The organism is Undibacterium sp. Dicai25W, assembly GCF_049340505.1.
In the GTDB taxonomy this organism is placed as follows: Bacteria; Pseudomonadota; Gammaproteobacteria; order Burkholderiales; family Burkholderiaceae_D; genus Undibacterium; species Undibacterium jejuense.
On the sequence record NZ_JBMPOQ010000001.1, the window covers coordinates 305,632 to 420,974 of the forward strand.

At 46.4% G+C, this 115,343-nt stretch carries 113 protein-coding genes, 1 tRNA gene, 1 pseudogene and 1 riboswitch (1 of these 116 running past the window's edge); of the genes and pseudogenes, 77 read left to right on the forward strand and 38 right to left on the reverse strand.

All coding sequences use genetic code 11. The features are described from left to right. The 33 genes and pseudogenes from tuf to ACO0KY_RS01630 form a co-directional block, all read left to right on the forward strand. Positions 1-227: pseudogene (gene tuf / locus ACO0KY_RS01470) on the forward strand (elongation factor Tu); the annotation flags it as partial. 130 nt (positions 228-357) lie between these two features. Further along, positions 358-675 (forward strand): 30S ribosomal protein S10, encoded by a 318-nt coding sequence (gene rpsJ / locus ACO0KY_RS01475; RefSeq protein ID WP_110255911.1) that lies wholly within the window; start codon positions 358-360, stop codon positions 673-675. Positions 676-902: 227 nt separating this feature from the next. After that, positions 903-1,559 (forward strand): 50S ribosomal protein L3, encoded by a 657-nt coding sequence (rplC, locus tag ACO0KY_RS01480; protein WP_186911229.1) that lies wholly within the window; start codon positions 903-905, stop codon positions 1,557-1,559. A gap of 3 nt (positions 1,560-1,562) precedes the next feature. Further along, complete coding sequence (gene rplD / locus ACO0KY_RS01485; protein WP_186911228.1) at positions 1,563-2,186, forward strand: 50S ribosomal protein L4; 624 nt, start codon at positions 1,563-1,565, stop codon at positions 2,184-2,186. Then, a complete protein-coding gene (gene rplW / locus ACO0KY_RS01490) occupies positions 2,183-2,497 on the forward strand; it encodes a 50S ribosomal protein L23 (protein WP_186911227.1) in 315 nt (104 codons plus the stop codon). Before rplD ends, rplW begins: the two co-directional genes overlap by 4 nt. Before the next feature lie 2 nt (positions 2,498-2,499). Then, entirely contained in the window at positions 2,500-3,330 is an 831-nt protein-coding gene (rplB, locus tag ACO0KY_RS01495; protein WP_423043654.1) for a 50S ribosomal protein L2, read from the forward strand. 10 nt (positions 3,331-3,340) lie between these two features. Then, positions 3,341-3,616 carry a 30S ribosomal protein S19 gene (rpsS, locus tag ACO0KY_RS01500; protein ID WP_186911225.1) on the forward strand — a complete coding sequence of 92 codons (276 nt, stop codon included), beginning with the start codon at positions 3,341-3,343 and terminating at the stop codon, positions 3,614-3,616. Positions 3,617-3,622: 6 nt separating this feature from the next. After that, positions 3,623-3,955 (forward strand): 50S ribosomal protein L22, encoded by a 333-nt coding sequence (gene rplV / locus ACO0KY_RS01505; protein ID WP_174244915.1) that lies wholly within the window; start codon positions 3,623-3,625, stop codon positions 3,953-3,955. A 9-nt stretch (positions 3,956-3,964) separates the two neighbouring features. After that, on the forward strand, positions 3,965-4,795 hold the full coding sequence (gene rpsC / locus ACO0KY_RS01510; RefSeq protein WP_423043657.1) for a 30S ribosomal protein S3: 831 nt from the start codon (positions 3,965-3,967) through the stop codon (positions 4,793-4,795). Between the two features lie 2 nt (positions 4,796-4,797). Next, the gene (rplP, locus tag ACO0KY_RS01515) at positions 4,798-5,217 is read left to right on the forward strand and encodes a 50S ribosomal protein L16 (RefSeq protein ID WP_186911223.1); all 420 of its coding nucleotides are present in this window, start codon (positions 4,798-4,800) and stop codon (positions 5,215-5,217) included. Between the two features lie 12 nt (positions 5,218-5,229). Then, on the forward strand, positions 5,230-5,421 hold the full coding sequence (gene rpmC, locus ACO0KY_RS01520; RefSeq protein WP_162021780.1) for a 50S ribosomal protein L29: 192 nt from the start codon (positions 5,230-5,232) through the stop codon (positions 5,419-5,421). Continuing rightward, positions 5,421-5,693, forward strand: a complete 273-nt coding sequence (gene rpsQ / locus ACO0KY_RS01525; protein ID WP_162039553.1) for a 30S ribosomal protein S17 — start codon at positions 5,421-5,423, stop codon at positions 5,691-5,693. Before rpmC ends, rpsQ begins: the two co-directional genes overlap by 1 nt. Before the next feature lie 239 nt (positions 5,694-5,932). Continuing rightward, positions 5,933-6,301 carry a 50S ribosomal protein L14 gene (gene rplN, locus ACO0KY_RS01530; RefSeq protein WP_006464924.1) on the forward strand — a complete coding sequence of 123 codons (369 nt, stop codon included), beginning with the start codon at positions 5,933-5,935 and terminating at the stop codon, positions 6,299-6,301. 9 nt (positions 6,302-6,310) lie between these two features. Further along, positions 6,311-6,625, forward strand: a complete 315-nt coding sequence (gene rplX, locus ACO0KY_RS01535) for a 50S ribosomal protein L24 (RefSeq protein WP_186911222.1) — start codon at positions 6,311-6,313, stop codon at positions 6,623-6,625. A 4-nt stretch (positions 6,626-6,629) separates the two neighbouring features. Beyond that, positions 6,630-7,169: a 50S ribosomal protein L5 gene (gene rplE / locus ACO0KY_RS01540; protein WP_186911221.1), complete on the forward strand. Its 540-nt coding sequence runs from the start codon at positions 6,630-6,632 to the stop codon at positions 7,167-7,169. 7 nt (positions 7,170-7,176) lie between these two features. Continuing rightward, positions 7,177-7,482: a 30S ribosomal protein S14 gene (gene rpsN, locus ACO0KY_RS01545; protein ID WP_186911220.1), complete on the forward strand. Its 306-nt coding sequence runs from the start codon at positions 7,177-7,179 to the stop codon at positions 7,480-7,482. Between the two features lie 14 nt (positions 7,483-7,496). Beyond that, the gene (rpsH, locus tag ACO0KY_RS01550) at positions 7,497-7,892 is read left to right on the forward strand and encodes a 30S ribosomal protein S8 (RefSeq protein ID WP_186911219.1); all 396 of its coding nucleotides are present in this window, start codon (positions 7,497-7,499) and stop codon (positions 7,890-7,892) included. Positions 7,893-7,902: 10 nt separating this feature from the next. Continuing rightward, the gene (gene rplF / locus ACO0KY_RS01555) at positions 7,903-8,436 is read left to right on the forward strand and encodes a 50S ribosomal protein L6 (RefSeq protein WP_186911218.1); all 534 of its coding nucleotides are present in this window, start codon (positions 7,903-7,905) and stop codon (positions 8,434-8,436) included. Positions 8,437-8,448: 12 nt separating this feature from the next. Then, complete coding sequence (gene rplR, locus ACO0KY_RS01560) at positions 8,449-8,811, forward strand: 50S ribosomal protein L18 (protein WP_186884637.1); 363 nt, start codon at positions 8,449-8,451, stop codon at positions 8,809-8,811. Positions 8,812-8,823: 12 nt separating this feature from the next. Continuing rightward, on the forward strand, positions 8,824-9,342 hold the full coding sequence (gene rpsE, locus ACO0KY_RS01565) for a 30S ribosomal protein S5 (protein WP_110255927.1): 519 nt from the start codon (positions 8,824-8,826) through the stop codon (positions 9,340-9,342). Positions 9,343-9,352: 10 nt separating this feature from the next. Further along, on the forward strand, positions 9,353-9,532 hold the full coding sequence (rpmD, locus tag ACO0KY_RS01570) for a 50S ribosomal protein L30 (protein WP_186911217.1): 180 nt from the start codon (positions 9,353-9,355) through the stop codon (positions 9,530-9,532). Between the two features lie 28 nt (positions 9,533-9,560). Then, positions 9,561-9,992, forward strand: a complete 432-nt coding sequence (gene rplO / locus ACO0KY_RS01575) for a 50S ribosomal protein L15 (RefSeq protein ID WP_186911216.1) — start codon at positions 9,561-9,563, stop codon at positions 9,990-9,992. Between the two features lie 25 nt (positions 9,993-10,017). Continuing rightward, the gene (secY, locus tag ACO0KY_RS01580) at positions 10,018-11,355 is read left to right on the forward strand and encodes a preprotein translocase subunit SecY (RefSeq protein ID WP_186911215.1); all 1,338 of its coding nucleotides are present in this window, start codon (positions 10,018-10,020) and stop codon (positions 11,353-11,355) included. 24 nt (positions 11,356-11,379) lie between these two features. Continuing rightward, on the forward strand, positions 11,380-11,598 hold the full coding sequence (gene infA / locus ACO0KY_RS01585) for a translation initiation factor IF-1 (protein WP_005663428.1): 219 nt from the start codon (positions 11,380-11,382) through the stop codon (positions 11,596-11,598). Positions 11,599-11,630: 32 nt separating this feature from the next. Next, on the forward strand, positions 11,631-11,744 hold the full coding sequence (gene rpmJ, locus ACO0KY_RS01590) for a 50S ribosomal protein L36 (RefSeq protein ID WP_014004415.1): 114 nt from the start codon (positions 11,631-11,633) through the stop codon (positions 11,742-11,744). Positions 11,745-11,771: 27 nt separating this feature from the next. Beyond that, positions 11,772-12,137 (forward strand): 30S ribosomal protein S13, encoded by a 366-nt coding sequence (rpsM, locus tag ACO0KY_RS01595; RefSeq protein ID WP_186884641.1) that lies wholly within the window; start codon positions 11,772-11,774, stop codon positions 12,135-12,137. Positions 12,138-12,168: 31 nt separating this feature from the next. After that, positions 12,169-12,573 (forward strand): 30S ribosomal protein S11, encoded by a 405-nt coding sequence (gene rpsK / locus ACO0KY_RS01600; RefSeq protein ID WP_186911214.1) that lies wholly within the window; start codon positions 12,169-12,171, stop codon positions 12,571-12,573. A 208-nt stretch (positions 12,574-12,781) separates the two neighbouring features. Beyond that, positions 12,782-13,405 (forward strand): 30S ribosomal protein S4, encoded by a 624-nt coding sequence (gene rpsD, locus ACO0KY_RS01605; protein ID WP_422991013.1) that lies wholly within the window; start codon positions 12,782-12,784, stop codon positions 13,403-13,405. A gap of 103 nt (positions 13,406-13,508) precedes the next feature. After that, positions 13,509-14,486: a DNA-directed RNA polymerase subunit alpha gene (locus tag ACO0KY_RS01610; protein WP_186911212.1), complete on the forward strand. Its 978-nt coding sequence runs from the start codon at positions 13,509-13,511 to the stop codon at positions 14,484-14,486. A gap of 122 nt (positions 14,487-14,608) precedes the next feature. Further along, complete coding sequence (gene rplQ, locus ACO0KY_RS01615; RefSeq protein ID WP_186911211.1) at positions 14,609-15,001, forward strand: 50S ribosomal protein L17; 393 nt, start codon at positions 14,609-14,611, stop codon at positions 14,999-15,001. A 181-nt stretch (positions 15,002-15,182) separates the two neighbouring features. Further along, the gene (cutA, locus tag ACO0KY_RS01620) at positions 15,183-15,506 is read left to right on the forward strand and encodes a divalent-cation tolerance protein CutA (protein ID WP_423043665.1); all 324 of its coding nucleotides are present in this window, start codon (positions 15,183-15,185) and stop codon (positions 15,504-15,506) included. Further along, positions 15,503-17,314 carry a protein-disulfide reductase DsbD gene (gene dsbD / locus ACO0KY_RS01625; RefSeq protein WP_423043667.1) on the forward strand — a complete coding sequence of 604 codons (1,812 nt, stop codon included), beginning with the start codon at positions 15,503-15,505 and terminating at the stop codon, positions 17,312-17,314. Before cutA ends, dsbD begins: the two co-directional genes overlap by 4 nt. Positions 17,315-17,518: 204 nt before the next feature. After that, positions 17,519-18,157 carry a peroxiredoxin gene (locus tag ACO0KY_RS01630; protein WP_422991017.1) on the forward strand — a complete coding sequence of 213 codons (639 nt, stop codon included), beginning with the start codon at positions 17,519-17,521 and terminating at the stop codon, positions 18,155-18,157. A gap of 51 nt (positions 18,158-18,208) precedes the next feature. Here ACO0KY_RS01630 and sbcB read toward each other — a convergent pair whose 3' ends face one another. The 4 genes from sbcB to yihA form a co-directional block, all read right to left on the reverse strand. After that, positions 18,209-19,639, reverse strand: a complete 1,431-nt coding sequence (sbcB, locus tag ACO0KY_RS01635; protein ID WP_423043669.1) for an exodeoxyribonuclease I — start codon at positions 19,637-19,639, stop codon at positions 18,209-18,211. Between the two features lie 101 nt (positions 19,640-19,740). After that, complete coding sequence (locus ACO0KY_RS01640; protein ID WP_423043671.1) at positions 19,741-20,991, reverse strand: sterol desaturase family protein; 1,251 nt, start codon at positions 20,989-20,991, stop codon at positions 19,741-19,743. Positions 20,992-21,279: 288 nt separating this feature from the next. Then, positions 21,280-22,293, reverse strand: a complete 1,014-nt coding sequence (hemB, locus tag ACO0KY_RS01645; protein WP_423043673.1) for a porphobilinogen synthase — start codon at positions 22,291-22,293, stop codon at positions 21,280-21,282. Between the two features lie 204 nt (positions 22,294-22,497). Further along, positions 22,498-23,265 carry a ribosome biogenesis GTP-binding protein YihA/YsxC gene (gene yihA, locus ACO0KY_RS01650; protein ID WP_423043675.1) on the reverse strand — a complete coding sequence of 256 codons (768 nt, stop codon included), beginning with the start codon at positions 23,263-23,265 and terminating at the stop codon, positions 22,498-22,500. A gap of 206 nt (positions 23,266-23,471) precedes the next feature. Here yihA and ACO0KY_RS01655 point away from each other — a divergent pair, with 206 nt between their 5' ends. From ACO0KY_RS01655 to ACO0KY_RS01680, 6 genes are all read left to right on the forward strand, one after another. Beyond that, the gene (locus tag ACO0KY_RS01655; protein WP_423043677.1) at positions 23,472-24,140 is read left to right on the forward strand and encodes a c-type cytochrome; all 669 of its coding nucleotides are present in this window, start codon (positions 23,472-23,474) and stop codon (positions 24,138-24,140) included. A 168-nt stretch (positions 24,141-24,308) separates the two neighbouring features. Beyond that, positions 24,309-26,453 carry a cytochrome c biogenesis protein ResB gene (locus ACO0KY_RS01660; protein ID WP_423043679.1) on the forward strand — a complete coding sequence of 715 codons (2,145 nt, stop codon included), beginning with the start codon at positions 24,309-24,311 and terminating at the stop codon, positions 26,451-26,453. A 60-nt stretch (positions 26,454-26,513) separates the two neighbouring features. Next, positions 26,514-27,659 (forward strand): c-type cytochrome biogenesis protein CcsB, encoded by a 1,146-nt coding sequence (gene ccsB, locus ACO0KY_RS01665; RefSeq protein ID WP_423043681.1) that lies wholly within the window; start codon positions 26,514-26,516, stop codon positions 27,657-27,659. Positions 27,660-27,915: 256 nt separating this feature from the next. Next, entirely contained in the window at positions 27,916-28,896 is a 981-nt protein-coding gene (msrP, locus tag ACO0KY_RS01670) for a protein-methionine-sulfoxide reductase catalytic subunit MsrP (RefSeq protein WP_423043683.1), read from the forward strand. A 1-nt stretch (position 28,897) separates the two neighbouring features. Then, positions 28,898-29,521: a sulfite oxidase heme-binding subunit YedZ gene (locus ACO0KY_RS01675; RefSeq protein ID WP_423043685.1), complete on the forward strand. Its 624-nt coding sequence runs from the start codon at positions 28,898-28,900 to the stop codon at positions 29,519-29,521. Positions 29,522-29,627: 106 nt separating this feature from the next. After that, the gene (locus ACO0KY_RS01680; RefSeq protein WP_423043687.1) at positions 29,628-30,239 is read left to right on the forward strand and encodes a 1-acyl-sn-glycerol-3-phosphate acyltransferase; all 612 of its coding nucleotides are present in this window, start codon (positions 29,628-29,630) and stop codon (positions 30,237-30,239) included. A gap of 77 nt (positions 30,240-30,316) precedes the next feature. On the opposite strand, the gene lptM is transcribed toward ACO0KY_RS01680, so the two are convergent. Beyond that, a complete protein-coding gene (gene lptM / locus ACO0KY_RS01685) occupies positions 30,317-30,529 on the reverse strand; it encodes an LPS translocon maturation chaperone LptM (protein WP_423043689.1) in 213 nt (70 codons plus the stop codon). A gap of 124 nt (positions 30,530-30,653) precedes the next feature. On the opposite strand from lptM, the gene cyaY reads away from it, so the two are divergent. After that, the gene (gene cyaY, locus ACO0KY_RS01690) at positions 30,654-30,965 is read left to right on the forward strand and encodes an iron donor protein CyaY (RefSeq protein WP_423043691.1); all 312 of its coding nucleotides are present in this window, start codon (positions 30,654-30,656) and stop codon (positions 30,963-30,965) included. Between the two features lie 65 nt (positions 30,966-31,030). Here cyaY and ACO0KY_RS01695 read toward each other — a convergent pair whose 3' ends face one another. Beyond that, positions 31,031-33,271, reverse strand: a complete 2,241-nt coding sequence (locus ACO0KY_RS01695; RefSeq protein ID WP_423044141.1) for a penicillin-binding protein 1A — start codon at positions 33,269-33,271, stop codon at positions 31,031-31,033. 397 nt (positions 33,272-33,668) lie between these two features. Here ACO0KY_RS01695 and ACO0KY_RS01700 point away from each other — a divergent pair, with 397 nt between their 5' ends. The 13 genes from ACO0KY_RS01700 (at position 33,669) to ACO0KY_RS01760 (ending at position 48,715) form a co-directional block, all read left to right on the forward strand. Beyond that, a complete protein-coding gene (locus tag ACO0KY_RS01700; RefSeq protein ID WP_423044143.1) occupies positions 33,669-34,745 on the forward strand; it encodes a pilus assembly protein PilM in 1,077 nt (358 codons plus the stop codon). Next, positions 34,745-35,377: a PilN domain-containing protein gene (locus ACO0KY_RS01705; RefSeq protein ID WP_423043693.1), complete on the forward strand. Its 633-nt coding sequence runs from the start codon at positions 34,745-34,747 to the stop codon at positions 35,375-35,377. Before ACO0KY_RS01700 ends, ACO0KY_RS01705 begins: the two co-directional genes overlap by 1 nt. Positions 35,378-35,401: 24 nt before the next feature. Then, positions 35,402-36,055, forward strand: coding sequence for a type 4a pilus biogenesis protein PilO (locus tag ACO0KY_RS01710; protein ID WP_423043695.1), 654 nt, complete (start codon positions 35,402-35,404; stop codon positions 36,053-36,055). After that, complete coding sequence (locus tag ACO0KY_RS01715) at positions 36,052-36,585, forward strand: pilus assembly protein PilP (protein WP_186911191.1); 534 nt, start codon at positions 36,052-36,054, stop codon at positions 36,583-36,585. The genes ACO0KY_RS01710 and ACO0KY_RS01715 overlap by 4 nt, the downstream gene beginning before the upstream one ends. After that, positions 36,582-38,735, forward strand: a complete 2,154-nt coding sequence (gene pilQ, locus ACO0KY_RS01720) for a type IV pilus secretin PilQ (RefSeq protein WP_423043697.1) — start codon at positions 36,582-36,584, stop codon at positions 38,733-38,735. The genes ACO0KY_RS01715 and pilQ overlap by 4 nt, the downstream gene beginning before the upstream one ends. 58 nt (positions 38,736-38,793) lie before the next feature. Continuing rightward, positions 38,794-39,765: a hypothetical protein gene (locus ACO0KY_RS01725; RefSeq protein ID WP_423043699.1), complete on the forward strand. Its 972-nt coding sequence runs from the start codon at positions 38,794-38,796 to the stop codon at positions 39,763-39,765. A gap of 87 nt (positions 39,766-39,852) precedes the next feature. Next, complete coding sequence (gene aroKB / locus ACO0KY_RS01730; RefSeq protein ID WP_423043701.1) at positions 39,853-41,505, forward strand: bifunctional shikimate kinase/3-dehydroquinate synthase AroKB; 1,653 nt, start codon at positions 39,853-39,855, stop codon at positions 41,503-41,505. 2 nt (positions 41,506-41,507) lie between these two features. Beyond that, positions 41,508-42,662, forward strand: a complete 1,155-nt coding sequence (locus ACO0KY_RS01735; RefSeq protein ID WP_423043703.1) for a deoxyguanosinetriphosphate triphosphohydrolase — start codon at positions 41,508-41,510, stop codon at positions 42,660-42,662. Positions 42,663-42,776: 114 nt separating this feature from the next. After that, positions 42,777-43,433, forward strand: coding sequence for a DUF4197 domain-containing protein (locus tag ACO0KY_RS01740; RefSeq protein WP_423044145.1), 657 nt, complete (start codon positions 42,777-42,779; stop codon positions 43,431-43,433). A gap of 321 nt (positions 43,434-43,754) precedes the next feature. Next, positions 43,755-44,912: an ABC transporter substrate-binding protein gene (locus ACO0KY_RS01745; protein WP_423043705.1), complete on the forward strand. Its 1,158-nt coding sequence runs from the start codon at positions 43,755-43,757 to the stop codon at positions 44,910-44,912. Between the two features lie 199 nt (positions 44,913-45,111). Then, positions 45,112-46,002 (forward strand): branched-chain amino acid ABC transporter permease, encoded by an 891-nt coding sequence (locus tag ACO0KY_RS01750; protein WP_186911185.1) that lies wholly within the window; start codon positions 45,112-45,114, stop codon positions 46,000-46,002. Positions 46,003-46,012: 10 nt separating this feature from the next. Beyond that, a complete protein-coding gene (locus ACO0KY_RS01755) occupies positions 46,013-47,977 on the forward strand; it encodes an ABC transporter permease subunit (RefSeq protein WP_423043707.1) in 1,965 nt (654 codons plus the stop codon). A 9-nt stretch (positions 47,978-47,986) separates the two neighbouring features. Then, positions 47,987-48,715 carry an ABC transporter ATP-binding protein gene (locus ACO0KY_RS01760; protein ID WP_423043709.1) on the forward strand — a complete coding sequence of 243 codons (729 nt, stop codon included), beginning with the start codon at positions 47,987-47,989 and terminating at the stop codon, positions 48,713-48,715. 53 nt (positions 48,716-48,768) lie between these two features. Here the strand turns inward: ACO0KY_RS01760 and ACO0KY_RS01765 are convergent, their stop codons facing one another. The 8 genes from ACO0KY_RS01765 to ACO0KY_RS01800 form a co-directional block, all read right to left on the reverse strand. Then, positions 48,769-49,863, reverse strand: a complete 1,095-nt coding sequence (locus ACO0KY_RS01765) for an enoyl-CoA hydratase/isomerase family protein (RefSeq protein WP_423043711.1) — start codon at positions 49,861-49,863, stop codon at positions 48,769-48,771. 163 nt (positions 49,864-50,026) lie between these two features. Then, positions 50,027-50,371 carry a ribosome hibernation-promoting factor, HPF/YfiA family gene (gene hpf, locus ACO0KY_RS01770; protein ID WP_186911181.1) on the reverse strand — a complete coding sequence of 115 codons (345 nt, stop codon included), beginning with the start codon at positions 50,369-50,371 and terminating at the stop codon, positions 50,027-50,029. 109 nt (positions 50,372-50,480) lie between these two features. After that, a complete protein-coding gene (locus tag ACO0KY_RS01775; protein ID WP_423043713.1) occupies positions 50,481-51,965 on the reverse strand; it encodes an RNA polymerase factor sigma-54 in 1,485 nt (494 codons plus the stop codon). Positions 51,966-51,976: 11 nt separating this feature from the next. Then, positions 51,977-52,741 (reverse strand): LPS export ABC transporter ATP-binding protein, encoded by a 765-nt coding sequence (gene lptB / locus ACO0KY_RS01780; protein ID WP_423043715.1) that lies wholly within the window; start codon positions 52,739-52,741, stop codon positions 51,977-51,979. Position 52,742: 1 nt separating this feature from the next. After that, positions 52,743-53,366 carry a lipopolysaccharide transport periplasmic protein LptA gene (gene lptA / locus ACO0KY_RS01785; protein WP_423043717.1) on the reverse strand — a complete coding sequence of 208 codons (624 nt, stop codon included), beginning with the start codon at positions 53,364-53,366 and terminating at the stop codon, positions 52,743-52,745. After that, positions 53,356-53,979 (reverse strand): LPS export ABC transporter periplasmic protein LptC, encoded by a 624-nt coding sequence (gene lptC / locus ACO0KY_RS01790; protein ID WP_423043719.1) that lies wholly within the window; start codon positions 53,977-53,979, stop codon positions 53,356-53,358. Before lptC ends, lptA begins: the two co-directional genes overlap by 11 nt. Beyond that, entirely contained in the window at positions 53,976-54,500 is a 525-nt protein-coding gene (locus tag ACO0KY_RS01795; protein ID WP_423043722.1) for a KdsC family phosphatase, read from the reverse strand. Before ACO0KY_RS01795 ends, lptC begins: the two co-directional genes overlap by 4 nt. Next, the gene (locus ACO0KY_RS01800; RefSeq protein ID WP_423043724.1) at positions 54,500-55,504 is read right to left on the reverse strand and encodes a KpsF/GutQ family sugar-phosphate isomerase; all 1,005 of its coding nucleotides are present in this window, start codon (positions 55,502-55,504) and stop codon (positions 54,500-54,502) included. The genes ACO0KY_RS01795 and ACO0KY_RS01800 overlap by 1 nt, the downstream gene beginning before the upstream one ends. 221 nt (positions 55,505-55,725) lie before the next feature. Here ACO0KY_RS01800 and ACO0KY_RS01805 point away from each other — a divergent pair, with 221 nt between their 5' ends. The 8 genes from ACO0KY_RS01805 to ACO0KY_RS01840 all read left to right on the forward strand — a co-directional run bounded on the left by ACO0KY_RS01805 (position 55,726) and on the right by ACO0KY_RS01840 (position 64,373). Next, on the forward strand, positions 55,726-57,708 hold the full coding sequence (locus ACO0KY_RS01805) for a cation:proton antiporter (RefSeq protein ID WP_423043726.1): 1,983 nt from the start codon (positions 55,726-55,728) through the stop codon (positions 57,706-57,708). Positions 57,709-57,741: 33 nt separating this feature from the next. Then, complete coding sequence (locus ACO0KY_RS01810; RefSeq protein WP_186911173.1) at positions 57,742-58,284, forward strand: adenine phosphoribosyltransferase; 543 nt, start codon at positions 57,742-57,744, stop codon at positions 58,282-58,284. A 252-nt stretch (positions 58,285-58,536) separates the two neighbouring features. After that, a riboswitch (S-adenosyl-L-homocysteine riboswitch) is annotated at positions 58,537-58,685 on the forward strand. A 39-nt stretch (positions 58,686-58,724) separates the two neighbouring features. Further along, a complete protein-coding gene (gene ahcY / locus ACO0KY_RS01815) occupies positions 58,725-60,134 on the forward strand; it encodes an adenosylhomocysteinase (RefSeq protein WP_423043728.1) in 1,410 nt (469 codons plus the stop codon). A gap of 70 nt (positions 60,135-60,204) precedes the next feature. Continuing rightward, positions 60,205-60,546: a phage holin family protein gene (locus ACO0KY_RS01820; RefSeq protein WP_186911171.1), complete on the forward strand. Its 342-nt coding sequence runs from the start codon at positions 60,205-60,207 to the stop codon at positions 60,544-60,546. Then, complete coding sequence (metF, locus tag ACO0KY_RS01825) at positions 60,546-61,373, forward strand: methylenetetrahydrofolate reductase [NAD(P)H] (RefSeq protein WP_423043731.1); 828 nt, start codon at positions 60,546-60,548, stop codon at positions 61,371-61,373. Before ACO0KY_RS01820 ends, metF begins: the two co-directional genes overlap by 1 nt. Before the next feature lie 417 nt (positions 61,374-61,790). Further along, positions 61,791-62,201 (forward strand): hypothetical protein, encoded by a 411-nt coding sequence (locus ACO0KY_RS01830; protein WP_423043733.1) that lies wholly within the window; start codon positions 61,791-61,793, stop codon positions 62,199-62,201. A 35-nt stretch (positions 62,202-62,236) separates the two neighbouring features. Then, entirely contained in the window at positions 62,237-63,400 is a 1,164-nt protein-coding gene (locus ACO0KY_RS01835; protein ID WP_186911169.1) for a hypothetical protein, read from the forward strand. Between the two features lie 190 nt (positions 63,401-63,590). After that, positions 63,591-64,373 (forward strand): MBL fold metallo-hydrolase, encoded by a 783-nt coding sequence (locus tag ACO0KY_RS01840; protein WP_246447100.1) that lies wholly within the window; start codon positions 63,591-63,593, stop codon positions 64,371-64,373. 32 nt (positions 64,374-64,405) lie between these two features. Here the strand turns inward: ACO0KY_RS01840 and ACO0KY_RS01845 are convergent, their stop codons facing one another. Beyond that, positions 64,406-64,888 (reverse strand): Lrp/AsnC family transcriptional regulator, encoded by a 483-nt coding sequence (locus ACO0KY_RS01845; protein WP_423043735.1) that lies wholly within the window; start codon positions 64,886-64,888, stop codon positions 64,406-64,408. A gap of 155 nt (positions 64,889-65,043) precedes the next feature. Here ACO0KY_RS01845 and metC point away from each other — a divergent pair, with 155 nt between their 5' ends. Then, positions 65,044-66,249 (forward strand): cystathionine beta-lyase, encoded by a 1,206-nt coding sequence (gene metC / locus ACO0KY_RS01850; RefSeq protein ID WP_423043737.1) that lies wholly within the window; start codon positions 65,044-65,046, stop codon positions 66,247-66,249. 148 nt (positions 66,250-66,397) lie between these two features. Here the strand turns inward: metC and ACO0KY_RS01855 are convergent, their stop codons facing one another. The 8 genes from ACO0KY_RS01855 to metK all read right to left on the reverse strand — a co-directional run bounded on the left by ACO0KY_RS01855 (position 66,398) and on the right by metK (position 79,853). Continuing rightward, entirely contained in the window at positions 66,398-66,910 is a 513-nt protein-coding gene (locus tag ACO0KY_RS01855; protein ID WP_423043739.1) for a hypothetical protein, read from the reverse strand. Positions 66,911-67,177: 267 nt separating this feature from the next. Continuing rightward, positions 67,178-69,442, reverse strand: coding sequence for a penicillin-binding protein 1A (locus ACO0KY_RS01860; protein ID WP_423043741.1), 2,265 nt, complete (start codon positions 69,440-69,442; stop codon positions 67,178-67,180). 9 nt (positions 69,443-69,451) lie between these two features. Then, on the reverse strand, positions 69,452-71,224 hold the full coding sequence (locus tag ACO0KY_RS01865; RefSeq protein ID WP_423043743.1) for an ABC transporter ATP-binding protein: 1,773 nt from the start codon (positions 71,222-71,224) through the stop codon (positions 69,452-69,454). Beyond that, on the reverse strand, positions 71,214-72,965 hold the full coding sequence (locus ACO0KY_RS01870) for an ABC transporter ATP-binding protein (protein ID WP_423043745.1): 1,752 nt from the start codon (positions 72,963-72,965) through the stop codon (positions 71,214-71,216). Before ACO0KY_RS01870 ends, ACO0KY_RS01865 begins: the two co-directional genes overlap by 11 nt. A gap of 100 nt (positions 72,966-73,065) precedes the next feature. Then, entirely contained in the window at positions 73,066-75,177 is a 2,112-nt protein-coding gene (locus tag ACO0KY_RS01875) for a prolyl oligopeptidase family serine peptidase (RefSeq protein ID WP_423043747.1), read from the reverse strand. A 255-nt stretch (positions 75,178-75,432) separates the two neighbouring features. Beyond that, the gene (locus tag ACO0KY_RS01880; protein ID WP_423043749.1) at positions 75,433-77,271 is read right to left on the reverse strand and encodes a M4 family metallopeptidase; all 1,839 of its coding nucleotides are present in this window, start codon (positions 77,269-77,271) and stop codon (positions 75,433-75,435) included. A 422-nt stretch (positions 77,272-77,693) separates the two neighbouring features. Next, a complete protein-coding gene (locus tag ACO0KY_RS01885; RefSeq protein WP_423043751.1) occupies positions 77,694-78,560 on the reverse strand; it encodes a M14 family zinc carboxypeptidase in 867 nt (288 codons plus the stop codon). Positions 78,561-78,668: 108 nt separating this feature from the next. After that, entirely contained in the window at positions 78,669-79,853 is a 1,185-nt protein-coding gene (metK, locus tag ACO0KY_RS01890) for a methionine adenosyltransferase (RefSeq protein ID WP_186911160.1), read from the reverse strand. A 232-nt stretch (positions 79,854-80,085) separates the two neighbouring features. Between metK and ACO0KY_RS01895 the strand changes: the two genes are divergently transcribed. The 3 genes from ACO0KY_RS01895 (at position 80,086) to ACO0KY_RS01905 (ending at position 82,988) form a co-directional block, all read left to right on the forward strand. Next, the gene (locus ACO0KY_RS01895) at positions 80,086-80,946 is read left to right on the forward strand and encodes a lysophospholipid acyltransferase family protein (protein ID WP_423043753.1); all 861 of its coding nucleotides are present in this window, start codon (positions 80,086-80,088) and stop codon (positions 80,944-80,946) included. Next, the gene (locus ACO0KY_RS01900) at positions 80,943-81,812 is read left to right on the forward strand and encodes a lipid A biosynthesis acyltransferase (RefSeq protein WP_423043755.1); all 870 of its coding nucleotides are present in this window, start codon (positions 80,943-80,945) and stop codon (positions 81,810-81,812) included. The genes ACO0KY_RS01895 and ACO0KY_RS01900 overlap by 4 nt, the downstream gene beginning before the upstream one ends. Before the next feature lie 330 nt (positions 81,813-82,142). Next, positions 82,143-82,988 (forward strand): DUF2087 domain-containing protein, encoded by an 846-nt coding sequence (locus ACO0KY_RS01905; RefSeq protein ID WP_423043757.1) that lies wholly within the window; start codon positions 82,143-82,145, stop codon positions 82,986-82,988. Between the two features lie 104 nt (positions 82,989-83,092). Here ACO0KY_RS01905 and phhA read toward each other — a convergent pair whose 3' ends face one another. Both phhA and hppD read right to left on the reverse strand, forming a co-directional pair. Continuing rightward, positions 83,093-83,986 (reverse strand): phenylalanine 4-monooxygenase, encoded by an 894-nt coding sequence (gene phhA, locus ACO0KY_RS01910; protein WP_423043759.1) that lies wholly within the window; start codon positions 83,984-83,986, stop codon positions 83,093-83,095. Positions 83,987-84,077: 91 nt separating this feature from the next. After that, entirely contained in the window at positions 84,078-85,193 is a 1,116-nt protein-coding gene (hppD, locus tag ACO0KY_RS01915; RefSeq protein ID WP_186911155.1) for a 4-hydroxyphenylpyruvate dioxygenase, read from the reverse strand. A 258-nt stretch (positions 85,194-85,451) separates the two neighbouring features. Here hppD and ACO0KY_RS01920 point away from each other — a divergent pair, with 258 nt between their 5' ends. Beyond that, on the forward strand, positions 85,452-85,961 hold the full coding sequence (locus ACO0KY_RS01920; protein ID WP_423043762.1) for an Lrp/AsnC family transcriptional regulator: 510 nt from the start codon (positions 85,452-85,454) through the stop codon (positions 85,959-85,961). An 83-nt stretch (positions 85,962-86,044) separates the two neighbouring features. Here ACO0KY_RS01920 and ACO0KY_RS01925 read toward each other — a convergent pair whose 3' ends face one another. The 4 genes from ACO0KY_RS01925 to ACO0KY_RS01940 all read right to left on the reverse strand — a co-directional run bounded on the left by ACO0KY_RS01925 (position 86,045) and on the right by ACO0KY_RS01940 (position 90,722). Beyond that, positions 86,045-86,713 carry a GNAT family N-acetyltransferase gene (locus ACO0KY_RS01925; protein ID WP_423043764.1) on the reverse strand — a complete coding sequence of 223 codons (669 nt, stop codon included), beginning with the start codon at positions 86,711-86,713 and terminating at the stop codon, positions 86,045-86,047. A 99-nt stretch (positions 86,714-86,812) separates the two neighbouring features. After that, positions 86,813-88,042 carry a multifunctional CCA addition/repair protein gene (locus ACO0KY_RS01930; protein WP_423043766.1) on the reverse strand — a complete coding sequence of 410 codons (1,230 nt, stop codon included), beginning with the start codon at positions 88,040-88,042 and terminating at the stop codon, positions 86,813-86,815. A gap of 2 nt (positions 88,043-88,044) precedes the next feature. After that, positions 88,045-88,758, reverse strand: a complete 714-nt coding sequence (locus ACO0KY_RS01935; RefSeq protein WP_423043768.1) for a glutathione S-transferase family protein — start codon at positions 88,756-88,758, stop codon at positions 88,045-88,047. After that, a complete protein-coding gene (locus ACO0KY_RS01940; protein WP_423043770.1) occupies positions 88,758-90,722 on the reverse strand; it encodes a transglycosylase SLT domain-containing protein in 1,965 nt (654 codons plus the stop codon). The genes ACO0KY_RS01935 and ACO0KY_RS01940 overlap by 1 nt, the downstream gene beginning before the upstream one ends. A gap of 132 nt (positions 90,723-90,854) precedes the next feature. Here ACO0KY_RS01940 and ACO0KY_RS01945 point away from each other — a divergent pair, with 132 nt between their 5' ends. Both ACO0KY_RS01945 and ACO0KY_RS01950 read left to right on the forward strand, forming a co-directional pair. Then, complete coding sequence (locus tag ACO0KY_RS01945) at positions 90,855-91,454, forward strand: 5-formyltetrahydrofolate cyclo-ligase (protein WP_423043772.1); 600 nt, start codon at positions 90,855-90,857, stop codon at positions 91,452-91,454. 379 nt (positions 91,455-91,833) lie between these two features. Continuing rightward, positions 91,834-94,401, forward strand: a complete 2,568-nt coding sequence (locus tag ACO0KY_RS01950) for a TonB-dependent receptor (protein WP_423043774.1) — start codon at positions 91,834-91,836, stop codon at positions 94,399-94,401. A 112-nt stretch (positions 94,402-94,513) separates the two neighbouring features. Here ACO0KY_RS01950 and ggt read toward each other — a convergent pair whose 3' ends face one another. The 7 genes from ggt to ACO0KY_RS01985 all read right to left on the reverse strand — a co-directional run bounded on the left by ggt (position 94,514) and on the right by ACO0KY_RS01985 (position 101,868). Beyond that, the gene (gene ggt / locus ACO0KY_RS01955; protein ID WP_423044147.1) at positions 94,514-96,217 is read right to left on the reverse strand and encodes a gamma-glutamyltransferase; all 1,704 of its coding nucleotides are present in this window, start codon (positions 96,215-96,217) and stop codon (positions 94,514-94,516) included. 261 nt (positions 96,218-96,478) lie between these two features. Next, positions 96,479-97,066, reverse strand: coding sequence for a 50S ribosomal protein L25/general stress protein Ctc (locus tag ACO0KY_RS01960; protein ID WP_186911148.1), 588 nt, complete (start codon positions 97,064-97,066; stop codon positions 96,479-96,481). A gap of 118 nt (positions 97,067-97,184) precedes the next feature. Then, positions 97,185-98,147, reverse strand: coding sequence for a ribose-phosphate pyrophosphokinase (locus tag ACO0KY_RS01965; protein ID WP_186911147.1), 963 nt, complete (start codon positions 98,145-98,147; stop codon positions 97,185-97,187). A gap of 118 nt (positions 98,148-98,265) precedes the next feature. Next, positions 98,266-98,342 (reverse strand) — tRNA-Gln (locus ACO0KY_RS01970). Positions 98,343-98,417: 75 nt separating this feature from the next. Next, positions 98,418-99,272 carry a 4-(cytidine 5'-diphospho)-2-C-methyl-D-erythritol kinase gene (ispE, locus tag ACO0KY_RS01975; protein ID WP_422991958.1) on the reverse strand — a complete coding sequence of 285 codons (855 nt, stop codon included), beginning with the start codon at positions 99,270-99,272 and terminating at the stop codon, positions 98,418-98,420. Positions 99,273-99,289: 17 nt separating this feature from the next. Further along, positions 99,290-99,910: a lipoprotein insertase outer membrane protein LolB gene (gene lolB / locus ACO0KY_RS01980; protein WP_423043777.1), complete on the reverse strand. Its 621-nt coding sequence runs from the start codon at positions 99,908-99,910 to the stop codon at positions 99,290-99,292. 110 nt (positions 99,911-100,020) lie between these two features. Continuing rightward, positions 100,021-101,868 carry a tetratricopeptide repeat protein gene (locus ACO0KY_RS01985; protein ID WP_423043779.1) on the reverse strand — a complete coding sequence of 616 codons (1,848 nt, stop codon included), beginning with the start codon at positions 101,866-101,868 and terminating at the stop codon, positions 100,021-100,023. A gap of 268 nt (positions 101,869-102,136) precedes the next feature. On the opposite strand from ACO0KY_RS01985, the gene mutM reads away from it, so the two are divergent. The 3 genes from mutM to mutY all read left to right on the forward strand — a co-directional run bounded on the left by mutM (position 102,137) and on the right by mutY (position 106,140). Then, complete coding sequence (gene mutM / locus ACO0KY_RS01990) at positions 102,137-102,958, forward strand: bifunctional DNA-formamidopyrimidine glycosylase/DNA-(apurinic or apyrimidinic site) lyase (protein WP_186911143.1); 822 nt, start codon at positions 102,137-102,139, stop codon at positions 102,956-102,958. A 100-nt stretch (positions 102,959-103,058) separates the two neighbouring features. Next, on the forward strand, positions 103,059-104,996 hold the full coding sequence (locus tag ACO0KY_RS01995) for a dynamin family protein (RefSeq protein WP_423043781.1): 1,938 nt from the start codon (positions 103,059-103,061) through the stop codon (positions 104,994-104,996). Positions 104,997-105,003: 7 nt separating this feature from the next. Continuing rightward, complete coding sequence (mutY, locus tag ACO0KY_RS02000; protein WP_423043783.1) at positions 105,004-106,140, forward strand: A/G-specific adenine glycosylase; 1,137 nt, start codon at positions 105,004-105,006, stop codon at positions 106,138-106,140. A gap of 232 nt (positions 106,141-106,372) precedes the next feature. On the opposite strand, the gene ACO0KY_RS02005 is transcribed toward mutY, so the two are convergent. Together ACO0KY_RS02005 and ACO0KY_RS02010 are read right to left on the reverse strand one after the other, a co-directional pair. Further along, the gene (locus ACO0KY_RS02005; protein ID WP_423043785.1) at positions 106,373-107,659 is read right to left on the reverse strand and encodes an HAD family hydrolase; all 1,287 of its coding nucleotides are present in this window, start codon (positions 107,657-107,659) and stop codon (positions 106,373-106,375) included. A gap of 232 nt (positions 107,660-107,891) precedes the next feature. Beyond that, positions 107,892-108,383 carry a YqaA family protein gene (locus ACO0KY_RS02010; RefSeq protein WP_423043787.1) on the reverse strand — a complete coding sequence of 164 codons (492 nt, stop codon included), beginning with the start codon at positions 108,381-108,383 and terminating at the stop codon, positions 107,892-107,894. 283 nt (positions 108,384-108,666) lie between these two features. Between ACO0KY_RS02010 and ilvA the strand changes: the two genes are divergently transcribed. The 6 genes from ilvA to hprK all read left to right on the forward strand — a co-directional run. Further along, the gene (ilvA, locus tag ACO0KY_RS02015; RefSeq protein ID WP_423043789.1) at positions 108,667-110,202 is read left to right on the forward strand and encodes a threonine ammonia-lyase, biosynthetic; all 1,536 of its coding nucleotides are present in this window, start codon (positions 108,667-108,669) and stop codon (positions 110,200-110,202) included. Between the two features lie 43 nt (positions 110,203-110,245). Further along, positions 110,246-111,094, forward strand: coding sequence for an NADPH-dependent 7-cyano-7-deazaguanine reductase QueF (gene queF / locus ACO0KY_RS02020; protein ID WP_423043791.1), 849 nt, complete (start codon positions 110,246-110,248; stop codon positions 111,092-111,094). Between the two features lie 55 nt (positions 111,095-111,149). Next, positions 111,150-111,821 (forward strand): hypothetical protein, encoded by a 672-nt coding sequence (locus ACO0KY_RS02025; protein ID WP_423043793.1) that lies wholly within the window; start codon positions 111,150-111,152, stop codon positions 111,819-111,821. A gap of 184 nt (positions 111,822-112,005) precedes the next feature. Continuing rightward, positions 112,006-114,681 carry an EAL domain-containing protein gene (locus ACO0KY_RS02030; RefSeq protein WP_423043795.1) on the forward strand — a complete coding sequence of 892 codons (2,676 nt, stop codon included), beginning with the start codon at positions 112,006-112,008 and terminating at the stop codon, positions 114,679-114,681. 99 nt (positions 114,682-114,780) lie between these two features. Further along, positions 114,781-115,254 (forward strand): PTS sugar transporter subunit IIA, encoded by a 474-nt coding sequence (locus ACO0KY_RS02035; protein ID WP_186911135.1) that lies wholly within the window; start codon positions 114,781-114,783, stop codon positions 115,252-115,254. 37 nt (positions 115,255-115,291) lie between these two features. Then, positions 115,292-115,343, forward strand: the start of a protein-coding gene (gene hprK, locus ACO0KY_RS02040) for an HPr(Ser) kinase/phosphatase (protein ID WP_186911134.1). 890 nt of this gene lie beyond the right edge of the window; the window shows 52 of its 942 coding nt (coding positions 1-52); its start codon is at positions 115,292-115,294; its stop codon lies beyond the right edge, outside the window.

Sequence of the window (115,343 nt, forward strand, 5' to 3'; positions counted from 1 at the left end):
ATACACCATTCTTTAACAACTACCGTCCACAGTTCTACTTCCGCACAACGGACGTAACTGGTTCGATCGAGTTGCCAAAAGACAAAGAAATGGTGATGCCTGGTGATAACGTATCTATCACAGTAAAACTGATCAACCCGATCGCGATGGAAGAAGGCTTGCGCTTCGCTATCCGTGAAGGCGGTCGTACTGTTGGTGCGGGCGTTGTTGCAAAAATTATCGAGTAATTCGTAATTTTGTAGTACACTAGTCGGCTGCCGTGTTTTTAAGCACGTCAGCCGCTTTTTTTTAGTATTCGCTCTTTGTAAAAATCGCCACACTCACTGAGTAGTTGGCTCGTTCTTTATAGGAAATAGCATGTCCACACAAAATCAAAAGATCCGCATCCGTCTGAAAGCATTTGATTACAAATTGATCGATCAATCTGCTTTGGAAATCGTTGAAACAGCTAAGCGCACTGGCGCTGTTGTTAAAGGTCCAGTGCCTCTGCCAACACGTATCCAACGTTTCGACGTATTGCGTTCCCCACACGTGAACAAAACTTCCCGTGATCAGTTTGAAATTCGTACACACCAGCGTTTGATGGATATCGTTGATCCAACAGACAAAACAGTTGATGCTTTGATGAAGCTCGACTTGCCAGCTGGCGTTGATGTTGAAATCAAATTGCAGTAATCAATTGCCAATTAAAGTTCGCCAGTTTTTTGTGTAATTGTAAACTGGTAAATTTAAAAGGAATTGACATACCACAAATTTTTGAATTTTCAAATAATTTGCGTTGTAAATAAAAAATTTGTGGGCTATAATCGAAGGCTTAAATGTAGGTTAGCTTCCGCTAACCTTTTCGTTTAAGTTTTTTAAACATCAGCCTCACCCAATCGTAGGTGAGAATGGAGAAAATAATGAGCTTGGGCCTAGTTGGTCGCAAGGTTGGTATGATGCGCATCTTTACAGATGATGGGGATTCAATTCCTGTTACTGTATTAGACGTGTCCAACAACCGCGTGACGCAAGTCAAAACTCCTGAAACAGACGGTTACTCCGCTGTTCAGGTTACTTTCGGTCAGCGCCGTGCATCCCGTGTAACTAAAGCGGCTGCCGGTCACCTCGCAAAAGCAGGTGTTGAAGCTGGTACTGTATTAAAAGAATTCCGTGTTGATGCTGCTAAAGCTTCCGAAATGAAAGCTGGCGATGTTGTGCCTGTTGGATTGTTCGAAGCTGGTCAAAAAGTTGACGTGCAAGGCGTAACAATTGGTAAAGGCTATGCCGGTACCATCAAACGTCACCACTTCGCTTCTGGTCGCGCTACTCACGGTAACTCCCGTTCCCATAACGTTCCAGGTTCTATCGGTATGGCGCAGGATCCAGGTCGTGTTTTCCCTGGTAAGCGCATGACTGGTCACTTGGGTGACGTAACTCGTACTGTGCAAAATCTGGAAATCGCTCGCGTAGATGCAGAGCGTCAGTTGTTGCTGGTTAAGGGTGCTGTGCCGGGTGCAAAAAATGGTCAGGTAGTAGTATCTCCTGCTGTTAAAGTTAAAGCAAAGAAGGGAGCCTAATCCATGGAACTGAAGCTCCTAAACGAACAAGGTCAAGCTGCAGCGAACGTCGTTGCTCCTGATACTATTTTCGGTCGTGATTACAACGAAGCCTTGATTCATCAAGTAGTTGTTGCATTCCAAGCGAACGCGCGTAGCGGTAATCGCAAGCAAAAAGATCGTGAAGAAGTCCATCACACAACTAAGAAGCCTTGGCGTCAAAAAGGTACTGGTCGTGCACGTGCTGGTATGTCTTCCTCTCCTTTGTGGCGTGGCGGTGGTCGTATTTTCCCAAATACACCAGATGAGAACTTCTCTCACAAAGTTAACAAAAAGATGTATCGCGCAGGTATCTGCTCGATCCTCTCTCAGTTGGCTCGTGAAGGTCGTCTGAATGTGGTTGATGATGTTGCTGTCGAAGCTCCGAAAACAAAATTGTTGACGGAAAAATTGAAAGCATTGGGTTGCCTGGATTCCGTTTTGATCATCACTGATGAATTCAACGAAAATCTGATGTTGGCAGCACGTAACTTGGCAAACGTTTTGGTTGTTGAGCCACGTTATGCTGATCCAGTTTCTTTGGTGTTCTACAAGAAAGTGTTGATCACTAAGCCAGCACTGGCAAAGATTGAGGAGATGCTGGCATGAGCGCATTAATCAAACATAGCGAAGAACGCCTGATGAAGGTGTTGCTGGCTCCTGTTATTTCTGAAAAAGCAACTATGGTTGCTGAAAAGAATGAACAAGTGGTTTTCCTGGTTATGCCAGATGCAACCAAGCCAGAAATCAAAGCTGCCGTCGAATTGCTGTTTAAGGTTCAAGTTGAATCTGTTCAAGTAGCAAATCGTCAAGGTAAACAAAAACGTACCGGTAGATTTAATGGCCGTCGCAATCATACAAAACGCGCTTTTGTATGCTTGAAGCCAGGTCAAGAAATCAACTTCACTGAGGGGGCATAAGCATGGCACTCGTTAAGATGAAGCCAACCTCACCAGGTCGTCGTGGTATGGTGAAAGTAGTAACAGAAGGCCTGCATAAAGGTCGTCCGTTTGCTGCTTTGTTGGAAAAGAAATCCAAAACTGCTGGCCGTAATAATAACGGTCACATCACTACCCGTCATATCGGTGGTGGTCATAAGCAGCATTATCGTATTGTTGACTTCAAACGCAACACTAAAGACGGTATTCCTGCAAAAGTAGAACGTATTGAATACGATCCTAACCGTACAGCGCACATTGCTTTGTTGTGCTACGCGGATGGTGAGCGTGCTTACATCATCGCTACTAAAGGTATGGCTGCTGGTGATCAGGTAATGAGCGGCTCTCAAGCGCCAATCAAATCTGGTAACTGCTTGCCTATCCGTAACATCCCAGTTGGCACAACTATGCACTGCGTAGAAATGTTGCCAGGCAAGGGTGCTCAGATCGCACGTACAGCTGGTGCTGGCGTTGTTCTGATGGCTCGTGAAGGCACTTACGCTCAGGTTCGTTTGCGCTCCGGTGAAGTTCGTCGTATTCATATCGAATGCCGCGCAACTATCGGTGAAGTTGGTAACGGCGAGCACAATCTGCGTAAGATTGGTAAAGCTGGTGCGATGCGTTGGCGCGGTGTTCGTCCTACCGTTCGCGGTGTGGTAATGAATCCGGTTGATCACCCGCACGGTGGTGGTGAAGGTAAAACCGCAGCAGGTCGTCATCCAGTTTCTCCATGGGGTCAACAGACCAAGGGTAAGAAGACACGTCGCAACAAGCGTACTACTTCGATGATCGTCTCACGCCGTGGTAAGAAATAAGGGATAAAACATGACACGTTCATTGAAAAAAGGGCCGTTCTGCGACGCCCACCTGGTGAAGAAAGTCGAAACTGCGCAAGCAAATAAAGACAAAAAGCCAATCAAGACTTGGTCCCGTCGTTCGACAATTATGCCGGACTTCATCGGTTTGACCATTGCGGTGCATAACGGTAAGCAACACGTACCAGTTTATGTTTCCGAAAACATGGTTGGTCACAAGCTCGGCGAATTTGCGCTGACCCGTACGTTCAAGGGTCACGCTGCCGATAAAAAGGCTAAGAAATAAGGACCGATGATGGAAACTAAAGCTAATCTTCGCGGTGTGCGTCTGTCTGAGCAAAAAGGTCGCCTCGTTGCAGACCTTATCCGTGGTAAAAAAGTAGATCAGGCATTGAATATCCTGGCATTCAGCCCTAAAAAAGGTGCTGCAATCATTAAGAAAGTGTTGGAGTCTGCAATTGCAAACGCCGAGCACAACGATGGTGCAGATATCGATGAGCTGAAAGTAAAGACTATCTATGTCGAAAAAGGTGCGATTCTGAAGCGCTTCACAGCACGCGCTAAGGGTCGTGGTGATCGTATCTCTAAACAATCCTGTCACATTTATGTGACTGTCGGTAACTAAGGAGTCACGATGGGACAGAAGATACATCCAACCGGTTTTCGTCTTGCGGTAACACGTAACTGGTCTTCACGTTGGTATGCAGGCAACGGCAATTTCGCTGCCATGCTCGGTGAAGATCTGAAAGTACGTGAGTACCTGAAGAAAAAACTGAAAAACGCATCTGTAGGCCGCATCACTATTGAGCGTCCAGCGAAAAACGCCCGTATTACTATTTACAGCTCCCGTCCAGGTGTTGTAATCGGTAAAAAAGGCGAAGATATTGAAGTATTGAAAGCTGAATTGTCGAAAATGATGGGCGTGCCAGTTCACGTGAACATCGAAGAAATTCGCAAGCCAGAAATCGATGCACAATTGATCGCTGATTCGATCGCTCAACAGCTCGAAAAACGTATTATGTTCCGCCGCGCGATGAAACGTGCGATGCAAAATGCAATGCGTTTGGGTGCACAAGGCATCAAGATCATGTCCGGTGGTCGTTTGAATGGTATTGAAATCGCTCGTAAAGAATGGTATCGCGAAGGCCGTGTGCCTCTGCATACATTGCGCGCTGATATCGACTACGGTTTTGGCGAAGCATCCACAACTTACGGCATTATTGGCGTAAAAGTGTGGGTCTACAAAGGTGATCGTTTAGCAAATGGCGATGCGCCTGTTATTGAATCGACTCCAGACGACGACAAAAAACGTCGTGGTCCACGTCGTGACGATGGCAAGCCAAACAGTCGTCCACGTGCTAAGCGTCCTGAAGGGCAAACTACAACTGGTGCAGCAGCTCCAGCAGCCAAGCGCGTACGCGCAAAAGCTGACGCTGCAGCTCCAGCTGAGAAAGCAGGAGAATAATCATGCTGCAACCAGCACGCAGAAAATATCGTAAGGAGCAAAAAGGCCGTAACAAGGGGATTTCTCATTCCCGTGGTACAGCTGTCTCCTTCGGTGAGTTTGGCTTGAAAGCGGTTGGCCGTGGTCGTATCACAGCGCGTCAGATCGAAGCTGCGCGTCGTGCGATGACCCGTCATATTAAACGCGGTGGTCGTATTTGGATCCGCGTTTTCCCGGACAAGCCAATTTCCCAGAAACCTGCAGAGGTTCGTATGGGTAATGGTAAGGGTAATCCTGAGTACTACGTTGCCGAGATTCAACCTGGCAAAATGTTGTACGAGATGGATGGTGTCGATGAAGCGCTGGCACGCGAAGCGTTCCGCTTGGCTGCAGCTAAATTGCCGTTGATGACTACGTTCGTCGTCCGTCAAGTCGGCCAATAATAGGAGTTGTAAATGAAAGTATCTGAACTCCAAGGTAAAGATCAAGCGGCTTTGACCAAAGAACTTAATGATCTGTTGAAGGCACAATTCAGCCTGCGTATGCAAATCGCTACACAGCAACTGACTAACACTTCACAGTTGAAAAAAGTTCGTCGTGACATCGCACGTGTTAAAACCGTCATGAACCAGAAGGATGCCAAATAATGAACGATCAAGTTAAAGTGGCATTGAAGCGCACATTAATTGGCAAAGTTGTGTCAGACAAGATGGACAAAACCGTAACAGTGGTTGTTGAACGTCACGTCAAACATCCTTTGTATGGCAAGATCATCGTTCGTACTGCAAAGTACCACGCACACGATGAAGCGAACCAGGCAAAAGCTGGCGACACAGTTGAAATCCAAGAAGGTCGTCCAATCTCCAAGACTAAAGCTTGGACAGTGACACGTGTGGTTCAAGTCGCACAAGTTGTATAAATTTATTGCACAAAAACTTTTTTGATGTAATAATGATGGGCTGTCATTTGCAATACATGTAAATGACAGCCTAAATGTCTTTCGCAACACCCTCTCGTTGTGAAAGTGGTTAAAAAATCGTCCACCTAATCAGTTGGCTCGTGCATTGTAGGTTATGTAGGGGTTGGCTGGCGGGACCAAGACTGACTACAAATTTGCATTGTGCAAGTTATGTGGATTAAGTTGGGAAAGAGAACATTATGATTCAAACAGAAAGCCGGCTGGAAGTGGCTGACAACACTGGTGCACGTGAAGTTTTGTGTATTAAGGTGTTGGGCGGTTCCAAGCGTCGTTATGCGGGTATCGGTGATGTAATTAAAGTCACTGTGAAATCTGCTGCTCCACGCGGTCGTGTAAAAAAAGGTGAAATTTACAACGCCGTAGTTGTGAGAACAGCTAAGGGTGTTCGTCGTCAAGATGGCTCGTTGGTCAAATTTGATGGCAATGCTGCAGTATTGTTGAATGCAAAGCTTGAGCCTATCGGCACTCGTATTTTCGGCCCAGTAACACGCGAATTGCGTACTGAGCGCTTCATGAAAATCGTGTCTTTAGCTCCAGAAGTGCTGTAAGGAGTCGTGATGAATAAAATTCGTAAAAACGACGAAGTCATCGTCTTGACGGGTAAAGACAAAGGTAAACGTGGTCAGGTGCAAGCATGCATCGACAGCGATTACGTTGTTGTAGCTGGTATTAACGTTGCTAAAAAAGCTGTTAAGCCTAACCCAATGACTGGCGCAGTAGGTGGCATCGTTGATAAAGTGATGCCGATTCATGTGTCGAATGTTGCGTTGTTTAACGCTGCATCTGGCAAAGCAGACCGTGTAGGCTTTAAGGTCGTGGATGGTAAGAAAGTCCGCGTCTACAAGTCGACTGGCGAAGTTGTGAAGGCATAACATCATGGCCCGTCTACAAGCATTATATAAAGAAAAAATCGTTGCGGCGCTGACTGAAAAGTACGCGTATAAGTCTTCGATGGAAGTACCACGTATCTTGAAGATTACCCTGAACATGGGTTTGTCTGAAGCAATTGCTGACAAAAAGATCATTGAGCACGCTGTTGGTGACTTGACTAAAATCGCTGGCCAAAAGCCAGTCGTGACTAAAGCACGTAAAGCGATTGCAGGTTTTAAAATCCGTGAAGGCTATCCAATCGGTTGTATGGTTACTTTGCGTGGCGCTCAGATGTATGAATTCCTGGATCGTTTCATTACTGTGGCTCTGCCACGTGTACGTGACTTCCGTGGTGTTTCTGGTCGTGCGTTTGATGGTCGTGGTAACTACAATATCGGTGTCAAGGAACAGATCATTTTCCCTGAAATCGAGTACGACAAGATCGACGCATTGCGTGGTATGAATATTAGTATCACGACAACAGCAAAGACCGACGAAGAAGCGAAAGCACTCCTCGCCGCATTTAAATTTCCGTTCAGAAACTGAGGTCGCCATGGCAAAATTGGCACTGATTAATCGTGAGCAAAAGCGTGCAGACTTGGTGAAGAAATTCGCTGGCAAGCGCGCCGAATTGAAGGCCATCATTGATGACCAATCAAAGACAGAAGAAGAGCGTTACATCGCTCGTCTGAAGTTGCAGGCTTTGCCACGTAATTCTAATCCGACCCGCCAGCGTAATCGTTGCGCTTTGACAGGTCGCCCACGTGGCACATTCCGTAAATTCGGTTTGGGCCGTATTAAACTCCGTGAAGTCGCCATGCGTGGTGAAATCCCGGGTATGACTAAAGCCAGCTGGTAATAGGAGAATAAGCAATGAGTATGAGCGATCCTATCGCCGATATGCTGACCCGCATTCGTAACGCACAAGTTGTTCAAAAAACTGTAGTTGCGATGCCGTCCTCTAAAGTAAAGATTGCAATTGCAAACGTACTTAAAGACGAAGGTTACATTGAAGATTTCGCAGTTTTGGAAACTGCAGGTAAGTCCGAATTAAAAATCGGCTTGAAATATTATGCAGGACGTCCTGTTATTGAGCGTTTGGAACGTGTTTCACGTCCAGGTCTCCGTATTTACAAAGGTAAAGACGAGATTCCAAGCGTGATGAACGGTTTGGGCGTGGCCATTGTGTCCACACCAAAAGGCGTCATGACTGACCGCAAAGCGCGCGCAACCGGTGTCGGTGGCGAAGTTATTTGCTACGTCGCCTAAGGAGTGAAAGATGTCTCGAGTAGGTAAGATGCCAATCGCTTTGCCGGCCGGTGCAGAAGTTGCAATTTCAGCAGAGCAGATTACAGTAAAAGGTCCTATGGGCGTATTGACACAAAGCTTAAACGGCTTAGTGGCAATTGCGAACGACAACGGCACTTTGAGTTTTTCACCAGCCAATGATGGCCGTGAAGCTAATGCAATGACAGGCACTTTACGTGCTCTGGTCAACAACATGGTTAACGGTGTTACAAAAGGCTTCGAAAGAAAACTCACTTTGGTCGGCGTTGGTTACAAAGCGCAAGCTCAAGGTGACAAATTGAATTTGTCTTTAGGTTTTTCACACCCAGTTGTACATCAAATGCCAGCCGGCGTTTCTTGTGCTACGCCAACACCTACTGAAATCCTGATCAAAGGGGTTAATAAGCAGCAAGTAGGTCAAGTGGCAGCTGAAGTCCGTGCATACCGCAGCCCAGAGCCTTATAAAGGCAAGGGTGTCCGTTATGCGGACGAAGTGGTTGTGATTAAAGAAACCAAGAAGAAGTAATAGGGGTTGACGATGGACAAGAAACAATCACGTCTGCGCCGCGCACGTCAAACCCGTGCCAAGATCGCAGAACTCAAAGTGAACCGCCTGGCCGTGCATCGCACCAACTTGCACATCTACGCAAACATTATTGGCCCAGACGCCAAAGTGTTGGCATCTGCTTCTACAGTAGAAGCAGAAGTACGTGCAGAGTTGGCTGGCAAGTCCGGTGCTGGTGGCAACACCACAGCCGCGACTTTGATCGGCAAGCGTGTAGCAGAGAAGGCAATCAAAGCAGGGGTTACCGAAGTTGCGTTTGACCGCTCCGGTTTCCGTTACCATGGCCGCATCAAGGCGCTTGCAGAAGCTGCCCGCGAAGCTGGCTTGAAGTTCTAAGGAAAATTTGTCATGGCAAAAATGCAAGCAAAAACAGCAGCCGACAAGCCGGATGATGGCATGCGCGAAAAAATGATCGCGATCAACCGTGTAACCAAAGTGGTTAAGGGTGGTCGTATCATGGGTTTCGCGGCGCTGACAGTCGTAGGTGACGGCGATGGCCGTATCGGTATGGGCAAGGGAAAATCGAAAGAAGTTCCTGTAGCTGTACAAAAAGCGATGGAAGAAGCACGTCGTAAGATGATCAAAGTGACTTTAAAGAACGGTACATTGCAGCACACCGTTACTGGTAAGCACGGCGCATCTTCCGTCATGATTTCTCCAGCAAAAGAAGGTACTGGCGTTATTGCTGGTGGTCCAATGCGCGCGATTTTTGAAGTAATGGGTATTGTGAACGTCGTTGCTAAATCCAACGGTTCCACAAATCCTTACAACATGGTTCGTGCGACTTTAAATGGTCTGGCTAAGATGAGTACTCCATCTGAAATCGCTGCAAAGCGTGGCAAGACCGTTGAAGAAATCCTCGGTTAAGGAGAGCGCGATGACTAAGACAGTAAAAGTACAATTGGTCAAAGGTCTGATCGGCACACGCCAAGATCACCGTGCTACCGTACGTGGTTTGGGTCTGCGTCGTGTTAATTCAGTTTCTGAATTGGAAGACACACCAGCAGTACGCGGCATGATCAACAAAGTCTCGTATCTTGTGAAGGTTGTAGCGTAAGTCGTAAGGCTTATGTTCGGAGCAAATTATGGAATTGAATAACATCCAACCTGCTGATGGCGCAAAACACTACAAACGTCGTGTTGGTCGTGGTATCGGTTCAGGTTTAGGTAAGACAGCGGGTCGCGGCCATAAAGGTCAAAAATCCCGTTCAGGCGGCTTTCATAAAGTCGGTTTCGAGGGCGGTCAGATGCCTCTGCAACGTCGTTTGCCAAAACGTGGTTTTAAATCACTGGCAACCCCGTTTAAAGCAGAAGTTCGTTTGACAGACCTGGAAAATCTGCCAGTCACTGAAATTGACATCTTAGCTTTGAAACAAGCTGGTGTTGTTTCCGAGCTCGCACGTGTAGTTCGTGTGATCTTGTCTGGCGCAATTTCCAAGAAAGTTACTTTGAACGGCTTGATCGTCACTAAAGGCGCTAAAGCTGCAATCGAAGCTGCTGGCGGAACAATCGCTTAATTCAGTGCAGACACCGGAGCAATAATTGGCAACATCTCCACAACAAGCTAAAAGTGCAGCAAGCGGATTTCCCTGGGGGCGACTCTGGTTTTTGCTTGCAGCACTGGTTGTCTACAGGATTGGTGCTCATGTGCCAGTTCCTGGTATAGATCCAACTGCATTGGCGGACTTGTTTAAGCAAAACCAAGGTGGTATTTTGGGTATGTTTAACATGTTCTCCGGCGGTGCATTGTCACGGTTCACCGTGTTTGCACTCGGTATCATGCCGTATATTTCGGCATCGATTATCATGCAGTTGATGTCTATCGTTTCTCCACAACTGGAAGCGCTAAAAAAAGAAGGCGAATCCGGTCGTAGAAAGATTACACAATATACTCGGTATGGCACTTTGCTGTTAGCGACGGTGCAGGCATATTTTATTGCGTTTGGTCTGGAAGCTCAGCCAGGTTTGGTTCTTGATCCTGGTATGGCTTTCCGATTGACTACTGTAGTAACGTTGGTAACTGGAACGATGTTTCTGATGTGGTTGGGCGAGCAGATTACGGAGCGTGGTTTAGGTAATGGTATTTCTATCATTATTTTTGCCGGTATCGCTGCTGGCCTCCCGAATGCCTTGGGTAACTTGTTTGAACTGGTTCGGACAGGCTCTATGCATCCGGCATCAGTATTGTTGATTTGTGTGATTGCTGCTGCTGTAACGTACTTGGTGGTGTTTGTGGAACGTGGCCAACGTAAGATCCTGGTCAACTACGCAAAACGTCAGGTCGGTAATAAAGTGTATGGTGGGCAAAGTAGTCATTTGCCGCTGAAGCTGAATATGGCAGGTGTAATTCCTCCGATTTTTGCTTCTTCCATTATTTTGTTCCCGGCGACGATTACCAGCTGGTTCACTAAAGGCGCAGGCGATTCTTCAAGCGGTTTCATTACCTTCTTGAAAGATCTAGCAGCGTCGATGGCACCAGGCGAGCCGATTCACGCTTTGTTGTATGCAGCTGCAATTATTTTCTTCTGCTTCTTCTATACCGCTTTGGTATTTAATAGCAAAGAAACGGCTGATAACTTGAAGAAGAGTGGCGCGTTTGTTCCGGGAATTCGTCCAGGTGATCAGACAGCACGCTATATCGATAAGATTTTGATGCGTTTGACACTGGCCGGTGCGGTTTATATTACGCTGGTTTGTTTATTACCTGAATTCTTGATCGCCAAGTGGAAGGTACCATTTTATTTCGGTGGCACATCGCTGTTGATTATTGTGGTCGTTACCATGGATTTCATGGCACAAGTTCAGAACTATGTGATGTCTCAGCAGTATGAATCGCTTCTTCGTAAAGCAAATTTCAAGGGCGGGATTCCTTCTCGGTAATTGCCTGAAGGAACAGCAGATCGAATGGCAAAAGACGACGTTATACAGATGCAGGGCGAGATTCTTGAGAATCTTCCGAATGCGACATTTCGAGTTAAGTTGGAAAACGGGCATGTTGTACTAGGCCATATTTCCGGGAAGATGCGAATGAACTATATTCGTATTCTTCCAGGTGATAAGGTGACAGTGGAATTGACGCCTTATGATTTGAGCCGGGCGCGAATAGTGTTCCGTACCAAGTAAATTAAATTGTATTAAAAGGGAAGAGGGCAAAAATGAAAGTTCTCGCATCAGTTAAGCGGATTTGCCGCAACTGCAAAATCATCAAGCGCAAAGGTGTTGTTCGTGTTATTTGCACAGAACCACGCCATAAACAGCGCCAAGGTTAATTAACGTTATTGAACGAGGAATAACGAATGGCACGTATCGCAGGGGTTAATATCCCAAATCATCAGCATACCGTAATCGGCTTAACAGCTATCTATGGTATTGGCCGTCCACGCTCACAGAAAATCTGTGAAGCAACAGGTGTTTTGACCAATAAAAAGGTTAAAGATCTGGATGACAACGAACTCGAGAAGCTTCGCGACGAAATCGGTAAATTTATCGTCGAAGGCGACTTGCGTCGTGAATTGTCCATGAACATCAAGCGCTTGATGGACTTGGGTTGCTATCGCGGCTTGCGCCATCGTAAAGGCTTGCCTTGCCGTGGTCAACGTACACGTACTAACGCACGTACACGTAAAGGCCCACGTAAAGCAGCTCAATCTTTGAAGAAATAATCCAGGCTAGCCCGGATCCAAGGAAATCATTATGGCAAAAGCATCTAACAACGCAGCAGCAGCACGTGCTCGTAAGAAAGTTAAAAAGAACGTTGCAGAAGGTATTGCACACGTTCACGCTTCTTTCAATAACACCATCATCACGATCACTGATCGTCAAGGCAATGCGCTTTCATGGGCAACTGCTGGCGGTGCTGGTTTTAAAGGCTCACGTAAATCTACTCCTTTCGCAGCGCAGGTTGCAGCGGAAGCAGCAGGTAAAGTTGCTGTTGAATGCGGTATCAAAAATCTGGAAGTTCGCATCAAGGGCCCAGGCCCAGGTCGTGAATCTTCAGTTCGCGCATTGAACAATCTCGGTATCAAGATTTCTTTGATCCAAGACGTAACACCAGTTCCACATAACGGCTGCCGCCCTCCAAAGCGTCGTCGTATCTAAGCAGTAGCATTTGCTGCTGGCGTTCTGACGGTTTTTCCGTTAGAATGCAAGCCCGCCATTTTGTTGGCGGGTTTTGTGTTGGGAATTTTTATTTCAGACATTAAAAGGCTAGTTATTTCTAGTACTTATGTCTTTAAGACCACTGTCTGGTTGCAGGTAGATCAGACTAGCGCAGCTCATTCTGCGTCATTAATTAAAGGAAAATACTGTGGCACGTTATATCGGACCAAAAGCTAAGTTATCCCGCCGCGAAGGCACGGATCTGTTTCTGAAAAGCGCACGTCGCTCTTTAGATTCAAAATGCAAACTCGACGCTAAACCAGGTCAACATGGTCGCACTTCCGGTGCTCGTACCTCTGACTTCGGTAACCAATTGCGCGAAAAGCAAAAAGTTAAACGTATGTACGGCATCTTGGAACGTCAATTCCGCCGCTACTTCGCTGAAGCTGATCGTCAAAAAGGCAATACTGGCGAAACATTGTTGAAATTGTTGGAATCCCGTCTGGACAACGTTGCTTACCGTATGGGCTTTGGCTCTACACGCGCTGAAGCACGCCAATTGGTGAGCCACAAAGCTTTCACAGTGAACGGTATCGTTGTGAACATCGCTTCTTACCAGGTTAAAGCTGGTGACGTCGTTGCAGTTCGTGAAAAAGCGAAAAAGCAAGTTCGTATCGTTGAAGCGCTGTCTCTGGCAGAACAAGGCGGCATGCCATCTTGGGTTGCTGTTGATGCGAAGAAAATGGAAGGTACTTTCAAGTCCATGCCAGATCGCAGCGACATCGCTCACGATGTTAACGAATCTCTGATCGTTGAATTGTATTCTCGTTAATATTAAGTTTCTCCGCCTGCCTGTTTCGCGACTGGCAGGCTTTTTCTTTAATGCCATCAGCCTTATCGGTGTAACGAACCGAGGGTATTGAAAAGGACATTTCATGCAAAACAATCTGTTGAAGCCACGTATTATTGATGTGGAAATGCTGGGTGCTGGTCACGCTAAAGTGACTATGGAACCGTTTGAACGCGGCTATGGTCACACGCTGGGCAATGCTCTGCGTCGTGTTCTGTTGTCGACGATGACTGGTTACGCACCGACTGAAGTCACCATCGCTGGTGTAGTTCATGAGTATTCTTCCCTCGATGGCGTTCAAGAAGACGTAGTTGATATTCTGTTGAACTTGAAAGGTGTTGTATTCAAGTTGCACAATCGTGATGAAGTCACTCTGACTTTGAAGAAAGATGGCGAAGGCGCAGTTTTGGCTTCCGATATCGATCTGCCACACGATGTGGAACTGATCAACCCTGATCACGTGATCGCTAATCTGACTGCTGGCGGCAAACTCGACATGCAGATCAAAGTAGAAAAAGGCCGTGGCTATGTGCCAGGTAATGTTCGTCGTCTCTCAGAAGATGCGAACAAAACTATCGGTCGTATGATTCTGGATGCTTCTTTCTCTCCAGTACGTCGAGTTTCTTATGCAGTTGAGTCCGCTCGTGTTGAACAGCGTACTGATCTGGATAAACTGGTCATTAACATCGAAACAAACGGTGTGATTTCTCCAGAAGAAGCAATTCGTCAATCCGCACGCGTGTTGGTTGATCAGTTGAATGTATTTGCCGCACTCGAAGGTACTGAAGCTGCTGCTGAAGCGCCATCCCGCGCACCTGCAGTTGATCCAGTTCTGTTGCGTCCAGTGGATGATCTGGAATTGACAGTTCGTTCAGCTAACTGCCTGAAAGCAGAAAACATTTACTACATTGGTGATCTGATCCAACGTAGCGAAAACGAATTGTTGAAGACACCAAATCTGGGTCGTAAGTCTTTGAACGAAATCAAAGAAGTACTGGCGTCCCGTGGTTTGTCTTTGGGTATGAAGTTGGAAAACTGGCCACCAGCTGGCTTGGAAAAATAATTTGGTCCCTCGGGCAGCGTAGCTGCCCGATTTAACAGTAGTACCGACCGGCCCGCGCTGACAAAAATATATGCGTTAGCGATAGAAGAGCTGGCTTTTTTAAAACTTTAAAAGGAATTACCATGCGTCATCGTCACGGCTTACGTAAGCTGAATCGTACATCTTCCCACCGTTTAGCAATGTTGCGCAACATGACAGTTTCCCTGTTGCGTCACGAAGCAATCAAAACAACTTTGCCAAAAGCAAAAGAACTGCGCCGCGTTATTGAGCCGATTCTGACCTTGGGTAAAACAGACACATTGGCAAACAAGCGTTTGGCTTTCTCCCGTCTGCGCGACCGCGAAATGGTTGTCAAATTGTTTGCTGAATTGGGCCCACGTTACGCAAATCGTAACGGCGGTTACCTGCGTATCCTGAAAATGGGTTTCCGCGTTGGTGACAATGCTCCTATGGCATATGTTGAACTGCTGGATCGTCCAGAAGTTTCTGACATCGCTGATGCACCAGAAGCATAAGTAATTGAAGGACCTGTGCCTTCATACAAGAAAACCGTTCAGTCTGACTGAGCGGTTTTTTTTCGTCTATGCATTTAATTTATTCTTCTATCTAAGGAATGCGTCACGAATCGCCATTGGTTTTTGATTGACGCTGCTCTTAAATCGCGCACTCTTGTTAAAATAGCTGCTTAGGGGAAATATGAATCAGATTTTGTTAGTTATCACCAGTTGTCCCGACAAACAGACAGCGTTGATGATTGCTGAAAAAGTGTTAGCAAATAAGTTGGCGGCGTGTGTGAACGTCTTGCCCGAAGTCATGTCTCTATACACATGGGCTGGCAAGCAGGAGGTGACGACTGAAGTGTTGTTGCAAATCAAAACGACAAACGAAGCATTTTCGGCCCTGCAAAATTGCATTACTGAAGCTCACCCTTATGAAGTACCGGAAATCATAGCAATCCCCGTTGTGGCGGGTCTACCCGCCTATTTGCAATGGGTTAATGAACAAACAGGACGTCAATGAAACTGCAACGTACGCCAGCGTTTTTACGCATACAACATTCCTTTACCCTCTTGCTGCAAGTAGTGTTCGTTGCGGCGTGTTTGTTAGCTAGTTCGCTGGTGAAGGCCGAAGATTTTCTGGATCCCGAAGTTGCATTTACTGCTTCCGCCAAGATGGTTGATGCTGGCACTGCTGAAGTGACGCTCAACATTGCTGAAGGTTATTACCTTTATCGCGAGCGCTTGAAATTTACGTCAGAAGACGCGCAATTGGGTGAACCCGTTCTCCCAAAAGGGAAAGTTAAATTTGACGAGACCTTCCAAAAGGAGGTCGAAACCTATCGTCACGCCGTTGTGGTCAGAATTCCGGTCAAAGCGAGTCACGAATTCAGCCTGAAGGTTGTTCGTCAGGGTTGTGCGGATCAGGGGCTTTGCTATCCACCAATGGAAAGCGTATTCAAATTGCCGATTTCTGGCATTGCTGGCACCCAAGGAGCTGTTGGTGAGCCAACAAAGGCGGATGCTACTATCTCATCGAATGCGGGCGCTGGCGACGCTGAGACCAGCAGCATTAGCGCGGCGTTGAAAAGCGGCAAATTGCTGGTGATCTTGCCGCTGTTTTTCGTGCTTGGTTTGGGCTTATCGCTGACACCGTGCGTATTACCCATGGTGCCTATTCTGTCGTTTATTATTGTCGGTGAAGGTGTTGGTGTCAGCCGCGCCCGTGCGTTCTTGTTGTCCGTCGCTTATGTGTTAGGCATGTCGCTGGTTTATACCGGCATGGGGGTTGCGGCTGGACTGGCTGGTGAAGGTCTGGCTGCGACCTTGCAGAACCCTTGGGTTCTGAGTGCGTTCGCCGCTTTGATGGTGGTATTTGCGCTGTCCATGTTCAATGTGTATCAATTGCAAATGCCGGCCGCATTGCAAACTAAACTGACCGAAGTATCGGAAGGTCAACGTAATAGTAAACTGGGCAAGTTGTTTGGCGTATTCTTGATGGGTTCGATCTCAGCGTTGATCGTCGGTCCTTGCGTTACCGGACCCCTGTTGGGCGCACTGGTGTATATCAGTCAAACTCGTGATGTATTTGTTGGTGGTGCTGCGATGTTTGCGATCGCGATCGGTATGGGTGTTCCACTGTTGCTGTTGGGTTTGTCAGCTGGTAGCTTGTTGCCCCGCGCTGGCGTATGGATGGAAAGTATCAAACGTTTCTTTGGCGTGTTAATGCTGGCGATGGCCTTGTGGATGGTGTCACCTGTATTGCCAGTATGGGCACAAATGCTGGGTTGGGCAGCATTGTTGATAGGCTACGGTGTGTATCAATTGTTTGTCCATCGCTCAGGTTTATTTGCCAAAGCCATTGCCGCGTTTTTTGTTTTGTTGGGTGCGACACAGCTTGTTGGTGTCAGCACAGGTGGTCGTGATATCTACGCCCCGCTCGCTCACGTGTTGGGAACCGAGACGCAGAAAGTCGTTTTCACCAGAATTCGTACCGTCGCTGAATTAGACGCCGCTCTTGCGCAAAATAAAGGCAAGATGGCGACACTGGATTTTTATGCTGATTGGTGTGTCTCATGTAAAGAGATGGAAAAATTGACCTTCACTAATCCACAGGTCAAGGCTAAACTGGACAGCATGTTGTTGTTACAAGTCGACGTGACGGCAAACAATGCAGATGATAAAGCTTTGTTGAAACGTTTTAATCTGTTTGGACCGCCGGGGATTATTTTCTTTAATCCTATGGGCACAGAAATACCGGATGGACGCGTGGTTGGCTTTCAGGATGCTGAAAAATTCTTGCAATCATTATTGAAAAATGAAGGTAAATAACCAACCTGCAGAATAGTAGTTGGAAGTTTTTGGTAGTTTGTAATGAAGTTGCGATCAGAACGCATAGTCCTTGATTAATTTTTTGCGTTTTGACCTGATCTTATTTTTATATATTCAATAAGATATAAGCTTGCAACTTCTCTGTTCTTGAATCGTAAGTAAGCAAGTTCTATAGTCAAACCCTATGCTTTTTTGGAGAGAAACATGACTTTACGTTTAGGCGACACCGCACCAGATTTTGAGCAAGATTCTTCGATTGGACATCTGAAGTTCCACGAGTGGGCTGGTGATTCATGGGTAGTATTGTTTTCCCATCCTGCAGATTTCACCCCAGTCTGCACTACAGAATTAGGCCTGACGGCAAAACTCAAACCAGAGTTTGATAAGCGCAATGTCAAAGCGATCGCTCTGTCAGTAGACGGCGCTGCTTCTCATATTCAATGGATCAAAGACATTGAAGAGACACAAAAGACCGTGGTTGGCTTCCCTATCGTGGCAGACGCCGATCGCAAGGTTGCGACTCTGTACGATATGATCCATCCAAATCAATCTGAAACAGTGACAGTGCGTTCCCTGTTTATCATTGATCCTAAGAAAAAAATCCGTTTGATCATCACTTACCCACTAACTACCGGGCGTAATTTTGATGAAGTCCTGCGCGTGATCGATGCCTTGCAACTGACCGATGGCTACACTGTCGCCACACCAGGCAACTGGCGCGATGGCGATGACGTGATTATTCCTCTATCGATCAAAGATGAGGAAGTGATCAAGCAGAAATATCCAAAAGGTTACAGCGCACCTAAGCCTTATCTGCGTATTACACCGCAACCGAATAAGTAATTTTCGAAAAAAACCCGACGTTAAGTCGGGTTTTTTTTGCCATCAACAAATTCAACGCGAAGGTGTCACATGCTCGGCATAGTCATACAGTGCACCTAAAATTTCTTCCGTGCGCTCATCGGCCTCTTCCGACAACTGATCAATTTTTTCAAAAAACTGCTCTACCGTTAAAGCATTGCCGGCACCTGCGTGCAGGCGCTGGGCGCGGTGCTCTTCCCATTGTTCAAGCTCATCTTGATTCAAACTTTCAGGGAAGTTTCTGGCTTTGTAGCGGAAAAATAATTCTTCAAGGCGTGGATCTTGAAACGATGGCTGTACTTGCGCTAACTGCGCTGCCGACATGTGCCGCAGGTCGTTGAGTACGCGACGGTCACCAGCGCCGATAAAGCCGTTGTAGAGGTCTTCATCGACATCATTAGCTGCGAGTTGCGGGCGATCAAATACGGCATCCCAAATGGCGCTCATATCAGGTGCCGTGGCAGCGATGTCTGCATGCGCCATGATGCGATCCATCGCGATGCCCCAATGCGCGGCACGTTCTGCGCTCAGGGTTTTTAAATTGCTAATGACGATAGGCGATTTGTTGATGTGGATGGTTTTGATTGGCAAACGCTGTACGCCTTCTGGCAGGTCGCTGGCTTTGCTGAACATACGCAATTGAATTTCATCTGCTGTCAAGGAAAATAGTTCTGTAGGATCCGCTTGCAAATCCCAGACGATGATTTCGTTTTTATTGCTAGGATGCATAGCCAAAGGCCAGACCACAGTCAGACAACCCTGTTCGACCGGAATCATGCCAGTGACGTGCAGTAAGGGGCGTTTGACGGGCCAGCCTATCTCTTCCATCACGCGATCTTTTTTTCGTAAGCTCAAACAGAAATCAAACAGGCGTGGATTTTTCTCACGCAGCAAACGTGCAAACGCGATCGTCGCACGGACGTCGGATAAAGCATCATGCGCAGCTTCGTGGCTCAGGCCATTGGCCGCACTCAGATGTTCAAGACGGAAGCTGGTTTTGCCTTCAGTATTTTTCGGCCAATGTATGCCATCAGGGCGTAAAGCATAGGCAGTGCGAACCACATCCAGGATGTCCCAACGACTGCAATTATTTTGCCATTCGCGCGCATACGGATCGATCAGATTGCGCCAGAATAAAAAACGGGTGACTTCATCGTCAAAGCGTATCGTGTTGTAGCCAACACCAATGGTGCCGGATTGGGCAAATACCGCTTCGATTGTTTGCGCAAACTGGTATTCGGGTACGCCTCGCTCCAGGCAAGTTTGGGGTGTGATACCGGTGATCAGGCAAGCTTGTGGTTCAGGTAAAAAATCTGTTGCAGGCTGACAATAGACCATGATTTCTTCACCGATTTCATTTAATTCCGCATCGGTGCGTATCGCAGCAAATTGTGCCGGGCGATCACGGCGCGGAACGGCGCCAAAGGTTTCATAGTCGTGCCACAGAAATGTGTAGTCTTGCATGCGTTAAAGTTTGTTCGTTATTAATGGTAGGGGGAGTATTTAAAAATATCTATACGAACAAAGCTCGTCAGACCATTTTTAACTGATACTCCCACCCTGTATTAATTGGTATGTAAAACTGATACTGAGGAATTCCGGACGATCATTCCGAGAGAAAGCAAAGATATCAGGCAAGTGCCAATGATACCTACTTGTGCCCAAAGTGGTAAGTACACAATGCAGAACCACATTGGGCTATATACCACCATTGCTGCGCCCAGCATCAGGCGCAAGGATTCCAGAACGATGAATTTTCTCTTTTGTTCTAATAATCCTCCAACGATCCAAAATCCCGCGAATAGCCAGAACGCATACAAGGCACTTGATGCAAAGTTTGCGGACGGTGCTGATAGCAAGAAATGCGTGGTGGTGTGCATCGTCATAGTAAATTGGGCAAGACAATACCACAGCATGCCGGTACTGAGCGGCGGATTGTAAATGGGATGGTTTAAGTTAAATGGGGTGGATTTATTCTGACTGGCCAGATCCGCAGGCAACCAGCCTGGTGGCATCAGCCAGATTTTGATTTTGTCGCTCCAACGTTTGGTGCGCCACGCATCTAAAGCAACGGACTGATAGACTTCCAGATTCGCCCACAGCGGGTTCCAGCTCTGCAAGGGTTTGCGTGTGCCGAAGACCGCTGGATGGGTATCTTGCTCTTCTGCATAGGTACCAAAAATCCTGTCCCAGATAATTAAAATGCCGCCAAAATTTTTATCCAGATACAAGTCGTTAACGGCATGGTGTACCCGATGATTGGAAGGCGAGACAAAAACACGATCAAACCAGCCAAGCTTATTGATCTGCTGTGTGTGTATCCAGAATTGGTAAATCAGATCGATTAACGCAACGACGACATACACTTGCAGGGGAAAGCCCAAAATTGCCAGGGGCATATAAAAAATCCACCCAAACAGCGGGCCAGTGCTGGTTTGCCGTAATGCCGTCGATAAATTGTATTCTTCGCTTTGGTGGTGCACGACATGTGAAGCCCACAGCAAATTCGTGTGATGCCCCATGCGGTGCAGCCAGTAATACAAAAAGTCGTACAACAGTAAGCCGCAGACCCAGACCCAGACCGAGTCTTCTGACAATTGAAAAAGTGCAAAATGGCGCGCGACCGAGGCATAAATGCCGATCACAAAAACTTTTAAAAATACCACGGAAATCTGGCTCATGATGCCCAGACTGATGCTGCTGATTGCATCGTTGATCCGGTAAGTGTGACGCTGACGACGTAAGGCGACGATGAATTCAGTCGCAAGCAATACGAAAAATACCGGGCTCGCGAAAAGGATGATTTTTTCTTGCATGTGCTGCCCCAGAATGAAGATCTATCAAGGACATGCTAATCAGCTTTGCGTTCGAGGGCAAGACGAATTTATTTATATGATTTATCAATATGATAGAAAATCGCTTAAATTCAGTGAAAACTGTATGAATTGAATCCGCCAATACGTTTGTAAAGACAAAGATACATCAAAGACAAAAGCACAGAATAAAAGTGACGAAAACCGTAATGGCTTTCTCAAGCTTTTATTCTGTGCCTCTCTACTTCGGCGTCCAGGCGCTATAAGGTTTTAATTTTTTTGAAACGAAAATTAATCTGGATGTTTCAATAAACGCGCAATATCACGTGCAAAGTAAGTCAGTACACCATCGGCACCCGCACGTTTAAATGCCAGCATGGATTCCATCATGGTTTTGTTATGGTCGAGCCAGCCATTTTGCGCGGCTGCTTTGATCATCGCGTATTCGCCACTAACCTGATAAGCAAAAGTCGGTACGCGGAATTCATCCTTCACACGACGGACGATATCCAGATAAGGCATACCTGGTTTGACCATGACCATGTCAGCGCCTTCTTCCAGATCGAGTGCCACTTCACGCAAGGCTTCATCACTATTGGCTGGGTCCATCTGGTAGCTGGCTTTGTCGCTTTTGCCCAGATTAGCAGCGGAACCCACCGCATCACGGAAGGGACCGTAAAACGCCGACGCATATTTAGCCGAGTAAGCCATGATGCGTGTGTGGATGAAATTGTTTGCTTCTAAAGCATGACGGATTGCGCCGATGCGACCATCCATCATATCGCTAGGAGCCACAATGTCTGCACCCGCGCGCGCATGTGTAAGCGCCTGCCTGACTAACATCTCGGTGGTTTCGTCGTTCATGACATAGCCGTTCGCATCCAGCAAACCGTCCTGGCCGTGGCTGGTGTAAGGATCAAGAGCTACGTCACTTAAAATGCCTAATTCTGGGAAACGGCTTTTCAATTCGCGGATTGCGCGTGGGATCAAACCATCAGGATTCGTCGCTTCAATGCCATCCGGCGTTTTTAAGCTGGAATGAATTGCCGGAAACAGTGCCATCACTGGAATACCCAGCGCGACGCAATCTTCCGCCACACCTAACAAAATATCGATAGAGACACGCTCAACACCTGGCATGGATGCGACTTTTTCGCATTGATTGACGCCATCAATAACAAAGACCGGATAAATCAAGTCGGCAGCGGTCACAATGTTTTCACGCATCATCGCACGTGAGAAGACGTCCTTGCGCATGCGACGCATACGCACAGCGGGGAATTGGGTAGTTTTATGATGGGACATAATTTTTAAAAAAAGAATTGAGGCCAAAAAACAAATAATAATCGAACTTCGATGAAACTTTTTCCGACTTACTGCATCTGATCGCTTAGGTTAAGAGCGTCTCCTGACCTACTGCTTCTTTTCCCTGAGCAGGCACCGTTGGTCCCTATGCTAAACGGTGTTATTGCCCCGATTCCTACATGAGTCGGGGCTTTTTTCCATTAATTACTCTACTTCAGGATCGCCTTCAGCCTTACCCTCGGTGTCAATTTCTTCAGAAACATGGTCAGCATCAACGATGTCTGCGCCGTCATTCAGCAGTTCCGGCTCACGGTCAAGTCCGACCAGTCTTTGTATCGTTGCGTCCGCTTCTTCTATGCCGATTCGTTTCAGGGCTGAGAATAATTGGAGCGTGAACGGGAACAAAGGCCCCTCATTATCAACGTACTGAGATAACACTTCTTTGGCCTGGCGCAAAGCATTGGTGCATTCATTGCGGTTTAATTTGTCTGCTTTGGTCAAAATGCAGTGGATCGGGCGGCCAGTCGGCGCAAACCACTCCAGCATCTGAATATCCAGATCAGTGAAAGGACGGCGGGCATCCATGATTAACACCAGTGCTGCCAGTTGCGTACGGCGTTGTACATACGCACCGAGCAACTGATTCCAGTGTTGTTTTGCCGCTCCTGGTACTTCCGCATAACCATATCCAGGCAAATCCACGATCAGCGCACGGATCTCATCGACCCGTGTTTCGTCTTTACGATGCTGACCGACGTGGGCGCCGCCGATGGAAAAATAGTTAATGTGCTGGGTTCGTCCAGGAGTTTTTGATGCAAAACAAAGTTTCTTTTGATTACATAGGGTATTAATGGCGGTCGATTTGCCAGCGTTAGATCGGCCGGCGAATGCGATTTCCGGTACGTGGGTACGCGGTAGATCACGTAAATGATTTACCGTAGTAAAGAAGCGGGCTTGCCAGAGGATAGACATAGAGGAAAGGAAAGATTGAAAAATGCAACAGTCAGCGGTAAAAACGCTTAAAAGCTATTGTACAATAAGGGGTTAGATATGGGCAGAAGTAAACAAGTCCAGTCCTACTCTGGATATCAATATCGGTTTGATTCGCATCAAGCCAAATTAGTAGCTACGTGTCGCCATCAGGGCCGATTTCTATTACTTAGTCTCAGGGTGTATGAATGAACCGTGCTTTCTTACCAGTTTTGAAATCCATTAGCATTGCCATTTTGGCTATGTCTTCTATTACTTCTGTGGCGTATGCCAACGAAGCAGCTAAGTCAGCCAAAGCCGATCCGGCCAAAGGCGAGGCTTTATTCACCAATGGTGATGCAGCACGTGGCATTGTTGCCTGCGTCTCTTGCCACGGTGAGCACGGCAACTCTACTATTTCAGTCAATCCTAAACTGTCGGCACAGCACGAAGCCTACATTTCTAAGCAATTGCATGACTTTACCGGCGCTGATCGCAATAATCCGGTTATGACAACATTTGCCAAAGCAATGACACCAGAAGACGTCAAAAACGTCTCTGCTTATTTATCGCTACAAAAATCTGCCCCAGGTGCTGCGAAAAATAAAGACATCGTTGAACTGGGTAAACAAATTTACCGCGGTGGTATTGCTGAGAAAAACGTGCCTGCCTGCGCTGGTTGCCACAGCCCTAATGGCTCTGGTATTCCTGCACAGTTCCCACGTATCGCTGGACAACACCAGGATTATACCATTGCGCAGTTGACCAACTTCCGTACCGGCGCTCGTAAAAACAGCGCACAGATGGTTTCCATCGGCAAAAAAATGTCTGACGACGAAATGAAAGCCGTTGCGGATTACGTCGCTGGCTTAAAATAATTCAAAAAAGTCGGAATATTACCTCTTTCGCTCGCTGTGACCCAGTTGCAGTAGCTGCCACAGTTGCTGTAGAAAGATTGAGTAGGGGTTATCCGCTATTTTTGACATGCAATACGGAGGGGGTGGCGAAATGCCATCCCCTTTTTTTCAGGTTATTCTCGGAGCAGTATGGATAATAAGATCGATGCCGAACTGGCGACTTCCACCGGCGGCATACACATCAACACCCGCAAAGCCTGGTTGGCGGATGCCATAGAATTGCTGTCGTCGATGCGGTTTGCGATTAGTTTGCTGACGCTGATCGCGATTGCTTCCGTCATCGGTACCGTGATGAAGCAAAATGAACCAATGCCAAATTACGTCAATCAGTTTGGACCGTTCTGGTTTGAAGTGTTTAAGTCGTTTAGTCTGTACTCCGTATATTCTGCCTGGTGGTTTTTGACCATCATGGGCTTTCTGGTTTTATCGACCAGCTTGTGTCTGATTCGTAATGCGCCCAAAATGTTGAAAGACATGCGCAGCTGGCGTGAAAATGTGCGCGAGCAGTCACTACGTAATTTTCATCATAAGGCAGAATGGCAAGCAAAAGAAACTCGCACCGCAATAGTTCCGGCACTGACCGCCCATCTGGCACGTATTGGCTATCGCTTCAAATTGATAGAAAAAGATGGCGCGACATTAATCACCGCTAAGCAAGGGGCGGCAAATAAGTGGGGTTACATTTTTGCCCACAGCGCGATCGTTATCATTTGCGTAGGCGGTATGCTCGACTCTGAAATGCCCATCCATTTTCAGCAATGGTTCATGGGCAAGGTACCGTTTGACGGCAACGGGATTATCGCTAAAATTCCTGAGCAACATCGACTGTCGCTCGCCAATCCTACTTTCCGCGGTAACACCATGATTCCGGAAGGCGCGAGCAGCGACACCGCGATTATCCCGCAACAAACCGGTGTGTTTATTCAGGATTTGCCGTTCACGATTCGCCTCAAAAAATTCACCATCGATTTTTATACGACGGGCATGCCTAAGCTCTTCGCCAGCGATGTAGAAATTGTGGATCACGAAACCGGCAAAAGCTTTTCTTCAACGATCAAGGTGAATCAGCCCTTGATCTACAAAGGCATCGCTGTGTATCAGTCTAGCTTTGAAGATGGCGGTAGTCGATTAAAGCTCGCTGCCTTCCCTATGTCCGGTGGACAAGCAAAACCATTTGAAGTCGCTGGAGAAGTTGGCGGTTCAACACCATTGTCAGGTCAGGATGGTAACGACATGACGATAGAATGGTCTGGATTCAGACCGTTCAACGTCGAGAACATGGCACGCAATGGCGCAGATGTGCGCGCCGCCAATGCCAAGCAAACGTTTAATGAGCAATTCAGTACCGATTTGAATAAGCATCTGGGCTCAGCTGGTAAAAACGCCAATAACAAAGATTTAAAAAATGTCGGTCCCAGCGTGCAGTACAAATTGCGTGATAAGACCGGACAGGCAAGAGAATTCAGCAACTACATGCAATCGCTGTTGATCGATGGCGATTATATGTTCCTCGCTGGTACGCGCGACTCTCCTGCTGATGCATTCAGATACTTGCGTATTCCGGCAGACGATAACGATACCGTCAATGAATGGATGCGCCTGCGTGCCGCCATGAATAACCCGGCTTTACGTGATGCTGCTGCGCAACGTTATGCGGCACGTGCGATGTCATCTTCCGTGCCGAATGCCAAACAACTGCAAACCCAACTGGCAGAATCAGCCAGAAAGAGTTTGTCGATTTTTGCGGGTGATGGCAAGCAAGCAGGCTTTGTCGCCATTTCTAAATTCCTGGAGCAAATTCCCGCCAACGATCAAGCCAAAGCTGCTGATGTGTTCATGAAAATTTTGAATGGCAGCATGTGGGATTTATGGCAAATGGCGCGCGCCCAAGACGGTTTGCCTGAGCTGGAATTGGACGACAAACATGCGCGCTTTTTACAATTAGCCACAGGGGCGATGTCTGACGCATTTTTCTACGGTGCGCCGGTGTATTTGCAACTAAAGAGTTTTGAAGAAGTCAAAGCCACGGTATTACAAGTGACTCGCTCGCCAGGTAAAAAAGTCGTCTATCTTGGATGTTTGTTGTTAGTATTGGGCGTGTTTTCTATGTTCTATATCCGTGAGCGTCGTTTATGGATCTGGCTCAAAGACGATGCCGCTACAACGACTATACTGATGGCCTTAAGCTCACAGCGCAAGACGCTGGATTTTGAGAAAGAATTTGAGCAGTTAAAAATACAATTAGGACAAATCGTTCATCACGGACAAGCTTAAGAACGATATCCCAATGATCGACTACACTGACAGTCAGGGTTGGCTGTTTGAGGACATAAAATGGAAATAACACAGAACTACACGCCGTATCAGGGCTTTTTCAAGCGACTGACAGTGTTCGACTGGCTGTATGCCGTTGCCCTGAGTATGGCGTCGCTGTTTGCTTTAAGCCGTTTTGGCGGCTTTATGGATGTGTACGAAAAAGGCGTTTTACTGCTCGCCGCACCGACCTTTGCCTGGCTGGGCTGGCATTGGAAGCCAGTGCGCTGGCTGATTCCTTTATTAGCTTTGTTAAGTTTTTTTGCGATTCATCTTTATGGTGGTTCGCTGGACATGGCGAATCAGAAATTTTTCCTGAAATACTTGTTGTCGAGCCAATCGGCGATTTTGTGGATGGGAACGCTGTTCTTTTTATCCACGCTGTTCTATTGGGGCGGTTTGATTGCACGTTCCAATTTTGGCTCATCGGTCGGTTCGGTTCTATGCTGGGCGGCCGTGATCATGGGTTTTACAGGTATGTTGGTGCGCTGGTATGAATCGTATCTGGTGGGGATGGATGTCGGGCATATCCCGGTTTCTAATTTGTACGAAGTGTTTATTTTGTTTTCGATGATTACCGCTTTGTTCTATTTGTACTATGAGCAACAATACGCCACTTTACAACTAGGACCTTTTGTCTTGCTGGTGATCTCTGCCGCTGTCGGATTCTTGCTGTGGTACACGGTGAGCCGTGATGCGGCGGATATTCAGCCTCTGGTACCAGCTTTGCAAAGCTGGTGGATGAAGATACACGTACCAGCGAACTTTATTGGTTACGGTACGTTTTCTTTGGCTGCGATGGTCGGTCTGGCTTATTTGCTCAAATCCAAGGGTTACCTCGAAGATCGTCTGCCTAGCCTCGAAGTGCTGGACGACGTGATGTACAAGGCGATTGCGGTTGGTTTTACGTTCTTTACTATCGCCACTATCCTCGGTGCGTTATGGGCAGCAGAAGCATGGGGTGGATATTGGTCGTGGGACCCGAAAGAAACCTGGGCGCTCATCGTTTGGTTGAATTATGCGGCATGGTTGCATATGCGTCTCATGAAGGGCTTGCGTGGCCAAGTCGCCGCATGGTGGGCACTGGTGGGCTTGCTGGTCACGACGTTTGCTTTCCTTGGCGTGAATATGTTCTTGTCAGGTTTGCATTCTTACGGAACATTATAAGTAGTTGGGTCTATAGGTAGCGTTTCTAAATAGACTTCAAACTCCTTAATGCAGAGGCTCAGAGGAAAAATTAGTTTTCTCTGAGCCTCTCCTAACATGAACACTGCTGGCATTGATCTTTTGCTACGGTGCTTGCTCAAGACTCCCCGAAAAATGTAAGGTTCAGCAGAGTTCCCCGACTCATGAGAAACTAAGTAGCAAAACAGCGGTCAGAACGATGACTGTTTTGCCTGGTATCTCAACTACGGAGTCCAACATGCTGATTAAATCTCTTCCTGACGGCATCGATCTGCCGCTTTCTTCCGAAATCACACCGCGCGCAATATTCGAGTCGCGACGTGACTTTATCCGCCAATTAGCCGTTGGTTCGATCGCTGGTACTTCTTTGTACGAAATGGCCAATCGTGAAGCCTTTGCGCAAACACCGGGCGCACAAAAAATGGCCGCCACAGTCAATCCTGCGTATGCGCTGATCGAGAAAAAAACGGCGTACAAAGATGCCACGACCTACAATAATTTTTATGAATTTGGCACCGATAAGTCAGAGCCTGCCCAAACCGCTGGCAGCCTGAAAACGCGACCATGGACGGTCACGATAGAAGGTGAGGTCAAAAAACCGATCACGCTTGATATCGATAGTCTGATTAAATTGGCACCGCTTGAAGAGCGCATCTATCGCCTTCGTTGCGTAGAAGGATGGTCGATGGTGATACCTTGGATTGGTTACTCATTATCGAATTTGATCAAAAAAGTTGAGCCGACAGCGAATGCGCGTTACATAGAATTCATCACCTTGGATGATAAAAAACAGATGCCAGGTTTGCGCAGTCCGGTGCTCGAATGGCCGTACGTTGAAGGTTTACGTTTAGATGAGGCAAATCACCCGTTGGCATTACTGACCTTCGGCATGTACGGCGAGGTGTTGCCAAACCAAAATGGGGCGCCAGTTCGAATCGCTTTGCCTTGGAAATATGGCTTTAAATCAGCGAAATCGATTGTTAAAATCCGTTTTGTAAAAGACCAGCCGCGCACGGCCTGGAATAGTGCGGCTCCTCGTGAATATGGCTTTTATTCTAACGTCAATCCTGAGGTCGACCACCCGCGCTGGTCGCAAGCCACCGAGCGCCGGATTGGCGAAGATGGCTTATTTGCACGCAAGCGTAAAACCCTGATGTTTAATGGGTATTCTGAAGTGGCTTCTTTGTATTCCGGCATGGATCTGAAAAAATTTTTCTGATATGGCACTCTCACAAAAGCAAATTTCGGGCATCAAAGCAGTTATTTTTCTGCTGGCGCTGCTGCCATTTTTTCGTCTCGTGGCATGCGCGTTTCTGGATCAACTTGGTGCCAATCCAGTTGAGTTTATTACCCGCAATACCGGTGATTGGACCTTGTATTTTCTATGTATCGCTTTAGCGGTGACACCGGTACGCAGGTTGCTGAATGTGCCGTGGTTATTAAAGCTGCGCCGTATGTTGGGTCTGTATGGTTTCTTTTATGCAAGCCTGCACTTTTTTACTTTCTTGTGGTTTGATCATTTTTTCGATGTGCAGGAAATGTGGAAAGATGTGATCAAGCGGCCGTTCATTACTGTGGGTTTTATCGCTTTCGTAGGCTTGCTACCACTCGCTCTCACCAGTACCAATGGGATGATCAAACGTCTCGGCGGCAAACGTTGGCAACTGTTGCATAAGCTGGTTTATGTGATCGTGCCGCTTGGCGTTTTGCATTATTACTGGATGAAATCCGGCAAGCATGATTTGACACAGCCATTGATGTTTGCTGCCTTGGTCGCCACTTTGTTGCTGGTACGGGTTTGGTGGCATTGGTCCGCGACAGCGCGCAATCAGGCTAGCGCTTAGGGAATATGCGGGGGGCAAAGAAATGCTGCACTGCTTTTGCTTCCCGAGGTGTTACACGGCATAATGTTCAGCTCTCATTTTATTCGGCAAGAGCGGCTGACCAAGTATGACGACATATCAACTACAAAAAGAGCAAGCGGAGACCTTCACCCAACGTTGTGCTATCCGGGTGTTAAGCAGCATAGGCTGGAAAGTAAATTACCGGCCGTTACCGGGACCTTTAGGGGTCATTATCGTTTATCCACATACATCTAATTGGGATTTTGCCATCGGTATTTTGGCTAAACTCGCGATAGGGATGCCATTTCATTTCATTGCTAAATCGAGTTTGTTTGAAGGAATTACCGGCGCCACTATCGGTCGCATCATTCGCCAGTTGGGAGGTGAGCCAATAGAGCGTGGCGTATCTACAGGTGCTATTGCCAGATTGGCAGAGAAAATTAATCGTTCCAATTGGTATTGGTTAGCTATTACACCAGAAGGTACGCGTAGTTTCCGTCCTTACTTACGCAGTGGCTTTTATCACATTGCGCTCGCAGCCAAAGTTCCATTGGGCTGCGCATATTTCGATTTTGCGCGCAAAGAAATCAGTCTGGTCGATTACATGGAACTAAGCGGTGACACAAACACAGATTTACAAAAAATTCGTGACGTCTATGCCGGTGTTCAAGGCTATCGGCCAGAACAGGCTGGAGCCATACAATTCCGTGAAAATTAAATTAGGCGAAACCAGGAAGTAAAAAACACCTCTTTGACATTGAGTGCAAAGAGGTGTTTTTTTATTTCGCTCCGCGCTTATTTTTTCTCAGGAGTCACGCTGGTGCCTTCCGCAGAGCTACTGGCAGTTGTACGCGCTGCGTCTGGAGCTGGTGAGGTTACAGGTCTGGAAATCGGCAATTCATTGGTTAAGGCTTTATTTGGCATATATAACGGGCCACGCGCACCGCATGCACCAAGCAGGCTTGCCGAGATGGCGGCTAAAATCAGAGAGTAAATAAGTGGTCGCATCTTGAATTTGTCTAACAACGTATAGAATGGCGTTTTAAGTGTGAATCAACGTGTGTATCACAGCGTAAATCACAGCGTAAATCAACGCGTGAATTAAAGCATGAATCAATCAAAGGAGTGTAGCATGACTGAATCTGAATTCCTGATACTGGCGGAGTCTTGCCTGGCGCAGGTGGAGGAAATGTTTGAAAAAGCATTCGACAACGACGAATTAGATGTTGAGTGTAGCCGTAGCGGCAACGTTTTGACGATAGAATTTGTTAATAACGGCTCGAAAATGATCGTTAATAGCCAGGCGCCAATGCAAGAAATGTGGCTGGCGGCACGTAGCGGCGGCTTTCATTACAAATATGATGGGGAGCACTGGTTAAATACCAGAGATGGTAGCGAATTGTTTATGACTTTATCGGCATTAGGAAAAGAACAAGGGAAGTAAGCAAAAAGGGCAATCATTCGATTACCCTTTTTGTTTGGATGCTAATAACTTATTCAGTGCGTCACTTAGTTCGTCGTTGGGCTCGTTTCATCAATGATAGCTGGCGTAGTTAAATCCTGTACGGCAACTCCGGGTGGATTTTCAGCATAGTAGAAATCTCCATTCGCCGAAATGATTCCATTTGGAACAGGTCGCTCTTCCATTGGTACATCTTTGAGTGCTTTTTGCATGTAGCCTATCCAGATTGGCAAAGCCAGACCCCCACCGGTTTCGCGGTTACCGAGGTTTCTTGGCTGGTCAAAACCTATCCATGCGATACCGACCAATTTGGATTGGTAACCTGCGAACCAGGCATCAAACGAATCATTGGTTGTCCCCGTTTTACCAGCCAGATCGGTGCGTTTTAATACCATCGCTTTTGCTGCAGTACCATAGCGCACAACGTCTTTGAGCATGCTATCGACCAGGAAGGCGTTGCGCTCGTCGATCACGCGATTAGCTTCATCACCCGCTTTGTCTGGTTTTGCTTGCACCAGAATATTGCCATTGTTGTCGGTAATTTTATTGATCAGGTAAGGATTGATTTTATATCCGCCATTTGCGAAGACCGAGTAAGCACCTGCCATCTGCAAAGGTGTGACAGCGCCAGCACCTAGTGCAAGGGTAAGATAAGGTGGATTTTTTTCAGGCAAAAAACCAAATCGTGTCGTGTATTCCTGACCATATTTCGCGCCGATTCTATGCAAAATCCGGATCGAAATCATATTTTTTGACTTCGTCAGACCTTTACGCATGGTCATAGGACCTTCATATTTGCCATCGTAGTTTTTTGGTTCCCACGCTTGCCCGCCAGTCTGACCAGCATCAAAACTGATAGGTGCATCGTCAATGATTGTTGCTGGAGACAGGCCTTTTTCCAGAGAGGCGGAATAAATAAAGGGCTTAAAGCTCGAGCCAGGTTGACGCCATGCTTGTGTCACATGATTAAACTTGTTGAGGTTATAGTCGAAACCGCCAACCAGTGCTTTAATTGCACCGTCATGCGTATCAGTTGCAATGAATGCGGATTGTACTTCTGGCATTTGGGTGATAACCCAGTTTTTCCCCTCTTGCATCACGCGTACGACAGCGCCACGCTGGATGCGTTTGTTGGCAGGGGTTTTAGTACTTAAGCCGCTTGCCGCAAAACTAATGCCAGCTTCATCTATATGAATTTCTTCGCCATCAGCCAAGACTGCGCGAACAGATTTTGGATTCGCATCAAGTACCATTGCGACCTGCAAATCGTCGCTATTTGAGTGTTCCGCTAATGCCTTTTCAATTGCATCATCTGCTGCTTCTTTGCCTTCCGGGATCGTGATAATTGCTTCAGGGCCTCTATATCCATGGCGCTTTTCATAATCCATGACGCCACGTCGTAAAGACAAGTAAGCGGCATCCTGATCCGCTTTGGTAATGGTTGTGTAGACATTCAGACCGCGGGTATAGGTGTCCTCTTTGAATTGTTCGTAGACTAATTGACGAGCCATTTCAGCAACGTATTCTGCATGAATGCCAAATTCACTGCTGTCGGTTTTCGTGATAATTTCTTCGTTCTTGGCCTGCTCGTATTGTGCGTCGGTGATGTATTTCAAATCATGCATGCGCAGCAAAATGTATTGTTGACGTACTGTTGCACGGCGTGGATTGGCTACCGGGTTGTATGCTGACGGCGCTTTGGGTAGACCAGCTAACATCGCAGCTTCCGCGATCGTCAGATCTTTAATGTTTTTTCCAAAATAAATTTGTGCAGCCGAAGCAAAACCATAGGCACGTTGTCCCAGATAAATCTGGTTCATATAAACTTCAAGAATCTGATCTTTCGTCAGGTTTTGTTCAATCTTCCAAGCTAATAAGATTTCGTAAATTTTACGTTTGAAAGTCTGTTCGCTCGACAAGAAAAAGTTACGGGCAACTTGCTGTGTAATGGTGGACGCGCCTTGTTTTGCACCCCCTGTCAGATTGTGTAATGTCGCACGGGTAATGCCTAAGTAGTCAACACCCCCATGTTCGTAAAAGCGATCATCCTCGATCGCCAGCACTGCTTTCTTCATGATTTCAGGAATTTGATCAAAGCGAACAACATTGCGCCTTTCCTCACCAAACTCACCTATAAGTACATTGTCCGCAGAGAAAATCCGAAGCGGCATTTTGGGTTTGTAACTCGTAATTGAATCGAGTTCAGGTAAATTAGGATAGGCCAAAGTGAGAGCGAAGCCTATGATGAGTGCAATCGCAACAGCTGAACCAACCATGATACTGAGCATCGCGACAAGGACACGCTTGCCAATACTGGGCTTCGCTGTCGTTTTTTGTTGATTCTCGTTGGAAGAGGAAATTTCTTTATCTGACATGAGTTTCTAGTGTGGCAATAGCAAACGATATTATAACGGTTGTCGTCGTTTATCCCTTTAAAGGTTGCTGGATTAATTCCAATCAGATGTAATTTATGCATCGAGTGGAAATTTGGCAACGCATTCTGAACGTGCTCTGAGGAAAGTCCTTTACCAATGCGGGCTATATTGCTACGATTTCACGTAGGATTGGATAAGTGTCTCGTAAATAGCGGTTTTTAAAGAGAATTTCCAAAAACTTGCATCCAGGATGCATGCTTTGTTTCAATTTGTAAAAAATACACACAAAAGTGTTTATGAGGGGATATTCTTGGCTTTTGATCTTGCTTCACTGCTAGGCAGAAAAAATCCGCCGCTTATAGGGCTGGATATCAGTTCGTTTGACATTAAGCTTGTTGAGCTTACTGAGGGCAGCAATAAGGCATATCGTCTTGAACGTTATGCCTCTGAACCTTTGCCAAAAGGTGCGGTTCAGGACGGCAATATAGAAAATATCGAGCAAGTTTCCGAAACGATTCGTAAATTAGTAAAAAGAAGCGGTGCCAACACTAAAAATGTAGCTTTGGCAATGCCAGCGGCAGCAGTAATTACTAAAAAAATATTGTTGCCTGCAACATTAAGCGATCAGGCCTTGGAAGTTCAAGTTGAATCGGAAGCGAGTCAATACATTCCGTTTTCAATGGATGAGGTAAGTTTGGATTTTTGTGTTATCGGACCTGCGCCTAACCAAGAAGACGTTGAAGTCATGTTAGCTGCTTCCCGTAAAGAGAAGATTGAAGATCGCGTGGCTGTTGCGCAAGCGGCGGGTTTGCAGGCTAAAGTGATGGATGTTGAGTCTTATGCTGCTCGTGCTGCTATGGTGCGATTGATTGAAATGCAGGCAAACGAAGGTCGTGATCAAATTTACGCGATTTTTCAAATAGGTACAAAACGAACGAATATTTACATATTGCTTAATGGCGAAGTAGTTTATGAGCGTGAACAACAATTTGGCGGTAGCCAATTGACCCAAGATATCGTTCGTAATTACGGCTTGTCACAAGAGGAAGCCGAATTAAAGAAGAAAACCGGGGATTTACCAGATAGTTATGAAATGGAATTACTTGAACCATTTTTAGAAAACGCTGCACTCGAAGTTACTCGTGCTATTCAATTTTTCTTTACGTCTACGCCTTACACCAGAGTTGATCAAATATTTTTAACGGGCGGTTGTGCGGTAGTGACTGGTTTGGTTGATATCGTTGCAGAGCGAACCAAAATTTCTACTGCGGTCATTAGTCCATTTAAAGGGATGGAGCTGGCTGCTGGAGTTAATGAAAAAGTATTACGCAACGATGCCCCAGCCTACACGATTGCTTGCGGTCTGGCCCTGCGGAGATTTGGCTGATGATAAAAATCAATCTTCTTCCGCACCGGGAAGAAAAACGCAAACAGCTCAAAAAAGATTTTTACTCTTTGTTATTGCTGGCGGCAATTCTTGGAGCATTAATTGCTATTGTCGTTGGCGCTATCAATGCTAGTGAACTTGGGACGCAAACAGACAGGGTTAATTTCATCAAAAAAGAAAACGGCAAACTCGACGAGAAAATTAAAGAAATCGTTAATTTGAAGCAAGAGATTGATTCGCTCAAGGCGAGGCAGCAAGCGGTTGAAGATTTGCAGGGGGATAGAAATCAACCCGTCTATTTGCTAGATGAGTTGGTTAAATACACTCCTGAAGGCGTATATTTGCGTCAATTAAAACAGGATGGACAAAAGATTACATTAAATGGTTATGCTCAATCGCAAGAGCGCGTTGCTGACTACATTCGTAGTTTAGGAGGTAAGTCTGACTGGATGTATAAACCTGAACTTGTTGACATTCATTCCTCTGGGCTGGGTCAGGGAAGGGATGCAAAAAAAGTGTACGAATTCTCGATTAATGTTGCGATCAAGCGCCCGAGAGAGAAAGAAGATGTGGCTTCAGGTGCTGCGGATAGTCAGGCGCAGGACAAGAATCGACCAACTCCTGGTCATTAAGATAAAAGAATTGGAAGGTCAGGAATGGCAATTAATGTACAAGAGTTTGTTGACGATATTGGTGCCCAATTTCGTGATTTGAATGGCTTACACCCGGGGCTTTGGCCTATAGTCCCGAGGCTGGCAGCTGCGCTAGCTGTGTTGGCCGTCGTTATTTTGTTGAGTTGGTTCTTTTATTGGGATGGGCAGAACGAAGAAATTAACCAAAAACAACAAGAGGAAGTGAAACTTAAGCAAGAATATAAAGAAAAATTGCAGCAAGCGATAAATCTTGATGCTTTAAAGGATCAGAGGGTATTGGTGCAACAGTACGTTGCGGCAATGGAAAAACAGCTTCCTAGTAAAGCCGAAATGGACGCATTATTGTCGGATATTAATCAGGCTGGTGCAGGACGTGGTTTACAGTTTGACTCATTTAAGCCAGGCCTTGTTTCAGTAAAAGATTATTACGCTGAATTACCTATTGATATCAAATTGACAGGAAATTATCATGATCTTGGTGAATTTGTTGCTGATATTGCTAAGTTACCAAGGATTGTTACCTTAAATAATTTAAGTATTTCAAGTAATACGAAAGATAGTAATTTGACGTTGGAAGTTGTTGCTAAGACATTCCGCTATCTGGATAAAGATGAAGTTTTGGCTCAGGCCAACCTGAAAAAGGCCTCGAAAAAATGACGTTTAATAAGTTTACATTTTTATTGCTACTAGTGCCTTTAAGCTTTCTTAGCGCTTGCGGCGATAACGGTTCAAGCGAACTGACTGAATGGATGGCAACAGCCAGAAAAGAGATGAAATTGTCTACGCCTAAGCTTGTGCCGCCAAAAGTTTTTGTGCCGGCTGGGTATACTCAAAAAGACGAGTTGGATCCTTTTAATGCGTCAAAATTGCTGGCTGTACTCGCCCGAATGAAAGCAGACTCTAACAATGGTCCGGATATGGAGCGCCGGAAAGAGGCACTTGAAGCCTTCCCTCTTGATTCACTCAAAATGGTCGGAACAATAGAAAAGGGCGGATTGAAGCAAGCTTTGGTTCAAGCAGATAAAACTGTCTATCAGGCGAAAGTAGGTGGGTATATAGGTCAAAATTTCGGCTTGATCACAGGAATTGCTGAAGATGGTGTTGATATAAAGGAAACCGTACAAGATGCGGCGGGAGAGTGGGTTGAACGTAAGGTCAAGCTTGAGTTGCAGGAGAGTCAAAAATGAATGCGTTGATAAATAAAAGTAAAAGGGGCGCTATGTTTGTTAGAGCTTGTATGTTGCTGCTTGTAGGAATAAGCCAGTTAGCGTTCGCACAATCAAATAGTATCGAATCCATCGTTGCTAATCAGCAAGGTGCAAACATCATAGTAAAAATCGCTATGAAGAGTCCATTGGCAAAATTGCCGGTAGGGTTTTCTATAGCCAGTCCCGCACGTATTGCTCTGGATTTTGCTGATGTCTCAAATGGCACAGGAAAAACGTCTATTGACATCAATACAGGTGAGCTGAGAACAGTGACGCTAGTTGAAGCGACTGGTCGTTCGAGGATGATTTTTAACTTAAATAAACCCCTCAACTATGCAGCAACGATAGAGGGAAAATTTCTGATCGTGACGATTGACGGATCCGGAGGGGTTGCTACGCCGGTAAACTCCCAAGGGTTACCAGTGAATAATGATTCGACACCTTTACTGTCGAGTAAGCCTATGCTTCATGATATCGATTTCCGCCGGGGAGTCGGTGGAGAAGGGCGGGTTGTCGTTGATCTACCATTGAACCAGGTTACGGTAGACGTGCATCAGCAAGGGCAAAAAATATACGTCTCTTTCCTCAAAGTCGGTTTGCCGGATGTCTTGCGCAGGCGTTTAGATGTTGCCGATTTTGGTTCTCCAGTGCAGACCATTACTACAACGCCATCTGGTGAAAATGTTCAGATGGTGATCGAACCTAAAGGTCTGTGGGAGCAAAGTTCGTATCAAAGCGATACCCAGTTTGTTTTAGAGGTAAAGCCGATTAAAGAAGACCCGAACAAATTGACCCAAGGTACGCAAGGTTACCGCGGTGAAAAATTGTCCTTCAACTTCCAAAATATTGAAGTTCGTGCCATCTTACAAATTATTGCAGAAGTAAGTGGGTTGAATGTCATAGCAAGCGATACGGTTACCGGAACGATAACTTTGCGTTTGAAGGATGTGCCCTGGGATCAGGCATTAGACAATATTATGCAAATCAAGGGACTTGATATGCGTAAGAACGGTAACGTTATTTGGGTAGCACCGAAAGATGAATTGCTGACTAAAGAAAAGCTGGAATTAGAGCAAAAGGCACAAATTGCTGAGTTGGAACCGTTAAAAACTGAATCCTTCCAACTGAATTATCAAAAAGCCGAAGCATTTAAACAAGTTTTTGGTGGTGATGGACAGACAACTAATCGTTTACTGTCCAAACGTGGTAGTGCCGTTATTGAACCTCGCACGAATCAATTGTTTATTACCGACATCCCTTCGAAGATAGAGGAAGTTCGTAAACTGATACAGAAGACCGATATTGCATCTAAGCAAGTTATGATTGAGGCTCGCATCGTTGAAGCCGATGATAACTTTAGTAAAAATCTTGGCGTGAAGCTAGGGTTTACTGATTTGCGAGGAATTAACGGTGGAAATGCTGGATATCAGATCAATGGTAACCAACGCGTAGCGTTGACTGGAAATTATCTGGGTGTAGGAGAGCAAACTGGTCAGGCAGTATTAACAGGCGGCAGCTTTGTACCAAATTCTCAATTTGTGAATTTACCAGCAGCTGGAATCGGCGGTTTAAATCCTGGTAGTGTGGCAGTTAGCTTGTTCTCTTCGGCAGCTAACCGTTTCCTGAATCTTGAACTTTCTGCTCTAGAAGCGGACGGTAAAGGTAAGGTTATTTCTAGTCCACGCGTTGTCACAGCCGATCAATTGAAAGCACTTATTGAGCAAGGTACGGAGTTGCCTTACCAAGTTGCTACGTCAAGTGGTGCGACTTCGATTTCTTTCAGGAAAGCGACAATGCGTTTGGAAGTAACTCCGCAAATTACTCCTGATGGAAATATTATTCTTGATGTTGAAGTTCATAAAGATAGTGTAGGCCAACAAACCACTAACGGCTTTGCGATCAATACCAAGGAAGTAAAGACCATGGTATTAGTAGAAAATGGTGGTACTGTGGTGTTGGGCGGTATTTACCAACAAACGGAAGCAGACAATGTGACCAAGATACCGTTTTTTGGCGATCTTCCATTGTTGGGGAATTTATTCAAAACTACCGGAAAAAGTAATGAAAAAACCGAATTGTTGATTTTCATTACGCCAAAAATTATGTCTGACCGCCTAGGTTTGAAGTAAACTTAACTTTTTTTAAAATTCGATAATTTAAATGCTTCTGCTCAAAGACAGGTGTTACATGACTAGCTTCCTCCGGATGATTTCTGGCATATTTTTACTTACTCTCATATGTGCTTGCGGAGGTGGTGGTGGATCTTCGGGAGCAACAAGTGCGGCTTCCACTAAACCGGTGTTATCCACGTCAGCGCCATCATCTATTAATATTATTAATGGTGATCCTGCTCAAACCTTTACTATCATCGGTGGTGTTCCGCCATATGATGCCAAACCAGCCAATAAGGGATTAAGTGTTACAGTGGTAGGATCCACTTTGACCATTAAAGCTATAGCCAGCGGTACTTCATCCGTAACGGTTACCGACAATGTTGGAAGTAGAGTTACTATTGCCGTTACAATGGGAACAGGAGTTCCGTTGTTTGTATCAATCAATGCTATTAATGTTGCAGTTGGCGGTAACTCATCAGTTATTACAATTGGTGGTGGAACCGGAGTAGGATACACAGTGGGAAGTAGTGACACTTCGGTCGCAACAGTGACTACTAGCCCTGATGGGTCAGCATTTATAGTCAATGGCGCAGCCAACGGACCCGCAACTATCACGGTGACAGATAGCCTAGGAACAGCCGTGAGCGTTAGAGTTGTGGTTGGTACTGGCGTGAAATCATCTTCCATTACGTCGGGGAATGTAATCGCAAGTTCAGTCGCAACAAAAATGTCCTTGACGCCAGCCACAGTGACTGTAGCGGATGATAATGGTTCCACTCATTCCTTAAATTTGTCGGGGATGACTGCACCGTTTCGGGTCTATAATTCAAACCCATCATTAGCAACGTTGACAATCGTAGGTGATAATTCGAATTCAGCCTCGACTTCTAATACGATTAATGTAGCACCTGGTCCAATCACGGCAACGAATAAGTCCGGTCGTTGCGTCAGCCAGGATACAGCAGTCATCTTTACCGTGATTGATAGTTTGAACGCGGTAGCAACCAGTACAATGACGATTAAAGCAGGCGGTGTCGGTTGTTAATGACTGCTTGGTGTCGTTATTAAAAAAGTTGTGCAGGAGACTTTGTAAGTGTCCAGGCGCTGAATTTAATTTGCCCGGGAAATTGCGATGTCTGGCAATATTTTCTTAGTAGGTCTTATGGGGTCCGGCAAGACGACAGTCGGTCGGGCCCTGGCAAGAAAACTGAACAAGCGTTTTATTGATTCTGATCACGAGATTGAGGCACGAACCGGTGTCTCAATTCCTGTGATTTTTGAGATAGAAGGTGAAGCTAGTTTTCGTCAACGCGAAGCGGATGTCATCCGCGATTTAACTGCCCAAAGTGGAATTGTTTTGGCGACTGGTGGCGGAGCCGTATTAAATCCTGACAGTCTGCGTTACCTGCACGAACGTGGTACTGTAATCTATCTACGTGCTGGTATTAACAGTATCTTGCAACGTACTCGGAACGATAAAAATCGTCCGTTGTTGCGCACTGCCGATCCGCGTAAAAAGCTGGAAGAATTAGAGGCGCAGCGTCATCCTCTTTATCAGCAGGCGGCTCATTTAATTATTGAGACTGGCCGTCCAAACGTACAGCATCTGGTACAAAGTATCCTCGAAAAATTACCGAAAACCCATGTGGAAACATATTTTCAAGCTCATGAATCTGGCATGCACTCTGTAGAAAACGGCAATATACAGGTTTTGAACCTTCATCTCGGGGAACGTAGCTACTCGATTTCTATTGGCCAGGAGCTACTAAGTAATGCGACTTTGTTAGCCGAAAAAATCCGTGGCCAACATGTTGTGATTGTTACTAATACGGTGGTTGCACCCCTATATCTGGAACGCTTGGAAGCGCAGTTTAAGTCACTGGGTAAAGCTTGTAGTGCGGTCATTTTGCCAGATGGTGAAGTGCATAAAAATTGGGAGCATCTGAATCTGATTTTTGATCATTTGTTGGCCAATAAGTGCGACCGTAAAACTACTTTGATTGCCTTGGGTGGTGGTGTGATCGGTGATATGACGGGATTTGCCGCTGCAACCTACATGCGTGGAATTCCATTTATTCAAATTCCTACAACCTTATTATCGCAGGTGGATTCTTCGGTTGGCGGTAAAACTGGCATCAATCATCCTCTGGGCAAAAATATGATCGGTGCGTTTTACCAGCCGCAATCTGTGATAGCGGATACGTCGACATTGAATACTTTACCGGATGAGGAGTTGTCAGCAGGACTAGCAGAAGTCATCAAACATGGCGCAATCATTGATATTGGATTTTTTCAGTGGTTAGAGCAAAATATGTCCAGATTGCGTGCCAAAGATCCTGACGCTCTTGCCTACGTCATAGCACGCTCTTGTGAGATCAAAGCCAACGTCGTGCAACAAGATGAACGTGAAGGTGGTTTGCGTGCGATTCTCAATTTTGGACACACGTTTGGTCACGCGATTGAAGCAGGCTTAGGCTTCGGTACCTGGTTGCATGGAGCTGCTGTCGGTTGTGGTATGGTGATGGCTGCGGAGTTATCGTTCCGTCTTGGTTATATTGATTTCGTCAGTAAGACACGGATAAAGCAATTGATTGCAGATGCTGGTTTACCGGTCATTGCGCCTGACCTTGGTGAGCAACGCTGGCTAGACTTGATGGAAGTCGATAAGAAAAATGAGGGTGGGCAAATCAAATTTATTCTGCTTAAGCCGTTAGGAACAGCAATAATAACTAGTGTACCGGAAGCAGTTTTATTAGAAACTTTACGTCACTGCATTTTAGAATAGCGATGATCTTTAGCGACCACCATTTAGCACCATATGCCGCCCAATCTGCAACTTCGCGAGGGCGGCTTTTTATTGAGCCAACGTCTAGTTCGCGTAGTGAATTTCAGCGTGATCGCGATAGAATTATTCACTGTTCAGCATTTCGACGATTAGAGTACAAGACGCAGGTTTTTGTAAATCATGAAGGAGACTTGTTTCGTACCCGTTTGACGCATAGTTTAGAGGTCGCACAAATTGGGCGTTCCATCGCGAGAAACTTACGTTTGAATGAAGACTTGGTGGAAGCTATTGCCCTCGCACATGATCTTGGTCATACGCCGTTCGGTCACGCCGGACAAGATGCGCTCAATGCATGTATGCAACCATACGGTGGCTTTGAACATAATCTGCAAAGCCTGCGTATAGTCGATAAGCTCGAAGAGCGCTATGCCGCATTTGATGGTCTCAATCTTTGCTTTGAAACCCGCGAGGGCATACTCAAACACTGTTCTGTCAATAATGCAGAAACTTTAGGCGACCTTGGGAAACGTTTCATTCAGAAGACACAACCCGGACTAGAAGCGCAATTGACCAATCTGGCTGACGAAATTGCGTACAACAACCATGACATTGATGACGGTCTGCGCTCGGGTTTGATTACCGAAAAGCAATTGCTAGAGGTCGATTTCTTTGCCCGGCATAGAGCGGAGGTCGAAGCCGCCTACCCGGGGTTGTCCGGGCGCCGGGCTATTTCGGAAACAATTCGCCGCATGATTAATACCTTGATCACTGATCTGATTAAGACCTCCTCGGCGGGCATCCAAGAGCACGCTCCACAATCAGTCGATGATGTGCGAAGCATGGGGAAAATGATTGGTTTCTCAGATGCGCAATTTCAAGAAGCAAAAGTTCTGAAACACTTTTTACATCAACATCTGTACCGGCATTACCAAGTGAACCGCATGATGTCTAAAGCGCGGCGGATTATTCATGAATTATTCGATGCATTAATGACAGAGCCGAATTTATTACCACCAGATTATCAAATAAAAGCGGCGGAAGATGAGCAGAAAAAGGTCCTGATGCAAGCTCGAAAAATTGCTGATTACATTGCTGGCATGACGGATCGCTATGCCATTCGTGAACATCGGCGACTGTTTTCAATTGATGAAATTTGAGACCAAAACTTCGCTCTTGATTCATCCCTTATTTAATTTAATTTTTCTTCGGAGATTGTTATGAAATTTCAACGCTCAATTCCTCTTTCTTTTTCTCGTCGCGCAGTAGCTTGTATGTTAGTCGGGGTGGCAATATCTGCGCATGCCTTGTCCTTGAACGATTTGAGCAACCAGGATGCTAGTGCTGGCCTGAAAGGGGCGTTGGATAAAGGTTCGGCTGTAGCCGTGAGCAAGCTTGGTGTGGAAAATGGATTCCTGAATAATGATAAGGTAAAAATTCAACTCCCGTCCGTGCTGGAAAAAGCTATGCCAATTTTGAAGATGACAGGGAAAGGCCAACAACTCGATGAATTAGTCGTTTCTATGAATCGTGCCGCTGAAGCAGCAGTGCCTATGGCAAAACCCTTGTTGGTTAATGCCGTCAAATCGATGAGTCTGACTGACGCAAAAAATATTTTGACCGGTGGCGAAACTTCGGTGACTGATTTCTTTAAACAGAAAACGGCAGCGCCATTGTCGGTTAAATTTTTGCCACTGGTGAAAGGCGTCACTGATAAAGCGGGCTTATCGTCAAAATACAATGCGGTGATGGGGCAAGCACAAAAATTTGGCGTCGTTCCGGAACAAGAGGCGACCGTTGAGGGTTATGTCACACAAAAAGCCCTGGATGGTTTGTTTTTGATGATAGGCGAAGAAGAAAAAGAAATCCGGCGTGATCCAGTTGGTGCTGGTAGTGCTGCGATCAGTAAAGTATTTAGTTTGCTGAAGTAAATGAAAAAATTGTGTTGCGCTGGCTGAAAAGGCTAGCGCAACACATATCAAAAGCCATCAAAAAAAGCATTTTTTCCTGCGGTTTTGCACTGACCGTAGCGCGCCAAGTAAGCTCTTGCAACAAGGAATACTTGCTACGTAGTTTTACTTAAGTAGATAATGTTGCAACGCAGTATCAATTTTTCTGGTAAGTTATCGCACAAGCACAGCGCATTTGAAATGATAAAGATTATTTCACCAGCCTATTTTTTGACTGGAACTCTGCTGTTTGCCCTACAATAAATCAACAAAATGATTCACATTAAAATATCGGAGATCAACATGTCATACAAAATGAAAACACTGATTGCGACCGCGTTAGTTGGCTGGTCGATGGTTGGTATTGCTGCTGAACCTATCAAGATTGGTGTATCAGGCCCCTTAACAGGTGGATCTGCACCTATGGGTGTTTCCATGCGCGATGGTGTCAAGCTAGCGGTGGCCGAAATCAATGCTAAGGGTGGCGTGTTGGGACGACAGTTACAGATCGTCGAACGTGATGATGAAGCAAAAAATGAACGTGGTGTGCAAGTCGCGCAAGAACTGATTAACAAGGAACGTGTTGTAGCGACGGTAGGATACGCCAATACCGGTGTAGCAATTGCGTCTCAGCGTTTCTATCAAACTGCAAAAATTCCTGTGATGAATAATGTGGCAACAGGCTCTATTGTCACGAAACAGTTTGTCGCACCTGAGTTCACTGAAAATTATATTTTCCGTAACGCTGCGAACGACACTTTGCAGTCAGCGATGATTGTTGATGAAGCAATCGTCAAGAATAAATTTACCAAAGTAGCGATTCTGGCTGACTCCACAAACTACGGTCAACTCGGACGTGAAGATCTGGAAAGAACTTTAAGCGCAAAAGGGATTAAACCCGTCGCCGTCGAAAAATTTAATATCAAAGATGTCGATATGACAGCGCAATTGCTCAAAGCTAAGCAAGCGGGCGCTCAAGCCATCCTCACTTATGGTATCGGCCCAGAATTGGCGCAGATCGCTAATGGTATGGAAAAACTGGGTTGGAAAGTCCCGATGATCGGCAGCTGGACTTTGTCGATGGGTAACTTCCTTGATAACGCAGGTAAAAATGGCAATGGTGCAACCATGCCACAAACCTTTATCCAAGATCCAAATACACCAAAACGTAAAGCCTTCATCGAGGCCTACCAAAAAACCTACAAAATTGATCGTATTCCCTCACCAGTTTCTGCAGCACAAGGATATGACTCGATTTATCTCTTGGCAGCAGCAATGAAGCAGGCGGGTACGACGGATGGACCAAAAGTACGCGAAGCTTTAGAGAACCTGAGTGAAAAAGTTGATGGCGTTGTGATGACTTACAACAAACCATTTACCCACGATGATCACGAAGCGATTAAAGCCGGCGTGCCAGTGATGGGCGAAGCGAAAGACGGTCATATTGTCCTGTCAAAATAAGATATTGCTGGGTAGTTGATGCATGCAAAGTATTTCTGAGTAATACCGGAACCAGGCTGAAAACGAATCGTCGTTTTTATCGCCTGGTTCATTTTTATTTATCCCGCAACCGCACTGTTTTGACGCTTGTAAGACCTGGTTTGGAAGTAGCCTTACCGGGTGAGGTTCGACGCTGTGCGCTCCATTAAGGCATTGAAAAATGGAAATCTTATTACAACTCGTGTTCAGTGGCATTGCCCTTGGCATGATTTACGCTGTTATTGCTTTCGGCTATCAATTGACCTTTGCCACCTCCGGCACCCTTAATTTCGGACAGGGGGAGTCGCTGATGTTAGGCGCGCTGGTTGGTTTGAGTCTGGTAGGTAGTATTCATGGCGGCCCGTATATGAATTACTGGTTGATGATACCGCTGGTGATTCTGTTTGGCGGTTTACAAGGGATGGTGGTGGAGTGGATCGCCGTACGCCCGTCGATCAAAATCAAATCAGAATTTGGCTGGATTATGTCCACCATCGCTTTGGCAATCATTTTTAAAAATGTCGCAGAAAATATCTGGGGCAAAGATGATTTGACCTTCCCTTCGCCCTTGTCGGCGCAACCGTTCCAAATTTTTGGTGCGAATGTACAACCTATGCAAATCGTGGTCATTGTTGGTGCCTTAGCGATTATGTTAGCGGTTGAATTATTTAATCGTAAATCGATTTATGGAAAAGCAGTCGTAGCAACATCGAATGACCGAGATGCTGCAGGTTTAATGGGTATCAATACAAGCATGGTCATTACGTTTTCATATGCACTGTCATCAGCGACTGCCGCGTTTGCAGGGGTGCTGGTGGCACCTTTGACACTGACTGGTGCGACAATGGGTTCTTCGTTGGGTTTAAAAGCGTTTGCTGTGGCGATTATTGGTGGATTGACTTCCGGTGTTGGTGCCATTGTCGGTGGCTTGATTTTAGGTATTGCTGAGACGCTGACCGGTTTCTACGTTTCTACAGGTTACAAAGAAGTACCTGGTCTGGTTTTGTTATTGCTGGTATTAGCGATAAAACCAGCAGGTTTGTTTGGTAAAACCGCGATCAAGAAAGTATAAGGAAGAAGCCATGAATATAAAGTCCTTAGCGGTTTCTGTTGTCGGTATCGCTGCGCTGGGTTTGTTCCCCGTCTTTATGCACAATCCGTATTATTTGCATCTGGCAGAGACAATTTTAATTTACGCGATTTTGTTGTTTGGTCTCGATATTGTAGTTGGTTATACCGGTCAGGTATCGTTAGGTCATGCTGGATTGTTTGGCATTGGTTCCTACACGACAGGAGTGTTGTTTCTTAAGTTAGGGATGCCAATTTTGCTCGCGCTACCAGCCAGTATCGTGGTTGCGGCTTTGTTTGGTGCGGTCATGGCCTTACCTGCCTTACGAGTTACCGGGCCGTATCTGGCGATGGTGACTTTAGCGTTCGGTACGATTACGCAAATCCTGATCAATGAAATGAGCTTCTTAACCGAAGGTCCGATGGGCATACAAATCACTAAGCCAGTGTGGTTTGGTCAAAAAATGACTGAGGTAGGTTTTTACTATCTGGTGGCGGTGATGATGGTGTTGGCCCTTATCGTTGTGCACAGGGTATTGAGTTCGCATTTAGGTCGGGCATTTCAGGCGCTGCGTGATAGTCCGATTGCTTCAGACTGTATGGGTGTTTCTGTCTATCGTTACAAGGTATATGCGTTCGTCATTAGTGCAGCCTTGGCAGGTTTAGCAGGTAGTTTATACGCGTATTCTGAACAATATATTTCACCGAATACCTACAATTTTGAACTGACGATTTTGTTTCTGTTAGCGGTGATCATGGGCGGGCGTAAGAGCCGGATTGGTTCGTTACTCGGTGCTTTTATTGTCGTGATGCTGCCTTCATTGTTGGCGGATATTGACTTGTTCCGTCAGATTTCTACTGGTGCCGCAGTGATTGCAGTGATAGGCGCAATCGTGGCTTTGGTTCAGAAGCGCAAAACAGGACGTGAGCTGGTGGTGCCGGTTGTAGCAACTGTAGGCATGGCTTTGTTTTCTTATAAGCTGGAAAATATTACGGACTGGCGCTTGACCATCTTTGGTTTGATGACCTTGTTTGTTGTCTACTATTTGCAAGATGGGATTGTTGGGTTTGTTAGTGCAATGTTTGGTAAAGGTCCACGCCATCTCATCGCAAATGCCGACGCGGATAAAATTGGTGACAGTCTGGCGATCGCTAAAGCGGGTGGTGACAGTAGTGGAGTATTACTTAATGCACGTCAGTTATTAATGCAATTTGGTGGTTTAAAAGCCCTGAACCATGTTGACTTGCAAATTGCCAGAGGAACAGTGCATGGGTTGATCGGGCCAAATGGTTCTGGCAAAAGCACGATGATGAATGTACTGACTGGGATTTATAAACCTACCGATGGTGCAGTCGAATTTAGCGGTAAGGTAATTTCAGGCACAACGCCTTCTGCAATCGCCTTAGGTGGAGTTGCTCGTACTTTCCAAAACGTGCAGTTGTTTGGTGAAATGACAGCGACTGAAAACGTACTGGTTGGTTTGCATAGTACTTTCCGTAGCAACGTGTTTGATGCGATGGCGCATACGCCACGGTACTTGCGTGAAGAGCGTGCTGCGCGTGAACGTGCAGCCAGTATTTTGCACTTTGTAGGCTTATCCGATCTGGCGAATGAAGAGGCGCGCAACCTGCCATATGGCAAACAGCGTTTGTTAGAAATCGGTCGTGCTCTTGGTTTGAATCCACAATTGTTGTTGCTGGATGAGCCTGCTGCCGGTTTGACTGCACCCGATATCAAAGAGCTCATCGCTATTATTCGTAAAATCCGTGAGCATGGGATCACGATTATTCTGATCGAACATCATATGGATGTTGTGATGTCCTTATGCGATGTCGTTACCGTACTTGATTTTGGTCAGAAGATTTGTGAAGGTAAGCCAGCTGATGTACAAGCGGATCCCAAGGTCATTGAAGCGTACCTGGGCGGTAGTGTGAGTGAAGAACTGAGCGGCGCGGCACATCCCGTGGCAGCGGTGTAAGGAGAACCTATGTTAACGATTTCAAATTTACACGCTGCGTACGGTAAGGTGCAGGTATTGCATGGTATTTCTTTGGAAGTCCCAAAAGGAAAAGTGGTAACGTTGATCGGTTCAAATGGCGCTGGTAAAACAACGACCATGCGAGCAATTTCTGGCATGTTGAAACCGAAGGAGGGCACAGTGAGTCTAGCTGGTAATGATATCACCGGACTTGATTCACATAAAATTGCGCGTGCTGGATTAGCTCACTCACCTGAAGGTCGGCGCGTGTTTGCGACGATGACGGTGAAAGACAATTTGCTGTTAGGCGCTTTCCCACGCTTTACCGGCTCGCGTAACCGCGGCGATATTGATACCGATCTGCAAAAGGCGATGGAGCTGTTCCCACGCTTACGCGAACGTCGTGATCAACTGGCTGGCACCTTATCTGGCGGTGAGCAACAAATGCTGGCGATGGCGCGTGCCGTGATGTTAAATCCGGAAGTTATTTTGCTGGATGAGCCGTCGATGGGGCTGGCGCCGATCTTGGTGGATGAAGTGTTCCGTATCATCCAACGTCTGAAGCATGAGGGCATGACAATGCTGTTGGTTGAGCAATTTGCGGCTGCGGCGTTAGCCGTCGCAGATTATGGCTATGTCTTAGAAAATGGCAAAATTTCTGTGCATGGTCCGGCCGCTAGTCTGCAAAATGATCCTGCGGTCAAGGCTGCGTACCTTGGTGGTAATTCGCAGCATTAAGTTTAGAGCAGTGCAAAATGTAGGGTGGGTTGCATCCGCCCTACATGAGTCAATTATCCATTCAAAGAGCGCAGAGGATGGGCATATGCTGGCCATACTTCGTTGAAAAAACCTGCCACCATGTCTTCACTGACCTCAGACAAGTGCGCTGGTGACCATTTGGGTTGATTGTCTTTGTCAACTACCAAGGCACGTACCCCTTCGAGTACTTCGCCGTGTTTAAAGCAATGCCGGACCATATTTCTCTCCATGCGCAGGCAATCAGACACGGACATGCTGGCGCTGCGGCGAAGTTGTTCGAGAGTCACACACATCAGTAACGGTGAGCGCTTTTCCATGGTGGCCAGTGTGCTTTGGGCAAATACACTGTTATTCTTTTTGAGTGCCTCAGCAATATTTATCAAGCTATTGCCAGAAAATAGCGCGTCAATTTCAGTGCGTTGCACTGCCAGTTTGCTTTGCGCTGGTTCAGCTTGTGTCGCGTAAGGGCGGGCGAAATCGTGAATTGCTTTGCGCAAATCGGATGTATCGCTATTGCTCAATAATTCCATTAAGCCAGAAATTTCGCTGGTTGGAATAAATACATCTGCCAAACCAGCATATAGCGCATCAGCAGCACCGATAATTTCGCCAGTTAAACCCAGATAAGTACCGATTTGTCCTGGCGTACGTGACAGGAAATAACCACCGCCAACGTCTGGAAATAAGCCAATATTCACTTCTGGCATTGCCATCTTGGTACGCTCAGTCACGATGCGTAAGCAACTGTCAGGACCCGCTTGTGCAATCCCCATGCCGCCGCCCATCACCACGCCGTTCATCAGCGCAATATACGGTTTTGGATAGAAATGAATTAAATGGTTTAATGCGTATTCTTCGGTAAAAAAATCTTCCAGCAATGCGCTGTCGCCTGTCGGAGTGGATGTTCCGACATCATAAAAAAAGCGAATGTCACCACCAGCACACAAGGCTTTTTCGCTGCTGCTATGAATAAACACTGCACGGATATCGTTATTATCACGCCATTTCAATAAGGCAGTCGTGATACTTCTTACCATGTCCAATGATAGGGAATTGAGTGCTTTGGGGCGATCTAATGTAATGAAGCCGATTTGATTTTTGACAGAAGTGACAACGTATTCGCTCATAGGGATACCAATAAATTGATCGTGGTAAAACTGGTATTTTATGCTGCTGCGCGCTTGCCGTCACGGTCTTTAGTACGGATTGAGTGATGTGTGGGATAGCAATAAAAAAGGACGCCAGATAGCGTCCTTGTTTTAGTGACCCTGAATGAGCAGGGGTTGGCGATTATGCCGATGCCGGATCTGGCATGTGTTTAATTGCATCGTGGTGATGTTCTTGAATCTTGTCTTTGTGTTTGATCACTTGACGATCCAGTTTGTCTACCAGTGCATCAATGGCTGCATACAAATCATGCGCCAGACTTTCTACATGGATATCTTTACCGCTGATGTGCAGATTGATATCCGCCTTGTGGCGTTTGTCTTTCTCGCGGAGCTTGTCAACCGTCAGGATGACGGCAATATCAATGACTTGATCGAAGTGTCGCCGGACTCTTTCCAGCTTGGTGTGTACGTATTCGCGGATTGCAGGAGTTACTTCGACGTGATGTCCACTGATGGTGAGATTCATACTGTGCTCCTATGGTAATGTTGCTTGCTATTACGATGCGCTCATTTCATCGGAAGTGTCTTGAGCTAAATCATATATAGCAATTTAAACCGGAATTACAAGGACTTTGTTACAAACATTTACGCATACTGACGGGTGGAATTTTCAGAGCTTCGCGGTATTTGGCGACTGTACGTCGGGCAATTACCATACCCTGTTCACCCAGCATTTCTGCGATTTTACTGTCAGAGAGTGGGCTTTTCTGGTCTTCTGCTCCTATTAACTGCTTGATAAGTGCTCGTATCGCGGTGGACGATGCTTCCCCCCCGGTTTCCGTCGCGACATGGCTGCCGAAAAAATACTTTAACTCAAACATGCCATGTGGGGTCAACATGTATTTTTGGGTCGTAACACGGGAAATAGTACTCTCGTGTAATCCTAGTGTATCAGCTATTTCGCGCAAAACAAGGGGGCGCATTGCGACCGCGCCATGCGTGAAAAAGTTACGCTGTCTTTCTACTATCGCTTGTGCAACGCGCAAAATTGTCTCAAAGCGCTGCCGCATATTTTTGATGAGCCAGCGTGCTTCTTGTAGTTGCGCACCAAGTCCGTTCTCTCCTCGATGTTGCCGCATCAGATTGGCGTACATACTGCTGACGCGCAGCTTGGGCATCACATCTTGATTGAGCGAAACTTGCCAGCCATGCACAGTTTTTTTAACGATAACGTCGGGCACAACATAGTCAGAACTGCTCTTGGCAAATGCATACCCTGGTCTAGGGTGACATGCGCGTATGACAATTTGTGCTTCGCGCAAATCCTCGTCATCGCAATCAAAGATTTTTTTTAATTTCGTGAAATCTCTTTGTGCAAATAAATTTAATTGTTTTTCAACAATAGCTAATGCCAGACGTCGTGTGACAAAAGGGATTTGGGGTAAACGTTTTATCTGTATTGCAAGACATTCGGCAGCACTTCTGGCACCGACCCCTGACGGATCAAAGCTTTGTACCATCGATAACGCGAATGATAATTCTTCTGGCTCTACACTGAGTTCTATCGGTAAGCTGGAATGTATTTCATCCAGTGTCTCTGAAAGGTAACCATTATCGTCAATTGCATCGATAATCAGTTCTACTAATGCCAGGTCGCGTGGTTCGCGCAGGCTCAGACGCATTTGCTCCAGCAAGTGCTCTCGGAGGCAGATATGAGCGGCTTCTAGTTGCCGGTAACCATCATCATCTTCAGCGCTGTGCTGACCTGCTGGCGCGTCGTTGAAGCTCCATTCTTCTTCGTTGGCGCTGACACTGTCATTGGGTACAATTTCGCTGTCTGATGGTGTTTCTTCAGCGCTATTGGTATTTTCTCTGGCGCTAGAAGTTTCCATGCCGGCATCAGGTGTGTTACTTGATGTATTGATAGCACCATCTGCGAGTAGACGTAGAGCATTGTCCATAGGATCGTCTACGCGTTCCAGCAAGGGATTTTCTATGAGTAGTGTCTCTAATTCCTGATGCAACTCCAGCGTCGACAATTGCAATAATCTGATCGACTGTTGCAATTGCGGCGTTAATGCCAGATGTTGGGAAGTACGTAGTTGCAGGCTTTGTTTCATGATGCTTTCCGTCACATGCGGAAATGCTCTCCCAGATAAACCCGACGCACTGATTCGTTCTCAATGATGTCATCAGGCTTACCGCTGGCCAATACCGCACCCTGATTGATGATGTAGGCGTGGTCACAAATACCTAATGTCTCGCGAACGTTGTGATCGGTAATCAATACCCCTATGCCACGCTCTTTCAGGAATCGTACGATACGTTGTATCTCAATCACGGCAATGGGATCAACACCAGCGAATGGTTCGTCTAGTAATACGAAGCGGGGATTAGTTGCCAATGCGCGGGCGATTTCGACGCGTCGTCGTTCACCACCAGATAATGACAGCGCCTGGCTTTCGCGAATTTTTTCAATTTGTAAATCCACCAGCAAAGCATCCAGACGCCGATCAATTTTCTGCTTTGAAAGATATTTTTTATTTTTATCTTTCTGCAATTCCAAAACAGCACGAATATTTTCTTCCACCGTCAGCTTTCTGAATACCGATGCTTCTTGCGGTAAATAGGATAAACCTAAGACCGCGCGTTGATGTATAGGTAAACCTGAAATAGCCACGCCATCGATACTGATTTGTCCGCCATCTGATGGCACCAAGCCAACGATCATGTAAAACGAAGTCGTTTTACCGGCACCATTGGGACCGAGCAAACCAACCACCTCGCCACTTTTTACCGATAAAGAAACATCTCTGACAACTTGTCGTGCGCCATAGCGCTTTTGCAAACCTTTGACGACCAGAATGCTATTTTTTTCTGAAGTGTTGGCTGGCATCTTAATTTGTCTGTTTATTAATTTTTGGTTGTATCGTCAGTTTGATTCTGCCACCGCCAGAAACTACCGAGCCATTACTTGTGTTGGTGCCAACGAAGACATCGTTTTTGCTGTCGTAAGAAAGAAATTCGCCCTCTTGTTCATCTGTAACCTTTTTGCCGTCTAGGTAACGCACTTTTGCTTTAGAGATGAATTTGACGAACTCTGTTTTTTCGTCGTATTCCGCACGATCTGCCTCACCTTCAACCCAGAGATCCGGGCCACCATCACGTTTCTGACGGAATCTGACTTTTCCACCTGATTTACTATACAGATTAACGTGTTGAAAATCTTCAGGGGTTTTAGTTGCGACTGCGCGTTCGGATTTCACAATTAACGTGCCCTTGGTAATAACAACGTCACCAGTTGCAGTGGTAATGTTAGTTTTACCATCACTCACCAGGTGTTCGGCTTCGATGACCATTTCTTTTTGGCTGTCGGCTTTTTCCGCATAAGCCGGCAATAAAAACGTTGTCGTCATGCCGAGCAGTAAGATTGAACTCATTATTTGATGAGAGCAAAAGAGAGGCAGGCGCATTTTTTTCTTTCTAAATTTTGTCTGATATGTTGTGGTTTCAGCTACCACGTTTTTTTAAACGTGCATGTACTTTGCTTAATAACTCCAATTGCTGAGTCGAGTTATTGGCTATCATGCCTATCGCGTGAGCTTCCATACCATTGGTAAATAGGGTGACTGGGTGATCCGATGTCACCAGATCGTTATCTGGTATCAACATCAGGTAATTAGTTTCCAGTCGCATAAAATTTGAATTAAGTCCCTCCGGACGTTCCACACTGACTTTGTCATACAAGTGCACAATATCGTGTTCACGTTTAGGATTGACGGCTTCAGATTTTTGATCGACGACAGCACGCTCAGCAATGATGGTCACTGGCATGCGGGTACTGTCAAAACTATTAATATGCGGATGAGTAATTTCGTACTGATCCGTGCGTGGCAGATGAATTAAGCGATCGCCGGTCAAGTGATAATTTGCTTTGCTACTATTTGACAAGCGGATGAAGTTGAAATGCTCAACGTAATAATCAGGTTCAAGTCTTATCGACGATTTTCGTGCATCGTCTTCTCCGCGTTGACGAAATGCGTTTTCGACCCAGAAGCTTCCAAGCGCAATAAGACCTAGCGCAACAACGGCTATCCAGATACGTGCCCGGTCTATAGTAATCTGTGGTTTCATGCCAAATATTCGGCTAAAGCCAGTTCGTATTTATTTTGTGCTTTTAAAATAAAATCACATACCTCTCGCACCGCACCTTTGCCACCCATTGCGCTCGTAACGTAGTCGACCCGAGAGCGTACTTCAGCGTGTCCGTTGGGAACGCTGGCGGCAAAACCCACTCTGCTTAATACGGGTAGGTCAATAACGTCATCACCAATAAATCCACATTCGTTGCCAGCAAGATTGAGTTCTGCGAGCAATTCCATAAAAGCCGATTTTTTGTCATGAATACCTTGACGCACATGCGTGATTCCAAGATCAGACGCGCGCTTTAAAACGATCGCCGAACTACGCGCACTAATGATCGCTGTTGCTATGCCAGCGTTTTGCAATAAACGAATACCTTGACCGTCGAGCACGTTGAACGTTTTTAACGCTTCGCCATCAGAGCCAAAATGCAGGCTGCCGTCAGTCAGAATGCCATCAACATCAAATATCATTAGTTTAATCCGTGCTGCTTTTTGAATCGTGTCCCTCATTAAATCACCTTCGCTCTGGTCAGATCATGAATATGTAATGCACCGACTAATTTTCCTTGTTCGTCAGTGACCAACAATTGATTGATGCGATGAGTTTCCATGACTTCGACTGCTTCTACCGCTAACTGATCAGCACGGATGCTGCGCGGATTGGTGTGCATGACATCGCCAATACTGATTTGCGTGAAATCACATACGCCTTCCATCATGCGACGTAAATCACCGTCGGTGAATACGCCAACGATATTGCGTTCAGTATCAACCACAGCGGTCATCGCCATACCTTTTTTGGTGATTTCTAGCAATGCTGATGTGAGTTTGGTATCGGGACTGACGCTTGGAATGGCGTCGCCTGTACGCATGACGTCTTTGACATAGGTCAGTAAGCGCCTGCCCAAAGCTCCTCCTGGATGCGAGCGGGCAAAATCTTCTTCACGAAATCCACGCGCATCCAACACTGCAACGGCGAGCGCATCACCCAACGCTAAGGTGACTGTGGTGCTGGCAGTAGGGGCGAGGTTTAATGGGCAAGCTTCTTTGTCGACCTGCAAGCTTAAATGCACGTCAGCGATCTTGGCTAAACTCGAAGCAGGATTGCCAGTTAACGAAATCAGTTTCACGCCTAAGCGTTTGATGATGGGCAAAATTGACATCAACTCTGCCGCTTCGCCTGAGTATGAAATAGCAATAAAAACGTCTTGCGAAGTAATCATCCCCAGGTCGCCGTGTGCAGCTTCGGCAGGGTGCACAAAGAATGAAGGGGTGCCAGTCGAAGCAAACGTCGCCGCGATTTTGCGTGCAATGTGACCAGATTTGCCGATGCCAGAGACAACTACGCGACCTTTACAAGAGAGCAGCATACGCACCGCATGCGCAAAACCGGCAGCATCTTCGTTCTGGAGTCGCGCCTGCAAAGCAATTAAAGCGTCTGCTTCAATTTGCAAAGTCTCAGATGCCAATTCAACAGCACGTCGTGCCGCATCATCGATGACTACGTCAGACATGGTCTGAGTGTCTTTTGGTTGGGATGCATTGAAATCGTTCATCCCGATAGTATAAACGAAATCTATAAAGCAAAAACTTTGCCAGATGTAACGAAGTTATTACACAGGGGAAAAATCTGAGATTGAAATTATGTTCTGAGTACGAATGTGGTTCAAATTAAGTGTAAATTTAGCATAGGAAAACGACAGTTGATTCACGTAAATCGGCAATAATGTCAGTTATGAACGCTCTTGATATCACTTTAGCTTTGTTAGCCGCCGCCGTACTCGGTGTGGTGGCTTTTCGCATGTTGCAATTGCCACCGATTTTAGGTTATTTGACCGTTGGTATTTTGATTGGCCCATTCGGTCTTAAAGTCGCAGAAGATGGTGTGGTTACCCATGAGTTGGCTGAATTTGGCGTGGTTTTTCTGATGTTCTCTATCGGACTGGAATTTTCTCTGGCAAAGCTCATGGCAATGCGAAGAGCTGTGTTCGGACTTGGTTTGGCGCAGGTATTTGTGACAGTCGTTGTCAGTATGTTGGCTGCATGGGCAGCGTCTACATGGTTACCTCAGTTTTTCCGGATAGGTTGGGAGGCTTCATTTGCTTTAGGTGGCGCGCTGGCAATGTCTTCCACGGCAATTGTCTCGAAAATGCTCACAGAACGCCTCGAATTAGAAAGCTTGCATGGACGTCAGATTATCAGCGTTTTGTTATTTCAGGATCTGGCGGTAGTACCTCTATTGATTCTTGTACCAGCACTGGCGTCTCATTCCGGCGATATTTTGCAAACCTTGGGCTGGGCAGGAGCTAAGGCGATATTGGCTTTGCTGATCTTATTGTTCATTGGACAAAAGATCATGCGTACCTGGTTCAAAATTGTAGTCAAACGGCGTTCGCAAGAATTATTCATGCTCAATCTGTTGTTTGTCACCTTGGGCGCCGCGTGGCTCACAGAGAAAGCAGGTTTATCCATGGCGCTCGGTGCTTTTGTTGCAGGTATGTTGATTTCAGAGACGGAATACCGGCATCAGGTGGAAGAAGATATCAAACCGTTTCGTGACGTGTTACTGGGATTATTCTTCATCACAATAGGTATGATGCTGAATTTAGGAGTGGTGTTAAGTAATATCTGGATGGTGTTATTGTTGTTTATCGTGCCCATATTGCTTAAATTAGTACTAATCACTGGTTTAGCAAAAGTCTTTGGTAACTCGACCAGCGTGTCTTTACGCACTGGTCTTGCATTGGCGCAAGCTGGTGAATTTGGCTTTGTTTTACTGAGTCAGACTGGTGATTTGCATTTGATTGATCCTAACTTAATGCAAATTATTTTGGCAGCGATGGTCTTGTCTATGCTTGCATCGCCATTTATTTTGGCAAAATCGGATGCAATAGTGATGAAGTTCTCTGCCAATGAGTGGATGATGCAATCTCTTGCACTGACGCAGATCGCAGCACGGACAATGACCGCCAAAAAGCACGTGATCATTGCGGGTTTTGGACGTAGCGGCCAAAGTCTGGCGCGTCTGCTGACTGAAGAAAAAATTGACTACCACGCACTAGATCTGGATCCAGATCGCGTGCAGGAAGCGCAAATTGCTGGTGATAATGTGTCGTATGGCGATGCTGCGCGACGTGAAAGCCTGATGGCCGCCGGGATTAATCGTGCCGCAGCGTTAGTCGTCACCTACACAAGTACTGCGTCGGCATTGAAAATTTTGCATTTCGTTACTGAGATGAACCCAAGTTTGCCAGTGATTGTTCGTAGCCATGATGATAGCGATCTGGACAAACTGAAGGCGGCCGGGGCGACAGAAGTGGTGCCTGAGCTCATGGAAGGCAGTCTGATGCTGGCTTCTCATGCTCTGGTTTTGCTCGGGGTTCCATTGCGACGTGTGGTGCATCGGGTACAAGCGGCACGCGATGCACGTTATGAGTCCTTACGCGGTTTCTTCCACGGTATTAGTGATGCGACCGATAGTCCTGAACATATGCAAATTCGTTTGCATACTGTCGTTTTGAGCAATAAATCTCAGTTTATCGGAAAACTATTGCCCGAATTACGCTTGTCCGAACTGGACGTAGATGTACAGGCAATCCGGCGTGGCAAGAATCGGGTTGAGTTAACAAATTCCCTTATCTTGCAGGTCGGTGATGTATTAGTTTTGCGCGGTACATCAGAAGCAGTCGCTAGAGCAGAGGCGCGGCTGTTAAAATAGCGGGTTATTTTTAAAATTGAAGGACATCTGGCGATGTTAAATCCATCCGAATACATTAAACAACATATCCGCACCGTGCCAAACTGGCCGCAAGAAGGTGTGATGTTCCGTGATATCACTCCCTTGTTGCAGAATCCTAAGGTATTTCGCGTCTTGATCGATATGTTTGTACATCGCTATATGGATGAAAAAATAGATGTCGTCGCGGGTCTGGACGCGCGTGGATTCATTATCGGTTCGGTATTGGCTTATGAATTGAATTTGGGTTTTGTGCCTATTCGCAAAAAAGGCAAATTACCTTTCCACACTGTTTCCGAACAATACGAACTTGAATACGGTAGTGCAACGGTGGAACTGCATGCCGATGCTTGCAAAGCAGGGGATCGCGTGGTGTTGATCGATGATCTGATTGCAACTGGTGGCACCATGATGGCAGGTAAGAAATTGCTAGAGCGTTTGGGCGCAACGGTGGTTGAAGGCGCAGTGATTGTCGACTTGCCAGAATTAGGCGGTTCTAAAATCATCAAGGACAGTGGTTTGCCTTTGTTCACTGTATGTAATTTCGAAGGGCATTAATTTCACCTGAGAATTCTTTCTCACAGATCAAAATACCTGACCAGGAGTCAGGTATTTTTTTATCTAAGAGGTAACTACTGAATCGAGATTTAATCATGACGCTGTCTTTTTCTATTTGTAATGACAAAATGCAATTGAAGGTCTTCATGCTTTTACTGGTGAATGAACGCAATTGTTGACGTTGATTAAAACATCGTTGAGGGGCTCAAATCAGAGGCATGCAAAAATGCAGAAGCTGCGCTATACTTCAAGCCTTCCAAGGAGCGTTGCGACGAGAATCACTTTCTCGCCAGGCTTGGAGTTAAAGGCGTTTGTCGGGTGTTTTGGTTTCTTTTTATCAATTTTGATGTGAAGAATGAGAATATTTCCGGTTTCGCTTGCCACAACTGCGCTCACGTTACTTTTTTCAATTGAAAGGAGGGCGTGAGAACGCCACCATCATGACTACCCAAACATCCCATCAAGATTACCTCGTTGCCGACATTAGTCTCGCCGGCTGGGGCCGTAAGGAAATTCAGATTGCTGAAACAGAAATGCCAGGTTTAATGGCAATTCGTGAAGAATTTGCTGCCAGCCAACCGTTAAAAGGTGCGCGCATCACTGGTTCTTTGCACATGACGATCCAGACCGCCGTACTGATCGAAACACTCAATGCATTAGGTGCACAGGTTCGTTGGGCTTCATGCAATATTTACTCTACACAAGATCACGCCGCTGCAGCAATCGCAGCAGGCGGCACGCCAGTGTTCGCGTTCAAAGGTGAAAACCTCGACGAATACTGGGAATTCACACACCGTATTTTTGAATGGACCGACGGTGGCTACTCCAACATGATCCTCGATGACGGCGGCGACGCGACACTGTTGCTGCATCTCGGTACTCGCGCTGAAAAAGATATTTCTGTACTCGATAATCCAGGTTCAGAAGAAGAAATCTGCCTGTTTAATGCGATCAAATCCCATTTGAAAAATGAGCCAGATTGGTATTCCAAACGTCTCGCTGCAATCAAAGGCGTAACAGAAGAAACAACCACAGGCGTGCATCGTTTGTATCAAATGCACAAAGAAGGCAAACTCGCTTTCCCGGCGATTAACGTCAATGATTCAGTCACAAAATCGAAGTTCGATAATCTGTACGGCTGTCGTGAGTCGCTGGTTGATGGTATTAAGCGTGCGACTGACGTGATGATCGCTGGTAAAGTGGCCGTGATTGCAGGCTATGGTGACGTCGGTAAAGGTTGCGCGCAAGCGATGCGTGCTTTGTCAGCACAAGTATGGGTCACAGAAATTGATCCTATTTGCGCATTACAAGCGGCGATGGAAGGTTACCGTGTTGTGACGATGGAATACGCTGCTGAGTTTGGCGATATTTTTGTGACGACAACGGGTAACTATCACGTCATCAGCCACGCGCATATGGTGAAGATGAAGAACCAGGCGATCGTTTGCAATATCGGTCACTTCGACAATGAAATCGACGTTGCATCCCTGAAAAAATACACATGGGAAAACATTAAGCCACAAGTTGATCACGTCGTTTTCCCAGATGGTAAACGCATTATTTTGCTTGCCGAAGGTCGTCTGGTGAATTTGGGATGTGGTACTGGCCATCCGTCGTACGTGATGAGTTCTTCATTTGCTAATCAAACCATTGCGCAAATTGAGTTATTCTTGAACAACGATAAATATCCAGTTGGCGTATACACTTTGCCTAAGCATCTGGATGAAAAAGTCGCGCGTCTGCAGTTAAAAACACTCAACGCGCAATTGAGTGTTTTGACAGACGAGCAGGCAGCGTATATCGGCGTTACCAAAGAAGGTCCATACAAGCCTGAGCACTACCGTTACTAAGTAACATAACTCCTCGTTTCACCAAGCGTGACGAGGAGTTTTTTATATCTCATTTACGTCTGGAGTGTTCATGCGTTTGCTAGCAACCTGGTTAATCAATGCTCTCGCCTTATTGGCGATCCCTTATTTGATGCATTCGGTATCGATTGATAGTTTTGGAACTGCTTTGTTAGTCGCGGTGGTTTTGGGTTTGGTCAATGCGGTATTGCGTCCAGTGCTGGTGTTGCTGACCTTACCTGCCACCTTAATTACGATGGGTTTATTTATCTTTGTGATCAATGGTCTGTTGTTCTGGGCGGTTGCCAGTATGGTGGATGGTTTCCATGTTGCTGGGTTTTGGGCGGCGGTTGGCGGTGCGTTGTTGTATAGCGTGATTTCCTGGACACTTTCGACACTTATTTTGCAAAAATAATGAAACCGCATAATTTCAGTATAGAATTTTTCCCCCCGAAAACGGTTGAGGGAACAGAGAAGTTGCGTGTTACCCGTGCCAAATTAGCGACGCTGAATCCTAAATATTTTTCAGTAACTTTTGGCGCTGGCGGCACAACACAGCAGGGCACTTTAGATACCGTCGTCGAAATCCGTCGTGAAGGTTTTGATGCTGCGCCACATTTGTCTTGCGTTGGTGGAACACGTGAATCTATCCGGACCATTTTGCGCGAGTACCAAGCGCATGATATTCGTCGCTTAGTGGCTTTGCGTGGCGATTTGCCGAGTGGTTATGGGATGGGCGGTGAATTTCGCTATGCGGCTGAATTGGTTGAATTTATTCGTGCTGAAACGGGTAACTGGTTTCATATTGAAGTCGCCGCTTATCCAGAAATGCACCCTCAGGCGCGTTCGCCACAAGATGATCTCAGCAATTTTGTTCGCAAAATAAATGCTGGTGCCGATGCCGCAATCACCCAGTATTTTTATAACGCGGATGCATATTTCCGTTTTGTTGAAGAAGCGCAAAAATTGGGTGTAACTGCACCGATCGTTGCTGGAATTATGCCAATTACCAATAGTAGCCAGCTACAACGTTTCTCGGAAATGTGTGGTGCAGAGATTCCTCGCTGGATAAGACTCAAACTCAATAGTTATGGCGATGATAATGCGTCGATCAAAGCGTTCGGACTCGATGTTGTGACCAGTATGTGTGAACGATTGTTACAAGGTGGTGCGCCAGGATTGCATTTTTACTCTCTCAACCAAGCTGCTGCAACCACTGCGATCTGGGGACGTTTAGTGTAATTGTCTACATTTTGATCTTCAGATACGAAGGTTCCAGACTGATTTTTTCACGGATAGAAAGGTTTTTCTATCCGTTTTTATTTTTAATTTGTACTCTTTCAGCAGTTGTTTATCCCAGCATTTTTGTTGTTGTTTTCTTGGTCGGAACTGAAATAAGCCTGTTACTTGCCTGCGCTTATGGCTAATATGGTGTTACATCCTCTTACAGGGATAAGCAGTGAAGTACTGACCGGAATGAGGATTTTCCGGTTGTCGAAATTGTTTTATTAGCATTTAGTCTGATTGTATGTAGTTTTGCGATCAGACCGGAACATCTTGGACCTTTTGATCAATCGATCTTGGGGAATCGGTCTGCTGTGATAGCGGGTGTTCGCAAAGAGGTGCTTGCGTTTCGCAGCTCACTTTGGAGGAATGGTAATGAAGTTGAGACTCTATTGCTTGATTCCAGTGTTATCTTTTTTCTTTGCCACAATGTCAGCAAACGCTGAACTTGTCGTGATTGTGAATAAAGATAATCCTGCGACCAAAATGTATCTGGCGCAAGTCGCGCAATTCTATCTTGGCGGTTCCACACTCTTCGCTCCGGTGGAATTGGCTGAAAACTCTCCGGCCAGGGCAGAATTTTACAAAAAAGTCTTAGATAAAGATGCCGCGCAGGTGCAAGCCATCTGGTCAAAGCTTTTGTTCACGGGCAAAGCCAAAGCGCCCAAAGAATTTAAAACGGATGCGGAAGTTAAAAAGTTTGTCAGTGCTACTCCCAACGCCATGGGATATATCGACAAGTCCTCTGTGGATGACACGGTAAAAGTAGTCGCTATCGTTCCTTGAACGACATCACTGACTAACCTTTTAGGAGATATGCAATGAAGAAAATTTTATTTGCTTTGATGCTGGTTCCAGCCTTTGCTTCTGCGATCGATCTTGATGACGAAGGAACTTGGAAGCTCACCGGATTTTATAATTTGACTGGAGCAAAGGTCATGAGCGGCTCAGCTCAGGGAAGCTCAGCTCCGTGGACCTACCAAAAGTATAATTGCCCGTGCACTATTCAAAACTGGGAATATACCGGTGTCTATGAGAAGTCGAAAGGGTGGCAATTTGATCAGGAATCTTTGGTTGGCTTGCAACTGAAAAAAGAATTCAGCCAGACGCTATCGGCGACTGTCCAGGTTGTTGCTCGTTCTCAAAATCCTAACCAGGGGTCTAAGCCAACTGTGGATTGGGCATATTTGACATGGCAGCCATCTGCGGACTCTAACTGGACTTTCCAGGCCGGACGTTTTCGTATTCCCTTGTATTATTACAGCGACTATTTGTATATTGGTTACGCTTATCCATGGGTAAGACCAGCACCGGACGTGTATGGCTGGCCTGTTTATTCCTATAACGGTGCGAATGTTAGTTATCGTACGCAGTTAGGTGACTCAGATTGGGCGACCACAGTATCAGTCTGGACGGGTAGCTACACTCAAGGTAATGACGCTTATTATTCAAATATATATAACAACTCGGTACCGACCAGTGATGCCTGGAAAGGCATTTTTGGCGGCTCGGTTTCAGTCAATAACGGTATATTTGATGTACGCGCTATGGTCATGCACCATAAAGAAACAGAAATTATTAACGATCCTGTTCTCGGTCCAAGCACTGCGGTTAATGATGCCTCAACCACAATTATGGGCTTGTCCGCAAATATGGATTATAAAAGCTGGTTGATCAAAACTGAGGTAGATCATTTTTCTCAGGTTGATCAGACACAAGGCTTGAATAATGTGTACAAATACGCGTTGGTAGGAGTTGGTTATAACTACAAAGGATTTACGCCGATGTACACCTACTCACGCTATCGCACTGTGGCGCAACCGATAGAGGGACGGGATACGCAAATTTTCTCGCTACGGTGGGACGTACGTAAAAATATGGCTCTAAAAATTCAGTATGACGTCTCTAAAGATAAATCGACGTATCCATACAAATTTTTTGGTGACAACAAATTGTTATCCGTTGCAGTACAGGGCGTATTCTAAATTTGTCGCAGTTTGTTGTACTCTTTCGTTAGATCTCCGAACCCACTTTTTAAAAAGAGTGGGTTTTTTTTGTTTGATTACACCTATTTTATTATCTGAGCTGACGTTTTGATCTGTATCAAGATTACTACTCCTGTACTGACTACAATCGATTGTCATATTTTTGACGACATCGAAGACGGGAGATAAATTGGCAATAGAACTTTTTAACGACGGCAAACACATCTGTTTGATGTTTAATGATCTGGTCAAAGATGCCGGTGATCATGCTGTTCAGGCCAATCAATTTCTCATTGTCTCTGATGGTGAAGGAGCATTGATCGACCCATCAGGGCATCTGACGTATAACTCTTTAGTGCTGGCGATGCACAAGTATTTGCCTAAACAACAGCTGAAGTATTTGTTTGCATCGCATCAGGATCCCGACATTATTGGTGCGTTAGACAAATGGCTATTCAGTACTGAATGCAATTTGTATGTATCCAAATTATGGTCACGTTTTGTGCCACATTTTTGTAATCTGAATCGCGCTGATGGCCGTATTATTGGTATTCCCGATGAAGGTATGCCGATACGTTTGCGTGATACAACAATACACGCCGTACCTGCGCATTTTTTGCATGCGGAAGGTAATTTTCAATTTTACGATAGCAAATCCAAAATTTTATTTTCAGGAGATATGGGCGCATCGATGGTGGATGCAAATGATATCCAGAAGCCTATGCGTACCAAAGAAGATTTTTTCCAGGAACTCCATACCATGAGTGGCTTCCACAAGCGTTACATGGTGTCCAATAAAGTTTGCCGTCTATGGGCAAACATGGTCCGAGAGATGGATATTGACATGATGGTACCGCAACATGGGCGCTATTTTGTTGGCAAAGAAGCGATTCACGCATTTCTGGATTGGATAGAAAATCTGCAATGCGGGATCGATTTGTTCACGCAAGAACATTACCGTTTCCGCGGCTGATACAGCCATCCCGACGGCGTGGAAGTTGGTAATTAACTTCCACGTGCTTGTTTCAGAATCGCATAATCGAGCGGCAATGCGGTCGTACTCTTAATCACTTCCATGACAAAACTGGAACTGACATCCTGCAAGTCAGCGACCTTCACTAATTTTTTGTATACCTGATCAAAGCCTGCCATGTCAGGCACATGGACTTTGAGCAGGTAATCAATATCACCGCTCATCCGCAAAATTTCGACAATTTCCGGAATGTCTTTGACGCCGCCGATAAATTTCTGCATCCATTTCTCATTATGTTGCGCAGCTTTGAGTGTAACCATCACGGTAAGCCCGAGATTGAGTTTGACCGGGTCGCAGAGAACTACTTGCTGACGAATCACACCTTCATCTTGCAGTTTCTGCAAACGTCGCCAACAGGGCGTCACTGATAGATGTACTGCTTGTGCCAGATCCGATAATGCAATTGATGCATCCTTTTGTAGAAAATGGAGAATTTTTAGATCTTTTTTATCCATGATTTCACTATATTAGAAAATTTTTCTAAAAATACCATGTTTTTATAAAATATTTAGTAAAAAATTTCTGCTCATGATTGTTACGATGGAGTCCTGTCTGCTTAGCAACACTGGCTAAGTCTCAATATCAGAATAATTATGTACCAGGAGCAATCATGAACAAGCACGAATTCCATCTGCAAACTGCGACCCGTCTGACCCATGCTGGCCGTAAAGGCAAAGATCATCACGGTCCGGTGAATCCGCCGCTGGTTCGCGCATCGACCATGTTGTTCCCTGATTGCGCCGCTTTGCAAGAAGCCAATGGCACACGCCGAGTGTATGGGCGTCACGCAACCGAAACGACAATGGCGCTGGAGCAGGCTCTATGCGCAGCAGAAGGCGCTGCAGCGTGCATGTTGACACCTTCAGGTCTTTCCGCAATTACAACGACCCTGTTGGCCTTATTGAAGCCTGGCGACCATTTGCTGATGGTCGATACTACTTATGATCCGACACGCCAATTTTGTGAAGGGCTGTTGAAACAAAACGGCATATCGACGACCTACTATGATCCTTTGATTGGTGCAGGAATCTCCGCACTGATGCAGTCAAATACTAAAGTTGTTTTTGTGGAGTCTCCTGGTTCTTTGACATTTGAAGTGCAAGATATTCCAGCTATCGCAGCCGTTGCACATGCCGGTGGTGCCGTTGTGGTTTCAGATAGCACATGGGCGACACCAATTGGTTGGGCATCGTTTGAACTCGGTATTGATGTGTCTATCCACGCTGCTACTAAATACATCGTCGGTCATTCGGATGCATTAATGGGTGCAATTTTGACGAATGAAGCTTTGCAACATCGTGTACGCGATACCTACAAGCAATTGGGTATGTCAATCGGTGGTGATGATGCCGCTTTAGCTTTGCGTGGTTTGCGTACCATGGCAGCACGCCTGGCAGTACATCGCGAAAGCGCAAAAGTCGTTGCACGGTGGTTGCAATCACAACCAGAAGTTGCCGAAGTATTGTACCCACCAATGGAAGGCACAGCAGGGCACGAATTATGGAAACGTGATTTCCGCCCCGAATATGCATGCGGTTTAATGGGTGCAGTTTTCCATCGTGATGTGACGAAGCAGCAGGTGGCGGAATTGATTGACCGTACGCGCTTGTTCGGTATCGGTTTTAGCTGGGGCGGTTATGAGAGCCTGATTTTGCCAACTTGCCCATCAAATTATCGTACCATCAACGCAGAAAAATGGGCTGCGCCAATGCTGCGTTTGCATGTTGGTCTGGAAGCCGTAGAAGATTTGTTAGCTGATCTGGAAGTTGGCTTTAGTGCTTTGCGTGCTTTGCCGACGATGGCGCAGGTTGCTTAAATATAAAACCATGCAGAAAAGACGAGCGTTTGTAGGTCGGGTGCGGGCCGCCATTCCGACTTAAAAACGCTGCTTCAAATCCAAAAAAGGGAGAAAAATCGTTTGACGATTTTCTCCCTTTTTAATTGCGAGAAAAATATTAACCGGCTTAACTCGCAACCCATTCAAATGCTTTTCTCAAAAAGCTTGGCGGTGGTTGGGTGAAGCTAGGGTTATTTGCTGGTTCTAAATCTGGCAACAAATGGCGCATTAATTCTGGGGCATGCTGTTGGCGGGATCTTGCTCTTTCAATCGCCAGGTTATTGATGTCAGCGATGATGCTAATTATCGTATTGCTGGCTTCTTCGAGATCGAGTTGATAAAAATCCAGATTTTTTTTGCCATGGCGGCACAGTGAAAATTTTTGCGTGATGGCATCTAATGCGGCACCGCAATCTTTGGTATGCAGTTCAAATACGCATTCATAGCTTCCCGGTAGCATATTCTGCATATCGCGATTAAATTCCATTGCCTTAGATACGCCAGAACGGCGTGTAGCACCGATCCTGAATAATCCTGGACGCAAGCCGTCATTTTGCAAAATATAGATGCTCCCCGGCGTGCCGTGCAAGAATTTTGGTTCTTGAGGGAGGGTACGGTAATTGCGGTATCCGGTTGACATGGCTCGCCCCGAGTGTAGTTTTATCAGGGATAGTGTACAAATGGGCGAGTTAAACCAAGGCGGGGAACAAAGGGGGAATTAGGTCGTAATTCGTGAAATGCATTTGGGAAATTGTTTAGCAGGTATTTTTAATAAGCGCTGCCGACAATTGTCATATTCTTGTCATGCCTGTTGAGTATCATGACGCCATCCTACTGCTTCTCCTCCAAAGGTCAGGATATTTGCCCGCAGTTTAACGCTGCGGGCTTTTTTTTGCCCGTTTTCCCGTTACGGCGTCATCGGTTGTCCCGCCGACGCTCCTGGCGTTGCAGGAGCTGGTTCATCTAAATCGATGGCTTTGACCCCCGCGCCATTGAGGAATTCGGTGTACATCCAATCGCCTTCGACATTGCTGACACCTTCAGGCGCGCTTCTTTGCATTTCTGGCTTTCCTGCAAGGCTGACGCGCATACTGTCGATCCAGATTGGCAAAGCTAAGGTCGCACCAAACTCACGTCCACCGAGTGATTTAGGATCATCGTAGCCCATCCATGCAACCGCAACGATATTGTCTGCATAGCCGGCAAACCAACCGTCTACTGCTTCACTACTGGTACCGGTTTTGCCTGCAATATCGTGTCTGCCTAATTTTTGATCAGCGGCGGCACCCGTGCCACGTAAAGCGACCTCACGCAGCATACTGTCGGTGATAAACGCATTTCGACTATCGATAACACGATCACTATCCTGCGCTACGGCAGGGGCTTTGGTTTCACTTAGTACCTTACCACGTGCATCGGTGATTTTGCTGATTAACCAAGGTGTAATCTGATAGCCACCGTTCGCAAACACGGCATAACCAGTGGCAAGTTGGACTGGTGTGACTTGTCCGGTACCGAGCGCCAGGGTGAGGTTATTAGGATGTTTATCTTTACTGAATCCAAAATGTGGTAACCATTCGAGCGCTGTGTTGACGCCGATATTTTTTAAGATCCTGACTGAGACCACGTTCTTCGATTGTGCTAAAGCGCTACGCATAGTGACCGGGCCATCATACTTGCCATCATCATTGCGGGGATCCCATTTGAGGGATTCTTCTGTCGTTGAAGATAGTTGTACGTCGTTGATTAATGTCGCCGGAGAGTAACCTTTTTCCAGTGCCGCAGAATAAATAAATGGCTTAATACTGGAGCCAGGTTGACGCCAGGCGCTGGTCACATGATTGAATTTTTTTCGATTGAAATCGAAACCGCCAACCAATGCACGGTAGGCGCCGGTTTGTGCATTCAGTGATACATACGCTCCTTCGACCTCTGGCAATTGCGTGATGCTCCAACGCATTTTAGCGTCTTGAATGACGCGAATAATAGCGCCCGGAACAATCTTCAAGTCAGATTTTGCTTTGCTTTGCAATGCATTATTCGCAAAACGCAAGCCGTCACCATTGATTTCTATATTTTCACCAGAGGCTGTTTCAGCTTGCACCACTTTGCTGCTGGCATTGGTTACCACTGCTGCAATCAGCTTATCGTTGGCCGGATGTTTTTTGAGTACTTCATCGATCGCATCATCACGTTCGTCTTCATCCGCTGGCAAGGTAATGAAGGCTTCCGGACCACGATAGCCGTGGCGCTGGTCGTAATCCATAATATTTTTACGCACCGCTTCATAGGCAGCATCCTGATCAGCTTTGAGCAGTGTCGTATAGACTTTGATGCCAGAGGTGTACGCAGCATCTTTATATTCAGCGACGATGTTCTGGCGTACCATTTCTGCGACATAGTCCGCATGCGCGTCATATATTTGTTTGCCAGTGACGGTCAGATGTTCGTGGCTTGCTTCATCAAATTGCGCTTCAGTAATCATTCCTTTATTGAGCATGCTTTTTAGTACGAGCATTTGCCTTTGCTTGGCACGCTGAAAATTGACCGCCGGATTATGGCGCACAGGATTTTGCGGTATGCCCGCCAACATCGCTGCCTCAGCAAGCGTGACTTGATTGAGTGGTTTGCCGAAGTAGGTTTTCGCGGCACTGGAAAAACCATGTGTTCTCTGTCCCAGATAAATCTGGTTCATATACAGTTCTAAAATCTGATCTTTATTCAGGGCTGCTTCAATTCTGAACGTTAATAAAATTTCTTTGATTTTACGCGTGATCGTTTTTTCTTGGGACAGGAAAAAATTGCGTGCTACTTGCATCGTAATGGTAGAGGCTCCTTGATGAAATCCTCCACCAAGATCGGCAACAAGTGCGCGTCCGGCACCAATGAAATCAACACCGTGATGTTCATAAAAGCGCGCGTCTTCAATCGACAACAACGCATTTTTCATCACATCTGGAATGTCTTTAATTGGCACAAAATCGCGGTGTTCTTCACCAAACTCGCCAATCAAGGCATTGTCAGCGGTGTAAATGCGTAGTGGTATTTTGGGTTGATAATCAGTGATTGCATCGAGTGCAGGCAAATCAGGAGCGAGCACCAAAAATACATAAGCTGCAGTTGCGATTAGCATCGCGCCGATGAACGCCGCCAGGGCGAGTATCAATTTCATTCGTTTTCCTTATTCTTCCAGGGTTTGCAGCAAATACAGTTTTTGATAAATGCCCCGATCAATTTGCATCAATTCCTGATGCTTGCCACGTTCTGCCAATTTGCCGTGGTTTAACACGACGATGCAATCCGCGTCGCGGATGGTCGAGAGTCTATGGGCGATGGCAATGATCGTGACTTGATGGCGTAACTCGTTTAAGGCAATTTGTACAATTTGTTCGGTTTCACTATCGATGTGTGAAGTGGCTTCATCAAGAAATAAAATTCTTGGTTTGCCTGCCAGCGCACGGGCGATGGCGATCAATTGTTTTTGACCAGTAGACAAGCGTGCACCACCTTCACCTAATGGGGTATCGTAGCCTTGTTCCAGTTGCAGGATTAAGTTGTGTACATGCGCAGCTTTGGCTGCTTCAATCACATCCGCTTCACTGATGTCTCTGCCCATGGTGATGTTTTCTCTTGCACTGGCGGCGAGCAAAAATGGTTCTTGCGGTACTAGTCCTACACTGGCGCGGAAATGCTCATCTGAAAAATCCGCGATACTGCGACCATCGATGGTGATACTGCCAGATTGTGCGGTATAGAAACGCAGCAATAAACTCATGAGTGTCGATTTTCCACTACCGGTATGACCTACGATACCAAAAAAAGAGCCGGAAGGAATAAACAAATTAATGTCATGCAAAACCGGATGTGTTGGTGCATAACCAAAAGTCAGGTGAGAAATGTGTACCTCACCAGATTCCATGAGGGCATTGGTGGGGGCTGAGTGCGCGAGCGGCTCGTGCAGCAAGGTATTGACGCGCGCCGCAGAAACCACGGCCTGTTGTATCTGTCCGAATTGCAAAGTGATTTGAATCAGCGGATCAACCACACGCGCAATATAGCTGACAAAGGCATACAGAATACCAACTTCAATACCAGAAAAACTGCGCTGACCAAAGCAGTAAATGACCACCACCAACAACACTGAATTTAAAAAATCTAATGCCGGACGCAGTAACCAGGCATTTGCTCTGAGTTCATCCAATCTGGCGCGGTAATGTAATTGGTTGGTGGTAGCAAAACGTTCGCCAAAACGTTGCTCTGCATTGCTCGCTTGTAATGCGCTCATGCCGCTAATACTTTCAGCGACCTGCGCATTGATCTCGCTGCGCAACTGTCGTGCTTTGCTCACGGCTGGGGCGCTCCAGCGTTGATAAAACCAGACGATGATCACGACGGCAGGTATCAGCATAGTCACGATCAACATCAAACGCCAGTCCAGCCAAGCCATTGCTGCTAAGGCGCCGATAACGACGATAGAACTATCGAGCATTACAAACAAAACCTGTACATACAAATTTTTGACAGCCTCAGTATCGTTAGTGACGCGGCTGACTAATTGGCCGGTCATGGCTTTATCAAAAAATGCCATCGGCAGGCGTAACACATGTCCATACACGCGTTCACGCAACCGGCGTACTGAGCGCATCGCAACGCCAGCCAGTCGGGTTAGTTGCAAATAGCGTAGCCAGGTAGCACCCCAGCCTGTGATCACGTAAGCACACAACAAACCAGCAACAACTTGCATATCCATTTGATGCGGTAACAGATAGCGATCAATGAAGGCTTTGCCTAGAAGAGGACCAAGTGCTTCCAGACCTGCCGCGATCAGTAAAAAGAGGATGCCCCAGATGACCTGCGATTTTTCGGGACGTGCTGATTCCAGCAGTAATTGCACGGCCATTTTCTTTTCTGATGGTGGTGTTTTTGGTTCGGGAATCTGAAGATCACGCGGCATTTAAACTGGCCTCCAATTGCTGATAGCGCCATTGTGCGGCGTACCAATGTTTTGCCGCCAGCAGTTCGGCATGCGTTCCTTGTTCAGTAATTTTTCCATCTCGTAAGACCAAAATATGATCTGCATTGGCAACCGCACTCAGGCGATGGCTGACAATAACAGCGCTACGGTTACTTTGTTCTTTACGTAGCGTGGTCAGATGTTGAAGTATGCGACTTTCGGTTTCCGTATCAACCGCAGATAGCGCATCGTCAAGCAGCAACAGCGGGCTATCGGTGAGTAGTGCGCGGGCGATGGCAACCCGTTGGCGCTGCCCACCGGATAAAGTCACGCCGCGCTCGCCGACGGGCGTGTCATAGCCCTGAGGGAAACGAATGATGTCATCGTGTACAGAGGCCAGATTCGCTGCATGCATAATCTCTGCACGCGTCGCACCTGGTCTGGCAAGGGCAATATTTTCTGCAATGGAAGCGGAAAATAAAAATGGTTCTTGTGCGACCCAGTTGATTGCTGAACGCAAGGTCTGCAACCGATAATCAGCGATCGCATGCTCACCCCAGACGACTTGACCTTGCGTGGTTTCTATCTGGCGTAATAATAATTTGATGATGCTGGATTTACCTGCGCCAGTCGGACCGACGATGCCTAAAGTTTTGCCCGGGATAATCGATACTGAAACATCATCGAGTGCAGCGCGTGATTGCGACGGATAAGAAAAGTGAATGTGCTGTAAGCTAACGACACCGCTTGGTGCTTGCGTCACTGTGCCATGATCTTCTATCGATAATTCCATATTCAACACAGGCTCTAAACGGTTCCAGGCTGCTTTGCCGCGTTCTAACAGTGATAACACCCAGCCAGCAGCAAACATCGGCCAGATCAGCTGCCCAAGATACATCGTAAAACTGGTCAGCATGCCGATGCTCATTTCACCGTGCCATACCAGATAGCCGCCCATTGCCAGCGTTAATGCGCCAGCCGAGGTCAAAGTAATACCGACCGCCGGTTCATAGGCGGCTTCCCAACGTTGGGCAGACAAACTTGCGCTGGCTGCGTTTTCTGCCAATTCGGCAAATTGACTGGCGCTGCGTTGTTCCAGACCCAGAGCGCGTAAAGTGCGAACCCCGGCCAGGGTTTCTTGCACCTGATCATTGAGTTTGCTGAAACGGTCGAGTGAATCACGTGAAGCTTCATGGACATGGTGAGTAATACGTTTAAAGGCCCAGGCCATGAAAGGGAAGGGCAATAGCGCCACCAAAGCCAGGCGCCAATCAACGCCGAGCAACATCATACCGATGACCAGCGCAAAAGTTAACGAGCCATCAAAACCAGCCAGCGCGGCTTCACCTGACGCCAATTCGATCGCATCAGCATCATTGGTTCCCAACGCCATTAAATCGCCGGTGCGTTGTTGTTGGAAAAAACTTTGTCCTTGTAAACTCAGTCGTTGATATAAGCGGGTTCTTAATTCTGCGCCAAGCTGATACGACGCGGTGAATAATTGCATGCGCCAGCCAACCCGTAGAAAGTAAATAGCAACGCCCATCAACAGTACGTAGGCGAGCTGTTCCAGTAAGCCGTGCTGATCCAGTTGATGATTCACCATGCCATCAATTACCGCACCGACACGCCGCGGAATTAAGACAGTCATGACCGCAACAGCCAGCAACATGGCACCAGCAGCACAATAATGTTGCCAGTGACGCCGTATGAATTCTCTGAGTAGTTGAAACAGTGTCATGCCAATTCTTAAATAAAAAATCCGTTACCCCTTGAGGATAACGGATCGTCAGAGGTAATCCGCCTGAAATGGCGGATTTCAATGAACGATGAATGTACGATTAATGCACAATATAGGCGGTATTATCCCACTTCAGCATATTCCATAAGAAAGTATACGTAATGGCGCTCATATCAGCACGTTGGGTATTATTTGCTGCACCGCCATGGCCGCCTTCAGTATTTTCAAAATACCAGACGTTCTTGTGACCTTGCTCTAACATCTTTGCCGCCATTTTACGCGCATGACCAGGGTGTACACGATCATCCCTGGTGGATGTAATAAAAAGAACATTAGGATAGCTGGTATCAGCTTTGACATTTTGATAAGGCGAATAGTTCTTAATGTAAGCCCATTCTTCAGCAATGTCGGGATTGCCATATTCTCCCATCCACGAAGCACCTGCGAGCAATTTGTTAAAACGTTGCATATCCAACAGGGGAACCTGACTTACTACAGCATTGAAGAATTCTGGATGTTGGGTCAGGGCGACGCCCGCCAGCAAGCCGCCATTACTACCACCCATTGCGCCCAGATGTTGTGGGCTGGTAATTTTGCTACTAATCACATCTTTGGCGACAGCCGCAAAATCATCATAGGCACGTTGTCGGTTTTCTTTGAGTGCCGCCTGATGCCAGCGCGGACCGAATTCGCCACCTCCGCGAATATTGGCGACCACATACACGCCGCCTTTTTCCAGCCAGGCTTTACCCAAAGAACCAGAATAGGATGGTGTCAACGAGATTTGAAATCCACCATAGCCATACAAAAGGGTAGGGTTGTTGCCGTCGTAAGCAATAGTTTTACGCTTGATAACAAAATACGGAATCTTGCTGCCATCGCTTGAGGTAGCAAATTGCTGCACGGTTTCATAAGGGCTGGCATCAAAAAAGGCTGGTGCCGATTTTAAAATCGTTCGCTGGTCATTTCCGCCCTGTGCCAACAGATAAACGCTAGGTGTTAAATAGTCGGAATAGCTGAGCAAGTAATCGTCTGATTTTTCTGCGTCCATCGGAGTGACGTTGACGCTACCTAAAGTTGGCAGTGCCACTTCGCGCATGACCCATTTGCCATCTTTGAGCGACCATTCTTTGAGGTTGCTCTTCACATTGTCCAAAGCTTGCAAGAGTAGATAGTGACGAGTCGCTGTGATACCCGTGAAAGAAGTGCTGTCACTGGGTTCGAATAAAGTATTAAAGTTTCTGTCGCCTTTTTGAAATGCAGCGAAGTTGATAGCTAACACACTACCAGACGGATAGGCTTTACCTGATAATGTCCATGCCTCTCTTAACGTAATCAGCAATTGATCTTCAAAAAAACCGAGATCTGATTGCGCAGGTACGGCGAGCTTTTTTAATTTTCCGTGTTCGCGCAAATATTGTTCAGAACTATAAAAATCAATTTGTCTCTGCACTAATTCGTGGTGTTGACCAGCATGACTAATGTCTGTGGCAGCTACAGACATGTCGGTGGTTTTACCCTCTAAAATCAGTTTTGCTGTGGTCAGTGGTGTCCCACGCTTCCATTCTTTGACCAGGCGCGGATAACCTGATTCGGTCAGCGTATTTTTGCCAAAATCTGTCGCGATAAACACAGTGTTCAGATCACGCCAATCGACGGTCATTTTTGCTTCAGGCAAGTTAAATCCGTTTTTGACGAATTGCTTTTTTTGCAGATCAAATTCACGCAAGGTCACTGCATCGGCACCGCCGCGCGAGAGTTCAATCAAACAGCGATCATAGGCTGGTTCGCGGCATTGGCTATTTTTGAAAACCCAATTTTCTTTTTCAGTTTTTGCCAATGCATCGATGTCTAAGACAGTCTCCCATTTTGGTTCCGCTTTGCGATATTCGTCTAATGTCGTTTTACGCCATACGCCTCTTGGATGATCGGCATCGGTCCAGAAATTGTAGACAGCATTACCCATTTTGGTGATGCCAGGGATTCTGTCTTTTGAGTCGAGAATGACTTGCAAATCGCCACGTAATTGTAGAAACCCGGCATCATTGTCGAGTTTGCTGCGAGTTTCCTGATTGCGCAGTTTGACCCAATCCAGGGCTTTTTCTCCGGTGACATCTTCCAGCCATAAAAATGGGTCCTGGCTTTGCGCGAAGCTTAAGCTGGCAACGCTGCATAGATAAAAAGCGGCAAGGTATTGGGATGGGTGTCTCATTGGTTCTCCGGTGTTGTCTCGATGAATGATAGGTTGTCGATGATCGTTCATCATCAACAGCACATTTTTTATACGGCAATGAATCATAATCTAAACTTTAAAAAAAAGCCGCTGCATTCCTATGCAGCGGATTCTCCAGGGAGTCAGAGTAAAGTGAAATAGAAATGCTTAAAAGTTCTTAAAACGAGTGAAGTTTTCTAAAACTAAAACTAAAACTAAAACTAAAACTAAAACTAAAAGTAATTGGTGGCAAGCCTAGTAAGTAGCGACTAAAGAAACGCCACTGATTGCTTGTGTTGGATTGAGTAAAACGTAATAAGTCGCAGACTTGGGTGACAAAATACTGAGTGTGGTAGTTGTGCCAGAGCCCGCAGATTTGGCATCGTAACTGGATGTGCTTGGCGCACTATCTGCACGGATATAGATCTCCGTACCGCTGCCGCCAGAGCGTTTGATACTCAGTTTTTTGGTGCCTGCAGGTACGTCAATCGTGAAGAGTTGAGTTGTGCCTTGTGGTAGAGCTATATCCGTAACAGCAACCCCGTTGGTTAGCGAAATCTTTGATGGTACAGAAGCACAGCTTACTCCCACTGTTTTAAATGCTGTGGTGACGTCTGCAACTTTGTAGCCGCGGTTTGCTGCTGCTTTTTCTACACCACAGGCGCCTTGATCGAACGTGCTATTACTACTCCAATAAAGACGATTCGCGTCTGCCATGACCTCAAAGGCTTTTCGCGTGTTCCAGCCCAGGCTGGAGGCGAGCAGATAGAAAGCTTTATTGTAGACGCCACTGGAAAAGTGCACATCGAGGTTGGCGTTATATTTGCTGGCGTGGTCTATCGAGCGGCCGTCCATTGGTGGGTTGTACATATAACGTAATGCGCCTGGTGCCTTGAAGATGTCCACGCCGACTTTAAAGTCGTTACTACCCTTGACGAAATACTCGACCGCTTCACCCGCCATGTCTGAAAATGCTTCATTCATGCCGCCGGACATTCCGCTATAAATCAATCCGGAATTTTGTTCTGTAAAACCGTGGCTTACCTCGTGGCCGGTAACATCTAACGCCGTCAAAGGATAGAAGGTTGATGCACCATCACCGAAGTTCATACTATTGCCATCCCAGAATGCATTTTCATAGGCAACACCGTAATGCACTTTCATTTTGAGTTTCTGCGTGATCGGGCGTACGCCAAGATAGGTTTGATACATATTGAATACCTGATTACCAAAGTAATGGGCATCGTTCATTGGTGAATAGGCGCCATTGATGGGTTTGATGGTATTGCGTGGGCAGGTGAAAGTTTGCAGCGTGCCGGTGCCTGAACTACTGTTGTTCATGTTGTAGGTATCAACATTGGTGCTGCTGAGTTTGCAATTACCACCGTTGGACATGACATCGAGAAAGCGAAATCCAGGTGTGCTGCCATATTCATATTGTCCGGTTTTACTGTTGCCACCGGGACCGGTTCCGGTTTCTGCGTGGGTTAATCCTTCCCATTTTTGAAGAACAGCCCCCGTATTTGCATCGATAATGAAATGTGGTCGCGAAGGCTGGTTAGGACGCGAGGTATTTACAAAAGAAACCAAATAAATTAATTGCGCAGTCTGATCATTGTGGAGACGCACATACAAATGGGTTTGCTCATTTTCGGTACTATTTGTTTGTGCCTGTGCTTTGGCAAAGTTTAAAGCTTGTTCAGGTTGATAGAGCGGCTTGGCGTTAGGAATATCCTTTTGCACATTACGGAGCATCGTGCCAGTTAAAATCGCTTGCGACTGACCTGGCATCTGGTGTTCCGTAATAGTCTCACCCCACACGGCGACACCTTGATGGTATTGCTGATACCGCGTGACGACTTTGCCATTTGGATACTGTTGACTGCGAACTGGTTTGAGCTCATCGTTGGATAAACCCAATAATTGATGCGTACTGAATGGCGTTACCGTAGCACTTCTTTGTTTGCCTTGGTCTGGGGGCGCAAAGTTATCGAGATTGATGCGCTCTGCTGTAAAAGCCTGCGATGAGCTGAGCAAAAAAAATGCGTAAGAGATGGTTCTTAACAAGTGCTGCGTTTGAAAGCAAGACGTCATATTGTTCTCCGGTAATTTTTTATCTATGAACTTATTGATGTGGATTACCAGCGATTGGCGTGTGCCAATGTTCAAATTGAAGATTTGATGTCAATGCCGAATCGCTGATAACGCCTGTGAGTTAATCAGAGAAATTGCGTCGAAGGAATGTCTAATATGTCGTAATGTATCAAAACAACATTCGGATAGTATTGAGAAATAATTTAAATTTTAGCTATTTGATCTTATTTTAAATAATATTCTGATAAAAGAAATTAAATAAAAATTAAGTTCAATTTAAAGTAACTTAATGTATCAACTCTTTTTACTAAAATCAGGGGATTATTTGTTTCGACAATGAGCGGGTCTTGACTGCAATCTGATAGATCGTTAGGCAATCAGTTTCAGTGCCTTCATGCAGCGAGATCTGGTGATAAAAGTGTTTAAAGACGTTTAACTGTCTTCGCTGGTGTCACGATGTTTTGGCGTATCCATTTTTGCATGTCTAGCCAGATGCGTTGGACTTCAGCATCGGGGGGCATTTGGCTGGCGTTTGGCAGTTCTATTGTCACGACTGGAATATCTTTGTGAATGCCGCTGTAATTGCCTAATGAACCAGGGTACACACCAACCCGGTTATAGATCAATCGACCAAAACGGCTAGGCGGAGATGTCGGTCCGTCAAAATCAAGCACGCCGAAAGGGGCATGTACTGAGATCACAACATTCGGTTTGTATTTCTCTATGGTGTCATAGACCCAGCGGCTTTCTGGTTCAGAAATGGGCGCTTTGCCAGGGTAGCGGCGCGGGTCACTGCGGGTGACGCGCGACCAATAAGCGGGCGCTTCTTTTTGCCAGTCCGGTGTGGGAAAGTTGCGGTTTAAATCGACACCATGTGCATTCATGCGACGTGGTTTAGGGGCCAGTAAACCATCAGGATTGATGATAGGGGCGACCTTCCACTGGAACTCTTGTTCGCTACTTTTTTGGATATTCTCCAGCCATTTGAACACAACCGCAGAAGCGGTTTGCTCGTCACCGTGTATTCCGCCGATGAGTAAAACCTTGATGGCATGCGGGTGTTTGGCGCTGGCGCTCAAATCACGCGCAAGCAACGGGAAGCCATTTAATGAATTGGTTCCGGTTGGCTGTAATTTGGTATTGCGACAATCGTCGACGGATACCTTAGGTAACCTTGCTGCTAAAGGGGTACACCAGTCAGTGACGGTTTTGGGCTTGGCAACGGGTGCTGGCGCAGTGGGCTTTGCAGGTGCGGTTGCCGCAAAAAGCGAGCCTGAAAAAGCCGCCATTAATAGCGCGGCATTGGATTTATGTTTGAATCGAATTCGGTTGCAGCAAGATGCAATGAAACTACTTTTCAACGGACTCCATTGCATCTTTACTTCAACTCCTAACGATTATTTCAAGCCAGCAGCGGCACGCAAGATGGCTGCTTTATCTGTGCGTTCCCAGGTGAAATCTGGCTCTTCACGACCAAAGTGACCATAGGCGGCGGTTTTGGAGTAAATAGGACGCAACAGATCCAGCATCTGGATAATGCCACGTGGACGCAAGTCAAAGTGCTCATTGACCAATGCCGCGATTTGCTCGTCAGGGATCACGCCTGTGCCCTCGGTGTAGACGGTCACGTTCATAGGACGAGCGACACCAATTGCATATGCCACTTGGATCTGGCATTGGCGGGCGATGCCGGCAGCGACAATATTCTTTGCCACGTAACGTGCAGCGTAAGCAGCAGAGCGATCAACTTTCGTAGGATCTTTACCGGAGAAAGCCCCACCGCCATGAGGGCATGCGCCACCGTAGGTGTCGACAATAATTTTACGGCCAGTTAAACCGCAATCGCCTTGTGGACCGCCGATGACAAAGCGACCAGTCGGGTTAATCAGGTATTTGGTATCTTGCAACCATTCTTTCGGCAACACTGGCTTGATGATTTCTTCGATAACCGCATCGATGAAAGATTGCTTCATCTTGGTCGCTGTTTCGCTTTGATCAGGGCTATGTTGTGTCGACAGAACGACAGTATCAATGCTGTGTGGCTTACCATCGACATAGCGCATGGTAACCTGGGATTTTGCATCCGGGCGCAAGAATGGCAGACGGCCATCTTTACGCAATTGTGCCTGACGTTCGACCAGACGGTGTGCGTAATAAATTGGTGCTGGCATCAATTCTGGCGTTTCATCGCAAGCATAACCAAACATCAGGCCCTGGTCACCAGCGCCGATATTCAGATAGTCGTCGCTGGCGCGATCTACGCCCTGAGCGATGTCATTCGACTGTTTGTCGTATGCGACCAACACGGCGCAACCTTTGTGATCGATGCCGTAGTCGGTATTGTCGTAGCCAATACGTTTGATGGTGTCGCGTGCTACCTGGATGTAATCAACATGGGCATTGGTGGTAATTTCACCAGCCAGAACAACCAGACCAGTGTTGGTCAGGGTTTCAGCCGCAACGCGGGAACGTGGATCTTGTTCGAGAATCGCATCCAGAATCGCGTCAGAGATCTGATCAGCGACTTTGTCCGGATGTCCTTCGGACACGGATTCTGAGGTAAAAAGGAAATCATTTGCCATCGCAGGCTCCTATAAAAAATGACCGTAAAAAATTGTGCCGCAGTCGGAAAGAGAACCTGCGACGCTTTAGCGGAACTTATATACCGCCTCGCAAGTTGTCTGTTAACTCGGCGGTAGCTTGCTTTTAGGGTTCCTGAGAACGTCCAAAGCTTGCCAATGTGTGATATTTTACGCCTTCTATTCAAGCTGTGTCGAATACCCTTCATTTTTTCTTATATTCTTGATCAGCCTCATGCTCGTCACTCTATTCCGATTTTTGTCGATTTTCCCTCTGCCAGTGCTGCATTTTATTGGCGCTATCCTGGGACGTATCGTTTATTTGTTGTCAGGATCTTATCGTCGTCGTCTGCAAGAAAACCTTGCCCGCGCTGGTTTTTCTGAACATTTAGGCGATGCTATCCGCGAAGCTGGTAAGAACGTGTTAGAGCTGCCGTTTATCTGGTGCGCCAAACCGGAACGGGTTTTGGCGACTGCCACAATGGAAAATTGGGAACTCTTACAACAAGCCTTAGATGCGAAAAAAGGCGTCATTTTATTAACCCCGCATCTGGGTTGCTTTGAAATCGTGGCGCAAATGATCGCCGCCCGTACCCGTTTGACCGTGTTATATCGCCCACCTCGTAAGGCAGCATTGAAGCCTTTGATCGAAGGCGCGCGCGCACGTGACAATCTCTTGCTGGCGGCTGCCAATTTGTCGGGCGTGCGTATTATGGCCAAGGCCTTAAAAAAAGGCGAGGCGATTGGTTTATTGCCAGATCAGGTACCGCAAGAAGGTGAGGGCGTGTGGGCAAACTTTTTTGGTAAAAAAGCCTACACCATGACCTTGTCTGCCAAATTACACAGCATGAATGGCGCACCGATTATTCTGACGTATGCTGAGCGTCTGCCGCATGGCAAAGGCTATGTTGTGCGTTTTGTGAAGTTTGACGAGGAATTGACGGACGACGTAACACAACAAGCGGAAGCGATTAACCGCTCTATGGAAAAACTGATTGCGCGATCGCCTGGCCAATATTTCTGGAGTTACAACCGTTATAAAAAACCGGAAGGCGTTGACGGCCCCGAGGCTTCAACAGCGCAGGAGCAAGCATGAGGCTGGTGCTTGCTTTGATGTGGTTATTGCACTGGCTGCCTCTGCCAGTGTTGGGACGCTTAGGTGAGGGAGTTGGTAGTATTTTATTTACCTTGATTCCAAAACGCCGCCATATTGCTTTGACCAATTTGCGTTTATGCATGCCGCATCTGAGTGAGGCAGAACGCGAAAAAATCGCTAAACAACATTTTCAGATGTATGCGCGTAGCGTGTTTGAGCGCGGTATTTTGTGGTGGGGCTCCGAAGCCCGATTAAAACGTTTGATTCAGATCGAACCACGAGTGCCCTTGGACGTGATCAAAGCAGGTCCGACCATTTTGATGTGCCCGCATTTTGTTTGTCTGGATGTTGCAGGCGTTGCGGTGATGTTGGAATCGTCTTTGTGTTCGATTTATACCGAACAGCGTAACAAGGTATTTGATCGTGCGTTGCGCCGTGGTCGTTCACGTTTTCGTCCGGTTAAATTGTTTTCCCGCGCCGAAGGCGTTAAGCCTATCATTCGTGCCATGACCAAGGATGGATTACCTTATTTTATGTTGCCAGATATGGATTTTGGTGTGAAGAACGCCGAATTTATTCCCTTCTTTGGCATCCCTGCCGCGACGCTGACCGCCATGCCACGCCTGGCTGCCAGCACCGGCGCCAACATCGTGCCGGTGATTGCCACCATGCTGCCCAATTACCGCGGCTGGAAAGTGACCTTTCATACGCCTTGGGATAATTATCCTGGCGAAGATGATATGACCACTGCCACCCGTCAGATGAATGCATTTATTGAGCAAGAAATTTTAAAAGCGCCATCAGAATATTTCTGGGCACATAAGCGATTTAAGACCCGGCCCGGAGGTGAACCCTCGGTCTATTAGTATCCAGTCATATTCGCTCCTGCTATGGCGGGAATCTGCGCGTTGACAAGTTAACATAAACGCCCCTACAATCACCACACAGGTGCAAAGGGGCGCCTGCCCGCTCAAGAGGCTCTCACCCTGCTAAATCACACAGCTTTTTCACTTTATGAATGTGATATTGCCATTTTCGTCTGACGTCAGCGGGTCGTCGATAAGCGAATTGGAGCCTGTCATGTTTAAGTCTTGTTGTACCGTTCGACCATTTCCTATCTCTCGTACACCTCAAAAAAATCCGGAATTTTTATCGGCCTCATTTTATCTCTTCGCTATGAGCTCGGGAGATCAGCAATGAATGCCTTGACGAATGAAATCAAAACTCGTGCCCGGCTGTTACTTAAGCTGCTGGAAAGTAGCAACAATGCGGCCAGCAAACGTGCGCTTATTCTGAGTCGCAAGCAGCGTTGGGATATACCTGAACAATGGCAGTTGCGCCACTGTCTGAATCTGGCAGCGGCGGATTGTGGCTTTCAGCACTGGGAACATGCGCGCGAGGTCTTGGGTGGTAACTCGGTTGCGAACACAGATATGGGTGATTTCTGGCATGGTGCAGAAGTCAGCGGTTATACCAATCATTGGTTTGCAAATTACGCTGAGGCTCTCGCACAGTTACAAGCAAATCCGGAGGAGTATTTGCTGCCGTATCGCTATCAATATTTGGTGGTCAGTGCGGATTACATCAGTGCTTTGGGGATAGCTCCTGATGCACCTGCATGGGCGCAGATTGCTAACGATCTGGTGGCTGGTTACGCGTCAGCTAGCTGGTTGCGTCTGGCACAACAACGTATGCAAGCAAGCCGTATTGAACGTTTTGAAAGAGTTTGGGATGTGCAACAAAGTGCCTTGGATTTGCAATCAACCGAAGCGGAAGCGCAGCGCGTGTTGAAGTCGTTTATGCAGAATGGACGGTTGCTTAAAATTCCCGAACAGCGGAAAAAGCGTCTGGTGATTTTGCAGTGGTTGGTTAATCAGCTGGATGTCGCAAAAAAATATTCTGAACCGGAAATCAATCGTTTCTTTTTGGGCTTTCATGAAGATTATGCGACTTTGCGGCGTGAAATGATCATCAATGGTTTGATGGTGCGAGAGGATGCTGTGTATTGGCGTCGGACTGCGATTCCAATATCAGTTCAATAGCACATTTTAAATATACTCCCCCATAAAATCGAAAAAAATGTCAAAATATCAACGTGATATATGGACATTTTTTATATACTAGTAGGGAGTATAATAAAGAAAGCTTATGGCAAAAGTTCTACTTCGCCAGGTAATAAACTGTTGGCAGGGAATGCTTCGCCCAGCTTGAGTTTGTCGTAGTACGGTTTGAAATCGGGTGCCGTACCATCAAACAATTCCTGGAAGCTATTGATGACAAAATAGGTTTCTTGGTAACTGTCGATTTTGTACAAGGTATTGAGGCAACGCTCGATGTCTAGGTGGATATGGCGCGATGCGGTGCCGGGTGTCAGGCAGAATTCGACTTCGCCGCCGGAAGACAAAATACCAGCGCCATAAATTCGCATGCCATCTTTGGTATTGATCAGACCAAATTCGACGGTGTACCAATACAAACGCGCGAGTTGATCAAGTCCACCCAGTTTCATCGCTTTCAAACCGCCTTTGCCATACAACTGCATGTAATCGGCAAACACTGGATTAAACAGCATCGGTACATGACCAAAGAAATCATGGAACACGTCAGGTTCAACGATGTAATTAAATTCTTCTGGTTTGCGCAACCAGACCGTGACTGGGAAGCGCCGATTTGCCAGATGCTCAAAGAACGTCAATTCCGGAATCAAACCAGGCACGGCAACGATAGTCCAGCCCGTTGCGGCATACAGTTCTTTCGAGGTTTTTTCAAATTCCGGAATACCGTTGGCAGCGTTCATTTGCAGCAGTGCTTCAATAAATTCGTCACAAGCACGGCCTGGAAGCAAGCTCATCTGACGCTGATATAGCTTGCGCCAGAGTTCATGTTCTTCTTCGGTATACGCTGCCCAGTTTTGTTGAACGACGTAGTGTTCATCCGCGTGCGTGTAATCGCCGCGCAGTGCCGCACCGTCGGATTTGGTGGCGACAGTGGCCAGAAAATCTGCATTCGAGACGGTGGTATCAAGAGTTGTCGTATCCATTTTATATTTTCTTTTTAAGGACAAAAGGCTGACATGTTGAAGTGTCAGCCTTTTGTCGTTGTCTCATATTAAATCGCGTGTTTCAGGATAATCAGGCAGGAGCCTTGTCATCTTTCAACACACCGCGGCGAATTTGATCCAGTTCAATCGATTCGAACAAAGCGCGGAAGTTACCTTCACCAAAACCTTGATCGCCTTTACGCTGAATGATTTCAAAGAAGATAGGGCCAATGACTGTCGTCGTGAAAATTTGCAATAACAATTCACGTGATGTTTCTGTGCTCTTACCATCCACCAGAATGCGCAGTTTGCGCAGTTCTTCGAGGTTTTCACCGTGACCTGGCAAACGACGATCAACCAGATCGTAATACGTATCGATGGTGTCCTGGAACACCACGCCAGCCGCTTTCATGTCGCCGACTGTTTTGTAGACATTGTCAGTACCCATCGCGATGTGCTGTACGCCTTCACCGTGGTACAGATCAAGGTATTCAGCGATCTGAGATTTGTCATCAGATGATTCATTGATAGGAATGCGAATCTTGCCGCATGGGGAAGTCATCGCTTTCGATTTCAAGCCAGTGTGTTTGCCAGCGATATCGAAGTAACGGATTTCACGGAAGTTGAACAGTGTTTCATAGAAATCTGCCCATTCTTTCATGCGACCACGATGCACGTTGTGTGTCAGATGATCGATGTAAGTCAGACCATTGCCAACCGGGTTGGAAGGCACACCTGGCAATGCCACGAAGTCGGCGTCGTAAATGCTGATATTGCCGATTGCGCCGGCTTCTGCGCCGTCTTTACCGTGCCAGCGGTCAACGAAATAAATTAAAGAATCGCCGATACCCTTGATTGCTGGAATATTCAATTCCATTGGGCCAGTTTTATTATCAAAGCCCCATGCGCCTAAGTCCAAGGCGCGTTTGTAGGCTGCGTTCGCATCTTTCACGCGGAACGCAAATGCGCAAACGGATGGGCCGTGCTTGCGCGCAAATTTTTGTGCGAAAGAATCTGGTTCAGCATTGATGATGAAGTTGACATCGCCTTGACGGTACAAAGTGACATCCTTGGTGCGATGTTTGGCAATCGCGGTAAAGCCCATCGTGACGAACAAGTCGCCGAGTGCTTTTGGATCTGGTGCGGCATATTCGATAAACTCAAAGCCATCGGTACCCATTGGGTTTTCCCAAGTCTGGAATGTCATGCTGGTCTCCGTTATAAGGTGTCAACTAAAGGCGTCAACGAAAGTCAATATTGTCGAGTTTGCGTCATTCGGATCAACTTCAAGCTGTGATCGGAAAGTATTATCACTCGCTACGCCATGCTGTTTAATTACCAGCGATTTGACGTAGATCAAGCTATCAGTATAGTCCGACAAACGCGCCATAAAATTTCAAAATAACCCAAAGATTTTTAAATATGCGCAATAATATTGCTTTAATTTATCATTGCATGGCATTTTATGACTGAGATTGTGCTCGATAAAATCGACCGTAAAATTCTTGCTATTCTGCAAGCTGACGGACAACTGACGAATCAGGAAGTGGCGGAACGTATTAATCTTTCCCCGTCGCCATGCCTGCGCCGGATTAAGCGTCTGGAAGAAAGCGGCGTGATACGCAAATACGTCGCTTTGTTAGAGCCCGCAAAGATAGGTCTTGGGTTGTTGGCTTATGTGAACGTTCGTCTGGAGAAGCACAGCGATCATCCGGGTAAGGGCGCATCACGCTCGCCACGTGATGATTTTTCCGCTTCGGTTGCGCAATGGCCAGAAGTGGTGGCCTGTTATGCCATGACGGGTGAAATGGATTATTTATTGCGTGTGCATGTCGAAGACATGAATCATTTTTCGCGTTTTATGATGGAAACCTTGCTGCGTCATCCAGCGGTGCTGGATGTGAAATCGAGCTTTGCTTTGCAACAGATAAAAGAGACAACAGCGTTGCCGGTGTTGGGCGCGGGCGGAGGTTGAGGTCATCAATCCAGTGCTGCAGATTCAATCCGCCAATGTTGTCCGCCCCTCAGAACAGCGCGGCTTGCGCCTACCTACGAGACTTATTTTTCCTTCAACCCTGGCAAATGTCTGATCCATTTAACTGCTGCACGAGCATTGGCTTTGATGGTGTAATCAATGGCGGCAACTTGCTCTTGTACTGCTTCACGCAACACGCTCACAGCGTCTGCGGGTAAGAGTTTCAGATAAGCATCTGCCTCCCCGTATTCTCGGTGAATTTCCATACCAGCTTTTTTTGCGATATGGATCATGGTTTGATTCGATGAAAGGCAATGCATGTAGAGTGTGTCCACATCGGCGTTACGGCAGTGGATCGCGCCGCGTTCAAACAATTTGGCGCCTACCCCTTTACCGCGTGCGGTTTTGGAAACAGAAACACCGAATTCTGCGACCGTATCTTTGTCAGTGGCTTCATCTTTTTCACTGCGTGGCGCAAATGCCAGGTGACCAACACCGACCAGTCTGAAATGATGACTCATCACGCCAAATACCTTGTCGCGCGAAAAATCGAGCCCTTCCACATATTTCTCGACCATTGCATCTGGTAAATAGGTGCCAAAACGCAATAAACGATCACTTTCTTCCAGTGCAAGAAAATGCCGGAGTATGCGGTGTCTATCCTTTTCTGATAGCTCTTTAACATAAATGGTGGGTTTTGAGTGATTACCCAAATGATTAGAGTTGACGGGAAATATATCGGTAGGATTCATAATGGCTCCTTGCTGCAGATGAATTGGTGCAGCGCACAAAGTATTGTAGGCGATCCCTACCGATTATTCCAGAAAACCCTTCAAATGCGAAGAAATCGTCTACTTTTTAAATTGCTGCACCGCAGAAATTCGTGCTTCGCGTATGGCTTCTGGTATGCGTTGTGGATGATCTGCGCACTGGTGCGCGATCTCACCCCCATTCACTTGTTGCGCTGCATGCAAGGCTGCTTCTAAGAACGCCGGTTGTGGAAAATCGATATTTTCTAAACCGCTGCGCCCGAAACAATCGCATTCTGCTGCGCGCAACATGTCAATAAAGCGCTGAGGTTTGCGGAAGGCATCATTACGCATGAACATGTCAACGATTGTTGCTGGTCGCATTTCTAAGGCGCGCCCTACATTGCCATGGTCACGCGCTGTCATATAGGCAAGATCACGGCAGTCAGAGGGTACTTTTAAGCGTTGGCACACGATATCGACCAGTTTGGCACTGCGTTCTTCGTGGCCGTGGTGACGTGGCCAGAGCTCTGGCGGTGTCGTGCCTTTGCCCAGATCATGCAAAAGCGCTGCAAACCGTATCGGCAGCGAATAGCCTTTTGCTGCCGCATAGTCGATGACCAACATAATATGGACGCCAGTATCAATCTCCGGATGGTATTTGGCAGGTTGGGGCACCCCCCACAGTGCATCTAGTTCTGGCAACAAGCGCTGGAGTGCACCACAAGCACGTAATACCTCGAACATCCGCGAAGGTTTCACTTCCATTAAACCGCGTGCCAATTCTTGCCAGACGCGTTCAGGAACCAAGGCGTCAACTTCACCAGCATCAACCATTTTTTTCATTAGCGCCATGGTTTCCGGTGCGACCGAAAAATCATGGGGGGCGACGGAAAAACGTGCCGCAAATCTGGCCAGACGTAGGATGCGTACTGGATCTTCTTCAAACGCAGCTGACACGTGGCGAAATACGCGTTGTTGCAGATCGCGTTGACCACCAAAAGGATCATGAATCACGCCCGCTTCGTCTTGTGCCATGGCATTGATCGTTAAGTCACGGCGGATGAGGTCTTGTTCTAAAGTGACGTGTTCGTCGGTATGAAACACAAAGCCTTTGTAGCCTGCGGCAGTTTTGCGTTCAGTGCGAGCAAGGGCATATTCTGAGTTGGTTTTTGGATGTAAAAAAACCGGAAAATCTTTACCTACAGGACGAAATCCTTCTGCCAGCATTTGTTCTGGCGTACTGCCAACGACGACGTAGTCGCGATCTTGTACTGGTAAGCCCAGCAGTGCATCACGAACTGCACCGCCGACAATATACGTATGTTTCATGATTACTTTTCTGAACGAGCGTCATGCCATGCCATGGTTTCAGTTTCTGCATTCGCTTCACGCATCCATTGCAATACCGCCGGATGAATCGCAATGCGGTCTGCATAAGCTTGCAATGCGGGAGCCAGAGACACACCATAGGTACGGAAGCGCATCACAACCGGTGCGAAATAAGCATCTGCAATCGAGAAGGAGCCAAATAAATATTCGGTAGCACCATAGCGGGAAAAGCAATCTTCCCAGATTTCGCAAATACGTCCAATGTCAGCTTGCGCGCCCAGTGTCCGGCCTTTACCTGGCAAAGATGCACGTATATTCATTGGCATATCAAAGCGCAATGATGAAAAGCCTGCATGCATTTCTGCGCAAATGCTGCGGGCATGTGCTCGGGCGGCAACATCTTCCGGCCATAAATTTAAAATAGAAAACTGATCGGCCAAAAATTCACAAATAGCGAGTGAATCCCAGACCGTAATGTCGTTAGCGACTAGTACCGGAACCTTACCCGCTGTTGAATATTCCGCAATGCGCGATGTGGTGTCGGGTTGCCCGAGCAATAGACGAATTTCTTCGAATGGAATGCCAAACGCTTTCATCAATACCCAAGGTCTCATCGACCATGATGAGTAGTTTTTATTGCCAATCACGAGCAACATGCGTGCCCGATGTTCATTCATGATCTGAGCCAGCGCTGGATGGATTTCTGTATCTTGCATTATTGTTTTGACTCGTCAGGTAAATCGGCATCGCTGGCAGACATGCCTTTCGGCACTACAACTCCCAGTCGGGCTTTGAGCGATTGCGGTTTTTTTTCAAACAGTGCTGCGTAATACGTCGCGTTGGATAACACGTTTTTGACGTAACCACGCGTTTCATTGAACGGTATGGTTTCGGTAAAAATTGCTCCTTCGACAGGGCGGGTGAGTTTTGCACGCCATGCACGTGGTCGACCTGGCCCCGCATTGTAGGCGGCAGATGCCAGTGCTTGCGAACCACCTAAGTCAGTGAGCACCATGTTCAGATAATTGGTGCCTAGTACAATATTCGTATCAACGTCATTGACCTGCGCCTGAACAAAGTCTCCTAAGCCCATTTTTTTTGCCACATAGCGTGCTGTTGAAGGCATGATTTGCATCAGGCCAGATGCGCCAACATGGGATTTGGCTGACATAATGAAACGCGATTCCTGCCGTATCAAACCATACACCCAAGCCATATCCAGACCGAGTGTTTGTGTCGTTTTATACATGCTTTCGTTAAACGGGGTTGGATAACGCTGGTTGAAATCGACTTCCCCCCTGGTTCGGTCTGAGGTATTGACCATGCGATCGAGCAAATTATTTTTACGGGCTAATTCTGCCGCTGCCAGATGTTGGCGCTCATTGAATTTGCGTAACTCCCAATTCCATTCGCGGGTTCCTTCCGTACGCAAATTCATGGAATAGAACTTCAATGCGTGTTGCAGATGAGGATTTCTTTCCATCGGTGCGAGCTCTTCCGCACTGATTGGTCTGATGGTAATTGGTACGCCAATTTTTTGGCCATTTTCTTCTAAAGATAATTGGCCGTAAAAATGTATCTGATCGGCAATGCTGGAAAAAATCTGACGCGCTTCATCATTTTTACCTTCTGCTTTTAAGGCGCGACCTAACCAATAGACCCATGCAGGATCGCTTTTTAAATTTGGCGGCATCGCATTGATTGCACTCTTGACCAGCTTCCAGTCACCTTCGCGCAGGGCAGTGCGTACGCGCCATTGGTAGGCTTCATTAGAAAACGTCGCGCCATCAGCTCTGACCCAGTAGGCGAGAGCTTCAGGTTCTAACTTTAACGCTGATTGCAAGGCAATTTGTGCCCAGGCATTGCTGCGTTGCGCGTCATTGAGTTTGCTACTAAAACGCGATAATAATTCCGCGGCGTCCGACGGGTCATTTTTAGCGATACGGCCTAAGGCAACTACAAATAATTCACGGCTGTACTTATTGTTCTCGGGGCCTTGTTTGAACAATTTTTCTGGCTTATCAAATGCCTGACTGACTTTTTTCTCAGGTAAGTCCAGCAGTTTGCCTAAGCGTTGCGCCAATGGTTGTGCACCGTTTTCAGCGGCCATGCGCATTTGCGTCCAAAGATCAGCCTGCGTGAATTGGCCGTTATCTGTCAGGTAGCTGACCAGGCTATAGCAACCGTCGCCGTAATCGCGCGGGGCGTTAAGTAAGTTTTTGGCTTCATTGGCGACTTTTTGCCCTTTAATCGCTTTGGACAACACGGAGTAGCAACGCAACTGATTATCATCGGCGACGACAAATAAAGGATATTGCTGGTCAAACAGATCCCAATTTCCTCGTTTGCCCAGCAAGCTTAGCCAATCATTACGCATGCGATCAGCAATCGCGCTGCCTTCGTATTTGTTAATAAAGTCGGAAATCTCGGTATTGGATGCTCTGGAAAGATGCGCCCTGATACGGTAATAATCAACGTAGGAGGGAATCTCATATTGCGTCAGTGCAGCTGCGTGGAGGTCGGCTTTGACAGGGTCGTCATGAAATGCCGCATCGCGCAGCGCCATGAAGCGGTCATCGTCGTTGACGAAATTCAGGCTAGCCGCTGATGCAGATAGAGTCGAAAATGCAGTCAGACCTGCTAACATCGTGATTACAAATAAGCTTTTTTTTACAGGCATCTTGATATTGATAGTAGAAGACACAGATAAAATTTCCCTGAAAGAGAGGGGATTCGTACTCTCAGGCAATATTCAGAAATAATCTATTCAGAAAATTTTAACTTGATCCTGCACACTTACATATTTGACAGTATGACACAGCCCAACTCTCCAGAACACAGTGCGAATGTAAATGTCGATCAAACACGTAAAGTGTTGAGGAAAGAATTGCTGGCGCGAAGAAGGCAAACTCCGGCTGAAATCCGTCAACAATGGGATCAACTCCTGATGTCAGGTTTGCTGACGTGGTGTGAACAGCATCAACCAAGCAGTGTCGGTGTCTATTGGCCAATTCATGCTGAACCTGATTTACGCGCTTGTTATTCGCAAATGACGCAAATGGGCATACAACTGGCATTGCCCTGGGTTGTTGAAAAAAATGCGCCCTTGCGCTTTCTGGTATGGGAGGAGGGCGATGCGATGGCGAGGGATGACTATGGCATCCCTTTACCCGCTCAACGTGAATATTTGATCGTACCCGAGGTGTTATTGATTCCTTGTGTGGGCTTTACTGCGCAAGGGTATCGTCTGGGTTATGGCGGCGGCTATTATGACCGTACACTGGCTTTACACACGGAATGTCATGCGGTAGGTATTGCCTATCATTCGGCTCTTAGTGCATTTGATCGTGGAGCACATGACATCCGTTTGCATGAAATTTTGACCGAGCAGAAACATTTAAAATTGCTCTGATGTGCCGTGGGTTACATTGAGCTTTGGGTTTTTATGTCAAAAATCGTATATACAACACACTTTTAATTCGTTTTCATGAAGGAAGGTCAGGTTTAGTATGCTGACATTGCCAATCTCTTTTTGAGTCTCATGTCTTACGTTGCAACCTATTACGTGTTTATCTCCGTTCTTCCTTCACTTTACATACAGTGCATGGCGCAGTGTATGTGATGCAGTTCCCCTGCTGAATTCTCAGCAAACGTTTCAAAGCAACACCAGATAGTTGTTTATTGACCGCCTGCTGCTCAGGTCGTCAGGGGCGCTGACGCGCTTTGCAAATGCCTATCTGTTGCACTTCATTGATTGATCTCGTTTCATCACTTCATTTACTAAGGAAATTATGTTTAAGTCATCCAGCATCGCATTAGCGATAGCCGCTGCATTCCCTATCGCTTTTCCACAGACCAGTTTTGCTCAAGAAGCAGATAAGGTTGTTATCACTGGTTCCAATATTCGCGTTACCGAAAAGGAGGGCGCTGCTGCCGTTCAGGTAATTACCGCTAAAGAATTACGTGCCAGCGGCAAGACCAGTGTCGCTGATGTATTACGTAGCATTTCAGCCAATAGCGGCAATAGTTATAACGAACAATACACAGGCAGCTTTTCTGCGGGTACCGCTGGTTTGTCTTTACGTGGTATTGGTCAAAAAAATACGCTCATTCTGGTCAACGGAAAACGGGTTAGTAGCTATGCCACGGCGCAGGATACGCAGGAAGTTTTTGTTGATTTGAATAGTTTGCCTATGGCAGCGGTACAGCGTATTGAAATTTTAAAAGATGGCGCATCGTCGATTTATGGTTCTGACGCAGTTGCAGGTGTGGTCAATATTATTTTAAATAAAGAATTTAGTGGCACAGAAATAACCGCCCAAATAGGCGAGGCCGCAACCGGTACTGGACAAGCGGAGCAAAGCGTTTTATTTCAAACTGGTTGGGGTAAATTACAAAACGACGGCTATAGTATTGCCTTGTCAGTGGATGCGCAAAAGCGTGATAAATTGCAGCAGAGTGATGTGAGTTGGTTACGTGATTCTGATTTCCGCAATCAAGCGAATGGCAGCCTGGGTTGGGTTGCTACCAATTATATCGGCACTAATCAGACCAAGTGGTTGGGCGGAGTACAAGGCCCGTTGCAATCGGTACCATACTCTGCGATCACACCGGGTAAAAGTGGTCAGGTGCTCGCATATAACCCGGCACCTTATCGTACCCTGATGCCAGGGATTGAACGAGTGCATACCGCCTTATCGGGTAGCTTACGCATCAACGAAGATACAGTGGCCTATGCAGAATGGTTGCACAGTTATTCGAATGCAAATGAAACCTTCGGTGCTCCGCTCAGTGTATCGAGTAGCCTGCGTGCCTGGAATAATGCCACGCAATCACTAGTGTCTATTCCGGTGGTACTACCGGTTGGCAATCCAAGTAATCCGAGCAGTACCACATTACCATTTTCTGCGACTTTGTTTGACCTTGGACCACGTATTAAAAATGATAGGGTTACGTTTTACCGCGCATTGGCTGGTGTAAAAGGTTTTAGCGCTGGATGGGATTGGGATGCGTCTGCCGCGCAGTCAAGCAGCTCTATGGTGGAGACCGTTTCTAATTTTGTGAATCGCTACGCATTTCAGCAGGCGTTGGCCAATGGCACCTACAATTTCGCGAATCAATCGTTGAATTCGGATGATGTACGCAATAGCTTGCGTTTGTCGACACGACGTCCGGCGGAGTCGAATTTATCGACCTTAGATTTTTCTGCATCCAGAGAATTAATGAACTTACCTGCTGGCCCACTGAGTTTTGCTGGCGGTGCGCAATGGCGGCGTGAGGCTATGAATTCGCAAACGTCGACTGCCGTCTTGAGTGGTACAGAATTGCGTCCAGCGATTAATATTATTGATGGACAGCGTGACGTAACAGCCTTGTTTGGCGAGCTTGGTATTCCGGTGATCAAAAACCTGAATCTGAATCTGGCGGGACGTTACGATCATTACAGTGATTTTGGTAATGCGTTTTCACCCAAAGCCAGCATTCGGTATCAAGCTGCCGATTGGTTGTTATTGCGTGCCACTGCCTCGCGCGGATTCCGCGCACCTTCGTTCCCAGAAATTACGAAAAGCACGACAGTGAGTTACGGTAGCGTATTAGATCCCCGTGATCCTATATCACCAAACCAACCGCGTGGCGTGACCAATATTACGATTGCCAATCCGAATCTGCAGCCCGAGCATTCGAATAATCTGAATTTTGGTATCGTCATTGCTCCAACGGCGACAAGCAGCCTGGGTATCGATTATTATCGCATTACCCAAAAAGGCGTGATTGGTACGGAAAGTGCCGATACGATTATTGCCAACGAGAACACCTCGCCAGGTAAAGTGTCGCGTGATGATCAGGGACGTATTACTACACTGTATCGTCAATATCGCAATCAAGGCGACCGTGAAGTGTCGGGTTTGGATATCGACGTTCGTCAACGATTTAATACCGTGAATTACGGTAATGTTACGCTCAATGGTCAGTTAAGCTATGTATTACGTTTTGCCCAGCCATTGACGGATGGCGCCGCATTAACCAACGGTGCTGGAACCAATTATTTCGGTTCGATCCCAAAATGGCGCGGTGTCACCAGTGCTGATTGGGAATACGGTAACTGGACTAATACCTTGACATGGAATTATGTCGGTGGTTATCAACAAGAGAGTGCGACGAATGAGTACGTGGCTTCCTATGCGACCTTTGATCTGACCACTTCACGTAAGCTTAGTGCTAACACGACGGTCAGCCTTGTCGTACAGAATCTCACAGATCGTCGTCCGTCTTGGGATTCGTCGACTAATTTTTTTGATATTACGCAAGCTGATCCACGGGGACGCTTTGTATCCGTGAAACTTAATCATCGTTTCTGAGTTTGTTTTTAGTATTGATTAAATTATTGTGGTAATGAAAGCCGCGGTCAGCATACTTTGATCGCGGTTTTTTACATTAAGCATTATTAATACTGTAATTCAATATGGCGTTTTAATACCCCAGCGCGCTTCCATCTGGATTGCGCGGATCGGAAAAGCCGAAAAATATACCTTCACCAATTTGTATGGTTTGCGTCTTACCCAGAACTTGCGCTTGTTTTAAGTGTTGTCCCTTTTGCTCCAGAATCGACAAAGTATCAGCACTAATTCCTTTTTCATAGCGAAGCTGGTCTGGCATCCATTGTTGGTGTATGCGCGGAGAAATGGTCGCTTCAGCGACATTCATATCAAAATCTATTACGTTGATAATCGTTTGTAGCGTAGTGGTGATGATACGGCTGCCACCCGGGCTACCAGTGACTAAAAATGGCTTGCTGTCTCTTAAAACAATGGTTGGTGACATTGAACTGAGTGGGCGTTTAAACGCCTGCACTGCGTTCGCCGCACCGCCGACTAAGCCAAAGGCATTCGGCTCGCCAGCTTTAATTGAAAAATCATCCATTTCATCATTGAGGACGATGCCAGTACCGGCCGCTACGATGCCACTACCAAAATTTAAATTTAATGTGTAAGTGGTCGCTACCACGTTTCCATACTTATCTGCGACACTGTAGTGTGTTGTCTGATCGCTTTCGTAGGCGAGTGGAGTGCCGGGTTTGATGCTCGCTGACGGGGTCGCATGATTGAGATCGATTTTCTTTACCAGCGCATCAGCGTAAGATTTGGATGTGAGTCCAGTCACCGGTACTTTGAAGAAGTCTGGATCGCCGAGGTATTCTGAACGATCGGCATAGGCCAGTTTCATCACTTCACTTAACTCGTGCAAGGTTTTGGCGCTGTTGGCGCCTTGTTCTTTCAGTGGGAAATGCTCAAGCATATTTAACATCTGCACAATATGTACACCGCCAGAGCTAGGTGGCGGCATAGAAACGATTTGATAGCCGCGATAATTTCCCGTAACTGGAATGCGTTCTATCGCTTTGTAATTTTTTAGATCGGCGGCGGAGATGATGCCGTCATGTTGCTGCATTTCGGCGACGATTTTTTTTGCAATCTCGCCTTCATAAAATGCTTTCGGACCTTGCTCCGCAATCAGTCTGAGCGAGTGTGCCAGATCTTTTTGGATCAGTTTTTCACCAGCGCTTAGAGGTTTGTTATTTTTAAAAAATATGGCGCGGCTGGCAGGCCATTTACCTAAGTGTTCCTGATCAGCGTCAAGCAAAGAAGCCAGATGCGGAGTGATGCTAAAACCTTGCTCTGCTAACCGGATTGCTGGTGCAATAACCTCAGCGAGGCGCATTGAGCCGTACTTACGTAAGGCCAGATCAAGACCGGCAACCGTACCCGGAACACCAATCGCTTTGTGGCTGTATATCGAGCTATTGGGAATCACTTTGCCATTGGCGTCGAGATACATGTCCCGGTGCGCTTTTTCAGGCGCTAATTCACGAAAATCTAATGCAATGTCTTTGTCAGATTTGGCATCGTGAATCAGCATAAAACCACCACCACCAATATTTCCTGCATTCGGTAATACGACCGCTAGTGCAAAACCGACTGCGACGGCCGCATCGACGGCATTGCCGCCGCGTTTCAGAATATCTGCGCCAACCTGCGTTGCTAATGCCTGTTCGGTGACGACCATGCCGTTGGGGTTGCTGACTGGGCTGACGATAGGAAAATTGGTGTCATAACGGACATTGGCAGCAATCTGCGCCTGGCTGACCGCGCCGTTGAGACTGAATGCTGCGAAGATAGCGAATCTGAGGAGATTTTTATTGTTGATGATCACGGATGTTCACTCCAATTGAGCTTTATTTCTAAGGCAGGCATAAACACTGTCCGGGAGCACAAAATGATCCAGGATAAATTGCAATAAGCCATGTATTAGCCACATCCTAACAGAGCTTTTTATTTTCGTTCGGGATCTGATTTATTCAGCAACATAAAAAAAGCCACCCGAAGGTGGCTTTCATCATTTTTGCAAGTTGCAAACGGTTGCAACGAAAAGCAAAAATTATTTTGCTTCAGCTTCAGCAGATACGGCACCAGCTGGTACTGTAGCGATAGCAACAGTAGCGTCATCACCGTGTACAACTGCTGTAACGCCTTTTGGCAATACCAGGCCAGATACGTGGATAGATTGACCAGCGTCCAGTTTGGACAGATCAACTTCAACGAATTCTGGCAAATCTGCTGGCAAGCAAGAGATGTCCAATTCAACTGCAACGTGGCTGATAACAGCAGCGTGCAATTTAACAGCTGGGGATACGTCAGCGTTAACGAAGTGCAGTGGCACTTTAACGTGGATTTTTTGGTTAGGATCAACGCGTTGGAAATCAGCGTGCAATACTAATTGTTTGTATGCGTGGACTTGGAAGTCGCGCAACAGAACTTTTTCTACTTTACCGTCAACTTCCATGTCCAGGATAGAAGAGTGGAACGCTTCTTTTTTCAATGCATGGTACAGCGCATTGTGATCCAGAGTGATGGATACTGGGGCTTCTGGGCCGCCGTAGATGATGCCAGGTGTTTGGCCAGCATTGCGCAGGCGGCGGCTCGCTCCGGTCCCCTGTTCTTTGCGTGCAAATGCGATAACTTTCATGGTGTTACTCCAAAATATGCAAGAGCTAACTTGCGGTTTTGCACCCCCGCGACCAGGGATACAGAGAAAACGCCCTTGCTAAAAAAGTAGCAAGAGCGCAGAAAAAAATTGAGTTGTATTAATCTGTGAACAAAGAGATGACAGACTCGCCTTTAGTAATACGGCGGAAAGTTTCTGCCAACAAGCTGTCGCAAGATAACTGACGAATCTTGGAGCATGCTCTTGCTGCTTCAGACAATGGAATCGTGTCAGTCACGACCAGCTCATCTAATGGCGATTGCGAAATACGCTGAATCGCAGGGCCGGACAAGACTGGGTGTGTACAGTACGCCAATACTTTCTTGGCACCACGTTCTTTCAATACTTCTGCGGCTTTCGTCAATGTACCTGCAGTGTCAACCATGTCATCCATGATCACGCAGTTACGGCCTTCAACTTCACCGATGATGTTCATGACTTCGGATACATTGGCTTTTGGACGACGTTTGTCGATAATTGCCAAATCACAACCTAAACGTTTTGCTAAAGCACGGGCACGAACCACGCCACCAACGTCAGGAGAAACGACTAATAAATCGTCATAATTTTTTGCAACCAGATCACCCAACAAAATTGGTGATGCGTAGATGTTATCTACCGGAATATCAAAGAAACCCTGAATCTGATCAGCATGCAAATCCATAATTAAAACACGGTCAACGCCTGCTTCTTCCAGCATGTTGGCAACCACTTTAGCAGAGATCGCAACACGTGCTGAACGTGGGCGGCGATCCTGACGGGCATAACCAAAGTAAGGAATCGCTGCCGTAATGCGACCAGCAGAAGCGCGTTTTAATGCATCAACCATCAACATAATTTCCATCAGGTTGTCATTGGTTGGTGCGCAGGTGGATTGCAGAACGAAGACATCTTTGCCACGGACGTTTTCATTGATCTCGACCATCACTTCACCGTCAGAGAACTTGGAAACATCTGCTTTACCGAGAGGAATGCCCAGTTGTTTGGCGACACCAGCTGCTAATGCAGGATTAGCGTTACCAGTGAAGACCATCATATTGTCATTTGCGCGCGCGTTTGCCATGGCGGGACCTATCGGCTGAATTTTTGAGGATTTGATTAATTTACATAGCTTTTTGCAAATTAATCAAAGATAAAAACTGAAAAAGCCGCCGCACATTGATGCGGCGGCTTTAATTTAATGGCAGGGGAAGAAGGATTCGAACCTTCGCATGCCGGAATCAAAATCCGGTGCCTTAACCAGCTTGGCGATTCCCCTACACAACCGTTTGTCTGTCGTCCTGATTTTTTGTCGAATTTTTTATCAACTTTAAATCGGCATCAGACCAAATTTTTACTTCTGCAATAAGTCTGCCATCGGGTGGCGACTCAGCGCTTTTGCTTTCCATGATACCCAGCGATCTGGCACTTGGTTAATTACTTTGTCTGCTGCCGCTTCATCGGCAAAAGCACAAAAAACACAAGCTCCTGATCCTGTCATCTTCGCGTTTCCGAATTGTGACAGCCAAGTAACCGCTTCGTCAACTACCGGAAACAGTGCGCAGGCAACTGTTTGCAGATCATTTTTCCAAAACATTTCAGCAGTGCTGGAAAAGTCCGCTATTCTGACGGGCTTACTGTCTCTTGTCAACTCCTTTGCAGAAAAAATTGCTGGTGTCGGAACTTGTACCCCTGGTTCTATCACTACAAACCAACGTTCTGGCGTCTGAATTACCTGCAATTCTTCCCCAATGCCTTCTGCAAAGGCGTTTTCTCCGAAGATGAAAAATGGGACATCCGCGCCTAATTGTAACCCTAATTGCATTAACTCCGCTTTACTGAGTTCGGTTTGCCATAAATGATTTAGTGCAATCAAGGTAGTTGCTGCGTCCGATGAGCCGCCTCCAACGCCGCCACCCATGGGCAAAATTTTATTTAGCGTGAGATTTGCGCCGAGCTGGCATCTTGTGTGCTGCTGCAATAGCTGAGCGGCGCGAACGATCAGATCGGTCTCAGCGGGTACGCCGGGAATATCGTTGGTCCGCACGATGGCATTATCTGTACGAATTTCGATATCCAGGGTGTCACAGCGATCAATGAGCTGAAAGGCGGTTTGCAATAAGTGGTATCCATCCGCACGGCGGCCGGTCACGTGAAGAAATAAATTGAGCTTAGCTGGTGCCTGACAATGGATGCGCGTTTGTTTCATATTGATAAGCGAGTGCTTTAAGGGTTTGGAGCCTGGATAAAAATACTGATACTGACATTGCCAGCTTGTTGCGTATAGCGACTTAATTCTATGCGTTTTGGCAGGTCGGTATGATCTTGCCAACTAGCGTAGCGTAAAGTCCAGCCACTATTTTGCAGAGTCTGATCTACGCGAATTAAAGCCTGGCGCTGACCATTTTCCTGCGGAATAAAGCCTTGTAGCCAGTCGCGCATGCCGGCAACCGGAAGTGACCAGCCCAAACTCTCTTGCAGTAATTGATCGAGATTCTGCGCATAACGTGGAGATTGACCTTCTTGTTCTAGTATCGCTCTGCTATCGTCCAAGGTAATTCTGGCAAGGGTCTGACCAAGTGGGGATAATAGATTGATACGCAGATGTTGGCCACTTTGTTCCCATTCAAAGCTGCCTGGCAATTGTTGCGGCTTATTATCTTTTTCGTAGCGTACCGATATTTTTCCACTCAGTTGTATGTTGTCTTGATAGGTACGCGAATCGAAGCTGGTCGCATTGACGCTATTCTGCGCTTGTTGCATGCCAATACTGGCGCAGGCACTGCACAGTATTAGGCTGGCGAACATCACAGATAGCGTTAGCCATCGGCTATATTTGAATGTCATGTATTGATGATTTTAGTTGCAGTGGTTTGTGCTGGCCTGAAGTTGCTTGCATTTGATTTATTTCCAAATGCAAGCAATTTGGCCGTCAAAGAAGGATTCTGGTCCAGGCTCTACAGATGGACGTTCAAGCGATCCAGAGTGCTTTTTAGTGATGAATTTTCCGGGTCTTTGGTGCGCGCTTCGCGCCACAATTTGACAGCCTTGTCTTTATTGCCGGCGCGCCACAGGACTTCGCCAAGATGTACTGCAATATCGGCATCCGGACGTAGTTCGTAGGCGCGACGTAAGGCGGTTTCTGCCTCATCGTATTTGGCAAGGCGGAACTTCACCCAACCGAGGCTATCAAGAATGAACGGATCATCCGGCGCTAATTGATTAGCTTTTTCTATCAGCACCAAGGCTTCTTCGAGCTTTATATTGCGATCAGCAAAGGAATAGCCAAGCGCATTGTATGCATGCTGGCTATTGGGAGCTAGTTCAATCACCTTCCGCAACAGCGTTTCCATTTGTAGTACACGATCCTGAGATTCTAATAACATCGCGTAGTCATACATTAAATCCGGACTGTTCGGATGTGCTGCTAAACCTGCTTTGAAAACTTGTTCGGCGCGATCAGTTTGTCGTGTATCTCTTAAGATTTGTGCTTCTGTTTGTATTACCTGAAGTTGATCATTTTCTGCTGTTGGCTTGAGTTCGTGCAATAAACTCAGCGCTTCGTCGGTGTTACTGAGTTTGACAAGCAGGCCGGCGCGCCGCAATTGCGCATTGAACCAGGCCGGATTGCGTCCTTCGTATGACTCGATTTTGGCTAGCCATTCCTGTGCAGATTTGTAGTCTTTACGATCTATCGCAATCCCCGCCAGATTCATGTAGGTAGATGTAGCGTCGCGATCCTCTGATTTTTCTTCAAGCGTTTTTAAGTAGCGTAAAAAATATTCTTCCGCTTGCTGCAATTGATTTTTTCCCATTGCCAACACGCCAAGTGTGTACATCGAGTTGACGTCATCCGGAGTGTCACGCAACAGCAGTTGGAATTGTTCCTGGGCTTTATCGAATTGCTTGAGATCGATGAGGATACTGGCATATGCCAGGCGAATATCACGCGCGCCAGGATTTTTCGCAATAAATCCTGCTAAAGCCTGTGCCGCATCAGGTTGCGCCGAGGCCTGCGCAATTGTCAGAATCGCCAATTGGGATTCAGGATGTGCCGCGAGCATGGTTTTCGCTTCAATGATTGCGCGCTGACCATCTCCCTTGTTGTAGGCGCCTTGTGCCAGCGCAAGGTGAGCTTCCGGCAATGCCTTGTATGGTGCAAGAATTTCTTCAAGCACGTCAAATGCAGCATTTTTATCTCGTGCGCGAGATAACAAGCGCTGCGCTTGTAGCATGATCACGCCATATTGCTTGCTATCTGCGGTGGCTAATTTTTCTGTAAATACTTGCTTGATCTCAGACAAATTATTATTCATGACCATGAAGCCGAGGTAGTACTGAGTCGCTTCATTGGAATCTGGAGCCAGTTCGCGCCACAAGCGTATCGCCACTAATGCTTCGCCCGCTTGTTTGGCGCTCAGAGCTATTTCAGCAGAACGTCGGGCGAGTCTGGGGTCGCGGGTTTGCTGTGCGGTGGTCAGTAAAGTGACATAGGCTGCTTGCCAGCTTCCTCGCTGATAGGCAATTTCAGCGGTTAGTATTTTGTAAAACAGCTCATCAGTGAGTACCGCATTTGGCAGTTTTTCTTTATTTTCAATGACGGGAGGTGCTGCTCCATTCAAATCCTTGTCTGCGGCTAAGGCCGCTTGTGCAGCTTCGTGGGCATGATTGGTATCAGTACCATGGCTGGTGGTCTTACCTCCTAAACTGGCACACGCTGATAATAGCGCAGCACAAGTGAGATAAGCCGCTGGGCGAAGTGCGGATACAATGGAGGTAGTGACAGAAGCAGAAATAGTTTTCAAGACGAATCCGAAATGAGCGTTGATGGCTGATTTTACGCTGAAGTATTCAAGGTGTGTATTTTCGCCAATGACTAATCAGTGATAAAACGGTATAAGTCTTGTGTCAAATTGTAAAGACAAGACGATTTTCGGTAAACACCCGAATAGCAGACGTAGATATAGACATAGATGATTTACAGAATAACTTGATTATGACATTGTTGCGCCTAAGGTTTTTTCTTGTAAAAAGCTAATTGTAGAACCATTTTTTCAATAAAAGTTCCAGACGATGCCTGAATTACCTGAAGTTGAAGTGACGCGCCGTGGTGTGGATCCGCATTTGACGGGACGCGTGGTGACTGATGTTATTTTGCGACGCGAAGGTCTTCGCTGGCCATTCCCGGCAAATTTGCGCGCCCTCTTGGCTGGACAAAAGGTGCTCTCAACGGGACGTCGTGGTAAATATTTATTGTTGAACTTTACCCATGGCACTGTGCTGATTCATTTAGGCATGTCCGGACACTTACGCATCTTGCCGCGTAACACGCCGGCGGCTAAACACGACCATATTGACATTATTATCGACGAACAATGCTTGAGGATGACTGATCCGCGGCGCTTCGGAGCAGTGCTCTGGCATGCGTTGGAAGACGGCAACATCGAACATCATCCCTTATTGAGTGGCTTGGGTGTGGAACCACTAGAAGCCGGATTTAATGCTGAACTTCTGTTTGAGGAGAGCAGAACGCGTAGTGCCCCGATTAAGCAAGTGTTGTTAGCCGGGGACATTGTGGTTGGGGTCGGTAACATTTACGCGTCAGAAAGCTTATTCAAAGCGCGTATTAATCCTAAAATTCAGGCAAAACGCATCAGTCTGGCTCGTTATAATTTGCTGGTCAGCGCCATTCGTGAGACATTGGCCGCGGCGATAGAGCAGGGTGGCAGCACGCTGAAAGACTTTATTAGTGTGAATGGTCAAAGTGGTTATTTTCAGCAAAATTACTTTGTGTATGACCGCGCTGGTGAGGCATGTCGAATTTGCCAGACGCCTATTCGACAAATACGTCAGGGACAAAGAAGTAGTTTTTATTGTGTATTTTGCCAGAAATAATTGGCTTTTGTTGTCTCAAATCGCCGTGTTTGCGCGTTTTGCGCGTATTTTCTCACGCTTCCATATATACTAAACGAATAGAAAATTAACTGAGGGAAACATGAGCAATTTGGTTCAAAAATTCCAAGAGTACAGCGAATGGCGCAAGGGTGTCGCCCGGGCGCTCGAGCAATATCGTGCCTGGATTGGTGGATCAGATATGGCTGATGCTGCGGCAGATCAACGTCTGTCGCGTCTGATGGAGCGTCTGGTCGATGATAAATTATCGATTGCCTTCGTCGCGGAGTTTTCGCGCGGTAAATCAGAATTAATTAACGCGATTTTTTTCGCTGATTACGGTCAGCGTATTTTGCCTTCGTCTGCTGGTCGTACAACCATGTGTCCAACCGAATTGTTGTACGACGACACAATTCCACCTTGCATTCGTTTATTGCCGATAGAAACCCGTTCGGAAACGCAATCGACCAGTGAGTACAAGGGGCAGAGCCACGTCTGGACGGTCTTGCCCTTAAATATTAATTCCGGCGACGGTATGTTAGAAGCATTCAAACAAGTTAGCCTGACGAAGAAGGTGACGATAGACGTTGCCAAGTCATACGGCTTATTTGATGAAGAAGACCCGGACGCAGCACTTGAGGTGGATGAAAATGGCATGGTTGAAATTTCACAATGGCGTCATGCGATTGTGAATTTCCCACATCCTTTGCTCAAAGAAGGTTTGATTATTGTTGATACACCAGGCTTAAATGCAATCGGTACGGAACCAGAACTGACCTTGAATCTGATCCCGAACGCGCATGCGGTGTTGTTTATCCTTGCTGCTGACACCGGCGTCACCAAGAGCGATATTGACGTCTGGCGTAATCATATCGGCAGTGGTCCTGGCCGTATGGTGGTGTTAAATAAAATTGATAGTATGTGGGACGAATTACGCACCCACGAAGAAATTGAAACCCAGTTGGCACGTCAGGTGGCGACGGTAGCGCACACCTTGGTGCTGGAGGAAAAGCAGATTTTTCCAGTATCTGCACAAAAAGGCCTGGTTGCTAAAATCAACAAAGACGCACCATTATTGGCAAAGAGCCGCTTGCCAGCACTCGAATACGCGCTGTCTAAAGAATTGATTCCTGCCAAACAAAGTATTATCCGCTCGCAATTGGCTGCTGAGATTGCTGAGATCACCAACGCACAACAAGCGATCATCAACTCACGTGGCCGTAATGTGGTTGAGCAAATGCTGGAATTAAAGAGTTTGCGCGGCAAGAATATGAATGTCATTGAACACATGATGAAACGTGTTGATACAGAGAAAAAAGAATTTGATGCCAGTCTGATTCGCATGCAGGGAACGCGTGCGGTCTTCACTAAATTGTCGACCGAGGTCTACACCAGCCTTGGAATGGATATATTGCGTGAAGAAATCCGCAAAACCCGGGAAACGATGGAAAAAAGTTATTTATCCGTTGGTTTACGTGATGCGATCAAGCAGTTTTTTGCTCAGGTTAAATTGAATCTGATTGTGTCGAATAAAAAGACCGATGAAATTTCAGAAATGATGTCGGTCATGTATCGCAAATTTTCTACTGAACACGGTCTGGCATTGTCAGCGCCGATGGCATTTTCTCTGGAAAAATATATTAAAGAATTGGAAGCGATTGAAGTGGTTTACCAAAAGCAGTTCAGTGCAACCACGATGCTAACTAATACTCGCGTTGCATTGGTACATAAGTTTTTTGATTCCGTTGCTGCGCGTGTAAAACAAAATTTCTTGCAAGCGAATAAGGATGTTGAAGCGTGGCAGAAAGTGGTGATGGCGCCGTTGGAAGCCCAAATTCGCGAACATAAAGCGCAACTGAAAAATCGCATGCAGTCGATACAACGTATTCACATGGCAACTGACAGTCTGGAAGATAAAATCGCATCCTTCGAAGCACTGCAAAGCGAAGTAGATGCACAGAAAAATTCACTGCTTGCTCTCGAAAATAAATTAAAAGCAGCCTTGTCAGCTGACTTAAACGCACTCCGAGCTGCCGCTTAAAGATTACATGAAACGTCGTATTCCGGCGGCTGCGGCCGCCAATTTTATTCATCCTGAATTTGTTGATCCCAGTTTTTCACATGCCGTCATTCAATGGCAAAAGCAACATGGCAGACATCTGCTGCCATGGCAACAAAGCCGCGAAGCCTATCGCGTCTGGCTGTCGGAAATTATGTTGCAGCAAACTCAGGTAACGGCCGTTATTCCCTACTACGAAAAATTTCTGCAAAGCTTTCCCACTGTATTTGATCTCGCTGCAGCACCCGCAGAATCTGTCATGGCGCACTGGAGTGGTCTTGGGTACTACACCCGCGCTCGTAATTTGCATCAATGTGCAAAGCAGGTTGTTGAAAAATATGATGGGCACTTTCCAGTCGATCCTTTGTTGCTGGAGCAACTACCCGGTATAGGACGCTCGACGGCAGCGGCGATCACGGCTTTTTCCTATGGCACGACGGCAGCGATTTTGGACGGCAATGTCAAACGCGTATTTACACGAGTATTTGGTATCGCAGGTTATCCTGGCAGTAAACCAATCGAAGATGATTTATGGCAAAGGGCAATGGCATTGTTGCCCGAAGTTGGCATAGAGGCCTATACCCAGGGCTTGATGGATTTGGGTGCGACCTTGTGTACCCGCAGCAGTCCGGCCTGCCCACGTTGCCCTTTGCAAGCGCGATGTGTAGCATACGCAGAAAATCGCACCGCCGAATTACCAACCCGTAAGCCGAAAAAGCAGATCAAAGAAAAACATGCTGTGATGTTAGTTTTGCTCAGCAATAACCAGGTTTTGCTTGAGCGTCGCCCAGACAGTGGAATTTGGGGCGGTCTGTTATCGTTGCCAGAGTTGAATGGAATGACGGCATTGGAAAAAGATGTTCCACCAAATAGCATTGACGAGCATGTATTACAACAAACAATCGCTCAATTTGGCGAAGTGGGCAGCATGCGAAAAATGCCGTTGATAGAGCATGTGTTTACTCATTTTAAATTACATATTCAACCACTCTTCATTGCGTTGGATCAGCGATATTCTGTAGTTTCTGAGGATACGCATGTCTGGATGAATTTATCCGAAATGCGTGATGCAGCATTACCTGCACCGATCAAGACTTTGTTAATGTCTTTAGCAGCTGAAACATAAAAACTCTTATTCAACCCAGCGTTTCCTGAGCTTGGGGGCGATGCATCAATTTCGTCAATGCTATGAAAATGAGATTCCAGATGGGCAGTGTTTTGACTGAAAGCCTCGGATAATAAAAAAACGCCCATGTTCAGCATGGGCGTTTTTGCTAAGTGTAAAGCCTTACATATAGCTTATAGAAAAATTATTCAATAAGCTATTCAGGCAAATTCAGGTAAATTCAGGTAAATAATTAACCAACCAATGCTGCTGAAGTTTTGCCGTATTTCAGTGTGGTTTCGACAGGCAACCAGTTACCTGTCGATTCTTGACGACCTTGCAATGCGAAACGTGGATGAGCTTCTTTGATGCTGTCGGCAGCTAATTTAGACAACTCACCAATTTTTCCTTTTTTCAGACGGTTCACGATCAGACCCAATTCTGTGTCCTGGAAATCGCGCAACATATCGTAGTCGCCATCGCTATCGCCAGCAACAAACACTGGACCGTAGCCTTTACTTGCAACCAATTCACGCTTGATCACGACAGTTTTGCCTGGACCCCAGTTCAGAGGCCAGTCTTTGCGGTAAGCATTTTTCAATACTTCGCCATCTTGTTCCAAACGCAGGCCTAATACATTTTCACGTGGTACATGGTAGCCATATTTTGGATTGGAAGCGAATACGCCCACAACGTGCTCCAACGAAGCAGTACTGACATAAACGTCGAAGCCGTTTTGACGGAAAGTGTCCATCAACGTAGCAACTTCTGTACACAAACGGATACCGTGGAAATGTGCAGTCGTTACCACGCCTGCTTTACCTGGTAAAGATGCCGGGCTGGTGTATTTGACTTTAGACAAGCCCATGCCCAGATTTGCATCGTTGGATGCCTCTGCCAGTTGAGCCACTTCACTCACTGTCATATTCGCGAAGAAGTAAATAACCCATGGATAACCAACATTAACACCATGCGTGTCATTTACTGCTTCATACATGAAATACAGTTTGGAACGGAAATCCTGGAATTGTGGCGTTTCTGCGATTTGTGCCAAGCTCATGCTGCCTGCCATGCCTTTGTAATTTGCATGCAAGTATGCGTAGTCGCTATCCAGATCCGTGCACAGGCTATCCAGGTCAACGACAGTACCAGCTGCATTTTTGTAATCTGGCGCGAAATTACCAGCAGGAACGTTTTGGCGAATGATCGCGGAAAACTCAGCAGGCGTCAGTTTGAACGCGAGGTTATTGATTTGGTACATCAACAAAGCTTCTTCGCAGTCGTTCATGATACTGGTGTTGTCCCAGTCAAATACGGCATACGGTTTACGCTTTGCAGAGTACTTTTTGCTGGTAATGCCATGCTTGGCGATCAATGCGGCAACCAAGTCATGGTTGCGTGGCGACCATTTGGCGTTATCCAAAACAACAGTTTTAACATCAGTATTCTTAGCGATAGCAGATGTTGTCAGTGTCACACCGGCAGCTGTTGCGATCATGCCTTGAATAAAGCCACGACGTGGCGTATTTGCTTGCTGCATGTTCTTAGTCCTCTTAAGGATGAAGTGAAATGAAAGCGTCATTATCCCAGACTAGTTGCCAGAATGTATCAATTTATCGTTATTTTGACATTGATTTTTCATTAACTATCTGGACACCTGTCAGTTTGTAGAAGCAAAAACTGATAGACGGTCGTAAAAGTATAGACAAGAAATAAGACAACTTGACTACAAATATGAGGACTTGTCACAACAACAAACAACTTTGGCCTGATTACCCCAATAACTCACCGACGCGATGCCAAAAGCCATCCGGAACCTTTAATAAAAGATAGGTCATCGTGATGTAGCGTAAAAATTTACCAATCGCCATGTAGACAACACTAGGCCAGAACGGCAACCGCAGCCAACCCGCTAGCGTACAAATCGGATCGCCAATGACAGGCAGCCAGCCTAAAAGCATAGTTTTAGGTCCAAAACGTTTGAGCCAGGCAAACCAGAAACTGTCGCGTTCGCGGCTGAATGCTTGTTTTGCTGCATAACCCATGCCGTAATCAACCACGCCACCCAGGGTATTACCTATCGTTGCGACAATTAATACTGGCCAGAATAATTCCGGATTAGCTTTGATGACTGCAAATACTGCAGGTTCTGAGCCAAGAGGAATCAGCGTTGCAGAAATGAAACTGATCAAAAAGACTGACGTTAAACCGATTTCTGGTACTGCTAAAACGTTTAATAACCAATGAATTGCTGCGTCTATCATGGATTCCTGAGGTAAGGCTAAAGGGCATCCATTATAATAGCTAGGCTTTATTCTAAAAAATCACCATTAAATTACCATTAAATTACCACTAAGCAATTGTCGGAAATGAACCGAAAGCCTCACCACAAATGTGCTTAGGTATCATTGTTAATAGCTGAAGTATTGGCAAAACCCTACTTTCGTCGACGAGTTCGTGTTATCACGCTGTGATTGTTTGCTGTCGTTGTTTGCTGTAAAAACTGTAAAAAATCTCAACTATTAATTCACCTTACTTTTGAAGCTTATGAGCACCGATTATCTGAAAAAGATCCTGACTGCCCGCGTCTACGACGTCGCCTTTGAAACTCCGCTGGAATTTGCACCCAGCCTGTCAGCCCGTATGGATAATCGAATTATGTTCAAGCGTGAAGACATGCAAAGTGTGTTCAGCTTCAAAATCCGTGGTGCCTACAATAAAATCGCTCACCTCTCGCCAGCCCAATTAAAGCGCGGCGTGATTTGTGCGTCCGCTGGCAATCATGCACAAGGCGTCGCATTAAGTGCTAAACGCGTGGGCTGCAAAGCCGTGATTGTGATGCCCACCACCACACCGCCAGTCAAAATTGATGCTGTGCGTTCGCATGGTGGCGAGAATGTAGAAGTTGTTCTGTTTGGCGACTCCTTTACAGATGCCTACGGACACGCGTTGGAATTGGAAAAAAAGCGTAAGCTGACTTTTGTCCATCCGTTTGATGATCCCGATGTGATTGCTGGACAAGGAACCGTCGGTATGGAAATTTTGCGCCAACGCTCGGAACCTATCCATGCCATCTTTGTGGCAATCGGAGGCGGAGGTCTGATCGCAGGTGTTGCAGCGTACGTGAAAGCTATTCGCCCTGAAATAAAAATCATTGGTGTACAAACTACCGACTCAGACGCGATGGCGCGTAGTCTGAAAGCTGGCAAGCGCGTGACTCTCAATGATGTCGGTTTATTTTCTGATGGCACTGCGGTCAAATTAGTCGGTGAAGAAACCTTCCGTCTGGCGAAGCTGTATGTCGATGAGGTCATCACTGTCGATACCGATGCAGTGTGTGCTGCGATTAAAGACGTGTTTCAAGATACACGTAGTATTTTGGAACCTGCTGGTGCATTGGCTGTTGCTGGTTGCAAAGCCTATATCGAACGCGCCAAAGCGAATAAAAAGCCGCTTAAAAATGAAACGATGGTGACCATCGCTTGCGGTGCTAACATGAACTTTGATCGTTTGCGATTTGTTGCAGAGCGCGCTGAGGTCGGTGAAGCACGCGAGGCCGTTTTTGCCGTCACCATTCCAGAAGAACGCGGTAGCTTTAAACGCTTCTGCGAACTGGTTGGTGCGCGTAATGTGACTGAATTCAACTACCGCATCAGCGATGAAAAAGCTGCGCATATTTTTGTCGGTATCCAGGTCAATGACAAACTCGAATCAAGCAAAATTGCGAAGAATTTTGAAAAACACGGCTTTGCAACTCTCGATTTGACGCACGATGAATTGGCCAAGCTGCATATTCGTCATCTGGTAGGTGGCAAGAGTGCACTGGCGGAAAACGAATTGCTGTACCGCTTTGAGTTCCCTGAACGACCAGGGGCGCTGATGCGCTTCCTCAATAGCATGGCACCGAACTGGAATATCAGTTTGTTCCACTACCGCAATCACGGTGCAGATTATGGCCGTACGCTGGTGGGCTTACAGGTGCCAAAAAAGGAAATGAAAATTTTCCGCGAATTTTTATCCACACTCGGTTATCGCTACTGGGATGAGAGTAAAAATCCCGTTTACCAATTATTTTTAGGCTGATTTTTTTTGGCCGAACTTTAAGCTGACTACGATAGAACTTGCAATGACTGACGCTACCTCTACTAATTCACCTGAACAATCTTTGTTAGGTAAAGCGGCGACGTATAAAGCCGAATATGATGTTTCACTACTGTTCCCGATTCCGCGCTCCGAAAAGCGCGCAGAAATCGGCGTCGGTGCGAGCCTGCCATTTTTTGGCGTGGACATTTGGAATGCCTATGAAGTGTCGTGGCTAAATCAGCGCGGTAAGCCACAAGTAGCGATTGCAACAGTGACAGTTCCTGCAGAGTCGGCAAATATTATTGAGTCCAAATCGTTCAAGCTCTATTTGAATAGTTTCAATCAAACGCGCTTGGCCAGTCCGGAAGCATTGACTGATTTACTTAAAAAAGATTTATCGGCAGCAGTTGGTGCGTCAGTACACGTCAGCTTATGTTTATCAGAAAATTTTAGTCAACTGAAAATGCAGGAACTGGAAGGTCGTTTGCTTGACCGACTCGATATTGAAGTCGATACCTATACCCCGAATCCTGCATTGTTAAGCGCCAATCACGACGAAGCACCAGTGGAGGAAACGCTGCTATCGCATCTGCTGAAATCGAATTGTCTGGTGACCGGGCAGCCGGATTGGGGCAGTGTGCAAATTCGTTATGTAGGATCGCAAATTGATCAGGAAAGCTTGTTGCGCTACCTGATTGGTTTTCGCAATCACAATGAATTCCATGAACAGTGTGTAGAACGAATTTTTGTCGACATCATGCAGCATTGCAAACCGCAAAAACTAGCAGTGTATGCGCGTTACACCCGTCGTGGTGGTCTCGATATTAATCCGTGGCGTAGTAATTTTTCAACCGGTCAGCAACCCGGCAACGGCAGAAATGCGCGCCAATAATTTTCTAATTTCTGTTTATTTTTAAATTTTCTTTTATTTTTCCTTAAATTAAGCCATGAACTCCCGAACGCCATTTTTAGGCAAATGCATCAGCATTTCTACATTACTTTTAAGCTTGGCAGTCGCTTCAACAGCGTCGGCACAAATAACACCGCAGCCCGTCGTAGAAAGCGCGATAGCATCGTCGCCAGTTGCATCTACAACCGGAGCCCCTCTAGCTCAAGTGCAGGCTGAAGATCAACCAGGTTGGTATGAAAGAGCCAAACGCAAGATGACAAAGATTGTCGATGAAGGTGCAATGTCGCTTAACTTGTCCGGTCTCGCACATCATGGACGCAATACGTACACGCCTGAAAAAATTTCGGAACTGAACGAAAACGCCTGGGGTCTGGGTTTTACGAAAGCCATCCGAGATGAAAAAGACAATGAAGAATTAGTTTATGCAATGATCATTTCCGATTCGCATTACAAACCTCAGCCTATGGCAGGTTATGCCTATCAGTGGATGAAACCCATTGCGGGCAATATTGAAATTGGTGGTGGTTATACCTATTCGTTGATCAGCCGTACAGATTATTTTAAAGGCGTCCCATTCCCTATCGCACTGCCAGTCGCTTCTATCGGTACAAAAAATACGAAGCTGATGGCTGCGTATGTACCTCGTCTGTCTAAGAACAAAGGTAACGGTGACGTACTTTTGTTATTTGTTCGTATAGACTTAAATTAATTTATTCTCTTCATGGTTGCTGTAGTTTTGAAAGAGGATGGAAATTTCCGACAACGTAGTTCGTCAAATTTAAATTAAATGTTGACGAACATGCGCACTCTTTGCCATGATTGCTGCCGGAAATAAACTTCCTGACCGCACAAACATCGTAGATAAATTAAATTGTTTTTTTTAGATTGTTTTCGTGATATCGCCCATTACTTTGCTGAGTGCCAGTGCCCGTGAACAAATGGTCAACCATGACTGGTACCCAAGCTTACTCGAACATCTCCCCGGCGCAATATACGTTTTAATTGACGATTGCATTGCCTACGCAAATCCAGCAGGCCTTGATTTGATGAAAGCAACCGGATTGCATCAGTTGATAGGCTCAAAGCCTGAGACTTTTCTGGTTGCACGCCATCACGAAACAGTAAAACAACTACTTAAAAATCCGGGCTCTCCAAATACACCGGATAGACAGTTTTACCAATGCATACGCCTCGATGGCCAATCAATTGATATCGAAGTTCAAAGCAGGCAATTTAGTTATCATTCGCAAGCCGCGATTTTAATCAGCGTGCGTGAAGCAGCACCGCAGCAAGGTGCAACAGCGAAAGTTCATCAATTGTCACAAAGCGACCCGGTCAAAGCCAAAGCCAACCGGGTACAAGAAGCACTGCATCACGAGAAAGAAATTCTCGAAATGATCGCGTTGGATAAACCTTTGTCGCATATTTTGGAGGATGTCTGTGACCGTATGGAACGTCTGTTAGCAAATGGTTCCATGTGCGCTATCAGCTTATTCGATCAAAGTACGCAGACGCTCAATTTTGGTGCAGGTCCGGGATTGCCGGAAGAATTCTCTCAACAGTTACGCAATATTCCGATTGGGATCAATAGTTGCTCATCTGCGGCCGCGATTTTCTACAATCGCTTGACTATTGTTCAGGATATTGAAGTCAGTCCTATCTGGGAAAAATTTAAATCTAGCGCTATCGCACATGGTTTGCGTTCGTGCTGGTCCGTACCAATCACCACTGCCTTTAATAGCGTACTTGGCACTGTCGATGTGTATTGCAAAGAGACACATAGCCCGACCGACGATGAACACGCGATGATAGTCGATGCCTGTGACCTGATTGGTCTGGCGATCGATAAAAAAAATATGGAACAAAGCCTGGAGGAAAGCGAAGAACGCTATCGCTCCGTGGTCACCAATTTATCTGAAGGTATCATGGTGATTGCGCCAGGTGGTCAAATTATCACTAGCAATCCTAGCGCCTTGCGTATTTTAAAAATTGGTGATGTCAATAACGTTGGACGTCGTCATCGCTATTTCAAACGCATTTTTGGTGAAGACGGACAGATGCTAAAGCTGGGTGATGATCCTGCCTCTTTTGTCTTTAAGAATGGTACTCCAATTTTAAATCTCTCTACCGGTGTCGAACTTAGCGATGGATCGGTTGTTTGGTTACTGGTGAATTGTTTGCCCATTTTTAAGAAGAGTAATGCTTCCATTTCGGCAGTGTTAATTTCATTTACCGATACCACCGAAGTCCGGGAAACCCAGCGTCAGCTCAACTTTATGGCATCGTTTGATGCATTAACCGGGCTGCCAAATCGTCATCAATTGAATCTCAGACTCACAAAAGCATTAAGCGATGCCTATAGACATCAGCAACGCGTAGCTCTGTTATTTCTCGATCTCGACCGATTTAAAAATGTGAATGATACAGCCGGACATGCAGCTGGTGACATGTTATTGCGAGACGTGTCAGGACGTTTAAATTCTTGCATACGCTCGACCGATTTATTAGCGCGCCTGGGAGGTGATGAATTTGTGATTATTGTCGAGAACGTTCCTGATGCCCAGTTTTTACGTGATCTTGGGGAGCGTGTGCTGGCAAAAATGCGCGATCCATTTTTGATCGATAGCAATGAATATCATCTTGGCACCTCGATCGGTATCAGCGTATTCCCACACGATGGGAGTGATGCCGCAACGTTGATGCGCTGCGCTGATTCAGCGATGTATCATGCTAAAGAGTCGGGAAGAAATAACTATCAATTCTTTACTACTGAATTAAATGTGCGGGCTCAGCATCGTTATGCGCTGGAAACCAACTTGCGCCGGGCGCTGACAGAACAAGAATTTTTGGTGTATTACCAACCAAAAATTTCTTTGGAAACTTCACGTATCGTTGGCGCCGAAGCCTTGGTACGCTGGCAAATGCCCGGCATGGGACTCATACCGCCAACTGAATTTATTCCTATTTCCGAAGAAATTGGTTTAATTCTGCCCTTAGGGCGTTGGGTGTTAGAGCAGGTTTGTCGGCAAACCTGCGCATGGCGTGCGCATCTGGCACCAGATATTGTGGTCAGTGTCAATATATCGCCTAAGCAATTTCAAGACCCGAGTCTGTGTAAATTTATTGAACATACGTTGCAAGAAACAAAATTGCCTCCATCCGCATTGCAGTTAGAGATTACCGAAGGTTTGTTAATGGGGGAATTGGATTTACTGTTGCCGGTATTTGAATCCATTAAAAAACTTGGCGTCAGTATTTCATTGGATGATTTTGGCACTGGATTCTCTTCGCTTTCATATCTCCAGCGTTTTCCTATCGATAATCTAAAAATTGACCGCTCGTTCATTCATAAAATTCCGGCTAATCAGGATTCTGTCGTGTTGACCCATGCAATTATTGCGATGGCCAAGGCTTTAGGAATGAGTGTGACCGCAGAAGGTGTAGAAAATGCTGAGCAAATGCTCTTTTTGACTGACTCTGGTTGCCAGGAAATGCAAGGTTTTTATTTTAGTCAACCCCTGCCTGTGGAACAATTTGAGAAGCTACTTCAGAACAACAGGCAGTTGTAAGAGCATGTTTATTTAAACAAGTTTATAAAAAGAAGCCTATAATTTGGTTCAATTCAGCGCCGCGCCACCTATTTTATTGCTGTAACCAGATCTTGCACCATGACCAATATTGCAAAAATTCTTCCTTTAGCCAATGTACTTCTGGATTTAGAGATATCCAGTAAAAAACGGGCCTTTGAACAGGCAGGCTTGCTGTTTGAAAATAATTGCAGCATTGCCCGTTCTACAGTTTCGGATAATCTGTTTGCCCGTGAACGCTTGGGATCCACTGGCTTAGGCCACGGTGTCGCTGTACCACATGGCAGAATCAAGGGACTCAAAGCACCGATCGCCGCACTGGTCAGGTTAAAAGAAGCCATTCCGTTTGAGTCTCCGGATGCGCAACCCGTAAACTTATTGATTTTCCTGCTAATGCCGGACAATGTCACGCAACAGCATCTTGAGATATTATCTGAAATTGCAGAAATGCTTTCAAACGAGAGCTTTCGTAATGAACTCAATTCTGAACCGAGTGCCAGTGTTATTTACGAGAAAATTCTCGCGTGGCGCCCGGATATATCAGCCGCACCCTGATTAACCTGTTTGTTGTCGCTGGATTTACTTTATCGCCATGCCCTTATTTACCGAATTAACGATACAAAAAATCTACGATGACAATCGTG

Coding starts and splice junctions, on each gene's coding strand:
- ACO0KY_RS01735 (WP_423043703.1), top strand. CDS start 41,508: ATGATCTTTAGCGACCACCATTTAGCACCATATGCCGCCCAATCTGCA.
- metK (WP_186911160.1), bottom strand. CDS start 79,853: ATGGCAAATGATTTCCTTTTTACCTCAGAATCCGTGTCCGAAGGACAT.
- metC (WP_423043737.1), top strand. CDS start 65,044: ATGAACAAGCACGAATTCCATCTGCAAACTGCGACCCGTCTGACCCAT.
- rpsE (WP_110255927.1), top strand. CDS start 8,824: ATGGCAAAAATGCAAGCAAAAACAGCAGCCGACAAGCCGGATGATGGC.
- rplQ (WP_186911211.1), top strand. CDS start 14,609: ATGCGTCATCGTCACGGCTTACGTAAGCTGAATCGTACATCTTCCCAC.
- rpsH (WP_186911219.1), top strand. CDS start 7,497: ATGAGTATGAGCGATCCTATCGCCGATATGCTGACCCGCATTCGTAAC.
- rpmJ (WP_014004415.1), top strand. CDS start 11,631: ATGAAAGTTCTCGCATCAGTTAAGCGGATTTGCCGCAACTGCAAAATC.
- rpsK (WP_186911214.1), top strand. CDS start 12,169: ATGGCAAAAGCATCTAACAACGCAGCAGCAGCACGTGCTCGTAAGAAA.
- rpsC (WP_423043657.1), top strand. CDS start 3,965: ATGGGACAGAAGATACATCCAACCGGTTTTCGTCTTGCGGTAACACGT.
- pilQ (WP_423043697.1), top strand. CDS start 36,582: ATGAATGCGTTGATAAATAAAAGTAAAAGGGGCGCTATGTTTGTTAGA.
- infA (WP_005663428.1), top strand. CDS start 11,380: ATGGCAAAAGACGACGTTATACAGATGCAGGGCGAGATTCTTGAGAAT.
- ACO0KY_RS02035 (WP_186911135.1), top strand. CDS start 114,781: ATGACCAATATTGCAAAAATTCTTCCTTTAGCCAATGTACTTCTGGAT.
- hppD (WP_186911155.1), bottom strand. CDS start 85,193: ATGACATTCCAGACTTGGGAAAACCCAATGGGTACCGATGGCTTTGAG.
- rpmC (WP_162021780.1), top strand. CDS start 5,230: ATGAAAGTATCTGAACTCCAAGGTAAAGATCAAGCGGCTTTGACCAAA.
- cyaY (WP_423043691.1), top strand. CDS start 30,654: ATGACTGAATCTGAATTCCTGATACTGGCGGAGTCTTGCCTGGCGCAG.
- ACO0KY_RS01745 (WP_423043705.1), top strand. CDS start 43,755: ATGTCATACAAAATGAAAACACTGATTGCGACCGCGTTAGTTGGCTGG.
- ACO0KY_RS01860 (WP_423043741.1), bottom strand. CDS start 69,442: ATGAAATTGATACTCGCCCTGGCGGCGTTCATCGGCGCGATGCTAATC.
- ACO0KY_RS01930 (WP_423043766.1), bottom strand. CDS start 88,042: ATGAAACATACGTATATTGTCGGCGGTGCAGTTCGTGATGCACTGCTG.
- ACO0KY_RS01710 (WP_423043695.1), top strand. CDS start 35,402: ATGGCAATTAATGTACAAGAGTTTGTTGACGATATTGGTGCCCAATTT.
- yihA (WP_423043675.1), bottom strand. CDS start 23,265: ATGTCTATCCTCTGGCAAGCCCGCTTCTTTACTACGGTAAATCATTTA.
- ACO0KY_RS01775 (WP_423043713.1), bottom strand. CDS start 51,965: ATGAAACAAAGCCTGCAACTACGTACTTCCCAACATCTGGCATTAACG.
- ACO0KY_RS01830 (WP_423043733.1), top strand. CDS start 61,791: ATGAAGTTGAGACTCTATTGCTTGATTCCAGTGTTATCTTTTTTCTTT.
- ACO0KY_RS01630 (WP_422991017.1), top strand. CDS start 17,519: ATGACTTTACGTTTAGGCGACACCGCACCAGATTTTGAGCAAGATTCT.
- hemB (WP_423043673.1), bottom strand. CDS start 22,293: ATGTCCCATCATAAAACTACCCAATTCCCCGCTGTGCGTATGCGTCGC.
- ACO0KY_RS01875 (WP_423043747.1), bottom strand. CDS start 75,177: ATGAGACACCCATCCCAATACCTTGCCGCTTTTTATCTATGCAGCGTT.
- rpsJ (WP_110255911.1), top strand. CDS start 358: ATGTCCACACAAAATCAAAAGATCCGCATCCGTCTGAAAGCATTTGAT.
- ACO0KY_RS01760 (WP_423043709.1), top strand. CDS start 47,987: ATGTTAACGATTTCAAATTTACACGCTGCGTACGGTAAGGTGCAGGTA.
- ACO0KY_RS01740 (WP_423044145.1), top strand. CDS start 42,777: ATGTTAGTCGGGGTGGCAATATCTGCGCATGCCTTGTCCTTGAACGAT.
- ACO0KY_RS01765 (WP_423043711.1), bottom strand. CDS start 49,863: ATGAGCGAATACGTTGTCACTTCTGTCAAAAATCAAATCGGCTTCATT.
- ACO0KY_RS01865 (WP_423043743.1), bottom strand. CDS start 71,224: ATGCCGCGTGATCTTCAGATTCCCGAACCAAAAACACCACCATCAGAA.
- rpsN (WP_186911220.1), top strand. CDS start 7,177: ATGGCAAAATTGGCACTGATTAATCGTGAGCAAAAGCGTGCAGACTTG.
- ACO0KY_RS01675 (WP_423043685.1), top strand. CDS start 28,898: ATGGCACTCTCACAAAAGCAAATTTCGGGCATCAAAGCAGTTATTTTT.
- ACO0KY_RS01725 (WP_423043699.1), top strand. CDS start 38,794: ATGACTAGCTTCCTCCGGATGATTTCTGGCATATTTTTACTTACTCTC.
- ACO0KY_RS01895 (WP_423043753.1), top strand. CDS start 80,086: ATGCTCGTCACTCTATTCCGATTTTTGTCGATTTTCCCTCTGCCAGTG.
- ACO0KY_RS01680 (WP_423043687.1), top strand. CDS start 29,628: ATGACGACATATCAACTACAAAAAGAGCAAGCGGAGACCTTCACCCAA.
- ACO0KY_RS02005 (WP_423043785.1), bottom strand. CDS start 107,659: ATGCAGCAAGCAAATACGCCACGTCGTGGCTTTATTCAAGGCATGATC.
- ahcY (WP_423043728.1), top strand. CDS start 58,725: ATGACTACCCAAACATCCCATCAAGATTACCTCGTTGCCGACATTAGT.
- ACO0KY_RS01940 (WP_423043770.1), bottom strand. CDS start 90,722: ATGCCTGTAAAAAAAAGCTTATTTGTAATCACGATGTTAGCAGGTCTG.
- ACO0KY_RS01705 (WP_423043693.1), top strand. CDS start 34,745: ATGATAAAAATCAATCTTCTTCCGCACCGGGAAGAAAAACGCAAACAG.
- ACO0KY_RS01960 (WP_186911148.1), bottom strand. CDS start 97,066: ATGAAAGTTATCGCATTTGCACGCAAAGAACAGGGGACCGGAGCGAGC.
- ACO0KY_RS01800 (WP_423043724.1), bottom strand. CDS start 55,504: ATGTCTGACGTAGTCATCGATGATGCGGCACGACGTGCTGTTGAATTG.
- ACO0KY_RS01805 (WP_423043726.1), top strand. CDS start 55,726: ATGAACGCTCTTGATATCACTTTAGCTTTGTTAGCCGCCGCCGTACTC.
- rplD (WP_186911228.1), top strand. CDS start 1,563: ATGGAACTGAAGCTCCTAAACGAACAAGGTCAAGCTGCAGCGAACGTC.
- rplE (WP_186911221.1), top strand. CDS start 6,630: ATGGCCCGTCTACAAGCATTATATAAAGAAAAAATCGTTGCGGCGCTG.
- ccsB (WP_423043681.1), top strand. CDS start 26,514: ATGGAAATAACACAGAACTACACGCCGTATCAGGGCTTTTTCAAGCGA.
- rplR (WP_186884637.1), top strand. CDS start 8,449: ATGGACAAGAAACAATCACGTCTGCGCCGCGCACGTCAAACCCGTGCC.
- ACO0KY_RS01750 (WP_186911185.1), top strand. CDS start 45,112: ATGGAAATCTTATTACAACTCGTGTTCAGTGGCATTGCCCTTGGCATG.
- ACO0KY_RS01950 (WP_423043774.1), top strand. CDS start 91,834: ATGTTTAAGTCATCCAGCATCGCATTAGCGATAGCCGCTGCATTCCCT.
- rplN (WP_006464924.1), top strand. CDS start 5,933: ATGATTCAAACAGAAAGCCGGCTGGAAGTGGCTGACAACACTGGTGCA.
- ACO0KY_RS01945 (WP_423043772.1), top strand. CDS start 90,855: ATGACACAGCCCAACTCTCCAGAACACAGTGCGAATGTAAATGTCGAT.
- ACO0KY_RS01835 (WP_186911169.1), top strand. CDS start 62,237: ATGAAGAAAATTTTATTTGCTTTGATGCTGGTTCCAGCCTTTGCTTCT.
- ACO0KY_RS01965 (WP_186911147.1), bottom strand. CDS start 98,147: ATGGCAAACGCGCGCGCAAATGACAATATGATGGTCTTCACTGGTAAC.
- mutY (WP_423043783.1), top strand. CDS start 105,004: ATGAAACGTCGTATTCCGGCGGCTGCGGCCGCCAATTTTATTCATCCT.
- rplX (WP_186911222.1), top strand. CDS start 6,311: ATGAATAAAATTCGTAAAAACGACGAAGTCATCGTCTTGACGGGTAAA.
- ACO0KY_RS01920 (WP_423043762.1), top strand. CDS start 85,452: ATGACTGAGATTGTGCTCGATAAAATCGACCGTAAAATTCTTGCTATT.
- phhA (WP_423043759.1), bottom strand. CDS start 83,986: ATGGATACGACAACTCTTGATACCACCGTCTCGAATGCAGATTTTCTG.
- ACO0KY_RS01640 (WP_423043671.1), bottom strand. CDS start 20,991: ATGCAAGAAAAAATCATCCTTTTCGCGAGCCCGGTATTTTTCGTATTG.
- ACO0KY_RS01810 (WP_186911173.1), top strand. CDS start 57,742: ATGTTAAATCCATCCGAATACATTAAACAACATATCCGCACCGTGCCA.
- lptC (WP_423043719.1), bottom strand. CDS start 53,979: ATGAAACCACAGATTACTATAGACCGGGCACGTATCTGGATAGCCGTT.
- ACO0KY_RS01855 (WP_423043739.1), bottom strand. CDS start 66,910: ATGTCAACCGGATACCGCAATTACCGTACCCTCCCTCAAGAACCAAAA.
- rpsQ (WP_162039553.1), top strand. CDS start 5,421: ATGAACGATCAAGTTAAAGTGGCATTGAAGCGCACATTAATTGGCAAA.
- msrP (WP_423043683.1), top strand. CDS start 27,916: ATGCTGATTAAATCTCTTCCTGACGGCATCGATCTGCCGCTTTCTTCC.
- ACO0KY_RS01845 (WP_423043735.1), bottom strand. CDS start 64,888: ATGGATAAAAAAGATCTAAAAATTCTCCATTTTCTACAAAAGGATGCA.
- hpf (WP_186911181.1), bottom strand. CDS start 50,371: ATGAATCTCACCATCAGTGGACATCACGTCGAAGTAACTCCTGCAATC.
- ACO0KY_RS01610 (WP_186911212.1), top strand. CDS start 13,509: ATGCAAAACAATCTGTTGAAGCCACGTATTATTGATGTGGAAATGCTG.
- ACO0KY_RS01900 (WP_423043755.1), top strand. CDS start 80,943: ATGAGGCTGGTGCTTGCTTTGATGTGGTTATTGCACTGGCTGCCTCTG.
- ispE (WP_422991958.1), bottom strand. CDS start 99,272: ATGAAACAAACGCGCATCCATTGTCAGGCACCAGCTAAGCTCAATTTA.
- rpmD (WP_186911217.1), top strand. CDS start 9,353: ATGACTAAGACAGTAAAAGTACAATTGGTCAAAGGTCTGATCGGCACA.
- ACO0KY_RS01870 (WP_423043745.1), bottom strand. CDS start 72,965: ATGACACTGTTTCAACTACTCAGAGAATTCATACGGCGTCACTGGCAA.
- metF (WP_423043731.1), top strand. CDS start 60,546: ATGAAACCGCATAATTTCAGTATAGAATTTTTCCCCCCGAAAACGGTT.
- ACO0KY_RS01755 (WP_423043707.1), top strand. CDS start 46,013: ATGAATATAAAGTCCTTAGCGGTTTCTGTTGTCGGTATCGCTGCGCTG.
- ACO0KY_RS01820 (WP_186911171.1), top strand. CDS start 60,205: ATGCGTTTGCTAGCAACCTGGTTAATCAATGCTCTCGCCTTATTGGCG.
- aroKB (WP_423043701.1), top strand. CDS start 39,853: ATGTCTGGCAATATTTTCTTAGTAGGTCTTATGGGGTCCGGCAAGACG.
- ACO0KY_RS01715 (WP_186911191.1), top strand. CDS start 36,052: ATGACGTTTAATAAGTTTACATTTTTATTGCTACTAGTGCCTTTAAGC.
- rplV (WP_174244915.1), top strand. CDS start 3,623: ATGATGGAAACTAAAGCTAATCTTCGCGGTGTGCGTCTGTCTGAGCAA.
- ACO0KY_RS01660 (WP_423043679.1), top strand. CDS start 24,309: ATGGATAATAAGATCGATGCCGAACTGGCGACTTCCACCGGCGGCATA.
- lolB (WP_423043777.1), bottom strand. CDS start 99,910: ATGACATTCAAATATAGCCGATGGCTAACGCTATCTGTGATGTTCGCC.
- rpsM (WP_186884641.1), top strand. CDS start 11,772: ATGGCACGTATCGCAGGGGTTAATATCCCAAATCATCAGCATACCGTA.
- rplB (WP_423043654.1), top strand. CDS start 2,500: ATGGCACTCGTTAAGATGAAGCCAACCTCACCAGGTCGTCGTGGTATG.
- lptM (WP_423043689.1), bottom strand. CDS start 30,529: ATGCGACCACTTATTTACTCTCTGATTTTAGCCGCCATCTCGGCAAGC.
- ACO0KY_RS01795 (WP_423043722.1), bottom strand. CDS start 54,500: ATGAGGGACACGATTCAAAAAGCAGCACGGATTAAACTAATGATATTT.
- ACO0KY_RS02025 (WP_423043793.1), top strand. CDS start 111,150: ATGAACTCCCGAACGCCATTTTTAGGCAAATGCATCAGCATTTCTACA.
- ACO0KY_RS01695 (WP_423044141.1), bottom strand. CDS start 33,271: ATGCTCAGTATCATGGTTGGTTCAGCTGTTGCGATTGCACTCATCATA.
- ACO0KY_RS01925 (WP_423043764.1), bottom strand. CDS start 86,713: ATGAATCCTACCGATATATTTCCCGTCAACTCTAATCATTTGGGTAAT.
- ACO0KY_RS01905 (WP_423043757.1), top strand. CDS start 82,143: ATGAATGCCTTGACGAATGAAATCAAAACTCGTGCCCGGCTGTTACTT.
- cutA (WP_423043665.1), top strand. CDS start 15,183: ATGAATCAGATTTTGTTAGTTATCACCAGTTGTCCCGACAAACAGACA.
- queF (WP_423043791.1), top strand. CDS start 110,246: ATGACTGACGCTACCTCTACTAATTCACCTGAACAATCTTTGTTAGGT.
- rplW (WP_186911227.1), top strand. CDS start 2,183: ATGAGCGCATTAATCAAACATAGCGAAGAACGCCTGATGAAGGTGTTG.
- lptB (WP_423043715.1), bottom strand. CDS start 52,741: ATGCCAGCCAACACTTCAGAAAAAAATAGCATTCTGGTCGTCAAAGGT.
- ACO0KY_RS01655 (WP_423043677.1), top strand. CDS start 23,472: ATGAACCGTGCTTTCTTACCAGTTTTGAAATCCATTAGCATTGCCATT.
- ACO0KY_RS02010 (WP_423043787.1), bottom strand. CDS start 108,383: ATGATAGACGCAGCAATTCATTGGTTATTAAACGTTTTAGCAGTACCA.
- dsbD (WP_423043667.1), top strand. CDS start 15,503: ATGAAACTGCAACGTACGCCAGCGTTTTTACGCATACAACATTCCTTT.
- ACO0KY_RS01885 (WP_423043751.1), bottom strand. CDS start 78,560: ATGGCGGCTTTTTCAGGCTCGCTTTTTGCGGCAACCGCACCTGCAAAG.
- rpsS (WP_186911225.1), top strand. CDS start 3,341: ATGACACGTTCATTGAAAAAAGGGCCGTTCTGCGACGCCCACCTGGTG.
- mutM (WP_186911143.1), top strand. CDS start 102,137: ATGCCTGAATTACCTGAAGTTGAAGTGACGCGCCGTGGTGTGGATCCG.
- rplF (WP_186911218.1), top strand. CDS start 7,903: ATGTCTCGAGTAGGTAAGATGCCAATCGCTTTGCCGGCCGGTGCAGAA.
- rplP (WP_186911223.1), top strand. CDS start 4,798: ATGCTGCAACCAGCACGCAGAAAATATCGTAAGGAGCAAAAAGGCCGT.
- ACO0KY_RS01880 (WP_423043749.1), bottom strand. CDS start 77,271: ATGACGTCTTGCTTTCAAACGCAGCACTTGTTAAGAACCATCTCTTAC.
- ilvA (WP_423043789.1), top strand. CDS start 108,667: ATGAGCACCGATTATCTGAAAAAGATCCTGACTGCCCGCGTCTACGAC.
- ACO0KY_RS01935 (WP_423043768.1), bottom strand. CDS start 88,758: ATGCAAGATACAGAAATCCATCCAGCGCTGGCTCAGATCATGAATGAA.
- rplC (WP_186911229.1), top strand. CDS start 903: ATGAGCTTGGGCCTAGTTGGTCGCAAGGTTGGTATGATGCGCATCTTT.
- ACO0KY_RS01995 (WP_423043781.1), top strand. CDS start 103,059: ATGAGCAATTTGGTTCAAAAATTCCAAGAGTACAGCGAATGGCGCAAG.
- sbcB (WP_423043669.1), bottom strand. CDS start 19,639: ATGCAAGACTACACATTTCTGTGGCACGACTATGAAACCTTTGGCGCC.
- rplO (WP_186911216.1), top strand. CDS start 9,561: ATGGAATTGAATAACATCCAACCTGCTGATGGCGCAAAACACTACAAA.